This window comes from Mesorhizobium sp. L103C119B0 (assembly GCF_000502235.1).
Classification (GTDB): domain Bacteria; phylum Pseudomonadota; class Alphaproteobacteria; order Rhizobiales; family Rhizobiaceae; genus Mesorhizobium.
Map to the genome: position 1 here is coordinate 1 of NZ_AYXE01000008.1, position 115,343 is coordinate 115,343.

General features: G+C 62.8%; 100 protein-coding genes, 1 tRNA gene and 2 pseudogenes (1 of these 103 running past the window's edge). 42 read left to right on the forward strand and 61 right to left on the reverse strand.

Annotated features, from left to right (window positions below):
• Window positions 1-96 precede the first annotated feature (96 nt).
• The 4 genes from X728_RS1000000168980 to X728_RS1000000167855 all read left to right on the forward strand — a co-directional run bounded on the left by X728_RS1000000168980 (window position 97) and on the right by X728_RS1000000167855 (window position 3,180).
• The gene (locus X728_RS1000000168980; RefSeq protein WP_081732425.1) at window positions 97-357 is read left to right on the forward strand and encodes a hypothetical protein; all 261 of its coding nucleotides are present in this window, start codon (window positions 97-99) and stop codon (window positions 355-357) included.
• Between the two features lie 140 nt (window positions 358-497).
• A complete protein-coding gene (locus tag X728_RS151415; protein ID WP_023831761.1) occupies window positions 498-986 on the forward strand; it encodes a hypothetical protein in 489 nt (162 codons plus the stop codon).
• Between the two features lie 711 nt (window positions 987-1,697).
• Entirely contained in the window at window positions 1,698-2,426 is a 729-nt protein-coding gene (locus X728_RS151410) for a hypothetical protein (RefSeq protein WP_023831762.1), read from the forward strand.
• Between the two features lie 223 nt (window positions 2,427-2,649).
• Window positions 2,650-3,180, forward strand: a complete 531-nt coding sequence (locus X728_RS1000000167855) for a hypothetical protein (protein ID WP_155923987.1) — start codon at window positions 2,650-2,652, stop codon at window positions 3,178-3,180.
• 94 nt (window positions 3,181-3,274) lie between these two features.
• Here X728_RS1000000167855 and X728_RS1000000167860 read toward each other — a convergent pair whose 3' ends face one another.
• Window positions 3,275-4,282 (reverse strand): DUF4238 domain-containing protein, encoded by a 1,008-nt coding sequence (locus X728_RS1000000167860; RefSeq protein ID WP_023831764.1) that lies wholly within the window; start codon window positions 4,280-4,282, stop codon window positions 3,275-3,277.
• Window positions 4,283-4,576: 294 nt separating this feature from the next.
• Here X728_RS1000000167860 and X728_RS1000000167865 point away from each other — a divergent pair, with 294 nt between their 5' ends.
• Window positions 4,577-5,338: a glyoxalase superfamily protein gene (locus X728_RS1000000167865; protein WP_023831765.1), complete on the forward strand. Its 762-nt coding sequence runs from the start codon at window positions 4,577-4,579 to the stop codon at window positions 5,336-5,338.
• Between the two features lie 399 nt (window positions 5,339-5,737).
• The gene (locus tag X728_RS151405) at window positions 5,738-6,757 is read left to right on the forward strand and encodes a DUF3578 domain-containing protein (protein ID WP_280791529.1); all 1,020 of its coding nucleotides are present in this window, start codon (window positions 5,738-5,740) and stop codon (window positions 6,755-6,757) included.
• A gap of 627 nt (window positions 6,758-7,384) precedes the next feature.
• Here the strand turns inward: X728_RS151405 and X728_RS1000000167870 are convergent.
• From X728_RS1000000167870 to X728_RS151385, 5 genes are all read right to left on the reverse strand, one after another.
• On the reverse strand, window positions 7,385-9,232 hold the full coding sequence (locus X728_RS1000000167870; RefSeq protein ID WP_023831767.1) for an AAA family ATPase: 1,848 nt from the start codon (window positions 9,230-9,232) through the stop codon (window positions 7,385-7,387).
• Window positions 9,232-9,447, reverse strand: coding sequence for an AlpA family phage regulatory protein (locus X728_RS151400; RefSeq protein ID WP_023831768.1), 216 nt, complete (start codon window positions 9,445-9,447; stop codon window positions 9,232-9,234). Before X728_RS151400 ends, X728_RS1000000167870 begins: the two co-directional genes overlap by 1 nt.
• A 113-nt stretch (window positions 9,448-9,560) precedes the next feature.
• On the reverse strand, window positions 9,561-9,902 hold the full coding sequence (locus tag X728_RS151395; protein ID WP_023831769.1) for a hypothetical protein: 342 nt from the start codon (window positions 9,900-9,902) through the stop codon (window positions 9,561-9,563).
• Window positions 9,903-9,935: 33 nt separating this feature from the next.
• Window positions 9,936-11,183 carry a site-specific integrase gene (locus X728_RS151390; protein ID WP_023831770.1) on the reverse strand — a complete coding sequence of 416 codons (1,248 nt, stop codon included), beginning with the start codon at window positions 11,181-11,183 and terminating at the stop codon, window positions 9,936-9,938.
• Between the two features lie 328 nt (window positions 11,184-11,511).
• Window positions 11,512-13,491 (reverse strand): EAL domain-containing protein, encoded by a 1,980-nt coding sequence (locus tag X728_RS151385; protein ID WP_023831771.1) that lies wholly within the window; start codon window positions 13,489-13,491, stop codon window positions 11,512-11,514.
• Window positions 13,492-13,758: 267 nt separating this feature from the next.
• Here X728_RS151385 and X728_RS151380 point away from each other — a divergent pair, with 267 nt between their 5' ends.
• Complete coding sequence (locus X728_RS151380) at window positions 13,759-14,805, forward strand: class I SAM-dependent methyltransferase (protein ID WP_023831772.1); 1,047 nt, start codon at window positions 13,759-13,761, stop codon at window positions 14,803-14,805.
• 276 nt (window positions 14,806-15,081) lie between these two features.
• On the opposite strand, the gene X728_RS151375 is transcribed toward X728_RS151380, so the two are convergent.
• Entirely contained in the window at window positions 15,082-15,975 is an 894-nt protein-coding gene (locus X728_RS151375; RefSeq protein ID WP_023831773.1) for an SDR family oxidoreductase, read from the reverse strand.
• Window positions 15,976-16,100: 125 nt separating this feature from the next.
• Between X728_RS151375 and X728_RS151370 the strand changes: the two genes are divergently transcribed.
• A complete protein-coding gene (locus X728_RS151370) occupies window positions 16,101-17,039 on the forward strand; it encodes an AraC family transcriptional regulator (protein ID WP_023693170.1) in 939 nt (312 codons plus the stop codon).
• A gap of 769 nt (window positions 17,040-17,808) precedes the next feature.
• Here the strand turns inward: X728_RS151370 and X728_RS151360 are convergent.
• From X728_RS151360 to uxaC, 10 genes are all read right to left on the reverse strand, one after another.
• Window positions 17,809-17,961, reverse strand: a complete 153-nt coding sequence (locus tag X728_RS151360) for a hypothetical protein (RefSeq protein WP_023831775.1) — start codon at window positions 17,959-17,961, stop codon at window positions 17,809-17,811.
• A 392-nt stretch (window positions 17,962-18,353) separates the two neighbouring features.
• Window positions 18,354-20,192: a DNA helicase RecQ gene (gene recQ, locus X728_RS151355; RefSeq protein WP_023831776.1), complete on the reverse strand. Its 1,839-nt coding sequence runs from the start codon at window positions 20,190-20,192 to the stop codon at window positions 18,354-18,356.
• 262 nt (window positions 20,193-20,454) lie between these two features.
• Window positions 20,455-20,793, reverse strand: coding sequence for a cupin domain-containing protein (locus tag X728_RS151350; RefSeq protein WP_023693173.1), 339 nt, complete (start codon window positions 20,791-20,793; stop codon window positions 20,455-20,457).
• A gap of 10 nt (window positions 20,794-20,803) precedes the next feature.
• Complete coding sequence (gene kduD / locus X728_RS151345; RefSeq protein ID WP_023831777.1) at window positions 20,804-21,571, reverse strand: 2-dehydro-3-deoxy-D-gluconate 5-dehydrogenase KduD; 768 nt, start codon at window positions 21,569-21,571, stop codon at window positions 20,804-20,806.
• Window positions 21,568-22,425: a 5-dehydro-4-deoxy-D-glucuronate isomerase gene (kduI, locus tag X728_RS151340; RefSeq protein WP_023831778.1), complete on the reverse strand. Its 858-nt coding sequence runs from the start codon at window positions 22,423-22,425 to the stop codon at window positions 21,568-21,570. Before kduI ends, kduD begins: the two co-directional genes overlap by 4 nt.
• A gap of 23 nt (window positions 22,426-22,448) precedes the next feature.
• Window positions 22,449-23,225: a FadR/GntR family transcriptional regulator gene (locus tag X728_RS151335; protein ID WP_023831779.1), complete on the reverse strand. Its 777-nt coding sequence runs from the start codon at window positions 23,223-23,225 to the stop codon at window positions 22,449-22,451.
• A gap of 23 nt (window positions 23,226-23,248) precedes the next feature.
• The gene (locus X728_RS151330; protein ID WP_023684106.1) at window positions 23,249-24,529 is read right to left on the reverse strand and encodes a TRAP transporter large permease; all 1,281 of its coding nucleotides are present in this window, start codon (window positions 24,527-24,529) and stop codon (window positions 23,249-23,251) included.
• Window positions 24,530-24,997 (reverse strand): TRAP transporter small permease, encoded by a 468-nt coding sequence (locus tag X728_RS151325; protein WP_245266153.1) that lies wholly within the window; start codon window positions 24,995-24,997, stop codon window positions 24,530-24,532.
• A 166-nt stretch (window positions 24,998-25,163) separates the two neighbouring features.
• Window positions 25,164-26,141 (reverse strand): TRAP transporter substrate-binding protein, encoded by a 978-nt coding sequence (locus X728_RS151320; protein WP_023668677.1) that lies wholly within the window; start codon window positions 26,139-26,141, stop codon window positions 25,164-25,166.
• 38 nt (window positions 26,142-26,179) lie between these two features.
• Window positions 26,180-27,589, reverse strand: a complete 1,410-nt coding sequence (uxaC, locus tag X728_RS151315; RefSeq protein ID WP_023831781.1) for a glucuronate isomerase — start codon at window positions 27,587-27,589, stop codon at window positions 26,180-26,182.
• Window positions 27,590-27,764: 175 nt separating this feature from the next.
• On the opposite strand from uxaC, the gene X728_RS151310 reads away from it, so the two are divergent.
• Entirely contained in the window at window positions 27,765-29,267 is a 1,503-nt protein-coding gene (locus X728_RS151310) for a mannitol dehydrogenase family protein (protein ID WP_023831782.1), read from the forward strand.
• Window positions 29,268-29,367: 100 nt separating this feature from the next.
• On the opposite strand, the gene X728_RS151305 is transcribed toward X728_RS151310, so the two are convergent.
• From X728_RS151305 to X728_RS151280, 6 genes are all read right to left on the reverse strand, one after another.
• Window positions 29,368-29,775: a F0F1 ATP synthase subunit epsilon gene (locus tag X728_RS151305; RefSeq protein ID WP_023668674.1), complete on the reverse strand. Its 408-nt coding sequence runs from the start codon at window positions 29,773-29,775 to the stop codon at window positions 29,368-29,370.
• A 109-nt stretch (window positions 29,776-29,884) separates the two neighbouring features.
• Window positions 29,885-31,456, reverse strand: coding sequence for a F0F1 ATP synthase subunit beta (gene atpD, locus X728_RS151300; RefSeq protein ID WP_023698224.1), 1,572 nt, complete (start codon window positions 31,454-31,456; stop codon window positions 29,885-29,887).
• 70 nt (window positions 31,457-31,526) lie between these two features.
• On the reverse strand, window positions 31,527-32,411 hold the full coding sequence (locus X728_RS151295; RefSeq protein WP_023668672.1) for a F0F1 ATP synthase subunit gamma: 885 nt from the start codon (window positions 32,409-32,411) through the stop codon (window positions 31,527-31,529).
• 34 nt (window positions 32,412-32,445) lie between these two features.
• A complete protein-coding gene (gene atpA / locus X728_RS151290) occupies window positions 32,446-33,975 on the reverse strand; it encodes a F0F1 ATP synthase subunit alpha (protein WP_023684101.1) in 1,530 nt (509 codons plus the stop codon).
• Window positions 33,975-34,535, reverse strand: a complete 561-nt coding sequence (locus X728_RS151285) for a F0F1 ATP synthase subunit delta (RefSeq protein WP_023742211.1) — start codon at window positions 34,533-34,535, stop codon at window positions 33,975-33,977. Before X728_RS151285 ends, atpA begins: the two co-directional genes overlap by 1 nt.
• A gap of 246 nt (window positions 34,536-34,781) precedes the next feature.
• Window positions 34,782-35,177, reverse strand: a complete 396-nt coding sequence (locus tag X728_RS151280) for a DUF4345 family protein (protein WP_023745337.1) — start codon at window positions 35,175-35,177, stop codon at window positions 34,782-34,784.
• A gap of 138 nt (window positions 35,178-35,315) precedes the next feature.
• Here X728_RS151280 and X728_RS151275 point away from each other — a divergent pair, with 138 nt between their 5' ends.
• Window positions 35,316-35,504, forward strand: a complete 189-nt coding sequence (locus tag X728_RS151275) for a hypothetical protein (RefSeq protein ID WP_023693181.1) — start codon at window positions 35,316-35,318, stop codon at window positions 35,502-35,504.
• A gap of 16 nt (window positions 35,505-35,520) precedes the next feature.
• Here the strand turns inward: X728_RS151275 and X728_RS151270 are convergent, their stop codons facing one another.
• The 5 genes from X728_RS151270 to X728_RS151250 form a co-directional block, all read right to left on the reverse strand.
• Window positions 35,521-36,216, reverse strand: a complete 696-nt coding sequence (locus X728_RS151270; RefSeq protein WP_023831783.1) for an aspartate/glutamate racemase family protein — start codon at window positions 36,214-36,216, stop codon at window positions 35,521-35,523.
• A 110-nt stretch (window positions 36,217-36,326) separates the two neighbouring features.
• The gene (locus tag X728_RS151265) at window positions 36,327-37,661 is read right to left on the reverse strand and encodes a SidA/IucD/PvdA family monooxygenase (protein WP_023831784.1); all 1,335 of its coding nucleotides are present in this window, start codon (window positions 37,659-37,661) and stop codon (window positions 36,327-36,329) included.
• Window positions 37,658-39,478: an IucA/IucC family siderophore biosynthesis protein gene (locus X728_RS151260; RefSeq protein WP_050589915.1), complete on the reverse strand. Its 1,821-nt coding sequence runs from the start codon at window positions 39,476-39,478 to the stop codon at window positions 37,658-37,660. Before X728_RS151260 ends, X728_RS151265 begins: the two co-directional genes overlap by 4 nt.
• The gene (locus X728_RS151255) at window positions 39,475-40,539 is read right to left on the reverse strand and encodes a GNAT family N-acetyltransferase (RefSeq protein WP_023831786.1); all 1,065 of its coding nucleotides are present in this window, start codon (window positions 40,537-40,539) and stop codon (window positions 39,475-39,477) included. The genes X728_RS151260 and X728_RS151255 overlap by 4 nt, the downstream gene beginning before the upstream one ends.
• Complete coding sequence (locus tag X728_RS151250; protein ID WP_031195581.1) at window positions 40,536-42,323, reverse strand: IucA/IucC family protein; 1,788 nt, start codon at window positions 42,321-42,323, stop codon at window positions 40,536-40,538. The genes X728_RS151255 and X728_RS151250 overlap by 4 nt, the downstream gene beginning before the upstream one ends.
• Window positions 42,324-42,441: 118 nt before the next feature.
• On the opposite strand from X728_RS151250, the gene X728_RS151245 reads away from it, so the two are divergent.
• Window positions 42,442-43,614 (forward strand): MFS transporter, encoded by a 1,173-nt coding sequence (locus tag X728_RS151245; RefSeq protein ID WP_031195583.1) that lies wholly within the window; start codon window positions 42,442-42,444, stop codon window positions 43,612-43,614.
• A gap of 11 nt (window positions 43,615-43,625) precedes the next feature.
• Here X728_RS151245 and X728_RS151240 read toward each other — a convergent pair whose 3' ends face one another.
• The 4 genes from X728_RS151240 to X728_RS151225 all read right to left on the reverse strand — a co-directional run bounded on the left by X728_RS151240 (window position 43,626) and on the right by X728_RS151225 (window position 49,965).
• Entirely contained in the window at window positions 43,626-44,912 is a 1,287-nt protein-coding gene (locus X728_RS151240) for an MFS transporter (protein WP_023831789.1), read from the reverse strand.
• A complete protein-coding gene (locus X728_RS151235; protein ID WP_155923988.1) occupies window positions 44,909-45,289 on the reverse strand; it encodes a hypothetical protein in 381 nt (126 codons plus the stop codon). Before X728_RS151235 ends, X728_RS151240 begins: the two co-directional genes overlap by 4 nt.
• Window positions 45,290-45,297: 8 nt before the next feature.
• Complete coding sequence (locus X728_RS151230) at window positions 45,298-47,502, reverse strand: TonB-dependent receptor (protein WP_023831791.1); 2,205 nt, start codon at window positions 47,500-47,502, stop codon at window positions 45,298-45,300.
• Between the two features lie 279 nt (window positions 47,503-47,781).
• Window positions 47,782-49,965: a primosomal protein N' gene (locus tag X728_RS151225; protein WP_023831792.1), complete on the reverse strand. Its 2,184-nt coding sequence runs from the start codon at window positions 49,963-49,965 to the stop codon at window positions 47,782-47,784.
• Between the two features lie 90 nt (window positions 49,966-50,055).
• Between X728_RS151225 and fsa the strand changes: the two genes are divergently transcribed.
• Window positions 50,056-50,712, forward strand: a complete 657-nt coding sequence (gene fsa, locus X728_RS151220; RefSeq protein ID WP_023831793.1) for a fructose-6-phosphate aldolase — start codon at window positions 50,056-50,058, stop codon at window positions 50,710-50,712.
• Window positions 50,713-50,801: 89 nt separating this feature from the next.
• Here fsa and lptE read toward each other — a convergent pair whose 3' ends face one another.
• Together lptE and leuS are read right to left on the reverse strand one after the other, a co-directional pair.
• On the reverse strand, window positions 50,802-51,398 hold the full coding sequence (gene lptE / locus X728_RS151215) for an LPS assembly lipoprotein LptE (protein ID WP_023831794.1): 597 nt from the start codon (window positions 51,396-51,398) through the stop codon (window positions 50,802-50,804).
• The gene (gene leuS / locus X728_RS151210) at window positions 51,385-54,012 is read right to left on the reverse strand and encodes a leucine--tRNA ligase (protein ID WP_023831795.1); all 2,628 of its coding nucleotides are present in this window, start codon (window positions 54,010-54,012) and stop codon (window positions 51,385-51,387) included. The genes lptE and leuS overlap by 14 nt, the downstream gene beginning before the upstream one ends.
• Before the next feature lie 148 nt (window positions 54,013-54,160).
• On the opposite strand from leuS, the gene X728_RS151205 reads away from it, so the two are divergent.
• From X728_RS151205 to X728_RS151195, 3 genes are all read left to right on the forward strand, one after another.
• Window positions 54,161-54,823 (forward strand): YggS family pyridoxal phosphate-dependent enzyme, encoded by a 663-nt coding sequence (locus X728_RS151205; protein WP_023831796.1) that lies wholly within the window; start codon window positions 54,161-54,163, stop codon window positions 54,821-54,823.
• A gap of 89 nt (window positions 54,824-54,912) precedes the next feature.
• Window positions 54,913-55,167 (forward strand): type II toxin-antitoxin system Phd/YefM family antitoxin, encoded by a 255-nt coding sequence (locus X728_RS151200; RefSeq protein ID WP_023704952.1) that lies wholly within the window; start codon window positions 54,913-54,915, stop codon window positions 55,165-55,167.
• A gap of 144 nt (window positions 55,168-55,311) precedes the next feature.
• Entirely contained in the window at window positions 55,312-56,361 is a 1,050-nt protein-coding gene (locus X728_RS151195; protein ID WP_023831797.1) for an aldo/keto reductase, read from the forward strand.
• Window positions 56,362-56,412: 51 nt separating this feature from the next.
• Here X728_RS151195 and X728_RS151190 read toward each other — a convergent pair whose 3' ends face one another.
• Window positions 56,413-57,321: a LysR family transcriptional regulator gene (locus tag X728_RS151190; RefSeq protein WP_023831798.1), complete on the reverse strand. Its 909-nt coding sequence runs from the start codon at window positions 57,319-57,321 to the stop codon at window positions 56,413-56,415.
• Window positions 57,322-57,458: 137 nt separating this feature from the next.
• Here X728_RS151190 and X728_RS01000000166800 point away from each other — a divergent pair.
• A pseudogene (locus X728_RS01000000166800) lies at window positions 57,459-58,643 on the forward strand (MFS transporter).
• Between the two features lie 43 nt (window positions 58,644-58,686).
• The gene (locus tag X728_RS151185; protein WP_023831799.1) at window positions 58,687-59,721 is read left to right on the forward strand and encodes an aldo/keto reductase; all 1,035 of its coding nucleotides are present in this window, start codon (window positions 58,687-58,689) and stop codon (window positions 59,719-59,721) included.
• Window positions 59,722-59,905: 184 nt separating this feature from the next.
• Here the strand turns inward: X728_RS151185 and X728_RS151180 are convergent, their stop codons facing one another.
• Entirely contained in the window at window positions 59,906-60,178 is a 273-nt protein-coding gene (locus tag X728_RS151180; RefSeq protein ID WP_023668649.1) for an usg protein, read from the reverse strand.
• A gap of 306 nt (window positions 60,179-60,484) precedes the next feature.
• On the opposite strand from X728_RS151180, the gene acs reads away from it, so the two are divergent.
• A complete protein-coding gene (acs, locus tag X728_RS151175) occupies window positions 60,485-62,440 on the forward strand; it encodes an acetate--CoA ligase (RefSeq protein ID WP_023831800.1) in 1,956 nt (651 codons plus the stop codon).
• A 9-nt stretch (window positions 62,441-62,449) separates the two neighbouring features.
• Window positions 62,450-63,187, forward strand: coding sequence for an MOSC domain-containing protein (locus X728_RS151170; RefSeq protein ID WP_023726118.1), 738 nt, complete (start codon window positions 62,450-62,452; stop codon window positions 63,185-63,187).
• 66 nt (window positions 63,188-63,253) lie between these two features.
• On the opposite strand, the gene X728_RS151165 is transcribed toward X728_RS151170, so the two are convergent.
• Window positions 63,254-64,522: a cyclopropane-fatty-acyl-phospholipid synthase family protein gene (locus X728_RS151165; RefSeq protein ID WP_023745350.1), complete on the reverse strand. Its 1,269-nt coding sequence runs from the start codon at window positions 64,520-64,522 to the stop codon at window positions 63,254-63,256.
• A 387-nt stretch (window positions 64,523-64,909) separates the two neighbouring features.
• Complete coding sequence (locus X728_RS151160; RefSeq protein WP_023831801.1) at window positions 64,910-65,779, reverse strand: transglutaminase family protein; 870 nt, start codon at window positions 65,777-65,779, stop codon at window positions 64,910-64,912.
• Between the two features lie 180 nt (window positions 65,780-65,959).
• Here X728_RS151160 and X728_RS151155 point away from each other — a divergent pair, with 180 nt between their 5' ends.
• Complete coding sequence (locus X728_RS151155; RefSeq protein WP_023684076.1) at window positions 65,960-66,625, forward strand: HAD-IA family hydrolase; 666 nt, start codon at window positions 65,960-65,962, stop codon at window positions 66,623-66,625.
• A 110-nt stretch (window positions 66,626-66,735) separates the two neighbouring features.
• Here the strand turns inward: X728_RS151155 and X728_RS151150 are convergent, their stop codons facing one another.
• Entirely contained in the window at window positions 66,736-66,942 is a 207-nt protein-coding gene (locus tag X728_RS151150; protein ID WP_023688862.1) for a DUF1674 domain-containing protein, read from the reverse strand.
• A 105-nt stretch (window positions 66,943-67,047) separates the two neighbouring features.
• On the opposite strand from X728_RS151150, the gene htpX reads away from it, so the two are divergent.
• Window positions 67,048-68,073, forward strand: a complete 1,026-nt coding sequence (gene htpX, locus X728_RS151145) for a zinc metalloprotease HtpX (RefSeq protein ID WP_023818258.1) — start codon at window positions 67,048-67,050, stop codon at window positions 68,071-68,073.
• Complete coding sequence (locus tag X728_RS151140; RefSeq protein WP_023831802.1) at window positions 68,064-69,449, forward strand: RsmB/NOP family class I SAM-dependent RNA methyltransferase; 1,386 nt, start codon at window positions 68,064-68,066, stop codon at window positions 69,447-69,449. The genes htpX and X728_RS151140 overlap by 10 nt, the downstream gene beginning before the upstream one ends.
• 19 nt (window positions 69,450-69,468) lie before the next feature.
• On the opposite strand, the gene X728_RS151135 is transcribed toward X728_RS151140, so the two are convergent.
• Complete coding sequence (locus tag X728_RS151135; RefSeq protein WP_245266150.1) at window positions 69,469-70,386, reverse strand: phytanoyl-CoA dioxygenase family protein; 918 nt, start codon at window positions 70,384-70,386, stop codon at window positions 69,469-69,471.
• A gap of 114 nt (window positions 70,387-70,500) precedes the next feature.
• Between X728_RS151135 and X728_RS151130 the strand changes: the two genes are divergently transcribed.
• The 3 genes from X728_RS151130 (at window position 70,501) to purH (ending at window position 75,008) form a co-directional block, all read left to right on the forward strand.
• Complete coding sequence (locus X728_RS151130; protein ID WP_023831804.1) at window positions 70,501-71,343, forward strand: AraC family transcriptional regulator; 843 nt, start codon at window positions 70,501-70,503, stop codon at window positions 71,341-71,343.
• A 217-nt stretch (window positions 71,344-71,560) separates the two neighbouring features.
• Entirely contained in the window at window positions 71,561-73,285 is a 1,725-nt protein-coding gene (locus tag X728_RS151125; protein ID WP_023831805.1) for a heparinase II/III family protein, read from the forward strand.
• 106 nt (window positions 73,286-73,391) lie between these two features.
• Window positions 73,392-75,008, forward strand: coding sequence for a bifunctional phosphoribosylaminoimidazolecarboxamide formyltransferase/IMP cyclohydrolase (purH, locus tag X728_RS151120; protein WP_023831806.1), 1,617 nt, complete (start codon window positions 73,392-73,394; stop codon window positions 75,006-75,008).
• A gap of 44 nt (window positions 75,009-75,052) precedes the next feature.
• On the opposite strand, the gene X728_RS151115 is transcribed toward purH, so the two are convergent.
• Both X728_RS151115 and X728_RS151110 read right to left on the reverse strand, forming a co-directional pair.
• The gene (locus tag X728_RS151115; RefSeq protein ID WP_023831807.1) at window positions 75,053-76,432 is read right to left on the reverse strand and encodes an MFS transporter; all 1,380 of its coding nucleotides are present in this window, start codon (window positions 76,430-76,432) and stop codon (window positions 75,053-75,055) included.
• Window positions 76,433-76,727: 295 nt separating this feature from the next.
• A complete protein-coding gene (locus X728_RS151110; protein WP_023831808.1) occupies window positions 76,728-81,518 on the reverse strand; it encodes an NAD-glutamate dehydrogenase in 4,791 nt (1,596 codons plus the stop codon).
• A gap of 131 nt (window positions 81,519-81,649) precedes the next feature.
• Between X728_RS151110 and X728_RS151105 the strand changes: the two genes are divergently transcribed.
• On the forward strand, window positions 81,650-82,213 hold the full coding sequence (locus X728_RS151105; RefSeq protein WP_023681420.1) for a peroxidase-related enzyme: 564 nt from the start codon (window positions 81,650-81,652) through the stop codon (window positions 82,211-82,213).
• Between the two features lie 468 nt (window positions 82,214-82,681).
• Here the strand turns inward: X728_RS151105 and X728_RS151100 are convergent, their stop codons facing one another.
• A complete protein-coding gene (locus X728_RS151100) occupies window positions 82,682-83,296 on the reverse strand; it encodes a LysE family translocator (RefSeq protein ID WP_023831809.1) in 615 nt (204 codons plus the stop codon).
• A gap of 140 nt (window positions 83,297-83,436) precedes the next feature.
• Between X728_RS151100 and X728_RS151095 the strand changes: the two genes are divergently transcribed.
• Together X728_RS151095 and X728_RS151090 are read left to right on the forward strand one after the other, a co-directional pair.
• Window positions 83,437-84,471, forward strand: coding sequence for an L-idonate 5-dehydrogenase (locus X728_RS151095; protein ID WP_023831810.1), 1,035 nt, complete (start codon window positions 83,437-83,439; stop codon window positions 84,469-84,471).
• Window positions 84,472-84,810: 339 nt separating this feature from the next.
• Entirely contained in the window at window positions 84,811-85,434 is a 624-nt protein-coding gene (locus X728_RS151090) for a DUF1062 domain-containing protein (RefSeq protein WP_023831811.1), read from the forward strand.
• Window positions 85,435-85,489: 55 nt separating this feature from the next.
• Here X728_RS151090 and typA read toward each other — a convergent pair whose 3' ends face one another.
• Complete coding sequence (typA, locus tag X728_RS151085) at window positions 85,490-87,319, reverse strand: translational GTPase TypA (protein ID WP_023681424.1); 1,830 nt, start codon at window positions 87,317-87,319, stop codon at window positions 85,490-85,492.
• A 197-nt stretch (window positions 87,320-87,516) separates the two neighbouring features.
• On the opposite strand from typA, the gene X728_RS151080 reads away from it, so the two are divergent.
• Window positions 87,517-87,795: a hypothetical protein gene (locus X728_RS151080; RefSeq protein ID WP_023753187.1), complete on the forward strand. Its 279-nt coding sequence runs from the start codon at window positions 87,517-87,519 to the stop codon at window positions 87,793-87,795.
• A gap of 47 nt (window positions 87,796-87,842) precedes the next feature.
• On the opposite strand, the gene X728_RS151075 is transcribed toward X728_RS151080, so the two are convergent.
• The gene (locus tag X728_RS151075; RefSeq protein ID WP_023831812.1) at window positions 87,843-89,417 is read right to left on the reverse strand and encodes an alkaline phosphatase; all 1,575 of its coding nucleotides are present in this window, start codon (window positions 89,415-89,417) and stop codon (window positions 87,843-87,845) included.
• A 263-nt stretch (window positions 89,418-89,680) separates the two neighbouring features.
• Entirely contained in the window at window positions 89,681-90,964 is a 1,284-nt protein-coding gene (locus X728_RS151070; RefSeq protein WP_031195587.1) for an MFS transporter, read from the reverse strand.
• 73 nt (window positions 90,965-91,037) lie between these two features.
• Here X728_RS151070 and X728_RS151065 point away from each other — a divergent pair, with 73 nt between their 5' ends.
• Complete coding sequence (locus tag X728_RS151065) at window positions 91,038-91,655, forward strand: TetR/AcrR family transcriptional regulator (RefSeq protein ID WP_023668625.1); 618 nt, start codon at window positions 91,038-91,040, stop codon at window positions 91,653-91,655.
• Window positions 91,656-91,910: 255 nt separating this feature from the next.
• On the forward strand, window positions 91,911-92,507 hold the full coding sequence (locus X728_RS151060; RefSeq protein WP_023700187.1) for a hypothetical protein: 597 nt from the start codon (window positions 91,911-91,913) through the stop codon (window positions 92,505-92,507).
• A gap of 218 nt (window positions 92,508-92,725) precedes the next feature.
• Here X728_RS151060 and ppa read toward each other — a convergent pair whose 3' ends face one another.
• The 7 genes and pseudogenes from ppa to X728_RS151025 form a co-directional block, all read right to left on the reverse strand.
• The gene (ppa, locus tag X728_RS151055) at window positions 92,726-93,259 is read right to left on the reverse strand and encodes an inorganic diphosphatase (RefSeq protein WP_023668623.1); all 534 of its coding nucleotides are present in this window, start codon (window positions 93,257-93,259) and stop codon (window positions 92,726-92,728) included.
• A 123-nt stretch (window positions 93,260-93,382) separates the two neighbouring features.
• Window positions 93,383-93,889, reverse strand: a complete 507-nt coding sequence (locus X728_RS151050; RefSeq protein WP_023668622.1) for a GNAT family N-acetyltransferase — start codon at window positions 93,887-93,889, stop codon at window positions 93,383-93,385.
• Between the two features lie 168 nt (window positions 93,890-94,057).
• Window positions 94,058-94,696: a TPM domain-containing protein gene (locus X728_RS151045; RefSeq protein ID WP_023755945.1), complete on the reverse strand. Its 639-nt coding sequence runs from the start codon at window positions 94,694-94,696 to the stop codon at window positions 94,058-94,060.
• A gap of 6 nt (window positions 94,697-94,702) precedes the next feature.
• Complete coding sequence (locus X728_RS151040) at window positions 94,703-95,593, reverse strand: YgcG family protein (RefSeq protein ID WP_023831814.1); 891 nt, start codon at window positions 95,591-95,593, stop codon at window positions 94,703-94,705.
• A gap of 35 nt (window positions 95,594-95,628) precedes the next feature.
• Window positions 95,629-96,084: pseudogene (locus X728_RS151035) on the reverse strand (TPM domain-containing protein); the annotation flags it as partial.
• A 49-nt stretch (window positions 96,085-96,133) separates the two neighbouring features.
• Entirely contained in the window at window positions 96,134-96,904 is a 771-nt protein-coding gene (locus tag X728_RS151030; RefSeq protein ID WP_196815081.1) for a YgcG family protein, read from the reverse strand.
• Window positions 96,905-97,143: 239 nt separating this feature from the next.
• A complete protein-coding gene (locus X728_RS151025) occupies window positions 97,144-97,776 on the reverse strand; it encodes a LemA family protein (protein WP_023681434.1) in 633 nt (210 codons plus the stop codon).
• A gap of 163 nt (window positions 97,777-97,939) precedes the next feature.
• On the opposite strand from X728_RS151025, the gene X728_RS151020 reads away from it, so the two are divergent.
• The 6 genes from X728_RS151020 to X728_RS150995 all read left to right on the forward strand — a co-directional run bounded on the left by X728_RS151020 (window position 97,940) and on the right by X728_RS150995 (window position 103,388).
• Window positions 97,940-98,191, forward strand: coding sequence for a hypothetical protein (locus X728_RS151020; RefSeq protein ID WP_023693217.1), 252 nt, complete (start codon window positions 97,940-97,942; stop codon window positions 98,189-98,191).
• Between the two features lie 133 nt (window positions 98,192-98,324).
• Window positions 98,325-99,209, forward strand: a complete 885-nt coding sequence (gene pdxY / locus X728_RS151015; RefSeq protein WP_023688841.1) for a pyridoxal kinase PdxY — start codon at window positions 98,325-98,327, stop codon at window positions 99,207-99,209.
• The gene (locus X728_RS151010; RefSeq protein WP_023831817.1) at window positions 99,206-99,970 is read left to right on the forward strand and encodes a DUF429 domain-containing protein; all 765 of its coding nucleotides are present in this window, start codon (window positions 99,206-99,208) and stop codon (window positions 99,968-99,970) included. Before pdxY ends, X728_RS151010 begins: the two co-directional genes overlap by 4 nt.
• Before the next feature lie 149 nt (window positions 99,971-100,119).
• Entirely contained in the window at window positions 100,120-100,764 is a 645-nt protein-coding gene (locus X728_RS151005) for a carbonic anhydrase (protein WP_023681438.1), read from the forward strand.
• A 67-nt stretch (window positions 100,765-100,831) separates the two neighbouring features.
• Window positions 100,832-101,245, forward strand: a complete 414-nt coding sequence (locus X728_RS151000; protein WP_023688839.1) for a hypothetical protein — start codon at window positions 100,832-100,834, stop codon at window positions 101,243-101,245.
• A gap of 88 nt (window positions 101,246-101,333) precedes the next feature.
• Entirely contained in the window at window positions 101,334-103,388 is a 2,055-nt protein-coding gene (locus X728_RS150995; protein ID WP_023831818.1) for a M3 family metallopeptidase, read from the forward strand.
• Between the two features lie 160 nt (window positions 103,389-103,548).
• Here X728_RS150995 and X728_RS150990 read toward each other — a convergent pair whose 3' ends face one another.
• From X728_RS150990 to X728_RS150975, 4 genes are all read right to left on the reverse strand, one after another.
• On the reverse strand, window positions 103,549-105,024 hold the full coding sequence (locus X728_RS150990; RefSeq protein ID WP_023831819.1) for a M81 family metallopeptidase: 1,476 nt from the start codon (window positions 105,022-105,024) through the stop codon (window positions 103,549-103,551).
• 25 nt (window positions 105,025-105,049) lie between these two features.
• On the reverse strand, window positions 105,050-105,874 hold the full coding sequence (locus X728_RS150985; RefSeq protein WP_023668609.1) for a carbohydrate ABC transporter permease: 825 nt from the start codon (window positions 105,872-105,874) through the stop codon (window positions 105,050-105,052).
• A complete protein-coding gene (locus X728_RS150980) occupies window positions 105,871-106,740 on the reverse strand; it encodes a sugar ABC transporter permease (protein WP_023745368.1) in 870 nt (289 codons plus the stop codon). Before X728_RS150980 ends, X728_RS150985 begins: the two co-directional genes overlap by 4 nt.
• A 343-nt stretch (window positions 106,741-107,083) precedes the next feature.
• Window positions 107,084-108,316 carry a sugar ABC transporter substrate-binding protein gene (locus X728_RS150975; protein ID WP_023831820.1) on the reverse strand — a complete coding sequence of 411 codons (1,233 nt, stop codon included), beginning with the start codon at window positions 108,314-108,316 and terminating at the stop codon, window positions 107,084-107,086.
• 177 nt (window positions 108,317-108,493) lie between these two features.
• Here X728_RS150975 and X728_RS150970 point away from each other — a divergent pair, with 177 nt between their 5' ends.
• From X728_RS150970 to X728_RS150960, 3 genes are read left to right on the forward strand one after another with little or no spacing between them, the layout of a single operon-like run.
• A complete protein-coding gene (locus X728_RS150970) occupies window positions 108,494-109,264 on the forward strand; it encodes an SDR family oxidoreductase (protein ID WP_023831821.1) in 771 nt (256 codons plus the stop codon).
• A gap of 2 nt (window positions 109,265-109,266) precedes the next feature.
• On the forward strand, window positions 109,267-110,334 hold the full coding sequence (gene ugpC, locus X728_RS150965; RefSeq protein WP_023831822.1) for a sn-glycerol-3-phosphate ABC transporter ATP-binding protein UgpC: 1,068 nt from the start codon (window positions 109,267-109,269) through the stop codon (window positions 110,332-110,334).
• Between the two features lie 48 nt (window positions 110,335-110,382).
• Window positions 110,383-111,264, forward strand: a complete 882-nt coding sequence (locus tag X728_RS150960; protein ID WP_023831823.1) for a MurR/RpiR family transcriptional regulator — start codon at window positions 110,383-110,385, stop codon at window positions 111,262-111,264.
• A 110-nt stretch (window positions 111,265-111,374) separates the two neighbouring features.
• On the opposite strand, the gene X728_RS150955 is transcribed toward X728_RS150960, so the two are convergent.
• Window positions 111,375-111,686: a DUF167 family protein gene (locus X728_RS150955; protein WP_023831824.1), complete on the reverse strand. Its 312-nt coding sequence runs from the start codon at window positions 111,684-111,686 to the stop codon at window positions 111,375-111,377.
• A gap of 13 nt (window positions 111,687-111,699) precedes the next feature.
• Window positions 111,700-111,990 (reverse strand): YggT family protein, encoded by a 291-nt coding sequence (locus X728_RS150950; RefSeq protein ID WP_023668602.1) that lies wholly within the window; start codon window positions 111,988-111,990, stop codon window positions 111,700-111,702.
• A 148-nt stretch (window positions 111,991-112,138) separates the two neighbouring features.
• Between X728_RS150950 and X728_RS150945 the strand changes: the two genes are divergently transcribed.
• Window positions 112,139-112,214, forward strand: a tRNA-Ala gene (locus tag X728_RS150945).
• A 101-nt stretch (window positions 112,215-112,315) separates the two neighbouring features.
• Here X728_RS150945 and X728_RS14180 read toward each other — a convergent pair.
• Entirely contained in the window at window positions 112,316-114,211 is a 1,896-nt protein-coding gene (locus X728_RS14180) for an acyltransferase family protein (RefSeq protein WP_196815080.1), read from the reverse strand.
• 169 nt (window positions 114,212-114,380) lie between these two features.
• Complete coding sequence (locus X728_RS150940; RefSeq protein ID WP_023737945.1) at window positions 114,381-114,989, reverse strand: TetR/AcrR family transcriptional regulator; 609 nt, start codon at window positions 114,987-114,989, stop codon at window positions 114,381-114,383.
• Window positions 114,990-115,096: 107 nt separating this feature from the next.
• Between X728_RS150940 and X728_RS150935 the strand changes: the two genes are divergently transcribed.
• A protein-coding gene (locus X728_RS150935; protein WP_023831826.1) for a PspA/IM30 family protein crosses the window boundary here: on the forward strand, window positions 115,097-115,343 show its beginning. It continues 440 nt past the right edge of the window; only the first 247 of its 687 coding nucleotides appear in the window; the start codon lies at window positions 115,097-115,099; the stop codon falls past the right edge of the window.

The following is a 115,343-nucleotide window of genomic DNA, read 5'->3' on the forward strand; positions in this document are numbered from 1 at the left end:
ATTTGCCTATGAAGGCTTGGGGGAGTGAACGCCTTGAAGACGGGGCATCATCAATCATCGGTAAGGAAAACGAGTCCGCCTAAGTGGAATTGGCGGCTGCCGATCATCGCGTTCTTTGGCGCTGGCGCAGCGACATACGTCGCAAGTGAGGGGTTGCCAGCACTCACCTTTCCAAACAACTTAAACCCAGCCTGCAACATCAAGGGAAATGTCAGCATCAACACTGGCGAGCGCATTTACCACATGCCGGGCGACAAGTTTTATGCGGCAACCATCATTCGTCCTGAGTACGGCGAAACATGGTTCTGTAGCGAGGCCGAAGCGCGGGCGGCGGGATGGCGCCACGCTCGGCGCTAAGATTGCACATTTTCGCTTTCCACGGTTCCCAGCGGCCTAGCGCTAGGGCAAAACGTACGGCGAGGGGCCGGTCTCATTTTGCGGCACGGGAGGGGTACACTAGTGAGGAAGCCAATTCTGGCGGTAAACCAGGTGAAGCTATGACATTGGAAAATCATGTTGCGGCTGTCAGAGACCGTTTTTCTCCCCTAAGCGATGGTGAGAAGGAGGAGATTGCGGAGCAAGTGAGACTGATGGCAAGGAATGTTTATGATCAGATTTTCTCACAAGCGAAGGAGGCGGGAAAAGATCACAGATTTTCACATGAAGCTGCGCTTCTGCGCATAGCGGCGATCGCCTTGACCGGTGACGAATTTCCTGATGATGACCTGGCGAAGCAGATACAAATGGAGAACGCTCCATTCAACATAAACGTGAGCAACGAAGCGCTCATTGCCTTTCAGGAATACCTTATCTGGACGATATTTGATAGATTCTTCCAGATGGAAATTTTGGTGGAGTATTTCTCAAGTTATAGGAGTCACATTTTTACGCGATCAAGTACACAAGATAACCCTGACGGCTTCGTCTATTTCATGCTTTATAGTGGAAAATTTGGCTGGCAGAAATTCATAGAGAAGCACTGCTGAGGATGCGAGAGAAGGGTCTCAGTTTGAATTTTGAAGGCTTTCGGGAGCGGTGGGACTGCCTAACCTGTCCCAGGCTTCTTCATACTGAGGAAGCGCATAGGACTTTGGCGGTAGCCAATACGATACCGTGCCAGTTGCACTCATTCCTCGATGCGCTGCGGCTTTCACTTCGTCCTTCGTGAGGACATAGCAGGTTGGTGCTGCGGTGTTCGCATTTATCGTAACAACCCACCAACAGGTCAGCGCCCCGTGCGTTTCGCACGGTCGGCATGACATGCCAGCCGCGTCGCGATAGTTCCCGCGCTACGTGGTAAAGACCGGCGTTGCCAGTAAGCTGATGTCGCATTTCAACCCCCTTTATTAGACTTGCCGCTTTCGTACGGTCTGTGTTCGCCCGGCCTGCGGCGCGACGCCCCGTAGACATTCATATTTCCAACGGCGGTAACAGTCACGATCAGCCCAAGGGAGGGCCGGTCCTGATTTGCGGCACGGGAGGGGTCCCCTTCTGGAGTGACCTTGCTTCGAAATCGCGCAAGATTTTTTCTGACTTCCTCATAGCGCGCAGTTCGCGGGAGATATGGCCGCTGAGCGGCATTAACCGCTTGCGGGCATTCCCTTGACTGCAGGATCGCTCATTGGCCATTGTCGGGGCTGTCTCGCCAACGACAAGGGTGATTAATCGGCACGCCAACGGCAAACGGGCAAAACCCGATGACAGAGAAAGAGCTAACATATCAGTTCTTGAAGACGTTGCAGGAGCGGCTGAGCCGCGAGGCTCCGCCCCCTAAAGACATCAAGGCGATGGTTGATGCGACCTGGGGAAAGCCGGACGGTTTAAAGACCGAACGCGAGAAGCTGGAGAGCAAGGAGAACATTCCTTTCTACTACTTGGCAGCACCCCAAATATTCACCCTCGGAATGACGACGGCAGGTTTAACGAGGGAGGAGATGCGGAAAGCATTTCGGTGCGTTTACTATGCCAAATATCCGGAGTTGTCAGCCGCGAACGCTTTTCGCAAGAGTGGACATCCCTTTTCAAAAAAATGGGGACTACCGTCGACCCAAATCATGGCGTCATGGCAAAAAACGGCTACCAGCAACACGCCAAAGAACCAAGCATGGCCTGAGGCGGCGTTGGGCTATCCATTTCCGTTCAGAATCGTATTTGAAGCAAAGTACTTTGACGGTAACAGCACTACGGCCGCAGAAAATGAATTGGTAAGTGCGATATACGAAACGGTTTTCTATCGCGGCCTGCCGCAAAGCGGCGAGTGGGGCTATGAGTTCGGTTGTCTTCTTGCCTATGACGTTTCGCCGCAAGGGCATTTTCTAGCGGCTTGGAATTCGGTAGCCAATAAGCGTTTATTCTGGGACGACGCGCACATATTTGTCCTGGTCGTTAGAAGTTCTGAGGTTGCTCCGCCGGCCCCAATTCCTTGACGGCCTCAGAAATATCGGAGAATGGCCATCCGATCGGAAGAACGTGTTAGGACGGCTTCTGGAGAATAGTCCGGGGAGCAGACGAAAGAATTCGGGAACCCAGGTTTTGGCCAGAGATGACTTCAGCAGACCAGTAATCGATAGATTGGCAAAACGGGCGGGTATGAGATGTTCCTGTCCTGATTGCAGGGTGCCAACGTCAGGACCAGATGGCGACGGCGGCGTGACTAACACAGGGGTGGCCGCTCACATTTTAGCAGCGTCGCCGGGAGGGGCCCGCTACGACCAGGCGCTTACCACTGAGATGCGAAGCGACATATCCAACGGTATCTGGCTTTGTCAGAGCCATGCGAAACTCATTGATGACGATGAACTGAATTATACTCCTTCGGTCCTCCGTGATTGGAAGGATACGGCAGAGCATATGGCGGCGCTTGAAGCGCGCGGCTTCGCAGTTCGCAGAGCCGCACCATTTCCGGCTTTAGAGAAAAAGGGGCCTCGGCTCCTAGCTGAAATGCGTGCGGATCTGACCAAACAGCCCTTAGTCAGGCAATTCATCCTTCTATCGAGGAAAGTGACATACAACCCCGGTCCGATTCCATTCTTTACCTACTACTATCAGGACCACGACCATCTGCCCTCACTGATGACGATTATGGAGCACGCCGGGGCAATCTACGACATCGCATTCAACCGCGTGCCACGCTACAATTTCACCGAGGAATTCGTTTCATACTTGATCGGTGACGTCTAAAATTGGTTGCAACCCGCGTCAGCCGCCCCGCCGTTGTTGGCAGCTTGATTTGTCGGCGGTAGGTGACCTCGGAAAGCGCCTAATGTTCGAACAACTAACGACTTCCACCTTGGTCTCTAGGCGGCAAGGGGAGAGATTTCACGGCGTCGGAAAGCAGACCTGCATACACGCTTGATCCAAGCTCCCATTCCCGTAACAGTTGGGGGATGAGATTCCTCTGAAAATCCTTTAGGCGATCCATTAAGCTCGGCTGAATCTGTTTGCCCATCCGGTTTTGAACAAAGCGCAATTGGGATTCAGTTCGCCCGCACACCGTAGTTTTTGCGTTGCCGACGATGTGGGAATTAGTGGTTTGCACTAGCTTATCTTCGCCTATTGACTTTATCTTTGCGATTAGTTTTCTGTCCTTCACTCCCACGAAAAGCCGGCGTGGCCCAATGGGCATCAGCAAATGCGTTTCGGGGTGGTTCAGGCTATTAGTATGGATCACGGGCCGGTCGGAAGTCAGCAGGTCATTCTTCGCCTTGTCGACCGTCAAAATCGACCATTCAAGATTGGCCAACCCCCTGACAATATCTTCATCAGCCATCACACGCCGGGCGCCTTCTATGACTCTCGCTGCGACCATGGGCTTTCCATTTTTCTCCTTAAATTCCGAAAAGTCGGGCCCCCCGGTCTGAGAACTTACCGCTTGGTATATTTTCGCCATTCCGGGCAGGATGAGATCCCATATCTCACCGACATTTTCCCTCAGCTTTTCGATATCATCTGGCATTCGAAAGAGAAGAGTACTCATAAACCCAGCCCACGCGATTCTTTCGGCCGGAAATAATTCCTCCCCCCTCAGCATCGCTCTCAAAGCCTCTGAGGCTTTACTGTCAACAGGGGAAAGAAATTCGCGCTCCAGATCGAGAACCGTCTCTTCTGGAAAGCCTTCGACGGCGTAAAGCTTAGTTAGATATCCCGCAGCGTCAGGATGCACTCTGTTCCGCACCACCTGGTCCCGATACGGCTTTGTGAACCTCACTATCTTTCCGTCATTACCGGCCCATTGGCTTAGATAGAAAACTGGCAGGAAGTGATGTTTCTTGGGGAGGTTCATTGATGGCCAACCATAGTTGCTTGGGCGTTGTAAGACATTTCCGCCACAGTTCTACCCATTTAGTTCCTACGAGGCCGCTGTCGGCTTTGTCCGGCCGACAGCGTAACGGCGATTGGGGGTGCCTTGACGTTGAGTGCGCAGCGGCTCACACTGCGAACGGCCTCTGCGCACAGGCCCGTGTGCCCACCATGCGAAGCTAAGCAGTGCGACGTTCCAGGTTGACGCCGTTCCCGATTGGGCGGATTCGACTAGCAGTGGGCACCTGGTCGGATCCGTTATCATCAGGAATGGATCATGACTGCGACAGAAAACCTCCTCACCATCAAGCATCTTGCCAAAAAGCTGGCGCGTGCTCGGCGGATCAAACACATCAGCGCCCTTGAGCTCACCGCCCATCAACTGGGGTATCCCCACTGGAACGCCCTAACGGCCGACTACAAGAAGGGATGGCGCCCGTCGTCCACACAGATCACAGCCTTGCTTGATCTCGTGGACGCGGAGAACCCCTTGAGAGCTAAGGAACCTGCAAGCGCAGGATGGGACGCGTTTTCCCACGTCCCAGGGATCGCACTAAGAGCGTCCAGATCGCAATCCCGAAGCGCCGCCGATCCTTTTTCTGTAGATCCGATTTTGGGAGAATTGGACGGCCATCCGTTCCGCCTCAACGTCATCCTTGATGATGTAGTCATGGAAGGGCGCGGCTGGCAGATCGTTGTTCCAGAGGCTCCCTCAGCCAGCCCAGAAATCCGCGTAACCGACCGGCGGATTAAACTTAATCCGGTCGCAGATCAGGGCTTTCAGGACAAGGCTGTTAGGGCAGCCCAAATACGGGCTCAGCAGGTTCGCGCCCGAATCTCTTCCGACTGGCCTCGGCGATCAACGGTCGCAGACGCGGACGGGAGAACGCAACACCCATTGTTCGGCGGGATTGCCGATCGGTGGTTCTGCTTGCACTGTGATCAGGTCTCCTCTGGCAGACAAATGGCGCAAAACCTGTGGCACTGTCCAGCTTGCGGTTCGGCTCCCATAGACATCCATATCTCAAAGTGGTGGTGAGCACACGCGCTGAGCCTTGGGAAGGGCTGGTCCGGATTTGCAGCATGGGAGGGCTACCTTTCCTGTGTTGCCGAAAGATTGCGGAGATTTTCTTCTGACTTCCTTGGGGTGGCGGTCTAAGTCATTGGTCGGCATTAAAGGGAAGCTGGTCGCCACGCCGTTGTCTGGCCGACAAAACGGCTGGACAGGGGCGCCTGCCAGGTGGCTGACGTAGTAGTGGCAAGACCTCAGCGACCATGTAGAAAGCCGGTGGTTTCTGCCGAATTGTGGGTTGCCGGCTTCGCCGCACCATGATGAGTAGCGACGGCGATCAAGCAGGCAGGGGGAAACGGTGTGCGAGAAACACTGCAAGAGGTTGTTGGGCTCCAAGCAAAGTACTCCGCGAACCAGACGCCCGAAATGGAGCAGCGTGGTATCCTAATTCGGAGGACACTGCCGGCAGAAATGGAGGCCCGTAGGACCGCGCTACAAGCTGCACTCGGCAAGTTCGGCTTGGACGCCAAAGCTGAGGGAAAGGACAATCAGGGCCAAATGTCTCGCATCCCGTGGGTGCGTTGGTTCTCGACATCTCGTTCGCCCTCCGCGACAAGTGGCTGGTACGTGGTCTATCTCTTCCATCCCGATGGGTCTGGGGTATCGCTTTGCCTTAGTCACGGTTCCACACAGATCGTCGGCACTGGCTTCGTCAATCGCAGTGACGCCGAAGTTGCCGAACTCATGAGATGGGCGGCGAGCGTCCTTGGCTCCGAGTTTGGGGCCGATCCTGGTGTTCGCCTTGGCGTAGAACTCGGGACTTTCGATCTCGCTCGCGGTTACGAGCGCACAACAGTGGCTTCAAAGTTCTATCCGAAAGGGCGCATCCCGCCAGATGATGTGCTGTTCGCGGACCTAGTGCGCTTCATGAGCCCGTTGGCCAAGCTGTACGCGGCACAGGAAGCCGGTATCGCCCCCGGCAGCATCAGCGCGGAGATGCAGGGGCTTTATGATGACCTAGAGAAATTGGCTTCGCCCATTAAGGATCGCCCAAGGGGCCAGGGACGCCTAAGCGCGCCACTCCGAAAGCTGGTCGAACTTCACGCCATGACGATTGCTGAGCGATGGCTAAGAGATGAAGGTTTCGAATACAAGAATGTCTCGACAACCGACAGTTGTGACTTCCGCGCCCGGCGCGGTGGCGAAGATTGGGTTATTGAGGTTAAAGGGACGACGGGGGGATTAACTAGCGTGCTCCTGACACGAAATGAGGTCGCACTCCATCGTGCCGGCCATCCGCTGAACGCCCTATTGGTGGTGCATGGGATAAGGTTGTTGGAGGGAGAGACTAGCCCGAAAGGTGGTGATCTAGCTGTGTTCTCCCCCTGGAGACTCGAGGATGACCGTCTAAGCGCGCTAGCTTTTGAGTACCGTCTCCCGACTTGAAGCGGGCTTCCCCCGAGCCAAAACTACTGAGAAGCGCACGCCGCGCTCGATTCGACCATGGGCTTTTTCAGCTCGTAGAGCCTCCGTCACTAGGCTACCTGACTTAGCACGCCAAGTTTCATTTCATTGTCGAATTTTGCCGAAAAGGAACCTATCTGGGCTTGAGACCAAGGGCAAACAATTGGACAGGCTTGATACGGCCTGCAAAGCGGGATTGGTTCGGTGGAGCGCACCCTGTTTCTGATGAGGGAGTGGCAGGGAAACTGCCGAACTATCAGGGATCCATCCCCGAGAGACCGGCGGTTCCCAGTCGTCTGGTTGGCATGTGGGTGAGTCGGCTTAGCTTTCGTTTCTTCACGCTGTGGCCGGACGAGGCCGGGGGTCATGGCGGGGAGTGACGACGTCGGCTGGGCTCGAACCCTTGATCCGCAGGGGATAGCGGCGGTGTTTGTCACCGCCTAACTTACTTTTCTGCCGGGGGTGAAATTTCCTGGCGTGAAGGAAAATAGTGGTTTAGCCCGGTTAGGGATTAAACCCCCTAAACTTTCATTTCCTACATACTGTAAACGCGAAAGGGCGCCTCCCTTTCAGGGTTTAGCGCCCTAACGCCCTAGGGTGGCTAACGGTCTAAAGTTTTGCCCTTTCACGCACCCGGTGTCTGCGGCCGAGGCGCGAAGTGACATTTCCCTCCCCGCGCTCCCTGATTTCCTTGGCGATTTGCGAGATACGGCCAGCAGTGACGTCCATCTCCCGCGCGATGTCCTTCTGCTTCATTCCCGCTTTCAACATTTCGCGCACCTTTTCCGCCTGCACGTCGCGCATCGGCTCGGCGCGCCACGTCGCGAGGCCGTCCTTGATCGAGAACCATAGACGCAGCGGCTCGGCTTCCTGGCCATAGAAGTCGCGACTCTTCTCAAAGGTCAGATCCACCGCGCTCTCGGTTTCGGTGGACGCCTCGGGCTGCTTCTTGAGCTTGATAATGGTGTCCATTACGTCTTCGCGCTTCGACGTGCCGCGCTGCTGGCCGGACTTCCCCGAGTGGTGCATCACGATGATCGAGCGGCCCTGCCACCGGTGGCTAAGAAGCCACTCCTGTATCGGCGCCCAGGACTCGGCATCGTTCTCAACCCCGGAGCGCACCATGGTCGAGATTGTGTCGATGATGACCACGTCTGCGCGGCACTGCTTGATAATGCGGTCCAGCTCCTGCCGCCCGTCGGAATCCCCCAGATCGGGCATGGTTTTTCCGCGAAGCAAATAAGTGTCTCGGCACAGGATGTGTAACTTGCCGCGTGGGCTGAGAGGGAACTTGTTCAATCGGCCTTGCACCGACTGACCCGGCAGTTCCCCCTCAACATAGAGTACTCGGGCGCTAGCTGGGCAGCGCCAGCCGAGCAGGTCTTGCCCGTCTGCAACAGACTTGGCGACGACGAGCCCGAACCAGGTCTTGCCCTCGCCCCTGGGTGCGTGGATCATGGCGAGCCCCGGTCGACGCAGCCACGGCTCCAAGAGCGGTTCTCTCTCGGGGAATGCGAGTTTCATGAACTTGAATTCCTCAAGCGCCGACATCCGCTCCGTGGGTTTCTCACCTTTGTCGGCATCGAGAGCCGCCTGCCAGCGGGCTCCAGCTTCATCGCTCTGCAGCACGTCGTTCCAGTCGAGACCTTTCGACTTAGGAATGGCAACGCGAACTGTGCGACCTTCCAACCGCAGCCGCCCCGCGAAGGCTGCGGCGCCCTTAAGGCCGGGCGGGTCGTTGTCGGCTGCTATTATGTATTCCGCCGCGTTCGGTAGGCGCAGTTTCTCCATGTTGCCAGCCGACGTTGCTGCTCCGCCCGGAAAGCCACTGATCTGCATTGCGCTGAGAACCGTCTCAATCCCCTCGCCGAGGATGAACGGCTTTTCTGGATCAGGTTCCTTGAGGACAACAAGTTCGCCTGCAACTTTGCCGTACATGCGCCGCACGTTGCCGTTCTTGCCAACCGCATTTTTCTTGGCGTCGGCCGTCAGATAAGTCACGTGCGCTGCGACAATCTGGCCTTCTTTATTGGTAATGGGTGCTATCATGGCAGGAAGCTTCGTGCCGGTGATCGCGGACATTATGCCTCGGCCGACCAACTTCAGCGTCGGGGGTGAGCGCTTTATTCCACGCCCCTGCAAATAGGCGTTCGGACGTTCAGTTGATTTCTCAGCGGCATCCAGCAATTTCCTGGCGGTCCGCTCTGTCCGGTTGGTATCCGTGTCGCCTGGTAGGCGAAGCGGGACTTTATGGCTTGTTTTCGACCAGAGGCCATGCTGCCGCAGTGCAGCGATCACGTTCTCTTGTGAGCAACCGGCATGGCAGCGGACGACAACGCCCTTGCGGCCGTTGCTGACATGCAGTGATGGATTCTGATCGTCGTGAGCCGGACACCGACACATTCCTGTCCGCTCGTTGCCGCCGAGCTTGGTGATGATTTCGTTCGCTGTAGTCATCAGACCGCGCCCTTTGTGTCTCGGGCAGAGATGCGCGTCTGCTGCCAGTTTGCGATCTCATGGGCCAACCACACCTTCCGGCGATCAGAAATCCGCACGGGCGCCGGATAAAGGCCCCGCCGGATCAATTCGGCCCTCTGAGTTTTCTTAAGCCCATCCAGAGCAGGCAGTTCTGCCTCGCGCAGGATTCGCAGGGGTTCGGGGGTATCGTTCATAACAGGTCTCCTTACCAAGCACTGGCGCGACCTAACGGGACGCGGCGACAATCCATATCGATTGCTTGTGCAGAAGACCCCGGCAACAAACCGGGTGTTTAATGTCGGTAAGGCTACTCCATGCGCCGCTTCACAGTCGAGTCGGCCAAGTTCCTGGACTTGAGTTTTGCAGCTGCTTCTTTGGCGGCTTTCTCGTGTGCCGCTTCCTTCTTCATACCTTCAGCGATGAGGTTCTTTTTGAGGGATCGCGCGGCGACCAGCACGACCTTTTCCTGGACTCGGTCACGGCCTTTCACCGGCGGTCGTCCGCGAGGTTTGGGTGCAGCCTTCGCAAGTTCCAGCACGGCACGGGCCATGCCGGTTTTGAAAGTGACGGTCTTATCCCCTTCAGTTTCGGCGTACTCCACCAAGCGCTCAGCGAGATCAAGCAAATCATCTCGATTCCGTTTGACCACGCCTGCCTCCTTTCGGTTAGGCGAGAGACAATTCTATCGCGAGACCCTCATGGGCACCACCTCGCCAACTGGCGCAGGGTTCGCGCAGAACCACGACCAATCCGTCATTAACCGCACCCGCTTTTCAAACAGGTCGCCACGGCGATAGGCGCGCTCGACCGCATTGCCAATTGTATGCGCTAGCGCTTGCTCCACCACATGATTGGGATACCCAGTCAACTCCGCAGCCCAGTCGCGGAACGTCGAGCGGAAACCGTGAACGGTTACGTCCTTGCGCCCCATGCGCTTCAGCACCGCCGCCATAGCCATATTCGACATGCCATACGCCCGAGCGCCTATGAATACAAACGAATTGCCTTTCTCACGGGGGAGCGACTTAAGGATTTGGCATGTGCGATCTGATAGAGGAACACGGTGTTCCTTGCCCGCCTTCATCCGTACGGCCGGGACTGTCCAGACCATTCCATCAAGGTCAATTTCGTCCCACGTTGCGCCCATGACCTCGCCCGTCCGCGCTGCCGTCAGGATCGTGAATTCCAAGGCTTGGGCCGCAACCCCATCCCGTTCCGCCAACGCTGCAATGAAAGGCGGAAGCTCCACATATGCCATCGCGGCATGGTGCTCGACCCGCTGTATCTGGCCACGGGCAGCTAGCACGTTTTCCAGATGCCCACGCCAGCGGGCAGGATTATCGCCTTCGCGATAGCCGCGCGTCGTTGCCCAATCCAGCACGTTCTCAATTCGACCGCGAACGCGGTTGGCAGTTTCTGGAATTGCCAACCAAACGCTCTTGCCGTGACGCTCGGGATGCTCCCGCTCCAAAGCCTTCAGAACAAGGCCTGTATCCACGTCAGCGACTGACACATTCCCGAAGACCGGGAACACGTAGTCCCGCATCGTAGAGAGGAACTGTGCGGCCGCCTTGCGATTCTTCCAGCGCGGTTCGTTCTGTTCGGAATATTGCCGCGCGGCTTTCTCGAAAGTGATGACTTTGGCGGCTTCAACAGCAAGAGCTGCCCGCGCAGCCCGCCGCGCATCGATTGGATCTATACCGTCAGCAAGCTTCTGTCTGGCTGCCCGAGCTCGTTCCCGCGCTTCCTTCAAGCTGAAGTCGTCAAGTGATCCCAGGCCATGGAACCGCTCTCGCCCATTTAGCTCATACCGGAGCAGCCAACTCTTCGCGCCAGTGCGGCCGACCTGCAAATAGAGACCGCGTGTCTCCGGGTCACGGTAGCGACCGGGTGCATTCAGCTTCGCAATCCGCTTAGAAGTCAGTGCCATGGGCCTTTATGCCTTTGTATCGCTCCCCGTTTCAACCCCCGGATTGGCCAGCGGATATAAGCGGGCGCTGTCGACGCTTAGCGACGAAAGACATAGTGGAAAGGTTCGTGGTTACAATGCTTTGCGAAGGGCTAACGGCGATCTCCGGCATCTATCGAGTTAGACGGAGGCGGCCTCCCTCTCCGCCACCCTACGCCCTGCGGGCTTCGGGTGGCAGGCCACCCGGAACCGCATCTGGGCGTAGGAGTGTCGCCCGAAGCTACGAAGTAGCGTAGGGGGACCGGAATGAAGCAGGATGCCCTCCGAAGCTTCAGCGTAGAGGCTCCCGCTAGGCAACGAGGCCTTGCCTGATCTGGTTTACCTCTTCGATCGGCACGGGATGCCCGGTGAGGAAGCCCTGCATCAAATTTACCCCCAGGCGCTGCAGCAATATGTACTGCTCCTCCGTTTCGACGCCCTCGGCGAGCACGACATGGCCGAGATTGCGAAGCAGCACGACCATGTCCCGCAACAGGCTCAAGCCACGAGACGTCTGGCAATCGTGGAGGAAGCTGCGATCAATCTTGACCACGTCGAATTTGAAGCGGCGGAGCCATGTCAAGCCGGCAAATCCCGTTCCGAAGTCGTCCAGCCAGATCTGAACGCCGAGTTTTCGCAACCGCTCCACGTTTCTTACCGCTTGCGCCTCCAGAAAGATGTCACTGCCTTCAGTGATTTCGATGGCCAGTTTCTGGGGCGCAAGGCCGTGCCTGCCAAGAATCTCGGTGATCCGGAGTGAAAAGTTAGGAGCCTTGAGCTGAAGAACGGAGACGTTCACCGTCACGACCGAGCCCAATCCGTATTCCGCCATGTCACCGCAGGCTCGATCGATCAGCCACGTACCCAGTTCCACGATCGCTCCGGTCTGCTCGGCAACGGGTATGAATACGGACGGACTGATCATGGTGCCGTCGAAGTCGCATACCCGCATCAGACTCTCGTGGCCCAGCACGCGTCCCGACGCCAGCTCGCGAATTGGCTGGTAGGCGACAGAAACGAGCTGGTTGGAAACTGCCACCTTCAGCAGTTCTGAAAGATTTTCGCCGGAGCGATCCTGGCTGGTGGCATGCGGGTCGTAAATCGTGAACGTAGCCCGACCGGCAAACTTGGACGCGTAGAGCGCGCGGTCAGCTTCCTGCAGCAGGATTCTAAGCTCTATGCTCTGATCGGCGCGCGTCAACGACGCCCCGGCACTGATCGTTACGATGTTGAGCTTGTCGCCCCGATCAGGGTGGTAGATATCCAAATCCTCTACAGCGCGACAGAATTTCTTCGTTATCTCATGAAGGTGAGCCCGCCCGGTGACCTTGCAGAGAATGACGAATTCTTCTCCGCCATAGCGGGCCGCGATGGCGTTGTTGGCAGCCGCCATCTCGGAGAGGACATGGGCGAGTTTGATCAGGCAATCGTCGCCGGCCTGATGACCAAGTCCGTCATTGAACCTTTTGAAGTAGTCGACGTCGATCAGAATGAGCCCTATCTCGTCGTCGTCCGCGGCCCAGTCTTCGCGCAGCTCCGAGAATTCTCGAATGATCGCCCTGCGGTTCTTCATTCCCGTGAGCGGATCGGTGTCGGCGATTTCGGTTAGCTTTTGCCCCTTCTTGATAGCAGCCTGCTCCTGGAATTGTGCCCGAAGCGCGTGCAGGAAGGTCTGGTAACGCTCCAGGCTCAGCCGCCACGAAAGATAAAGCGACAAGACGAGGCAGTTCACGAAATAGGCCGACAACACGACCCGACCGGCGATGTCGGCCTGAAGGGAGAACATCGCGGCGTACACAAAGCTTGCGGCGACCGTCGCGGAGGCAAGGGCTGAAAGCCAAAAACGGAAGTTGAAGAACAGATTCGCACCCAGGATGAACACGGTGCCAAAAACCATGAAATGGGAGAGGGCATCCTGATGCTCTGTTCCAACAGCGGAGACGAGCCACCCAAGGGCACCGGAGACAATCGCCAGCGCTGCTACAAGGTGCAAGGTGGCAAGGCCAAAGCCCCGTCGGGCGACAAATTCGACAAGCGCCAGGGAAGTGATCCCTAGCGTAACGCGCGTCAAAACAAGCCGGCCGGCGACATCCGGAAAGAGAAACCAATCGAAAAGGCCATAGGCCACATAGCTGAATACAGCAGCCGCAATACCCCATCGCACAAGGCTGCGATTCTCATCGGCATCCTTCTGCAGGAACAGTGTCAGGAGTTCCGGATCGGCGGAATGCCACCGCGGACGTCCAATCGCTGCCGCCACCTTCTGGGCAACGTCCTCGCTCAGTTGCATCGCAACGCTCCTCCGCGATCTGCAGTAGCGAATGCAACAGCCGACGTCGCCTGCGGTCGGGGAATGAAGACGTCCCTGTCCGCAAGAAAACTCAGATGTCGCTAACCGAGGGTAAACGGGCGGTTCGGATTTAGCCAGTTTGCAGGATTGATGGCCGTTCCGTTGATTAAAATTTTACTAAAATTTTATTAAAATTATTAGCATTGGTTGGCGGCGCACCTATGCTGCTGGCCGGGGACCGGGGCGGTAAACCGGAGAGTAAACGGCATGCCTATCAAGCCAAAACTGCAGCTCGACCAATACAGCCTGGTCACCACCAGGCTGATGAAGAAACATGTTGCGACCTCCGAAGAGGCAGCTGACTCCGACGAGTTGAGGGACAGCACGGCCCAGCTCGCCCTGATACTGGACCTTGCTCATCAAGCCTTTGCGCGACACAAACCGGCCGCCCCCGTCGTCCATCGTTTGGCGGGGCGACTCCACAAGCTCCGCCGGCAGGTTGCTACCGCGGTTTGGCAGAAACTCGTTCCTTTGGCTCAGCAGCATCGGGTCGCGGAATATTTGCTCCAGGACCCGTTCACGCGGTGGTCGGTCGAAAAACCGCGCGGGTATTCGGGCGATGCAGGCCTGCTGGATATTTACTACAAGCATCCGATCGCCGACGAGATCGTGGCTTCGTCGACCTTACTTGGTCGGCAAATCTATGCCTACACCAGTGAAGCTGCCAGTTCGGTGGCGGGGCGCGAGCGGCGGGATATTCTGGCCAGGACCGTGGACGAGACGGCCAGCAGTGTGGAAAAGGCTGAGGTGCTGGCGATTGCCTGCGGCCACCTCAGGGAAGCCGAACGCTCCGACGCGTTGGCCAGGCATAAACTGCAACGTTGGATCGGCCTGGATCAGGACCCCGTCAGCGTGGCCACGGTGAACCACGACTTTGCCGGCACGGCAGTCGAGGCAGTCCAGGGTTCCGTACGCGGCATCCTGCGCCGCGCCTACGCCCTTGGCACATTCGATCTCGTCTACGCATCGGGGCTTTACGATTACCTGCCGCGTGCCATCGGCGTCCGCCTGCTTCAAAGAGCCATGGAACTCGTCAAGCCCGGTGGCGAATTCCTGTTTGCCAATTTCAGCGACGAGATAACGACGGATGGTTACATGGAGACTTTCATGGATTGGCCGCTCATCCTACGTTCGGCCGACGATATGTGGGACATCATCAATGCCGCCCTCGGCGGGAGTCCTTTCGACGCGAAAGTCTACTATGGCTCGAACCGGAATATCGTTTACGGCAAGGTGAGGAAGGGCGATCTCTAACTAGGCGCGGGAATCGCGCGCGCATCCCCGTAACAAGGTAGGTCTGCCATGACGAGGCCATGCCTTCGCCCGCTTTCCGGCGACGGGCGAGCAGGTCGTCCGGGCTGCGGGCGGCCTACGCCGTGTTCGTTCTGCTTGCCGCCATACAGATGTGGCGGCGGTTCCAGCAGCACGACGGTGCTGCCCGCTCGGCGGGCTGCGTCTGGCCGTGTTGCTGGCACTGCCGCTGATCGCCAGGCTGTCGGTCGTGCAATGCAACGCGACTGGCCGGCCTGATCAGGCCTCGAAATAGCGGGCACGATCGAGATCGGCGATGAGCCCCGGCCCGGTCGGCTGCCATCCCAGCGCAGTGCGGGTCTGCTCACTTGACGCCGACAAGTCCCTGCCGATGAAATGCCCGAGAAAGCCGAAATGCGCAGCCGCGTCCTCGGGGCCTATGGAAACGACCGGCAGGCCGAGCCGGCGGCCGATGATCTCGGCGATCTCTTTGCTCGCCACGCCCTGTTCGGCAACCGCATGATAGCTGACGCCGCCCGTCCCCTTCTCCACCGCCAGCCTGTACAGGGTGGCGGCGTCGAACCGGTGCACCGCCGCCCAGCAATTTGCGCCGTCGCCGACATAGGCCGAGACGCCCTTTTCACGCGCAATGGCAATCAGCATCGGCACGAAACCGTGATCGCCCTCGCCATAGACGGTCGGCGCCAGCCGCACCGTCGATGCGCGCACCCCGCGCGCTGCGAGCGCCACGGCCGTTGCTTCCGAAGCGCGCGGCATGGCGGCCGATGGAGGCGCGGGTTTGTCGTCTTCGGTTGCCGGCCTTCCCTGCGCAAAACCGGCGAGGCCGGAGGTGACAAGCAGCGGCCGCTCGGAACCCTCGAGCGCCGCGCCGAGCGTTTCGATGGCGCGCTGGTCAACTGCGCAACTGGCGGCGAATCTCGAAAAGTCGTGGTTGAAGGCCGTGTGGATGACGCCATCCGATTGGGCAGCGCCGCTGCGCAGGCTGTCGAAATCCTCGATATCGCCGCGATGCGCCTCGGCACCCGCGGCCACGATCGACTCCGCACCTGCTTCCGACCGCGCGAGGCCAAGCACCTGATGGCCCGCCCCGAGCAATTCCCGCACAACAGCCGAACCGACAAAACCGGTAGCCCCGGTAACGAACACACGCATGATGATTTCTCCTTGGTTTTTGTCGAGGCCGTACAGGCAGCCCGTTGCGAAGGAGATAGAAGTTTGAGATCATACGATCTATACTGTAGAATCCGAGATATCTTCGCAATCGTCCGAGAACGCTCATGGATCCGCTGTCAGACGTGCTGTCGCTACTAAAGCCGCGCAATTACCTGTCGGCTGGGCTGGAAACCGGTGGCGACTGGGCGATCCAGTTTCCTGACCAGCAGGCCGCCATCAAATGCGGCGCCGTGGTGTCCGGCCGATGCTGGCTGTCGGTCGAGGGCGTCCCTGACGCGGTGCGGCTGGACGTGGGCGACTGCTTCCTGTTGCCGCGCGGCCGGCCTTTCCGCCTTGCCAGCGATCTCGGCCTGCCGACGGTCGATGCGCGAACGATCTTTTCACCGGCGCGGACCGGCGGCATCACCGTCCATAATGGCGGCGGCGATTTCCTCCTGGTCAGCAGTCGCTTCACGCTGTCCGGCGACCATGCCGGCATCCTCTTGCGGATGCTGCCGCCCATCGTCCACATCCGCGGCGAGAGCGACCATTCGGCGCTTCGCTGGCCGGTGGAGCGGATGATGCAGGAATTGCGCCAGCGGCGTCCCGGCGGCTTTCTCATCGTCGAGCACCTCGCCCACATGATCCTGATCGAGGCCTTGCGCCTGCATATGACCGCGCAAGGCAATGTCGGCTGGCTGTTCGCACTGACCGACAGGCAGATCGGCGCGGCGATCGGCGCCATGCACGAGGACCCGGCGCATGGCTGGACATTGCAGCAACTGGCGGAGCGCGCCGGCATGTCGCGATCGACTTTTGCGCTCAGATTCAAGCAGACGGTCGGGGCCTCACCCCTGGATTATCTGACGCGCTGGCGCATGATGCTGGCCGGCGACAGGCTGATGCATTCCGGCGATCCGGTTTCCGTCATCGCGCTGGCGCTCGGCTACGAATCCGAAAGCGCCTTCAGCACGGCATTCAAGCGCGTCATGGGCTGTTCGCCGCGGCAGTACAGCCGCCGGGAGCCGGACCTGACTGCGCAGGCCGAACGCGAAGCCGCCTGAGGCGGCGATCCGAGCGCCTTGATTACCTTGCCCTTAGAGGCTGTAGCGCGAACGAAACTCGGTGAACGACATCGCCAGATTGTTCTCGTCCACATGGCCGGTGATTCCGTCCACACTGCGCGAGTCGAGTTGTAGCGGGCGAGCCAGAGCGGACAATTGCCGAAGCCGCTCGGATTTCCCAGCGCGCTTCGACCGCTGCGGCCCTTCTGCTCAAATCGATCCCTTGCTTGCTCCATGGCATGCGCTTGACAATCGACTGATTCGCAACCCTTCGGGGATATAAGTATTCCAGTTAACTTAGGGATAATCGGCAGCAGGAACTAGATTTCAGACGCTCAATTGGCACGAGCAAAATCGCGTTTTTCATGCTTTCAGAATGACTTGCTCGCGTGCTGGCGGTTAACCGGCACCAACTTCTCCGATTTCCTTGCCTCTACGGCTGGGTAGCGCAATAGGGTTAATTGCGCGATTGCTAATATGCCTATATCTTAGGCGGCGCGGGGGGCCTCATATCTTCCCGCAGTGGCCGGTGCGGTGAAGCCCCACAAGCATGCCCAACCTGCACCGGCCATTCCCTATGGCTGGGTATGGTGTTCCCGCTCGGCAATCTTTTCCAAGAACTTCCGTGAAGCCTCTAGGACGCGTCGCGTTTCGGCGATGGTCGATTGCAGGGAGTCCAGTTGGCTCTCCGCTCGGAGCTGGCTACGGCGGGCGCTTTCAATGAACTGGTGGTCAGGTTCCCACCGGTCTTTCATCGGGCTTAGCCTCTCTACAGACGAACGAACTTGTCGAGATGCAGGCGTATCCGCTGGCCCTCAGCATAGGACAGCGCAAACGGTTCAATCACGAATGATCGGGTAATTTCCTGGTCTTCCTTGGCCACAGGAACGGACCATCCGCCGCCGGCTTCGATCACTTCCACGCAAGGCAATGCTTTGCGGATTGGACCCACGTTTCCACCACAGCCTCTATACGAAAAGCAATGGTAACCTCGAGTTTTATACTCCCGTCGAAAGCGGGTTTTCAACAACAAAGATGGTCTGAATCATACCATTCGGGTCAGCGGATAGCGGCTGCCGACGTAGCGTCTCCAAGGCCGAGAAAACCACCATACGCGCGCAACAGCGGGTTTCCATAGTCACGGCTACATCCGAAGAATCGACCGCATAGATTCAGGAATGTGTGTTGTCGTCACGGTTCCATACAATTTGGAAGGCCATTCCCCTACGGCAGGGTAGCGCCAAAATGAATAAGCGGGCGGGCAAGTTGAAGGCGTACTGATGCCGGATCGGGCTTTGGTCCAGCAAAAGCCTCTCAGCCTGACGCCTCGGAAAAGTGCGCGGCAATGGCGCTCAGAAAAGCCTTGCCGAACTCCTTGAGCTTGGCCGCACCTACGCCGTTGACCCCGGCGAAATCGTCGAGGTCTTGCGGACGACGCTCGGCCATGTCGATCAGTGTACGATCCGAAAACACCACATAGGCCGGCACCTGGCGTTCCTTGGCCAGACGCAGCCGCAGCGTCTTCAGCGTCGCGAGCAGCGACGCATCTACATTTTCGCTCTGAGGGCTCTGCCCGGCACGAGCCGCGCGGCGCGCGGCGCGCGTGCGCATCTCGACCCGATACTGGAACGGCACCTCGCCCCGGCCGAGTGCGTGGCCCTTGTCCGCGATGGCCAACCCGCCATGGCCGGCCGGGTCCGGCATCAGGAAACCGTTCGCGACCAGCTGGCGAATCATAGATTGCCAAAAATCCTTCTTGTGCGCGGCGCCATTGCCGAAGGCTGCCAGCCTGTGATGCCCCCTTGCCGCGATCTTTTCAGTCTCGTGGCCGATCAGGATGTCGATGACATGGCCGGCGCCGAAGCGCTCGCCGCTCTGCGCCACCGCCGCCAGGATGAGGCGCGCCTCGGCGGTGCCGTCGGCGCGCGGCGCCTGTTCCAGGCAATTGTCGCAATTGCCGCAGGGGACCGCCTCTTCACCGAAATAACCGAGCAGCACCTGGCGGCGGCACTCGGCCGTCTCGCAATAGCCGATCAGCGTATCGAGCCGGCCATGCGAGCGGCGCTTGTGTTCGACAGCGGCGTCCTCGTCGTCGATGAACATGCGGCGCATGCGGATGTCGCCAAGGCCGTAAAGCATATGCGCCTCCGCCGCCCGGCCGTCGCGACCGGCGCGGCCGATTTCCTGGTAATAGGCTTCGAGGCTGCCCGGCAGGTCGGTGTGGAAGACATAGGCGATATCAGGCTTGTCGATCCCCATGCCGAAGGCGATGGTCGCCACCATGACGATGCCCGACAGCGTCATGAAGGCGTTCTGGTTGGCATCACGCGCCTCCTTGCTCATCCCGGCGTGATAGGCGAGCGCGGTCACGCCGTTCTTTTCGAGGAATGCCGCCATCTCTTCGGTCTTCTTGCGCGACAGGCAATAGACGATGCCGCTGCGTCCCTGATGGCGCCCGATGAAATTGAGCAACTGCCGCTTGCTGTCCTGCTTGGGCTCGATGGCAAGCTTGATGTTGGGCCGGTCGAAGCCAAGCACCTGCGTTTCGACACGCCCGCCAAACAGCCGTCTCTCGATGTCTGCCCGCGTCGTCTCGTCCGCCGTCGCCGTCACCGCAATGATCGGCACGTCGGGAAAGATGCCACGCAGCTGCGACAGGTCTTCATATTCGCGCCGGAACGCCGGCCCCCACTGCGAAATGCAATGCGCCTCGTCGATGGCGATCAGGCTGACATCGAGCCTGGCAAGCGCATCCAGCATCCGCTCGGTCATCAGCCGTTCCGGCGCGAGGTAGAGCAGCCGCGTCTGGCCCGACGCGACGCGGCGCCATGCCGCGACATTGGCATCACGGTCGATCGAGGAATTGATGGTATCGGCGGCGACGCCGGCGAGGCGCAGTGCCGCGACCTGATCCTGCATCAGCGCCACCAGCGGCGAAACGACAATGGTCAGCCCACCCTTGACCAGCGCCGGAACCTGGTAGCACAGCGATTTGCCGGCACCCGTTGGCATGACGGCCAGCACATGGCGGCCGCCAAGCAGCGCCTCCATCACCGCGGCCTGTCCGGGACGGAAATCGTCGAAGCCGAACACGTCCTTGAGGACGCGCCGTTTGGGATCGTGCGTCGGCACGCTTGTCGTCGATATCTGCATCACTGATGTTTTCGATCGGCCGCCCGAAGCAGCGGCGTGGACAGACCGATTAGCGCAGCCCCTGCGTGACCACAACAAGCAGCAGCAACACCCCACCGGCGATCGACCTGGTTGGCATCGTTAAACCTATCTTCACCATGTTGCGGCACCGTCCAACCCTGCGGCGATGTTTCGAGTACCGCTGCGCCACGAGCGCACAGGCAACAGCCCGCGCCTCCCCAGGAGGCGCGGGTTTCCTGTTTCTGGAATTGCCGAAAAAGGTTCAGGCCAGGAAATCGGCGCGGTGCGGGGTAAAGCTGTCGACCAGGCGCCCGGCCTCCAGCGCCTTGACGCCGTGCACCAGATTGGACGGCACGATGAAGCTGCCGCCGGTCTCGATGGTCGCGGTGCGGCCGTCGATAATCACCTCGAAGCGACCTTCGGCGACATAGCTGGCCTGGACATGCGGGTGCGAATGCAGTGCGCCGACGCCGCCCTTGTCGAAGCCGAACTCGACCATCATCAGCTCATCCGTATGCAGGAGAACGCGCCGCCTGTTGCCGTCCGGCGTCGGCGTCCACGCGCTCTCGCCGGGTTGGGCAAAAATCTTATGCTCGATCATGACTGTTTCCTCATCGCGCCAGCCAGCCGCCATCCACCGGGATCACGGCGCCGTGCATATAGTCGGATGCGGGGGCCAGCAGGAAGACAGCGGCGTCGCCTATGTCTTCCGGTCCGCCCCAGCGCCCGGCCGGGATGCGCGCCAATATAGCGGCGCTGCGGTCGGGATCGGCGCGCAACGCCTCGGTGTTGTTGGTTTCAATATAGCCGGGCGCAATGGCATTGACATTGATGCCTTTTGCCGCCCATTCGCAGGCCAGCAGCCGGGTTATGCCGAGCGCGCCATGTTTCGACGCGGTGTAGGACACGACACGAATACCGCCCTGGAAACTCAGCACCGAGGCGATGTTGACGATCTTGCCGCGCTGCCCGGAATCGGCCATCACGCGCCTGGCAAAACCCTGGCTGAGGAAGAACAGCGTCTTCAGATTGACGTCGATGACGTCGTCCCAATCGGCCTCGGAGAAATCGACCGCATCGGCGCGGCGGATGATGCCGGCATTGTTGACCAGGCCGTCGATCGGGCCGGTCTTCTCCCACACCTGGTCGAGCATGGCCTTGGCGGCAACATGATCGGCGAGATCGCACCGCACAGTCTCGAACTGGCCGCCGGCTTCCGCGACTTGCCTTTCCGTGTCGTCCATCACAGAGCGGCCGACACCGATGACGATGCCGCCGGCGCGCGCGATCGAGACGGCGATGCCTTGGCCGATGCCGGTGTTCGCGCCGGTGACCAGGATACGCTTGCCGGCCAGGCTGAAGGAGGAAGGGCCGCTCAACGCAGTTCGCCCAGCGGCACCGGGTCGACATCGGTGTAGTCGACGTTGTCGCCGGCCATCGCCCAGACGAAGGCGTAGTTCGAGGTGCCGACCCCGGAATGGATAGACCAACCCGGCGACAGCACTGCCTCCTCGTTGGCGATGACGATGTGGCGGGTTTCGTCCGGCTCGCCCATGAAATGGAAGACGCGCGCCGTCTCCGGCAGGTCGAAATAGAGATAGGCCTCCATGCGCCGGTCATGCACATGGCAAGGGATGGTGTTCCACACCGAGCCCGGCGCCAGCTGCGTCATGCCGACCACCAGCTGGCAGGTCTTGACGCCATCAGCATGAATGAACTGGAAGATCGAGCGCTCGTTGCAGGTTTCCTTGCTGCCGAGATCGAGGCGCTTGGCGTCGCCAATGCGGATCAGCCGGCTCGGATGGGTATGATGCGCCGGCGCGCTGAGCAGGTAGAATTTGGCCGGTGCGCCCGCGTCGGCCGACGCGAACGACACGTCGGTGCTGCCCATGCCGAGATAGAGCATGTCACGCGCCTGCAACTGGTGGGTCTCGCCATTTGCCGTCACCGAGCCGGCGCCGCCGATATTGACGATGATCAGCTCGCGGCGGTCGAGAAAATTCTTGGTTCCCGTCGGCTTGATCGCCTCCAGCGGCAGCGCTGTCCCTTCCGGCACGGCGCCGCCAACGATCATGCGGTCATAATGGGTGTAGGTCAGGCTGATGCGTCCCGGCTGGAACAGGTCGTCAATATGGAAATTGTGACGCAGTTCGTCGGTGCCCATGGAAGCAGCGGCGACCGGGTCGATGGCGAAACGCGAGGTGAAATCGGTATGCGGGTGACTTTGAGTCATTGCTGCTCCAGCTGAATGAATGGCTATTTGGTTGCCGACGCCTTGACCGAGTCGGCGTAGTAGACCTGGCGGGCGTGCAGCCGCTCGCGGTAGCGCTCTTGGCTGGCGGTGAGATGAGCGCGCATCGCCTCGCGCGCGGCTTCGGCGTCGCCTGAGGTGATCGCATTCAGGATCACCAGATGCTCGCGTTGCAGCCCTCGCTGATAGCTGTCGGATTGCACCAGTTCGGTCGACCAGGGCGAGGTCACGTCGCAAGGAATGGCGCGGCGTCCGAGCACATCGAGCATCTCGACATAGAACGGGTTGTTGGTGGCGCTGGCGATTGCCCGGTGGAAGGCGAGATCGGCCGGACCGGTCGGCTCGCTGTTGAGAAGCAGCCGTTCGAACTCGAAGAAGGCTTCCTGGATCGCCGCTTCCTGCGCGGCGTTGCGGCGAATGGCGGCGAGCCCGGCCGATTCGATTTCGACGGCCAGGCGCACTTCGAGCACATTGAGCGCGATGGAATCCTTGCTGCCCATATCGGCGGCGAGCGCGCCGAACATCGTTGAGATGTGCTCGGTGACGAACACGCCGGCGCCCTGGCGCGCCTCGACCAGCCCGTCGGCGGCGAGCTTGGCCAGCGCTTCGCGGATGACGGTGCGGCTGACGCCGAAGGTCTCGGTCAGCTGGCCCTCGGTCGGCAATTTGTGGCCGGGCAGGATCTCGCTCGCCTGCAATTGCTTGCGGATCGCCGCAACGACGGTCTCCGACAGTTTGGGTTTTCTCTCGACCCTGAGATCGACAGCGCTATCCGATGCCATATCGCACCCCTGTTTGAAGACGCCTATTTGAACACGCTCGGCAACCAGAGCGAAATCGCCGGAATATAGGTCACCAGCCCCAGAACCACGATGCCCGCGCCATAGAACGGCCAGATCGAGCGCATCGCTTCCCAGACCGTAATCTTGCCGACGGCACAGGCGACGAACTGCACCGTGCCGACCGGTGGCGTGTTGAGGCCAATGCCGAGATTGAGGATGGTGATGACGCCGAAATGCACGGGGTCGACGCCGTAATGGGTGACCAGCGGCAGGAAGATCGGCGTGCAGATGATGATCATCGGCCCCATGTCCATGAAGGTGCCGAGCAGCAGCATCAGGACGTTGAGCAGAAGCAGCACCACCAGCGGATCGGTGGAGATGGCGTTCATGCCTGCGATCAGCAGCACCGGCACTTTGAGATAGGCCATCAGCCAGCTGAACGAGGCCGCCGTGCCGATGATCAGCAGCACCATTGAGGTCGTGCGCACCGCGCCCTTTGTGGCATGGACGAAATCGCCCCAGGCCATCGACCGGTAGACGAAGACGGTGACCAGCAAAGCGTAGATGATGGCGATGCAGGAGCTTTCCGTCGCCGTGAAAATGCCCGAGCGAACGCCGCCGAAGATGATCCCGATGAGCAGAAGTCCGGGGATGGCGATGACCGCCAGCTGGCCGACACGCGAGAAGCCGGGAAAAGCCTCGACCGGGTAGCCGCGGCTGCGGGCGACGAAATAGGCGGTGACCATCAGCGAAGCGGCGAACAGCAGACCAGGCAGGATACCGGCGGTGAACAGGTCGGCGATCGAAATCTTGCCGCCGCCGGCGATCGAATAGATGATCATGTTCTGCGACGGCGGCAGAAGCAGCGCGATCAGCGCCGCCATCGAGGTGACGTTGACGGCATAGTCGGCGCCGTAGCCGCGCGCTTTCATCTGCGGGATCATCAGCCCGCCGACGGCAGCGGCTTCCGCCACAGCCGAGCCGGAAATGCCGCCGAACAACGTCGCGGCGATGATGTTGACCTGACCGAGCCCACCGCGGACATGACCGACCAGCGAGCCGGCAAAGGAAACGATGCGCTGCGCGATGCCGCCGCGCACCATCAGGTCGCCGGCAAAGATGAAGAACGGGATCGCCATCAGCGAGAACGCCGACATGCCCGACTTCAATTGCTGGAACACCACCAGGGGCGGCAGGCCGAGATAAAGCACGGTGGCGAAGGACGCCGCACCCAGGCAAAAGGCGATCGGCGTGCCGGCAAACATCAAAAGCGTGAAGACGCCAAACAGGATCCAGAGTTCCATCTAGGCCTCCTGCACGGCCGGCATTTCCGGCACTTCTTCGAGATTGATATCCTTGTCGATGTCGGCGCCGGACCAGCGCAGCGCGATGCGTTCGGCCGCGAACAGGCAGATCAGAAAGCCGCCGGCAACCAGCGGCAGATAGTCGAAACCGCCGGGAAGTTCGAGCGCCGGGATGACAGTGTGCCAGGTCAGCCCGACCAGCTTGCAGCCGTACCAGACCATGCCGAAGCCGAAGCCAAACGCGATCAGGTCGGACAGGGTGCGCAGCGCCCATTTGCTGCCCTTGGGCAGGATATAGAGCAGCACGTCGAAGCCCATATGGTAATTCTCGCGCACGCCGACGGCAGCGCCCAGGAAGATGAACCAGTTCATCAGCATGATGGCGGTGACTTCGGTCCAGCTCGGTGACGCGTTGAGCACGAAGCGGGAAAACACCTGGTAGGCAACAAGCGCGGTCATGGCGACCATCCCGATGCCCGCGAGATAGAGCGCACCGTCGCAAATCTTCGAAAGCACCGCGCTGAAGCGCGGTGGCGCTCCGCTCCTGGCCGTTCCCGCAGTCATCCGATCCTCCCGGTCTTTCCGTCCCCTAAAAGCGATTGGCGGGGCGGCGCCATGCCGCCCCGCCAGAAAATCACTTGGTCGCCTGGATGCGCGTCGCGAGGTCCTTGAGCTCCGGCGTCTTCAGATACTTGTCGTAGACCGGCTTCATCGCATCGATCAGCGGCTGCTTGTCGATCTCGCTGACCTTGACGCCGGCCTTCTCGACGATCTCTCGCGACTTCTTCTCCTGCGCGTCCCACAATTCGCGCATCTTGACGACGCTATCCTTGGCCGCCTGCTTGACGATCGCCTGGTCTTCCGGCGTCAATCTGTCCCAGCTCGATTTCGACATCACCAGCACTTCCGGCACGATCTGGTGCTGGTCGACGGTATAGTGCTTGGCGACTTCGTAGTGCTTGGCGGATTCGAAGCTGGGCCAGTTGTTCTCGGCGCCGTCGATGACGCCGGTTTCGAGCGCCGAATAAACCTCGCCATAGGCCATCGGCGTGGCATTTGCGCCAAGCGCGTTGACCATGTCGACGAACACGTCGGACTGGATGACGCGGAACTTCATGCCTTTCAGATCGGCGATCGAGGTGATGTCCTTCTTGGTGTTGTAGAAAGAACGGGCGCCGGAATCGTAGAAGGCAAGGCCGACCAGATCATGCGTCTCGAAGGCCTTGAGGATCTCGTCGCCGATCGGCCCGTCCATGACATGGCGCATGTGCTCGACCGAACGGAACATGTAGGGCAGCGACGGCACCGCGGTTTCCGGCACGATGCCGTTGAACGGACCCATCGAGACGCGGTTCAGATCGATGACACCGGTCTGCGTCTGCTCGATCGTGTCCTTTTCCTCGCCGAGCTGCGCCGAATGATAGACCTCGACCGAATAGCGGCCGGCGGTGCGCTCCTTGATGAGCTCGCCGAGATATTTGACCGCCTCGACAGTCGGATACCCGTCCGGATGGGTGTCGGCCGAGCGCAGTACGGTCTGGGCGCCGGCAACGCCGATCATCAGCGAGCCGAAGGCGAATGTGGCTGCCACCAGTTTTGAAAAATGCAACATGACTGTCTTCCTCCCTTTTAAAATTCCACGCGCCCGGCTCACAGCCGGTACGCCTTCTTGGCAAGCGTGTAGGCAAGCTCCCGCGCCAGCTCATGCGCCTCGTCCTCACGCAGCCGGTGCTCGGCGACGAGACGGGCGAGAAAGGCGCAGTCAACCCGGCGCGCCACATCGTGGCGGGCGGGTATGGATGGAAAGGCGCGGGTGTCGTCGTTGAAACCGACAGTGTTGTAGAAGCCGGCGGTCTCGGTGGTCATCTCGCGGAACCGGCGCATGCCTTCCGGGCTGTCATGGAACCACCAGGCAGGCCCGAGCTTCAGCGCCGGATAGACGCCGGCAAGCGGCGCCAGTTCACGCGCGTAGCTGGTCTCGTCGAGCGTGAACAGGATGATGGAGAGGTCGCGCTCCAGCCCGACGCAGTCGAGCAAGGGTTTGAGCGCCGCGGCATAGTCGGTGCGGGTCGGAATATCGAAGCCTTTGTCGCGGCCGAATCTCTGAAGAATTCCGGGCGAATGGTTGCGCCATGAGCCGGGATGGATCTGCATGACCAGCCCGTCGTCGCGGCTCATCTTGGCCATCTCGGTCAGCATCTGGGCGCGAAACAGCTTGCGCTCGCGCTCGTCGTCCGAGCCGCGGCGGATGCGGTTGAACAGCTCTTCCGCCGCCGCATCGGAAAGATTGGCGGTCTCGGCCGTCGGATGGCCGTGGTCCGATGAGGTTGCGCCGAAGCTTTTGAAGAAAGCGCGGCGATTGCGATGCGCGTCGAGATAGCCGGCCCATGTGCCGGTGTCGCAGCCGGTGATCTCGCCCAGACGATCGAGATTGGCCGAAAATCCTTCGAAGTCGGGATCGACGACAGCATCCGGCCTGTAGGCAGTGATGACGCGGCCCTGCCAGCCGCTGTCGCGGATCGTCTTGTGCCATTGGAGATCGTCGAGCGCGCCCTCGGTCGTCGCGATGACCTCGATGTTGAAGCGCTCGAACAGCGCGCGTGGGCGATAATCGTCGCGCTGCAAAAGCGCCGCGATGGTGTCGTAATGGCGGCTAGCGGTGCTGGCGTTGAGCGGCTCTTCGATGCCGAACAGATGCTCGAGCACATGGTCGAGCCACAACCGCGTCGGCGTGCCGCGGAAGAGGTAATAGTGCTCGGCGAAGCGCCGCCAGATCGCCCTGGGATCGGTCTCGACCGGCGAGCCGTCGAGAGTCGGGACGCCGAGATCTTCCAGCCGCACGCCCTGGCTGAACAGCATACGGAAAATGTAGTGGTCGGGCACCACCAGCAATTGCGCGGGATCGGGGAATGGCTCGTTGAGCGCATACCAACGCGGATCGGTGTGGCCGTGCGGGCTGATGATCGGCAGGTCCTTGATGCCGGCATGGAGATCGCGCGCGATCGACAGCGCGCGCCCTTCGGCGGCAAAAAGCAGATCCGGATCGGTCAGTCCCGCCACGTCGTTCCTCCCAGGGGCGATATCGGTAGGATTGGAAAGAAATAATGTCAACATACAAAAACTGGATTGTTGTATGATGACTTTTAACCGGCGTCAGGTCATTGTGCGGCGGAAGAGCGGATGTTACGCCGCTAGCAGATCCCGCCCCGCACACCATCCAGCGACAAGCCGCGCCATGACCAGCAGACGCCTTTCCAACGCAACAGTGCAATCCTTGCCGGCCTCGGTCGCCGTCCCCGCCTATGATCGCGCCAGTGTCGCCCCAGGCATCGTCCATCTCGGCGTTGGAGCCTTCCACCGTGCCCATCAGGCCGCCTATGTCGATGACTGCCTAGCGGCCGGCGAGACCGGCTGGGGCATTGTCGGCGTCTCGCTGCGCAGCCCCGACACGCGCGATGCGCTGACGCCACAGGACGGGCTCTACACGCTGGCGGTGCGCGGCAGCGATGGCGAAGCGCTGCACATTATCGGCTCGATCCAGTCGATGCTGGTCGCGCCGGAAGACCCCGGCGCGGTGCTGGCCGCGCTGACCGACCCGCGCACCCGCATCGTCACCCTGACCATCACCGAAAAGGCCTATCTCAGGGCCGCCGACGGCAGCCTCGACGAAAACCATCCCGATATCGTCCACGATCTGGGCAATCCCGGATCTCCCAGGACAGCGCATGGATTCCTGGCGGAAGCGCTGGTGCGACGCCGGGCCGCCGGCACGCCGCCCTTCACCGTGCTGTGCTGCGACAACCTTCCGGCCAATGGCGCCACGCTGCACCGGTTGCTGATCGCGTTTGCAAAATTGCGCGACGCCCGGCGTGCTGCGTCAGGCGAAGCCACCCTCGCCGGTCATATAGCCGGCGACGTTGCATTCCCATCAAGCATGGTCGACCGCATCGTGCCGGCAACCACCGATGCCGACCGGGCGCGCATCGCCGGCGAACTCGGCATGGAGGACGCATGGCCGGTGATGACCGAGCCATTCCGGCAATGGGTGATTGAGGACAGGTTTCCAGCCGGACGACCGGCCTGGGAGAAATTCGGCGTCACCATGGTCGAGGATGTCCGGCCGTTCGAGGACATGAAGCTTCGGCTGCTCAACGGCGCCCATTCGGGCATCGCCTATATCGGCCTGCTCAGCGGCCACGTCACGGTCGACCGCGCCTTCGCGGATCCCGCGATCCGCGCGTTCGTCGACCGGCTCTGGGCCGAGGCCATCCCGACCTTGCCTAGGGATGCCGGGCTCGACACCTCAGCCTATACGGCCGAACTTGCCGAACGTTTCTCCAACACAGCGCTGGCCCACCGCACGGCGCAGATCGCCAATGACGGCAGCCAGAAATTGCCGCAGCGCATTGTCGCTACCGCCATCGCGCGCATCCAGGCCGGCCTGGTCCCGGAGCATCTGACGCTGGTGATCGCCGCCTGGATCGCCGCCTGCGAGGCGCGCGGCAAGGACCTGCCGGAAGCCCACTTCACCGATCCGCTCGACGCGGCGCTGGCCGCGCTCGGAGCGCAGCCGACGCTGGAACGGGTGGTGACGGTGTTTGACCTCGCCGGCTTCGCCAGCGGCAGCCCCGAGCGCCAGACGCTGATCGAACTGGTTGCCGCCCATCGCGAGCATATCCTGCAAGGCGGGGTGGCGCTCGCGCTCGCGGCACTGGGTGTACCGGGAAAGACCAGGTGACCTGACGTCGCCCGGATACAAAAAGCCGGGCTTAAGCCCGGCCTGTTTCATACCTTTGCCCGACCATGACCCCTCGGATCACGTCCAATCATTCTGCGGCTTACGCCGGCAGCAGCGCGCCTTCGAGCGTGGTAAGCTGGCTAAGGAACTGCTCCGCCTTGCTGCGGCTCTGGTCGTCCTTGGCGTCGGCGGCGTCTTCCTTGGCTTCCTGGATGCGGCGGGCGAGATCGGCGCGGTCGATATCGCCGACGGCGACCGCCGATTCGGCCAGCAGCGTGCAGCCGGCAGGGACGATGTCGGCAAAGCCGCCGAACACCACATAGCGTTCTTCCTTGCCGCCGGCGGTCTTCAGCGTGACGACGCCCGGCTTGATCGTGGTCATGACCGGCGCATGGTGCGCCATGACTGTCATTTCACCTTCGGCGCCTGGAATGACGACGGACTCGACCTGCTCGGAAACCAGGAGGCGCTCCGGCGAGACCAGTTCGAACTTGAAAGCTTCAGCCATGTCAATTTAGTGAGTAGGGAATAGTGAGTAGGGAGTAGGGAGAGGACAGCTGTCCTGATCACCCGGCCGCTATTCACTACTGACTACTGACTACTCCCTATTGCCTTGATTACGCTGCTTCAGCCGCCAGGCGCTGAGCCTTCTCGACCGCTTCGTCGATGCCGCCGACCATGTAGAAGGCGGCTTCCGGCAGGTGATCGTAGTCGCCGTTGCAGAGGCCCTTGAAGCCCTTGATTGTGTCGGCGAGGTCGACCAGCTTGCCCGGCGCACCCGTAAACACTTCGGCGACGAAGAACGGCTGCGACAGGAAGCGCTCGATCTTGCGGGCGCGGGCCACCGTCTGCTTGTCCTCTTCCGACAGCTCATCCATGCCAAGGATGGCGATAATGTCCTGCAGCGACTTATAGCGCTGGAGGATCGACTGCACCTGGCGGGCGACGGCATAGTGCTCCTCGCCGACGACCAGCGGATCGAGCATGCGCGAGGTCGAGTCGAGCGGATCGACGGCGGGGTAGATGCCCTTTTCCGAGATCGCGCGGTTGAGCACGGTCGTCGCGTCCAGGTGGGCGAACGAGGTCGCAGGCGCCGGGTCTGTCAAATCGTCGGCCGGCACGTAGATCGCCTGCACCGAAGTGATCGAACCCTTGGTCGTTGTGGTGATGCGTTCCTGCAGCGCACCCATGTCGGTGGCCAGCGTTGGCTGGTAACCCACGGCCGAAGGAATACGGCCGAGCAGCGCCGACACTTCAGAACCGGCCTGCGTGAAGCGGAAGATGTTGTCGACGAAGAACAGCACGTCCTGGCCCTGGTCGCGGAAATATTCGGCGACCGTCAGGCCGGTCAGGCCGACGCGGGCACGCGCGCCCGGCGGCTCGTTCATCTGGCCATAGACCAGTGCCGCCTTGGAGCCTTCGCCGCCGCCCTTCTTGTTGACGCCGGACTCGATGAACTCGTGATAAAGATCGTTGCCCTCGCGGGTGCGCTCGCCGACGCCGGCGAAGACCGAGAAGCCGCCATGCGCCTTGGCGACGTTGTTGATCAGCTCCTGGATCAGAACCGTCTTGCCGACGCCGGCGCCGCCGAACAGGCCGATCTTGCCTCCGCGGGCGTAGGGTGCCAGAAGGTCGAGCACCTTGATGCCGGTGATCAGGATCTGCGCTTCCGTCGACTGTTCGACATAGGTAGGCGCCGGCTGGTGGATGGCGCGCATCTCGATGCCGTCGACCGGGCCTTCTTCGTCGACCGGCTCGCCGATGACGTTGATGATGCGGCCGAGCATGCCCGGGCCGACCGGAACGGTGATCGGCGCGCCGGTGTCATAGACGTCCTGGCCGCGAACCAGGCCTTCGGTGGAATCCATGGCGATACAGCGCACGGTGTTTTCGCCCAGATGCTGGGCAACTTCGAGCACCAGGCGGTTGCCGACATTGGAGGTTTCGATGGCGTTCAAAATGGCCGGCAGATGATCGCCGAACTGCACGTCGACGACGGCGCCGATGACCTGGCGAACCTTGCCGATGGCGCCGGTCTTCTTGACGGCAACGCTCGTCGTCTTCACTGCCGGGGCCGCGGCCTTGGCGGGCGCGGCCGCCTTCTTGGCCGGAGCGGCCTTCGCCGCTGCTGCCGGAGCCTTTGCGGCCGCCTTGGGGGCCGTCTTCGCGGGGGTCGCTGCTTTCGCCATCGTCTTTACCCTTCTCGTCCTTTGTTTCTCACGCTCCATCAGAAGGTCGATGACCTCCTGGCGGTCGCGCCTAGAGCGCTTCGGCGCCCGAAATGATTTCGATCAGTTCCTTGGTGATCTGCGCCTGCCGCTGGCGGTTATAGGTGATCGACAGTTTGTTGATCATGTCGCCGGCATTGCGCGTTGCATTGTCCATGGCGCTCATTTTGGCGCCCATCTCGCCGGCTGCGTTTTCGAGCAACGCGCGGAAGACCTGGACCGAGATGTTGCGCGGAATGAGGTCGGTGAGGATCTCGCCCGGCTCCGGCTCGTATTCGTAGACGGCATTGCCACCGGCGGTCGCTTCGGCGGGAGCGGAAGCCACGCCGGCAGGAATGATCTGCTGCGCGGTCGGAATCTGGCTGATCACCGACTTGAACTGCGAATAAAACAGCGTGCAGATATCGAAGCCGCCTTCGCCGAACAGATGGATGATCTTACGGGCGATCGCATCGGCATTGACGAAGCCGAGCTTCTTGACATCGCGCAGGTCGACGCGGTCGATAATCAGCGAGGCATAGTCTCGGCGCAGAATGTCGAAACCCTTCTTGCCGACGCAGATGATCTTGACCTGCTTGCCGTCGGCCAGAAGCCGGCGGATATGGTCGCGGGCCAGACGTGCGATCTGCGAGTTGAAGCCGCCGCACAGGCCGCGCTCGGCGGTGCAGACGACGAGCAGATGCACATCGTCCTTGCCGGTGCCGGTCATCAGCGCCGGGGCATCGCCGCCGCCGCCGATCGCCTGCGTGATATTGGCCAGCACCGCACCCATCCGCTCGGAATAGGGACGCGCCGCCTCCGCTGCTTCCTGCGCGCGGCGCAGCTTCGCCGCGGCGACCATCTGCATCGCCTTGGTGATCTTCTGCGTCGCCTTGACCGAGGCGATACGGTTACGAAGGTCTTTTAATGAAGGCATGCTTCAAACCTGATCCCGAGCGTCCGGCTTCTTCTCAAGCGAAGGTCTTGGCGAAGGCGTCGATCTCGGCCTTCAGCTTGGCGCGCAGATCGTCCGACAGCGCCTTTTCCTTGCGGATGCCGTCCAGCACGTCCTTGCCGGCCGAGCGCATATGGCTGAGCAGACCATGCTCGAACTTGCCGACCTGGTTCAGCGCCAGCTTGTCGAGATAGCCGTTGACGCCGGCGAAGATCACCGTGACCTGCTCCTCGACCTTGAGCGGCGAGAACTGCGGCTGCTTCAACAGTTCGGTCAGGCGCGAGCCGCGGTTGAGCAGGCGCTGCGTGGCGGCGTCGAGATCGGAGCCGAACTGCGCGAACGCAGCCATTTCGCGGTACTGCGCCAGCTCTCCCTTGATCGAGCCGGCGACCTGCTTCATCGCCTTGATTTGCGCCGACGAACCAACGCGCGACACCGACAGGCCGACGTTGACCGCCGGACGGATGCCCTGGAAGAACAGGTTGGTTTCGAGGAAGATCTGACCGTCGGTGATCGAGATCACGTTGGTCGGAATGTAGGCCGACACGTCGTTGGCCTGGGTCTCGATGATCGGCAGCGCGGTCAGCGAACCGCCGCCCAGATCGTCGTTGAGCTTGGCGGCGCGCTCGAGCAGGCGCGAATGCAGATAGAACACGTCGCCCGGATAGGCTTCGCGGCCCGGCGGGCGGCGCAGCAACAGCGACATCTGGCGATAGGCGACGGCCTGCTTCGACAGATCGTCATAGCTGATCAGCGCATGCATGCCGTTGTCGCGGAAATATTCGCCCATGGTGGCGCCGGTGAACGGCGCCAGGAACTGCATCGGCGCCGGATCGGAAGCGGTGGCGGCGACGATGATCGAATATTCAAGCGCGCCGCGCTCTTCGAGAACCTTCACGAACTGCGCGACCGTCGAGCGCTTCTGCCCGATGGCGACGTAGACGCAGTAGAGCTTTTCCTTTTCCGGTCCGTTGTCGTGCACGGCCTTCTGGTTGAGCATCGTGTCGAGGATGATCGCGGTTTTGCCGGTCTGGCGATCGCCGATGACCAGCTCGCGCTGGCCGCGACCGACCGGGATCAATGCATCGATGGCCTTGAGGCCGGTCGACATCGGCTCGTTGACCGACTTGCGCGGGATGATGCCTGGTGCCTTGACGTCCACGCGCTTGCGTTCGGTCGCCTTGATCGGGCCCTTGCCGTCGATCGGATTGCCGAGCGCGTCGACGACGCGGCCGAGCAGGCCCATGCCGACAGGCGTATCGACGATGGCGCCGGTGCGCTTGACGATGTCGCCTTCCTTGATGTCGCGGTCGGCGCCAAAGATGACGACGCCGACATTGTCGGCTTCGAGGTTGAGCGCCATGCCGCGGATGCCGCCGGGGAACTCGACCATTTCGCCGGCCTGGACATTGTCGAGGCCGTAGACGCGAGCGATACCGTCACCCACGGACAGCACCTGGCCGACTTCGGAGACCTCGGCCTCCTTGCCGAAATTCTTGATCTGGTCTTTGAGAATTGCGGAAATTTCCGCGGCGCGGATGTCCATCAGCCGACCTCTTTCAGTGCAAGCTTGAGCGAATTGAGTTTGGTTTTGAGCGACGTATCGATCTGGCGCGAGCCCATCTTGACCACCAGCCCGCCGAGCAGCGACGGATCGACGGTAACAGTGATGGCCACGTCCTTGCCGGCGACGCCTTTCAGCGCGACCTTGAGTTCGGTCTGCTGGGCAGCCGTCAGTTCATGCGCCGAAGTGACCTCGGCTGATGTCTCACCGCGCTGTTCGGCAGAGATCCGGCGAAAAGCCTTGATCATGCCGGGCACCGCGAAGAGCCGGCGGTTGCGGGCGACGACGCGCAGAAAATTGCCGGTCAGGCCGGTGATGCCGGCCTTGTCGGCGATCGACGCGATTGCCTTGGCCTGGTCCTCGCTGGAGAACACCGGGCTGTTGATGAGGCGCGTCAGGTCGGCGCTGTCATCCAGCATCTTGGCGAAACTGTTGAGGTCGGCCTCGACCTTGGCCACCGAATTCGATTGCAGCGCAAGTTCGAACAGCGAACCCGCGTAGCGTTCTGCGACACCCGAGATTGGCGATGACGATTGAGCCACGGACCGTCTTTTCTCTTGTCTGAGGGGCCGCAGATTGTTGGCGCGAGCAAAAACTCTGGCTAAATCTTTGACCTTACTAAGTTTTTCCAAGCACGGAGGCGCGGCTTCCGCTATCCCCGGCCGAAAGTCGATTGCCGTCTAGCACAGGCATTTTAAGACCGCAATGCGTCGTCCCGCATGCTTTTCGGGCACTATTGTCGCATCCGGCCGCAGAGTTCAACTGAAGCCTTTGGATTGGCTGCCGATTCAGGGCAGAAAGCCGAAGACGAAGGCGAGCGGCAACGCGGCCAGGACGAGTTCGACGACGATCGACGCCCAGTTGAAAGGCGTGTTGGCGCCGTCCGACATAATCGACAGCAAACGGCCAAAAGCGGTGAACAGCCAGGAAAAGCCGAGTGCCATATAGAGCCACGGCTGCGCCAACAGAATGCAGCACAGGCTGACGCCGAGATAGAAGCCCGACATGCGGCCGCGCCCTTCCGCGATTGCCGCTGCCCTTTCGGGCCGGACCTGCAGCCGCAGAATCCGAAATGCCAGCCCTGGCGCGAGGAAAAACAGCAGACCGAGCGCCAAGGTGACGACGGCGCTGGACCAAGCCAGCCATTCGCCCTGGCTGGTCGGCCACGGAAACGCGAATTCCATCTTGCTTTCATCCCCTCACAGCAATGCCGGATGCATTGAATGTCGCTGCAAAAAGAAGTCAAGCGCGCGGCAGTTTCGGCGCGCAATTCGTGAAGGAGCGGAAGGCTGTTTAGGCCGCGCACGCGTCCGGCCAGCATCGTGGCCAACCTGTATTGTCAGGCGACGCCTCCCTCCTATCTGCAAGACCGGTTTTGCACAGCCAAAGGCCCCGACACCGGTCGCCTTTATTTCCTGACCGGGCACCTCAATCTGGCCGGCACGGAAGCAGATCGATGGAAGCTGAAAGTGGCCGGCAGCGGCAATGTCGCCGTGGCTGCCCAGCCCTGATCCTTGTTTTGACCCTTCAGGGCAGCATGAATGCGACCGCCGCCTCAGCATGGATGCGCGTGGTGTCGAACACCGGAATGTCGAAATCGCGCTCGCCAATCAACATGGTGATCTCGGTGCAGCCCATGATGACGCCATCGATCTTCTCATCGCGCCGCAGACGGGCGACCTCGTCGATATAGGCCGCCTTCGATGCCGCGTTGACGATGCCCCGGCAAAGCTCGTCGTAGATTACCTGGTGCACCATGTCGCGCCCGGCCTGGTCCGGCACCACGGGCTGCAGCCCGTATTTCTCCCTCAGCCGGCCCTTGTAGAAATCCTGCTCCATGGTGAAGCGGGTCGCCAGCAGCGCCGGCCGCTTGACGCCGGCGCCCTTGACCGCGACGGCCGTGGCGTCGGCAATGTGGATAAGCGGGATCGACACCGCCGCCTGCACCCGGTCGGCGAGCTTGTGCATGGTGTTGGTGCAGATTAAAAGCCCCTCTGCGCCGCCCGCCTCCAGCTTGCGCGCCGCATCCGCCAGCAGCACGCCCGCACCGTCCCAGTCGCCATGATGCTGCCGGTCGGCGATTTCGGCGAAGTCGAAGGAATAGAGCAACAGCTTTGCCGAATGCAGCCCGCTCAGCCGCTCGCGCACGATCTCGTTGAGCAGGCGATAATAGATCGCCGTCGATTCCCAGCTCATGCCGCCGATGAGGCCAAGGGTTTTCATGCGCTGAGCCTCCAGCAGGACCGAACGATCTCTCTCACAGAAAAGCTTTACGGGTCGATGTCAACCTTAACGCGCGCCGTACCACGCTCTTCGGCCCGCCTCCACAAACATCACCGCGCGCCCGATTCGGTCATCCTCGCATTGGCGCCGAGATGATGCAGGCTTTGTGTCGTGTGCCTTGAACTCCAGGCAACCGGCGGATCGGGCAGATCGAGATCGAACTGTGCCCGCCCGAGCAGCGAATTGACGATCTTGGCGCTGCGCCAAGCCATCAGGCTGAGCTGCGGCTCGGCTATGCCATGGCTGAGCCGGCCGGCATTGAGCGCGTAGATCCGGCGGTCGTCGGGCGCGTCCCATTCGACCTCGAAGCTGGCGTTGAGCCTGTAATGACCGCGCTCGTCCAGCGCGATCCTGTTCATGAGCGGCGCCATGCAATCAGGAATGGCAAAGGCATAGCCGGTGGCCAGAACCACCGCATCGACGGTGCGCGTCTCGATGGCGCCGTCGAAGCCGTTGCGCATGATCAGCCGGTATTCGCTGCCTTCCCGCGTCACGTTCAGCACTTCGCGGTGCGGCGTCATGTTGACCGCCGTCGTTTCCTCCGAGAGGTGCCGCAGCATGTAAAGCTGGCGATAGATCGCCTTCAGCGTGCTCGTCGATGCGCCGTCACCGGCAAGCAGTTGCTGTTCCAGGATCGTCTCGCGCCGCCCTTGCGGCAACCGATGGAAGTTTTCGACATAGCCCGGCGTGAAGAGTTCGTCGGTGAAAGGCGAGTCGTCCAGTGGCAGGAAATTCGGCCGCATCGAGATCCACTCGATTTCGCGGCCGGCGAAGCGGTCGGAGGAGATCAGATGCAGAAGCACTTCGGCGCCGCTCTGGCCACCGCCGATCACGGCGACACGCCGTCCGCTCAGGCGATCGAGGCGGTTGGCGGCCTGGGCGTTGTGGAAGCATTGATCGGAGGCCGCCGCCCGCGCCCAGGCGGGGATGTTGGGCACCAGCCCGACGGCAATGGCGAGATTGCGCGCGTTCACCTGGTCGCAGCCGATACGCAGCCTGAAATTCGTTCCGTCGAAGTCGATCCGGTCGACGGCGCTGGCGAAGCGCAGCGAAGACAAGTTCTCGCCGACCCATCCGAGATAGCGGGCGAATTCCGGCCGCGGGATGGCTGAGAAATCCGCGTTGAGGAATTCATAGAACCGCTTCTGCGCGACCAGATAGGACATGAACGACCATGGGCTGGTCGGATGCGTCGCGGTGACGAGATCCTTGAGGAAGGATGTCTGCAGTTCGACGCCCGGCAGCATCATGCCCGGGTGCCATTCGAGCCGCGTCGCCCGATCGAAGAAGCGCGCTTCGACGCCGTCCACCGCATCGAGATGGGCGGCGAGGCTGAGATTGAACGGCCCGATGCCGATGCCTGCGAGGTCAAGCGTATGGGTCATGGCGAACTCCTTATGGAGCTGGCTGGGCTGATGGGAGATCGCCGGGCTGACTCAGGGTTAAGCGGATTGTCGAGCGGTGTGCCAAGGTCGGGCAGAGGGCGTTCGCCGCTGTCGCCGTAGCCGATGGCGAAGCGCACCTTGTTGATGGCGATGCGTGGGATCTTCGGAGCAAACAGATCGAAGAGCGCGAACCGTTCCGACAGATCCGGGTTCTGCGCCTGGTAGCGCCGGATGGCGGCGGCCAGGATGGCGTAGAAAGTCCTCTCGTCGAAGCGGTCATAGGCGGCCAGCGCCTCGGATAGGAAGCGCAGAACGCTGACGATGTGTCCCGTTTGCAGATGCTGGAGAAGATGTGCCGGCGGCCGGCGCTTCAGCGTCGACAGGATTTTGGGGTCGAGGCCGGCCAGTTCGGGAAACGGCTGGTCGACGAGATCGAGGTCGCCCTGGAAATCCTTGACCGCCACGCCGAGAGGCGTCGCTCCGTCGAGGATGATGGTGACGTTCTGGCCATGGGCGATGAAGCCGACGCCGTAACGGCACATGAAGTGGTAGAGCGGCACGAAGGCCGTGGAGAACAGGCGATCGAGCCATGCCTCCGGACCAAGGCCGGACTGCTCCATCAGGGCGCTGGCGATCGGCCTGCCATGCGCGTCGCGCTGCGGCAGGGCGCCCATCATCATCGGCCGCTGGCCCGCTGTCAGATCCTTTTCGGGGCTTTCGCGCCATATGGCGCCCAGCATCTCGCAAAACTGATAGGGCGCGCCTTCAACGCCGGTATAGTGCGGATGCGGATAGAAGGCGCCGGCGACTTCCTGCAAGACCTTGACGTCCTTGAGCATCGGGTCCGCGGCCGCCACCGTGGCCAGCCAGCGCGACAGATCGGCGCCGATCGCCATGTATTTGCCCGGCACGCCGCGCCACGCTGAGGTGTTGAGGACGGTCAGCGGCAGCTTGACGTGCAGCGCCTCGGGCCGTGCCACATTGGCAAGCGTGCGCAGCGACTGCAAGGGCAGGAACGGATCGCCGAACTGGCCAAGCGGCACCAGCCGGCCGGCGGCGATCTCGCTACCATATTGCGAGGCGATCATCGCCTGCCACTGCCAGGGGTGGACCGGCAGCAGCCTATGCGTCGATCGCGAGATCCCGGCGGCGCTGAAAGCCGCTTCGAGCCTTGCGCGCTCGTAGTCGCCGAGTGCGGCCTGCAGCAGCGCCTCTTCGTCGAGCCCGCAGTCAAGCGCCAGCAGGCAGCGATCGCTGGCGGCGGCAAGCCAGAAGAGCTGGAATGCGGTGGCCGATTCTGGCGCGTAGCGCTCGAAGTCGTCCCGTCCCCAGCCAAGCCGTCCCTTGTTGGCAGGGGCCTTCGGATGGCCGTCGAGCAATGCCTGCAACTCGGTATCCGGCAGCGCGGCTAGATCGGCGGCCGGTCGATTGCCGCGTGCCTTGGCGATCCGCATGTCGGCCATCAGCGTGTTGTAAAGCTCCTTCGCATAGGTGCAGAATGTTGCCGGCGACATGCCGAGCGTCTCGCGCGCGTCGGCGAAGAAGGCGACCGCATCGTCGACCGGCAGCTCGATGCCGGCGTCGCGAGTCAGCGTCTCCGGACGGACGGCGATCTGGCCCCACAGGCGCCGCGTCGCGGCAAAGCGATAGGTCACGCCGGGGCCGGGCGTCAGCTCCCATCGGCCGGGCGAAAGCTCGCGCGGCGACAGGCACTCCTCGAAGGTCAGTTCGGAAATGGCCTTGGCGACGGCGTCGCGGTTGATCGCGGCCCAGCGTGTCGCCTCCCCCGCTTTGGCAATCGGTTGCTGCACCGTCACAGCGGCACCTCGCGGAAGAAGCGCTCGCGTTCGCAGCAGACCAGCGCCGCGCGCTTGTGCGGGAAGTCGAACTCCTTGACCTTGTCGTAGGCGGCGCCGGCGCAATAGCTCAGCATCTTCTGGTGCGCGGCGCGTGGCTCGCCGACGACGCGCTGCGTGCGCGGCTCGTCGAGGAACAGATAGTGGGTGACGGAGCGGAACAGTGACAGCGTCTTCGGCCGGCCGAGATGGCGCATATTGCCGATCAGCCCATGCCAGCCGCGGTCCCAGTCGTGCGGCTCATAATAGGGCCCGAGCCGGTCCTCCTTGGCCCAGTAGAACTCGAAATAGCCGGTCGGCTCGCCGTCGAAGCTGGCGATGACGCCGAAAATATGCGGATCGCTTTCCTGCTCGGCGAGATATTTGTCGAGATCCTCATGGCTCTGGGCAAGTTCCCAGAAGAAGGCGACGCGGCCATCGTTCATCCAGCGATGGAAGAGGTCGAGATCGGTCCGGCGGTCGATCGGCCGCAGCGACACGGTGAGGCCGATTTCCGGAATCCAGCGTTCGTACATCGGGCCGCAGGGGCGCGGTTGGCGCAATGGCGGCAGCCGGTCTTCCGGGCCGATAGCGGTCGTCAATGCCGGATAGGTGACATGCGAGGCCTGGCTGCGCCACAGCAGCGGCAGCTGGCGCAGGACCGAGCGATGAATGACGGCGCGCTCCGGTTCGCCTGCGGCCGTCTCGGTGGCCAGCGCCGAAACCGGCCACAGCGTCTTGGCCGCCGGCAGGAAGGCGCGGTCGAAGGTAGGATGCAGGCACAGTGCCGCGTCGACGAGGCCCGCCAGGACCTGCGGCTGATCGAGACGGCCTCCCGTGAACGCGACGTCATCGATGAGCAGGCGGCCATCCGCGATGGAGATGCGGGCCTGTCCCACCGCTGTTCCCTCAGCGTTGACCAGGCTGACATGGCCATCGCCGGCACGGATGGCGAGCGGCTCCGCGGCCGAGGCCAGATGCTGCCATCCTTCGTTGCCGGCGACGGTGGCGGGTGACCAGTTTTTCGCAGCCTCGATGTTCATGCGTATTCTCTCACATGCAGGGGGTTGGGAAGCTCGACGTAACCGGCCAGCGGGTCGGTCACCTCGGTGTTCTCATTGATGTCGCGCAGCGCGATCAGGAAATTGCCCTTGGCAGCAAGCGTCGGCGCGTTGAGCAAATAGTCGACGCAGGACCGGTCAGCCATCGGCGTGGCGGCCAGCCGCTCGAGCGAGCGGCGGAATATCGCCAGCAGATCGTCTTCGTTGGTGAGGCCAGCGGCGGCAAGGGCTGCGACGGCGGCGAAAGCGCCATTGACGACCAGATAGTAGCCGAACAGCTTCGCGGCCGCTTCCGCTGGGAAGACATGATCGCCCGCCTGACCGGCCTCGGGCACGAATTCGCGCAGCCTGGGCAGAAATTCCTCGACATAACCGGTGCCCTGGCAGTCGCGAAAATAGAGCGCATTCGGCCAGCCTCCGGAAAGACCGACGACGAGGTTCTGCTGATGGGCGCCGAACAGGAGGCCGAATTCCGAGAAGGCAACGATAAACGGCTCGATGGCGGCATGAAGGAAACGCTCGAACCACAAACGCGCCGTTTCCTCGACAGGTCGCTTCTCGTCGCGGGCGATACGGTGGACCAGGTCGGACAGATGGCTTTCGGTACGGCCGGGATGGCGCTCGCAAAGCGCGCCGAGAACGGCAGCCGGCGGATTGCCCGTGCCGCGAAACGGATTTTCGCGAAACGAGACGATGGTATCCGTCATCAGCCGGCCGTCTTCGCCACGCAGGCCGAACCAGGCGGGCTCACCCAGCACCGTCATGGTCGGGCAGCGCCGCTGCAAGGCATAGCCGAGCTTGCCCTTGACCAGCCGGTGCACCGAAAGGCCGCGCCGGCACTCATGCTCCTCGACGATGCGCCTGGAATTGGTCAGGCGCAGGCTGAGCGAGAATTTCAGCATCCACTCGGCTTCAGACGAATGAACCGTGCGCAGCGAGGTCGTGGCCCGCCACGCTGGTCCGCCGAGCCCAACATCGACGATACGACCGGCGCGAAACAGGCGCTCGACGCGGTCTTCCAGCATGAGCCGTACGGCCTGCCACGGATGCATCGGAACGAGAACCTTGCCCTGTTGCTTGCCAGCCCGAGCAAGCAGCTGCGGATCGCTGGCGGCAAGCCCGCGGACCATCTCGATGACATCTAGCGGCTCGACGCTGCCTCCAGTGAGGATGGTCGGGTCGACGGCCCACCAGCGCAGTTTGAACGCATTGCAGTATTCATGCCCGAAGCGCGCGGAATCCGTGTGCGTGAACTCTTCGCGACTCATCGGCGCCGGATGCACGGCATGGCCGAAGCGCAGGGCGCTTTCGGCATCGATGAAATCAGGATCGCCTTCGGAGAAGGGCCGCGACGATCCACGCGCCGCAGTCGCGTCAGCGATTGCGGCGATGCTGGCCAGGCTGCGGCGCAGGAAGGTCAGTCGGCTTTTCGCTGTCGCCCGGCCGGCAATGTCGGGATCCGCCAGGATCAGCGCCAAAAGGCTGAAAAGGTCGATCTCGGTCGCTTCGCCATCGGCCCCCTCGTTACTAATATCGAGGCGCCAGAGCGGCATCGCTAAATCGTGGTAACCAACCTTCGAGCGATGCCGCGCCTCGACGAGCACCGCCGCGCGCGAGGCAGGGAAATTCAGACGCAGCACGGCTGCCTGCGGCCGAAACAGCCCGGTTTGCCTGGCGTCGACGAATTCCCAGCCATCCCATTCCCGCAGCAACGCGTTGAGGAACGGGCTTAATGCAGAGGAAGAATCTGGTTTTGCTTGTTCCATGTGCATCCTCATAAATCATAATATACTGCATGCATTACATTTATACGTGTCGACTTTAAACATTTCTGTTGATTATCTATTCTAGACAAGAAATAAGCTTCGCCTTATGACGACCCGGGTGAAAAATCGATCTTCGCTTCTGCGCCGCCTGGCAATCGCGGTCTCGGCAATCGGCTTCGGCCAGTCGGCCTTCGTATCGCTCGTTCCCCTGGTGATGGAGCGGCTGAGGGTCGACACGTTTGCCATCGGCGCGGCAACTGCTGTCGGCGCGGCGGCCTTTCTGGTCGGCTCGCCGCTGTGGGGCCGCATGGGCGAGCGGCTTGGCCATGCCAGGCTGCTGCGCTTGATCGGCCTCGCCATGCTGGCCGGCCAGGCGGTGTTCGCCATTCTGCTGATAGCCGGCATGGGAGCCGCGCTCGGCATCGCTTTGCTGATGCTCTCGCGCTTCGTGTACGGTTTTGCCGCGTCCGGCGTCATGCCGACGGCGCAGATCTGGGCCAGCCGCTCGGTTGCCGATGACAGGCGACAGGCGGCGCTGGGACTGCTTGGCGCCGGCGTCAGCATGGGACGGCTGGCCGGCGCGCTGCCGGCGACGGCTGCCGTCCTGTCGCCGCTGCTGCCGCCCATCCTGTTCCTGTTCAGCCCGCTGTTGCTGTGGCTCGCGCCGGGCAAGGAGGCAGGCGGCGGACAGATCGACGGCAAGGCGGCTGATGCCGGCCGTGGAATATCGCCCTTCGATCGCCGCGCTCTGCCTTGCCTGGCGATGGGCTTGTGCCTGACGCTCGGCTTCGGACAGGTGCAGATGATGCTCGGCCCGATGGCCCAGCAGCGTTTTGGCCTTGGTGCGACGCAGGCCACGACGGTGACCGGCCTGGCCCTGATGCTGGTCGCCATCGTCATGGTTTTGGTCCAGGGACTGCTCATGGCGCGCCTGCGGCTGGCGGAGCGCAACAGCGTCGTCGTCGGCTGTCTCATGGTTTGCGTCGGCATGACGGCGCTGGCCGTCATGGCCAGCCATGTTGCCTCGGCAGTGTCTCTGGTGGTGGCGGCGGCCGGCATTGCCCTGGCGACACCCGGCTACACCGCCTGGCTGATGAAGCGCCTGGAGCCCGGCGAGCAGGGCGCCGCGGCCGGCTGGCTCACCAGCACCCATGTGCTCGGCCAGAGCATCGGCGCATTGGCCGGCGGCTTCGCCTTCACGCTCTGGCCTTTTGCGCCACTGGCTGGCTGCGCGGCGTTGGCGCTGGCCGCCGCCTGTCTCGCTGCCATGGTTCGTGAGACCGGGCGTTAGGAAGACCGCGCTCATTCGGCGACCTCCGGCAATGGCGGCATCGGAGTACCCGGTTGGGCTTTTGCGGTATCGGCGAAATGGGCATTCAACATGCGATAGGTCGCCACCACGGCTATGCCCGACAGCACGGTCGCCAGGGTGAACAGCGCGGAGTAGCCGAGCATGTCGGCAAGGCGGCCGGCAAGCATGGAGCCGACGAGGTAGACGATGAGCTGGGCGCAGGACAGGATGGTGAAATCGGTGCCGGGTTGGTCCGACGACGTGACGGACATGAACAGGCTGTAGAGCGCCACGATCTCCATGTAGCGCACCAGCGTCTGCAGGAACGAGGCGCCGAAGATCGGCCAGAAGCCGGCGATAGCGCCGAAAGCGTGCAGCGCGAAGATCAGGAAGCAGATGGTTCGCAGCGCGCCGAGCAGGCCGAGCACCGAGGCGGCGCCCCTGTTGTGCAGCAGCCACGCCGCCAGCGCCGAGCCGCCGAGCCCGACGGTGAGCGCGGCACCGCCCGAGAGATAACCGATGATATCGAGCGGCACGCCGGCATCGACGAGATAGGAGCCTTCCATCGACTTCACCAGCCCCTCGCTGGCGCGGTAGATGAGCGCGATCCACAGGATCTGGCGTGCCTCCGGCCGGCGCAGAAAGCGCAGGATCGAGGGGCGGTCGATGGCCGCCTGCGGCGCGCTGGCGACGGGATCGGTCTCGCGCATGGCGAAGGCGGCGACCAGCGGGATGATGGACAGCGCGGCCACCATGGCCACCATGGTTTGCCAGCCGGCATGATGATAAGCCAACAGGCCGAGCGTGCCGCCGAGAACGACGCCGAGCGCGACGGCGCCGCCCTGGATCGCATTGCCGATTGGCCTGTCCTTCGGGTCGAGATATTTGGCCGCGTAGCCGTCGGTGGCGATGTCCTGGGTCGACATCAACAGGCTCACGACAAGGCCGACGGCAAAGATACCGGCGACATCGGTCGGCTCGATCCAAAGCATGGCGGCGATGCCGGCGATGACGCCGATCTGGGTGATGATGACCCAGCCGGCGCGATGGGCGCGGGCCATTGGCCGAAAGCGGTCGACCAGCGGCGCCCATAGGAATTTCAGCACCAGCGGCAGCATCAGCAGCGCGATCAAGCCAATGGCGGTGCGCGACACGCCCTGCTCGCGCAGGATCGGCGGGATCGCCGCGGCAAACAGATAGCTCGGGATGGCCTGCGCCAGATAAAGGCAGGCGAGAACGACGAAAAGCCGCAGGCGCGGAAGCCCGGCGGGCGCCGGCCGGTCTGCGTCGGCGCTCATTTGACATAGTCCTTCGGTGCGTAACCGTTCAGGAAGGCGCCGGCCTCCGCCCGGCTGCGGGTGACGAGCACTGGAAAGCCGAACAGGCTTTGCCAGACGCGCTGCATGTTCTCGTCGGCGGCGGGGCGCACCAGCGCACAGGCGCGGCAGGCTTTTTCGAGCTGCTCGCGTTCCGCCTTGTACCAGAGGTTTTGCGCCTTGCGCTGGGCGTCGCTCAGCGCGATCTCGATGCGGATATCGACCAACAGCACGAACGGCTCCCTCTCCTGTGAAAGGCAGCCGAGCGCCTCGATATAGGCCCCGCCATCCGCCGGATCGGCGGGCGCTTCTGCCAGCAGCGAAACCAATGCACCGTTTCGTTGGAGAGACACCGCCATTGCCGCCCTCAGAAGGTGATCTGGTACGACAGAGCGACGGAACGCCCCAGACCGGGAACGTCGGCGCCGCGCGTCGCCGATGCGGAGGGGTTGATGTAATAGGTGTCGAACACATTGCGCACGGCAAGGTTCAGCACACTCTCATTGGCGAACGTCTTCGAGACTGCAAGATTGACCAGTGCTGCACCGTCCAGTTCCTGGGTGGCGATGCGGTCGCGCCCGGAAAACAGCTCCAACTCGCTGCGCAGGGTCAGCTCGTTCTCGAAACGGGTGGTGAGATAGACCAGGCCCTTGTAGGTCGAGGGGATACGGTTGTTGGGCAGATATTCGTTAGCTTCGATGTGGCCGTCGTGATCCGCATCGTATTTGCCTTCGACATAGCCGACCGATCCGCCCAGCGTGAACATGCCGCTGAGGTCTGCCTCGAGATTGGCTTCGACGCCCCAGATACGTTCCTTCTGCTGCGATACCCGGTTGTTGACGATGTCGTAGCTGACGCCGTTGTCCGAGGTCGACAGATAGGTGCTGACGCCGCCGCGATAGTCGCCCCAATCGCCGCGCAGACCGGCTTCCCATGTGTTCACCAGCTGGGGTTCAGGCGCGATATCGGCATAGCTGATCGCGTAATCCGGCGCGTTGGTGCATGGCAGCAGCGGCCGGATGGCGGTGCCATAGGCGTCGCAGGTTTCGGCGTTGGAGTTCAACCCGGCCCGGCGGGTGAAGCCGCCAATGTCGGTCAGGCTGTAGCCTTGCGAGAAATTGCCGAAAAGCTGCATCCTTTCGGTCAGATCGTAGACGGCGCCGGCGTTGAAGGTGACGGCGTCGTAGTCGAACGAGCCGCCGGTCACCTGGATCGCCGGCAGGCCGATAATGTTCCGGCCTAGCAGAACGGCAGCGGCAGGCCGGGTGAAGTCTTCAACGTTGAGATAAAACTGGTCGTAGCGCGCGCCGCCGCTGATGCGAAAGCGATCCGTCACCGAAATTTCGCCCTGCGCAAACAAGGCAACCGAGTTCTGGGTCGTGGGCGAGATGGCGTCCTGGCCGTTGGTCAGCTGCTGATCGGTGGCATCGAAAACGTAGTCGGCGCCCCAGGTCAGTGTGCTGCCCTGAGTGATAAAGTCCATCGGCGTGTTGACGGTCAGGTTGACGCCGCTGCGCCGCGATTGCAGCGCCGTCTGGTTGAAGTCGGCGGTCGGGTCCGTACCCGGCGGCAGGATCACCGGCCGCGTCGGGTTCGTCGGTAAATACACCTGGCTGTTGACGGCCGAGAATTTGGTAAAGGGCGACTGCTTGAAGATGTCGTTGTAGAACGCCTTGACCTCGAGGTTTCCGAGCGCGAAGTCGCTGTCGGTGTATTTGGCGGTCAGATATTTCGAATCTTCCTTCAGCGGCTTGCCTTCATAGGGATCGCCGAAATCCGGGGAGACGGGATTGGTCGTGTAATCGGTGAACCAGTCCGGCTTCTGGTTGGCATAGGTCCAGTCGACGCTGGCCTCGAAGCGCCTGGAATCGAACTGGTAGCCGGCCACGCTGAAGAGATTGCCCGTGCCGGTGCGGTCGCCGCCGCCTTGCCCAAGCATGGCGTCGGAAGCCACCTCGTTGCCGTGGCCGTCATAGGTGCGGCGCGACAGATCACCGGACGCCGAGAAGAAATAGTCGAAATCGCCTTTCTTGCCCTCGACCGAGACACTGGTGCTTGGCCCGGCCGACTTGCCGGGGTTTTCGGTGAAGGCGGTGACGCCGGTGCGCACCGTCACCTTCGGCTTGTCGCTGTCGCCGCGCTTGGTGATGAAGTTGATCGTGCCGCCGGTGGCGCCGGCGCCATAAAGGCTGGACGCGCCATTGATGACTTCGATGCGCTCGACCGAATTCAGGTCGATCATCGACAGGATGCGTGAGACGTCCCGCAGCGGTGTGTTGCGCGGCACACCGTCGACCATGATGAGAACGCTGCGCCCGCGGAAGGTTTCCGAAGCGCCGGAAATGGTCTGGTTGCGTGGCGCGTAGCCGGGGACGATGCGGCTGATCAGGGTCGCGGCGTCGATATTTTCCTGCGCGGCTTCCTCGACCTGTTCCTGTTCCACGACCTGGACAGACTGAGCGACGCTGGAAATCGACCTTTCATTGCGGCCGGTGACCAGTATCTGATCGAGCACGGTGGCTCCCTGCTGGTCCGTCGGAGCGGCTTCCTGGGCAAATGCCGCGCCTGCCATAATCGACGAACCCAAAGCCGATGACCAAAGAAGCGTACTGAAAAATCTGCGCATGCTGTCCCCATCCATGCCCTGGTCCCCAGCGCCAGAGCGGAAAGGCCCAGTTATAATTCATGATAAAACGAGTCAACATTTATTTGTGGCTTTTCAAATCAGGATTAGTCAGCGAACGGATGGGAGCCGGGTACATGAACGGCGCGCATTTTAGCCGGCACTAAGATGCTGAGTTTTCTTGACAAACGGCTTACGGGCGGGCGGCGGCGGCGTCAGCCTTTGTGCTTACAAGAAGCTCTGCGGATCGATGTCGACCTGCACGCGGACCGAGCCGCGCTGCTTCGGCCCTTCGGCCAGCATGGTGCGGATGAAGCCTTGGATGTCGGCGCGCTTTTCACCCTGGATCAGCAAACGGAAACGATGGCGCCCACCAAGCAGCGACAGCGGCGCCTCGGCCGGGCCGAGCACGAACAGGTCGCTGGCCTGGGGTGCTGCACGGCGCAGGCCGCGCGCGTGGCCTTCGGCCTCGGCCCGCGTCACCGCACTGACGATGACGCCGGCAAGCCTGCCGAAGGGCGGCAGGGCTGCCCGTTCGCGCTCAGTGATCTCGCGTTCGTAAAAGGCCTCGGCATCGCCCGAGACGATCGCCCGCATCACCGGATGGTCCGGCTGGAAAGTCTGCAGCAGGCCGAGGCTCTTCTTGCCGGTGCGGCCGGCGCGTCCAGTCACCTGGCTGAGCAATTGGAAGGTCCGTTCGGCGGCGCGCGGATCGCCATTGGCGAGGCCGAGATCGGCATCGACGACACCGACCAGCGTCATGTTGGGAAAGTTATGGCCCTTGGCGACCAGCTGCGTGCCGATGACGATGTCGGCCTCGCCATTGGCAATGGCCTCAAGCTCCAGACGCAGCCGGCGCACTCCACCCATCAAATCGGACGACAGGACGATCGTGCGCGCGTCGGGGAAATGCGCCACGACTTCTTCAGCTATCCGCTCGACGCCAGGCCCGCAGGCTACCAGATGGTCGAGCGTGCCGCATTCCGGACAAGCCTCCGGCCGCTTCTCATTGTGCCCGCAATGATGGCAGACGAGTTGGCCGCGAAAGCGGTGCTCGACCAGCCAGGCCGAACAAACCGGGCAGCCGAAGCGGTGGCCGCAGACACGGCACAGCGTCAGCGGCGCATAGCCGCGCCGGTTGAGGAACAGCAGCGACTGCTCCTTCTTCTCCAGCGTACGTTGCATCTGGTCGATCAGCAGCGGCGACAGAAAGCCGCCGCGGGCCGGCGGCGCGCGCCGCATGTCGATCGTCTTGAGATCGGGAAGCGCGGCTTCGGCAAAGCGCGCCGACAGCACCGCCCTGCTGTAGCGGCCCTGCTGCGCATTGACCCGGCTTTCGACCGATGGCGTCGCCGACGCCAGCACCACCGGGAAGCCGCTGATATGGCCGCGCACCACCGCCATGTCGCGCGCATTGTAGAAGACGCGATCCTCCTGCTTGTAGGCGGGGTCGTGCTCCTCGTCGACCACGATCAGCCCGAGCTCGCGGAACGGCAGGAACAGCGCCGAACGCGCCCCGGCAACGACGCGCACGCCGCCTTCCGCCACCTGCCGCCAGACCTTTTCGCGCATTCGGGGCGGCAGATCGGAATGCCATTCCGCCGGCTTGGCGCCGAAACGCTGCTGGAAGCGTTCGAGGAAGGCATGCGTCAGCGCGATCTCCGGCAGCAGGATCAACACCTGCCTGCCCTGGTCGAGGGCTGCCGCCACCGCCTCGAAATAAACTTCCGTCTTACCCGAGCCGGTGACGCCGTCGAGCAGCGTGACGTTGAAAGCAGCGGCCGCGACATTGGCGCGCAGCATGGCGGCCGCGTCTGCCTGGTCCGGCATCAGCTCCGGCATGGCGTAGGAGGGATCGGGCGCGGCGACCACCGGTCGAGGCGGGATCATCACCGTCTCGAACACGCCTTGCGCCTTGAGTCCCTCGACCACCGTCGACGACACGCCCGCCGCGTGCGCCAGGCCGGATCGCGTCCAGGCAAGCCCCCCTTCCGCCGTCTCCAGCACGCGCGTCCTGGCATCCGTCATCCGGTCGGGCATGACGAGGGTCCGCTGCAGGCCCTCGATCCATGGTTCGGGATCGAACGCCTCCGGCGCGCGCAACAGCATGCGCGCCACCATGCCGGGCGGCGACAGCGTGTACTGCGCCAGCCAGTCGACAAAGCGGCGCATGCCGCGGTCGATCGGCGGGCAGTCGAAGACCTGTTCGATCGGGCGCAGCTTTTTGGCGTCGATATTCTCGACCGCACCATCCCAGACGATGCCGGCAACCTGGCGCGGACCGAGCGGCACGCGCACGATCGAGCCCGGCACCACGCGCATGCCGGCGGGCACAGCGTAGGTGTAGGGCCGTTCGGCGGGCATCGGCACCAGCACCGGCGCGGCTGCGACAAAGGGCGAATCTTCGATCATCGGGCGTGACCTTGCCCCGACTTTGGTCTAGATCAAAGGGCAACCCCGAATGTGCATGGCATGCACATGGAAATCTTTCAGGAGACCCCCATGAAATTTTTTGTCGACACCGCTGACATCAAGGACATCAAGGAACTGAACGACCTGGGGCTGCTCGACGGCGTGACCACCAATCCCTCGCTGATCCTGAAATCCGGCGGCAAGATCGCCGAGGTCACCCAGCAGATCTGCGACATCGTCAAGGGCCCGGTTTCGGCCGAGGTTGTTGCGGTCGAATACAAGGACATGATGGCCGAGGCCAACATCCTGGCCAAGATCGCCGACAATGTCTGCATCAAGGTGCCGCTGACGCTCGACGGCCTGCGCGCCTGCAAGACGATCCGCACCGAGATGAACCGCATGGTCAATGTAACGCTGTGCTTCTCGGCCAACCAGGCGCTGCTGGCGGCCAAGGCCGGCGCCTCGTTCATCTCGCCCTTCGTCGGCCGCGTCGACGATACCGGCGCGGACGGCATGGAACTGATCCAGGAGATCCGGCAGATCTACGACAATTACGATTTCGACACCGAGATCCTCGTCGCTTCGGTTCGCACCGTGAACCACGTCAAGCAGGCAGCCCTGATCGGCGCCGATGTCGTTACCGCGCCGGCCGCGACGCTGAAGGCGCTGGTCAAGCACCCGTTGACCGACAAGGGCCTGGATCAGTTCGCTGCCGACTGGGCCAAGACCGGCCAGAAGATCGGCTGAGATCGGTTCGATACAAACGAAAAAAGGCCGGGAAACCGGCCTTTTTGTTGCGGACTGCTAAAAGTCTAGTTGGCAGCGCCAGGGAATGCTCAGGCCTTCTTGCCGTGCCTGACCAAGTCCTGGGCGACCGACAGGCTCACCATTTCAGCCAGTTCACGCGCGGCGCGGTTCTCGGCGTCGAGCTGTGCCCGGTAGGAGGCGAACTCCTGCGTCGGCTTGTCGAAGGATGATGGGATCGACCGTTTGCCGGTTGCGATCACCACGCCGGTCCTGGCATCGGTCAGCACATAGTTTGCGGTCAGCGTCACCGTGCCTGCCGTCGGCTCGTCTTCGTCGGTCTGGATCTGCACCACCGCGGCCGATTCGACCAGTTCGGTGACGCCGAGATCGAGCATGTAGACCGGCGCCGGCGGCTCGCCGGCGCCTTGGCCAAAGGCAAAGATCAGATTGTTGCGGACCTGCTGGGCGTAGCGTGTCTTGACCGGCTTGACCGCGATCGACGCCAGTTCCGCCGAAGCGCTGACCGTGGAACCGGCGCTCAGCGGCGCGCTGGAATAGAGCGGCCTCACCGTGCAGGCCGAAACCAGCGCCACCGAGGCGACCATGCCGTACAGCGCTGCGCGGCGCAGCAATAGCGTCGTCTTTTCCAGATCAGGCCCCATCCTTCTGAAGTCAAGCAACGACATTGACGATCCTCTGCGGCACGATGATCACCTTACGGGGCGCCTTACCTTCCAGCGCTTTCTGCACGAAGTCGAGAGCCAGAACCGCTTTTTCGACCGCACCTTGGTCCGCGTCGCGGGCAATTGTCAAATCGCCGCGCTTCTTGCCGTTGACCTGGACCGGCAGCACGATCTCGTTGTCGACGACCAGCGCCGGATCATAGACCGGCCATGGCCGTTCGGCGACCAAATCGGTGCCGCCCAGCGTGTGCCAGCACTCTTCGGCCAAATGCGGCATGACCGGCGCGACCACATGCACAAGAATCTCCACCGCCTCGCGGCAGGCGCCTTTCAGCGCCGCGTCGGCCTTGCCCTCGGCGACGTCGTTGAGCGGCGCGGTCAAGGCATTGGCCAGTTCGTAGATGCGGGCGATGGCCCGGTTGAAGCCGAGCTTCTCGATATCCTCGCCGATAGCCTTTAGGATCTTGTGCGCGGCCTTGGAAACGGCGCCCGCCTCGCCCTCCGGCGCCGCCTGCGGCTTGGCGCCGTCAAGCGTCTCGGCGGCAATGGACACCAGGCGCCAGACACGCTGGATGAAGCGATGTGCGCCGGCGGCGCCATCGTCCGTCCACTCGACGTCGCGCTCGGGCGGCGAATCCGACAGCATGAACCAGCGTGCGGTGTCGGCGCCGTAGCCGTCGGTGATGTCTTCCGGGCTTACCGTATTCTTCTTCGACTTCGACATCTTTTCGAGTGAGCCGATCGCCGCCTCTTCGCCGGTGGCGATCTCGATGGCGCGGCGCTTGCCGCCGACATCCTCGATCCTGACCTCAGCCGGCGACAGCCAGCGGCCATTGTTCGACGCACCGCCGACGCGGTAGGTCTCATGCACCACCATGCCTTGCGTGAACAGGCCCTTGAATGGCTCGGCCAGGTCGAGATGCCCGGTCGCGCGCATGGCGCGGGTGAAGAAGCGCGAATAGAGCAGATGGAGGATCGCGTGCTCGATGCCGCCAATATACTGGTCGACGGCCAGCCAGTCATCGGCAGCCTTGGGCTCCGTCGGCTCATTGGCCCAGGGCGCGGTGAAGCGCGCGAAATACCAGGACGAATCGACGAACGTGTCCATCGTGTCGGTCTCGCGGCGCGCATCCTTGCCGCATTGCGGGCACTTCACATGCCGCCAGGTCGGGTGGCGGTCGAGCGGATTGCCGGGACGGTCGAACTCGATGTCGTCGGGCAGCTTGACGGGCAGGTCGGCCTTCGGCACCGGCACGACGCCGCAATCCTCGCAATGGATCATCGGGATCGGGCAGCCCCAGTAGCGCTGACGCGAAATGCCCCAGTCGCGCAAGCGGAAGTTCACCTTGCGCTCCGCCATTGGCCGCCCGCCTATGGTCTTCTGCTCCAGGAGCTTTGCCACCTCGTCGAACGCCTGCTCCGGCTTCAGGCCGTCGAGGAAACGCGAATTGATCATCACGCCGTCATCGACATAGGCCTCTTCCGTGACATGGAAGGTCTTGGCGTCGGCATCTTCCGGCATCACCACCGGGATCACCGGCAGGCCGTACCTGTTGGCGAAATCGAGGTCGCGCTGGTCGCCCGACGGGCAGCCGAATATGGCGCCGGTGCCGTATTCCATCAAAACGAAATTCGCGACGTAGACCGGCAGGGTCCACGAGTCGTCGAACGGATGCACGACGCGGATGCCGGTGTCGAAACCTTTCTTCTCGGCCGTCTCCAGTGCGGCCACCGACGTGCCCATATGCCTGATTTCGTCGATGAACTTGGCCAGATCGAGATTGGTCTCGGCGGCCTTCCTGGCCAGCGGATGGTCGGCGGCGACCGCCATGAAGGAGGCGCCGAAGATGGTGTCGGGCCTGGTCGTGTAGACTTCCAGTTCGTGCGCATCGCCGATCGGAGCGGCCAGCGGCCAACGGATCAGCAGCCCTTCCGAGCGGCCGATCCAGTTCTGCTGCATCAGCTTGACCTTTTCCGGCCATTCGCCGAGGCCGTCCAGCGAATCCAGCAGGTCCTGCGCGTAATCGGTGATCTTGAAGAACCACTGCGTCAGCTCACGCTGTTCGACCAGCGCGCCCGAACGCCAGCCACGGCCGTCGATGACCTGCTCGTTGGCGAGCACGGTCATGTCCTCCGGGTCCCAGTTGACCTTGGAGGATTTGCGGGTCACCAGCCCCTTCTCGACGAAATCGAGGAACAGCATCTGCTGGCGGTGGTAATAGTCGACATCGCAGGTGGCGAACTCGCGCGACCAGTCCAGCGACAGGCCCATCATCTTGAGCTGCTCGCGCATGGCGGCGATGTTGGCGTAGGTCCATTCCTTAGGATGGACCTTGTTCTGCATCGCCGCATTTTCGGCCGGCATGCCGAAAGCGTCCCAGCCCATCGGGTGCAGCACGTTGAAACCCTTGGCTCGCTTGTAGCGCGCCACCACGTCGCCCATCGTGTAGTTGCGGGTGTGGCCGATATGGATCTTCCCCGAGGGATAGGGGAACATCTCCAGCACGTAGTATTTCGGCTTCGGGTCGTCGTTCTGCGCTTCGAACAGCTTCTTTTCGGCCCAGGCTTTCTGCCATTTGGGCTCGGACGCGCGCGGATTATATCGTTCGGTTGCCATCGGATGATTTTCACTTAAAAGCAGGCGCAGACCGCCGGACAAGGCCCGGTGGCCAAGGTAAATGTCGTCGCGGTGTTCACCATGGATTGCCGGACCCGTCAACTGCGGCGAGCCGGCGAGCGCGATTAAAGACAGGCAGGATATAGGCATGGCCAGCGCCGTCGAACAGTTTTTCGCCGTCAAGACGAGGATCGCTGCCGCCGAGCGCGAGGCCCGCCGTGACGCCGGTTCGGTGACGCTGGTTGCGGTGTCGAAGACTTTTGAGACCGACGCCATCCGCCCGGTCATCGAAGCAGGCCAGCGCGTCTTCGGCGAAAACCGCGTGCAGGAAGCGCAAGGCAAATGGCCGGCCTTGAAAGCGGAATTCCCTGATATCGAACTGCATTTGATCGGCCCGCTGCAGTCGAACAAGGCGAAGGAAGCCGTCTCGCTCGCCGACGTCATCGAGACCGTCGACCGCGAGAAGATCGCCGCCGAACTCGCCAAGGAAATCGTGCGCCAGGACCGCACGCCGAAACTCTACGTCCAGGTCAATACCGGCTCGGAGCCGCAAAAGGCCGGCATCGAGCCGCGCGACGCCGTTGCCTTCGTTGCCCGCTGCCGCGATGTCCACGGCCTCGCCATCGAAGGCCTGATGTGCATCCCGCCGGCGGACGAAAACCCCGGCCCGCATTTCGCCCTGCTGGAAAAGCTCGGCAAGGAGGCCGGCGTCGCCAAACTGTCGATGGGCATGTCCGGCGACTACGAGACCGCGATCGCCTTCGGCGCCACCAGCGTCCGGGTCGGCTCGGCGATTTTTGGGAGCCGGTAGTCGTCGGCTTCGCGAGACACCTGTCGATCCCCGATTTTTCGAGCTAATGTATCGAGCACATCCGGCCGAGTTAGCGAGGACTATTCTTCTTGGACTGGCACCTCAGGGACGCGAGAAACAATCTTTCGAAGCTTGTACGACAGGCGCACGAAGAAGGGGCGCAAACCATCACCTTGCGCGGAAAGCCGGCTGCCGTCGTATTATCTCCTGATGACTATGACCAACTGATCGGCGCAAAGCCTTCGCTTGCCGAATATCTCCTCTCCGGTCCCGCGTGGGACGACGATTTCGACGAGGAGGTCAACCGCCGCTCAAAGACGATCATCCGGCCCGTGGAATTCTGATAGATTTTTCGGCATGAAGATCATCTCGCGACGGTTGACGGGCTCTATGGGCCAACTGCTTTAGGTCCATTGTGCCACCACTGGAAACGAAACGCACCGTTCCTATTTGCTTGGCGTCATCACACATCTGCTGGAGCCGCCACCATGCGCTACAATCAACTCGGAAATACGGGGATGTTCGTCTCCGAACTGTGCCTCGGCACCATGACCTTCGGCGCCGCCGGCGAGAATGCCCAATGGGGCCTGATCGCCAGCCTCGACCAGAAGGGCGTCAACGACATCGTTGCCCGTTCCATCGCCGCCGGCGTCAATTTCTTCGACACGGCCGACGTCTATTCATTCGGCCAGTCCGAACGCCTGCTTGGCCAGTCGCTCAAGGATCTTGGCGTCAAGCGCTCGGACGTCGTCATTGCCACCAAGGTGCATGGCGCCATGGGCCAGGGCCCGAACGAGCGCGGCTCTTCGCGCGGCCACATCATGGATTCGGTCGAGGGCAGCCTGGAGCGGCTGCAGCTAGACCATATCGATCTCTACCAGCTGCACGGCACCGACACCGTGACGCCAGTCGACGAGACGCTGCGGGCGCTCGACGATCTCGTTGCCAGCGGCAAGGTCCGCTATGTCGGCGTCTCCAACTGGGCGGCTTGGCGCATCTCTAAGGCCCTCGGCATAGCCGAGCGCAAGGGGTTTTCCCGCTTCGAGACCATCCAGTCCTATTATTCGATCGCCGGCCGCGACCTCGAGCGCGAGATCGTGCCGCTCATCAACGAGGAAAAGCTCGGCCTGATGGTGTGGTCGCCAATGGCCGGCGGCCTGCTGTCGGGTAAATACGGACCGGGCGCGCCCGGCAATGGCGAGGGCCGCCGCGCTGCCTTCAACTTCCCGCCGGTCGATGAGGATCGTGCCTGGGCAGCCGTCGCAGTCATGCGCGACATCGCGAAAAAGCACGATGTCAGCGTCGCTACGGTCGCGCTCGGTTATGTCCTGGCCAAACCTTTCGTCATGAGCGTCATCATCGGCGCCAGCCGCATGGAGCAGCTCGAGCAGAACCTTGCCGCCACTGAGCTGAAGCTCGACGCCGACGATCTTGCCAAACTGGACGAAGTCAGTGCGCTGCCGGCCGAATATCCCGGCTGGATGCTGGAGCGCCAGGGCGCCGGCCGTCGCCCGGCTCCGTTCGCCCCGAAGAAGTAGTTCGATCGCTGTCAGTTGGATTTGGGGAGCCGAGTCGGCTCCCCAAATCGTTTAAGCCATCCGCACGCTCTCAACCAGAAAGTCCAGAAAGGCCCTTACCCGCGCGGGCAGGTGCCGGCCCTGGCCGACATAAACGGCGTGGGTGGGCTCCTCGTCGCCGGGATTGAAATCCTCCAGCAGCGCCGTCAGCCGCCCCGCCGCAATGTCATCAGCCACATGCCAATGCGCCAGCCTGGCGACGCCGGCGCCGCCGACCGCCATCAGCCGCATCGACTCGCCATCGCCGACCAGCGCGTTTCCGACGATCGGCACCATGACGGCGTTGCCGGCCGCGTCGACAAACGACCAGCCGTCGACATACCGCACGAAGTCGAAAGCCATGCGATTGTGCCGGTCGAGATCGGCTGGAATCAGCGGCGTGCCACGCGTCCTGAGGTAGGACGGCGCTGCAACGACCGTCATCCGGGTTTGCCCGAGCTTGCGCGCCACCAGCCGCGATTCGCCGAGCGGCCCGGCGCGGATGGCGACGTCGGCACGCTCAGCCATCAAATCGATGACGCTGTCGGTCAGCACCAGATCGACCGAAATCCCGGGGTAGCGTTCGAGGAAATCAGGCAGCAGCGGGATCAGCCGATGCACCCCGAAGGGCACATAGGAGTTGACGCGCAGCCGTCCGCGCGGCGCGGCACCCACGGCCGCCTCGCGCTCGGCCGCCGCCATATCGGCCAAGATGCGCACCCCGCTGTCATAGAACGCCGTCCCTTCCGGCGTCAGCTGCAGCTTGCGCGTCGAGCGGGTGACCAGCCGCGCGCCGAGCCTTGCCTCCAGTCGCGCGATCAGCTTGCTCACCGCCGACGGTGTCATACGCAGCGAACGAGCCGCAGCCGAGAAGCTGCTCGCCTCGACGACGCGGACGAACACTTCGATCTCGCCGGAACGGTTGATGTCGGGTCTGGCCATCTGTGAATCTATTTCACAGGAAATATGCCCAAGGCAAGTCTGGTTCACAAGGCGTGCCAACACGATCTTTCGGATCGGGGCGCGGGTTTGAACAAGGCGCTCGTCGTCGAATGCTTGTCTTCGAAGTGGAAACCGCCATGCCTCTTGCTCTCTACGCCCTCGCCGCCGGCGCCTTCGGTATCGGTGTCACCGAATTCGTCATCATGGGCCTGCTGATCGATGTCAGCAAAGATCTCGGCGTCTCGATCTCGGCCGCCGGCCAGCTCATTTCGGGCTACGCGTTGGGCGTCGTCATCGGGCCGCCGCTGTTGACCATCGCCACCGGCAACTGGCCGCGCAAGACAGTGCTCTTGGCGCTGATGGCCATCTTCACGCTCGGCAATCTCGCCTGTGCGCTGGCGCCCGACTACTGGACGCTGATGGGCGCCCGCATCATCACCGCCTTTGCCCATGGTACCTTCTTCGGCGTCGGCTCGGTGGTCGCCACCGGCCTGGTCGCGCCCAACAAGAAGGCCTCGGCGATCGCGCTGATGTTCACCGGTTTGACCATTGCCAACATACTCGGTGTACCCTTCGGCACCTGGCTCGGCCAGGCCTTCGGCTGGCGCGCCACCTTCTGGGCCGTAACGCTTGTCGGACTGGCAGCCTTCGCCGTCATCCTGCTTCTGGTTCCACGCAGCCAGGAAGCCCCTGAAAAGTCCAATTTGCGGGTCGATCTCGCCGTGCTGCGCCGCACGCCGGTGCTGCTCGGCCTTGCCACCACCGTGCTCGGCTATGCCGGTGTCTTCGCCGTCTTCACCTANTACATCGCCCCGCTGCTGACCGAAATCAGCGGTTTCAGGGAAGCCGCGGTGTCGCCGATCCTGCTGGTCTTCGGCGGCGGTCTTATCGCCGGCAATCTGCTTGGCGGCAAGGTCGCCGACCGCTAGTTGGTGCCGGCGGTGCTCGGCAGCCTCGTGGTGCTGGCGTTGGTGCTGGCCACAATGACCTTCGCCGTCCACAGCCAAATCCTGGCCGTCATCTATGTCGGCCTGCTTGGTGCCGCCGCCTTCGCCACCGTGGCGCCGCTGCAGATGTGGGTGCTGGAAAAGGCGCAAGGCGCGGGCCAGAGCCTCGCCTCGTCCTTCAACATCGCCGCCTTCAACCTCGGCAATGCCGCCGGCGCTTGGCTTGGCGGCGCGGTGATTGCCCATGGCCTCGGCCTCGGCTCACTAACCTGGATCGCCGCTTTGCTGCCGGTCGCGGCTCTTGGCGTCGCTGCCCTGGCGCTGCGCCTCGATCGCGCCCCCACAATCGGGGCGCCGGTCTGCGCCCAGTCATGAGCATCACGCGCAATCCTTCTTCGACATCATCAAGGAGCATAAAATGGATTATCGACGTCTCGGCGCATCGGGCCTGAAAGTGCCCGCACTCTCTTTCGGCGCCGGCACTTTCGGCGGCTCCGGGCCGCTGTTCGGGGCCTGGGGCAACAGCGATGCCAAGGAAGCGCGGCGGCTGATCGACATCTGCCTCGAGGCCGGCGTCAATCTGTTCGACACCGCCGACGTCTATTCGAACGGCGCCTCCGAGGAAGTGCTTGGCGATGCCATCAAAGGCCGCCGCGACGCGGTGCTGATCTCGACCAAGACTTCGCTGCCGATGGGCGACAGACCGGCCGACTACGGCTCGTCGCGCTCGCGGCTGATCAAGGCCGTCGACGCCGCCCTGAAGCGCATGGGCACCGATTACATCGACCTGTTGCAGCTGCACGCCTTCGATGCCGGCACGCCGATCGAGGAGGTGTTGTCGACGCTGGACGACCTCGTGCGCGCCGGCAAGCTGCGCTATGTCGGCGTCTCCAACTTCTCCGGCTGGCAGGTGATGAAATCGCTGGCCGAGGCCGACAAGCATGGCTACCCGCGCTATGCCGCACACCAGGTCTACTATTCGCTGGTCGGCCGCGACTATGAATGGGAGCTGATGCCGCTCGGTATCGACCAGGGCATCGGCGCGCTGGTGTGGAGCCCGCTCGGCTGGGGCCGCCTGACCGGCAAGATCCGCCGCGGCCAGCCCCTGCCGGAAAAGAGCCGGCTGCACGACACCGCCGATTTCGGCCCGCCGGTCGCGGACGAACATCTCTACCGGGTCATGGATGCGCTTGATGCGATGGCTGAAGAGACCGGCAAGACCGTGCCGCAGATCGCCATCAACTGGCTGTTGCGGCGCCCGACCGTGTCCTCGGTCATCATCGGCGCCCGCAACGAGGAACAGCTGCGCCAGAACCTCGGCGCCGTCGGCTGGGCGTTGACGCCGGAGCAGGCCAAAAAGCTCGACAAGGCAAGCGAAGTGACCGCGCCCTACCCGTACTTCCCCTATCACCGCCAGGAAGGTTTCGCCCGGCTGAACCCGCCTGCGGTGTGATCGCCGACGCTGCCAAATCTCCCCCTCGAGGGGGAGATGTCGCCGAAGGCGACAGAGGGGGTCGCCGCGCGTGGAGCGCTAGCCCCCATCTGCCGCAGGAGGGTCGCGTCCGGTCGAACCGACCCCCTCTGGCCGCTTTGCGGCCAATCTCCCCCCTCGCGGGGGAGATCAGCTATACTGCCGCTCAGTGCAGCACGAACTCCCCATCCACCTTCCGCCATTCGTTCGGCGCGATCAGCTTCTGGTGCGTGTAGCTGATCGAATGCAGCGGCCCGTCGAGCCTGGCCTTCCAAAACTCGATGAACTTGATCAGCACCGGAAACTTCGGCGCCAGATCGTAATCCTGCCAGATGAAGCTCTGCAGCAGATGCGGGTGGTCGGGAAAATGGTATAGAATCTTGGCCGTGGTCAGGCCATACCCCTTGAGCATCAGGTCCATTTCGGAATGATCGCGCATGACAGCCCCTTGGCCTAGTTGATTCTCCATTCCTCCCAACACCGAATTGTGCGCGACGTTCCTTAACTGTCTATGATTTTCCTGATCCCAGTCGGGTTTTATGCACGAAAACATGCAGTTAGCAGCGACCGCTGCCGAGTGCTGATACAACCGAAAACGGAAGCTGCGGCATCCCGCCACGCGAATCCAACGTCTAATGTTGCCGTCAGCGCGGAACTGTTAATAATGCCGCCGAATTCGCGGCTGCGTCGCCGTGATCCTGGCGGTGGTCAAGCCGGCGGGCTCGTTTGGGAGGTAAGTGAAGACATGTCCGAGGTGAAGATCCACCGCGTCCAGCCGGCGTGGAAGAAGAACGCGCTGATCGACAATGACACCTACCTCAAATGGTATGCCGGCAGCGTGAAAAATCCGGACAGGTTCTGGGGCAAGCACGGCAAGCGCATCGACTGGTTCAAGCCTTTCAGCAAGGTCAAGAACACCTCCTTCGACGGCAAGGTCTCGATCAAATGGTTCGAGGACGGCGAAACCAACGTCTCCTACAACTGCATCGACCGCCATCTGAAGAAGCGCGGCAACCAGACAGCCATCATCTGGGAAGGCGACAATCCCTACGACGACAAGAAGGTCACCTATGACGAGCTTTACGAGCATGTCTGCCGGCTCGCCAATGTGATGAAGAAGCACGGCGTCAGGAAAGGCGACCGCGTCACCATCTACATGCCGATGATCCCGGAAGCGGCCTACGCGATGCTGGCTTGCACCCGCATCGGCGCCATCCACTCGATCGTCTTCGGCGGCTTTTCGCCCGACGCGCTGGCCGGCCGCATCGATGACTGCAAGTCGACCTTCGTCATCACCGCCGACGAAGGCCTGCGCGGCGGCAAGCCGATCCCGCTGAAGGAAAACACCGACAGAGCGATCGAAATCGCCGCCAAGGCCGGCACCAAGGTCGATAAGGTGGTCGTCGTTCGCCGCACCGGCGGCAAGACCGGCTGGGTCCAGGGACGCGACATCTGGTACCATGACGAGATCGCCACGGTGAAAGGCGACTGCAAGCCGGAGAAGATGAAGGCTGAGGATCCGCTGTTCATCCTCTACACCTCAGGCTCGACCGGCAAGCCGAAGGGCGTGCTGCACACCACCGCCGGCTATCTCGTCTATGTCTCGATGACCCACCAATATGTCTTCGACTACCATGATGGCGATATCTACTGGTGCACCGCCGATGTCGGTTGGGTCACCGGCCACAGCTACATCATCTATGGCCCGCTCGCCAACGGCGCCACCACGCTGATGTTCGAGGGCGTGCCGAACTACCCCTCGCAGTCGCGCTTCTGGGAAGTCATCGACAAGCACAAGGTCAACATCTTCTACACCGCGCCGACGGCACTGCGCGCGCTGATGGGCGCCGGCGACGAACCGGTGAAGAAGACCTCGCGCAAGTCGCTGCGCGTGCTGGGCTCGGTCGGCGAACCGATCAATCCGGAAGCTTGGGAGTGGTATTTCAACATCGTCGGCAACGGCAAGGTGCCGATCGTCGACACATGGTGGCAGACCGAGACCGGCGGCATCCTGATCACGCCGCTGCCCGGCGCCACCGACCTCAAGGCCGGTTCGGCGACGCGGCCCTTCTTCGGCATCAAGCCGCAGCTGGTCAACGGCGAAGGCAAGGTGCTGGAAGGGGCGGCCGACGGCAATCTCTGCATCGCCGATTCCTGGCCCGGCCAGATGCGCACGGTCTATGGCGATCACGACCGCTTCGTGCAGACCTATTTCTCCACCTACAAGGGCAAATACTTCACCGGAGACGGCTGTCGCCGCGACGCCGATGGCTATTACTGGATCACTGGCCGCGTTGACGACGTCATCAACGTTTCCGGCCACCGCATGGGAACGGCCGAGGTCGAATCGGCGCTCGTCAGCCATGAGAAGGTGTCGGAAGCAGCTGTCGTCGGCTATCCCCACGACATCAAGGGCCAGGGCATCTACAGCTACGTTACCTTGATGAAAGGCGTGGAGCCGAGCGAGGAACTGCGCAAGGAGCTCGTGGCCCATGTCCGCAGGGAGATCGGCGCAATCGCCTCGCCCGACAAGCTGCAGTTCGCGCCCGGACTGCCGAAAACCCGCTCCGGCAAGATCATGCGCCGTATCCTGCGCAAGATCGCAGAGGACGATTTTTCCGCGCTCGGCGATACCTCGACACTGGCCGATCCGGCCGTGGTCGATGATCTGATCGCCAACCGCCAGAACAAGAAGGGCTGAGGGGATTTGATGGCTGCACTGGGCGCAGTCACGGAGCTCTGGCGTTACCCTGCAAGTTCGCTTGCCGGCGAACGCCAGGACGCCATTTCGGTCGGCCTTGAAACCATCGACGGCGACCGGCTGTTCGGCCTTGTCGATGTCTCGGACAATGAGATCGCGCGGCCCGACCGCGACGCTAAGTGGCACAAGGTGCCGCGCATCCGCACCCGGCTGAGCAAGGACCGCAAGCTGGAGATCGCCGTTCCCGACGGCGACTGGCTGGTAGCGCCGGGCGCTGAATGCGACAGCGCCGTCTCGACCTATCTCGGCTTCGCCGCCTCGATCCGGCCGTTCAGCCAGGACAACGCTCCCGGCTACACCGGCCCGCTGACCGCGGCGCGCTACCGCAAAGCGCCGATCCATCTCTTGACCACCGCATCGCTGGCCCGGCTCAAGGCGCTGCACCCCGAAGGCATTCCCGATCCGCGCCGCTTCCGCCCCAACATCGTCGTCGACATGGCGGCGGTCGAAGGCTCGTTTCCCGAGACCGAATGGATTGGCCGCAAGCTTGCCATCGGCGACCTGCTGGTGACCGTCTCGGAGCCGTGCCGCCGCTGCGGCTTCACCATCATCAGCCAGGACGGCTTCGACCACGATCCCGGCATCCTGCGCAATCTGGTCCGCCACAACGCCCATAATCTCGGCGTCTATTGCACTGTGGACAGGCCTGCCCGTGTCGAGATCGGCGCGCCGATGCGGTTCGTGTAGGCCTCTGCCGCGAGGCAGCGAATCGCAGACCTTGGAAAGCGTGGGGTTCGGCCCCGAATCCTATCCCTACCGATACAGATCCGCCCGTGTCGGCGGCAGCCCGCTCGGGCCGCGTGCGCGTTTGGTGACGACGGTCTGAAAAATCTGCGCCGAGGCGCGCTCGAAGGTGATCGAGCAGCCGGTGAGATAAAGCAGCCACAGCCGTGCCTTGGCCTCGCCGACTTCGGCGACCGCCTCGTCGAAGCGAGCCTGTAGCCGCTGGGCCCACAGCCGGCAGGTGCGCGCATAGTGCTCGCGCAGATTCTCGACGTCGTAGACCAGGAAGCCATGCGCCTCCAGATTGCCCAGCGTCATGCCGATCGTGTCGAGTTCCCCGCCGGGGAAAATGTATTTGAGCAGCGCCTTGAACTCCGGCCCCTTGCGCAAGGTTTTCTTCAAGTCGCCCTTGCTTCGCCTGGTGATGGCGTGGTGCAGATAGATGCCGCCGGGCTTCAGCAAGCGATGGATGGTCTTGAAATAGCTGGCGTGGTTGGCGAGGCCGAGATGCTCGAACATGCCGATCGACGATATCTTGTCGAAGGAGCCTTTGAGTTCCGCATAGGATTTGATCTCGATGGTGATGCGGTCCTGCAGCCCTTCGGCGCGGATGCGCTCGCGGGCGAGATCGGTCTGCGCCTGCGACAGCGACACGCCATGGCCGACGACGCCGTAATTTTTGGCCGCATGGATCAGCATGGCGCCCCAGCCGCAGCCGATGTCGAGCAGCTTTTCGCCCGATTTCAGCCTGAGCTTGCGGCAGATATGGTCGAGCTTGTCGGCCTGCGCCTGGTCGATGCCATTGGCGAAATCCGTAAAGTAGCCGCAGCTGTAGACCATGCGCTCGTCGAGGAAGAGCCGGTAAAAGGCATTCGAAATGTCGTAGTGATGCTGGATCGCCTCCTGGCTCGACCCGCTGACATAGGGGTTGCGACCCGACAGATCGGTGCGTGCACTCATCTGCTTGCGTGACAGGAGCACCGCCGGCAGGTCGCGCAGGATCGCCAGCTTCGGCAGCGACTTGAGCTTGGTCCTGAGCTTGCCTTGCGACGGCAGTGCATAAAAATCGAAAATCGTCCCGTCTTCGATGTCTATCGTCTTGGAAATCCACATCTCGATCAGCGTCGACAGTGATGGCCGCTTCACCACCTGCCAGACGATGTCCTGGTCGTTGATAGTGAGCACGGGCCCGGTGGCGGGACCGATCCGCTCGCCGGTCCACAGCTTGACCGCAAAACCCGGCTTCAGCGTTTCGATCACCGTTCGCACGATGCGCGCGGCCTTCTCGGCTGCCTCCATGGCAATCCTCCCGAGTCCGGACAATCCACCTTGCATGGATTTTGCCCGCCCTCGCGGCTCTTCGCAACCCGGCGCAAAAGGCGGCTCGCCAGCTATTTCAAATCGGCATCTTGTTTTTTGCTGCAACGCACCCCATCATCTGGACGTGTTCAACAAATCGAAAGGAGGTGATCCGATGTCGAGTGATTTCGTTTTCCAGAACGTGGCCTCAGCGGATTGCACTTTCGGGAAGCAGTCTTCCCGTTAAGGCGCGATAAGCGCGGCGGGTGACCTCGGTCGCCGCCATTGGCCGCGCCACGGACGGAAACACGGAAGGCCGCCGGCTTCGTCAAGAAGCGGCGGCCTTTTCCATTTCAGGATTGTGTGTCGAAGCGGATCAGAATCCGGTCACGCCAGCATCCGCGCGCTCACCGTCTTGTCGACGCCGTGATAGGGCGGGTTGAACAGATTGCCTTCCTGCTCATAGGTCCAGACCTTGAACAGCGAAAGTTGGTGCGGGCCGAAGCTGTGCAGCAGCGGCACATCCGTGGCATCACGACCGCGCGCGATGACGACGCGGCCTATCCTCGGACGATTATGACGCGGGTCGAACGTATACCATTTGCCCTCGAGGAACACTTCCATCCAGGCTGAAAAATCCATCGGCGCCGGATCTGCCGGCACGCCGATGTCGCCGAGATAGCCGTTCACGTAGCGGGCCGGGATGTTCATGCAGCGGCAGAGCGTGATCGCCAGATGGGCGAAGTCGCGGCATACGCCAACCTGCTCCTCATGCGCCTGGGCCGCGGTGCGCGTCGACCGCGCATAGCCATAGCCGAAGGACAGCCGGTTGTGGACATAGTCGACGATCGCCTGCACCCGCGCCCAGCCGGAGGGAACATGGCCGAAAAGCTGCCAGGCCAGACTGCTCAGATGATCGGTCTCGCAATAGCGGCTGCCGAGGAGGTAGCCGAGCACATCGTCCGGCAGTTCCGCCACCGGCACTTCCCTGGCCAGCGTGTTGACCGCGTCAGGCTCCCCGCTGTCCTCGACGGCTGCGTCATAGAGAATGCGGAAACTGCCGGCGGGTGCGGTGAAGCGGCGGCAGGTATTGCCGAACAGATCGTGATAGACCTTGCTCGGCACTGAAGGCGACGTCAGCACGCGCGTCTGCCGTTTGATGTCGGCCTGACGATCCCTGTGGATATCAAGCAGCGAGATGACCGGCGTGGCGCCGACGCATTCAATGGCGATTTCGTAGCCGAGCCGGATCAGCACAATGATTGCCCCTTCGATCCCGTGGAAAACAGTATGCTCAAAACGCCAGAGGCGGGACCATGGTTCCCTGGAACTATCGAAAAGGCTCTCCCGCGGCTTCCCAGGCAGGCGTGGCGACGTTACGGTCGCACGACATGTTTCGACCCTCCCGAAACGATCCCTAACCCCGTGGAAAATCTGATGTTTGCAGGCAGAAAATTCGCCGCGTTCCTGTTCGATATGGATGGCACGGTGCTCAATTCGATCGCCTCGGCCGAGCGCGTCTGGGCGGCGTGGGCGCTTAAGCACGGTCTCGACGTCGAAGCCTTCCTGCCGACGATCCATGGCGTGCGGGCGGTCGAGACCATCACCAGGCTGGCGCTTCCCGGCGTCGACCCTGTTCATGAGGCGTTTGTGCTGTTGCAGGCCGAGTCGGACGATGTCGAAGGCGTGCTGCCGATCGCCGGCGCCGTGCCGTTCCTCAACGCTTTGCCGCCAGAGCGCTGGGCGATCGTCACCTCGGCGCCGCGCCCGTTGGCGCTGCTGCGCATGCGGGCCGCCGGCATCCCGGTTCCCGCCTTGGTGGTCGCGGCCGAGGATGTGTCGCACGGCAAGCCGGCGCCCGACTGTTTCCTGCTGGCGGCAAAACGGCTCGGCGTCGATATCGGCGACTGTCTGGTCTTCGAGGACGCACCGGCCGGTATCGCGGCGGCAGAAGCAGCGGGCGCGTCGGTGATGGTGATCAGCGCCACTCACCAGCATCCAATGACGACTCAGCACAACTCGATTGGCGGCTACGAAACCGTCTCCATCGCCATCGATGACAGCGGCTGGATGACGCTGGGGGCACAGCGCAGCGCGGCCTGAGGAACTGGAGGACTGGAGGACTGGAGGACTGGAGGACTGGAGGACTGCTATGCGCCTTTTTCTTCAACTCTTCAGTTCACCAGTTCCCCAGTTCTTCCCTTCCTGAACCCCTAGAAATCGCTAGCCAGCCCCTTCACTTCCCAGTCGCCGTAGCGGCCGGGTTCCTTGCCGCCGCGGCCGCCGATTTCCTTCGGCAACGCAGCTTCCTTCTGGCGATACGCTTCACGGCGCGCCTCGGCTTCAGCCAGCGCTCGGCTGGCCGCCGGCGTCAGGTCCTTCTCCCGGTCGGCATCGGCTTTGCTGGGTTGGTCGGTCATGCGATAGTCCGGGCGGATTGAAACGAAGGGCGGCGTTTCCCATCATATAGCCATGAGTTCACCCCGATCGACCTTTTTTTGCCACGGCCGCACAGGGAGCAGATGATGAGCACGCTACGCACCACCATGCTTCTGGCCGCGATGACGGCGCTGTTCATGGGCGTCGGCTTTCTGATCGGCGGCACCGGCGGCATGATGATCGCCTTCCTGGTCGCCGCGGGCACCAATCTGTTCAGCTACTGGAATGCCGACAAGATGGTGCTGTCGATGAACCGCGCCGTCGAGGTCAACGCGAAGAACGCGCCCGAATTCCACGCCATCGTCGAGGCGTTGGCCAAGCAGGCCGGCCTGCCGATGCCCAAGACTTATCTGATCGACAATCCGCAGCCGAACGCCTTCGCCACCGGCCGCAATCCCGAGAACGCCGCGGTCGCGGCCTCGACCGGGCTGCTGGAGCGCCTGTCGCATGAGGAGGTGGCGGCAGTCATGGCGCATGAGCTGGCCCACATCCAGCATCGAGACACGCTGACCATGACCATTGTCGCGACACTCGCCGGCGCCATCTCGATGCTCGGCAATTTCGCCTTCTTCTTCGGCGGCAGCCGCGACAACAACAACCCGTTCGGCTTTGTCGGCGTGCTGGTGGCGATGCTGGTCGCGCCCTTCGCCGCCATGATCGTGCAGATGGCGGTCAGCCGCACGCGCGAATACGAGGCCGACCGGCGCGGCGCCGAAATCGTTGGAAATCCGCTTTGGCTGGCATCAGCGCTTGACAAGATCGCCCGCGGCGCCGAACGCATCCGCAACCCGGATGCCGAACGCAATCCCGCGACCGCGCATCTCTTCATCATCAATCCCCTTCACGGCGAGCGCATGGACAGCCTGTTTTCGACCCACCCGAACACCGACAACCGCATCGCCGCGCTGCAGGCGATGGCGCGCGACATGGCAGGCCGCCAGCCGGCGCCGCGCCAGGCGCCGACGCCAGAGCAAACAGAAGAATTCCCGGCCGATGTCGAGCAAGGCCCGTGGGGCAAGGCAGCACAACCCACGCCGCCGACCAAACCGGCCAAGCCGAAAGCCAATCCGTGGGGCCGCAATCCGACCGGACCCAAAGGTCCGTGGTCGTGAGCGGCGCCAGATCCCGGCCCGCACATTCAGGCGATCGCGAAAACAGCTCGGACGAATTCGTCGCCGGCCTCGCCGCGCGCAAGGCAGCGGCGCGGCTGCTGGCCGCCGTTATCGACGCCAAGACGCCGCTCGACGGGCTGACCGACCACGAGAACGGCCATCCGCAATACAAGGTGCTCGACCTGCGCGACCGCGGCCTGGTGCGCGCCATACTGGTGACCGCGCTGCGCTACCGCATGACCATTGCCGGGCTCCTCGCCCGCCGCCTTGAAAAGCCGCTGCCGCCCAACGCCACAGCGCTGTCGCACATCCTGCATGTTGCGGCGGCGCAGATCCTGTTCCTCGACATCCCCGACAGCGCCGCCGTCGATTTGGCTGTGACCCACGCCAAGTCGGACCCACGCACGCAGCGCTTTTCCGGCCTCGTTAACGGCGTGCTGCGCACTTTGGTGCGCGCCAAGGAGACCGAACTGCCGGCAGCTCTTGCCGCCACCGACGAGGCTCCAAAATGGTTCTCCGACCGGCTGAAGGCCGCCTATGGCGCCGAGATGACCAGACAGATCCTGGCGGCGCATCGCGTTGAGGCGCCGGTCGATTTCACGGTCAAGGCCGATCCCGAACTGTGGGCCGAAAAGCTCGGCGGCATCGTGCTGCCGACCGGCACGGTGCGAGTGGAAAAGCTCAACGCCTCCGTCACCGAACTGCCGGGCTTCAGCGAAGGCGCATGGTGGGTCCAGGACGCCGCCGCCAGTTTTCCGGCGCGGCTGTTCGGCGATGTCAAAGGATTACGCGTCGCCGACCTCTGCGCCGCCCCCGGCGGCAAGACCGCTCAGCTGATCCTTGCCGGCGCCAAAGTCACCGCCGTGGACACCTCGAAGAACCGGCTGGCGCGGCTGACGCAGAACCTCGAACGGCTCGGGCTGTCCGCCGAGATCGTGCAGGCCGATCTGCTGAAATACCAGCCGGCGGAGCTTTTCGACGCCGTCCTGCTCGACGCGCCCTGCTCTTCCACAGGCACGGTTCGGCGCCACCCCGACGTGCCATGGACCAAGACGGCAGCCGACGTCGAAAAGCTAGCCGATCTGCAAGCAAAGCTGCTCCCCCGCGCCGTCACTTTGGTCAAACCGGGCGGTCGGATTGTTTTTTCCAACTGTTCGCTGGACCCGATCGAAGGCGAGGATCTGTATCGCGTCTTTCTGGCCGGCAACAAAACCGTCGCCGACGATCCACTGCAGCCCGGCGAAATCGCCGGCATCGACGCCTTCCTGACCCCGCAAGGCACGCTGCGCACCACACCCGCCGATCTTGACCGTGGTTCGCCAGGGGTTTCCGGCCTGGACGGCTTCTTTGCCGCCCGCATGCGACGTCTAACCTGACTCCGACGCGACGACATGCCTAAAGCATGTCGTCCAAGGACCAGTGCTTCCCCCACCTTGCATCGATCTCATCATCGACATTCTGGTAGCGGATATCGGTGGAGAGCCGGATACGCCCCTCCGCACTCTGGTTGGTTGTCGAGGCGTGGATCATGTAGGGCGAGTGGAGGACGACATCGCCGGCCTCGAAATCCGCGATCAGCCAGCGTGTATCGAACCGCTCCGCCACGTCGGGCAGGTCCTTCGACACCCAGCCGCCCTCGCTCATGTTCCGGTTGTAGGCGCTGATGCGCTCCTGCGGGCTCAGCCCGGCATTGTCCCTGGCGAACCGGGCCTCCATGTCGAGGCCGATGGCGTGCGATCCCTCGAGATAGACCAGGCCGCCCATGTCGACGGGAACGTCGCCGATCGGGATCCAGGCAGTGACGATGCGGCTGGTGCCGCCGCGCAGATAGACGAGGTCGTAATGCGCCGGCGTCGCCACAGTGGTGCCCGGTTGGGTGAAACGCATGATCTTGCGCTTGTGCAAATAGGACAGCCCGCCGACGAACGCATCCATCAGCCGGGCCATCAGGGGCTGTGCGCAGAACCCTTCATAGGCGGTGGAGCGAACCAGCGCCATCAACCGGCGATCGGCGAACTGACGGTCGAACGTGCCGGCGGCCGCCGCCAGGCCAAGCGCGGGATCGGACCCGGGCTGCAGCAAGCCGGTGTCGGCCAGATACGAAAACACCCAGCCGCGAAAATCGATGACGCCGCGGCGCGGCAGCATACCTTTCAGCCAGACATAGCCTTGCTCGGCGAGGAGGCCTCGAATGGCATCGATGCCGATCCCGGCGTCGGTTGGCACGAGATGACCCAACCGGTTCGGCGCCGTCGATAATGTCTTGCCGTTGGCGTTCAGATCGATTGACGCAACAGGACTCCGTCGTTGCATGCCACCTGTTGAGCTTGACATTTCAGCCACCTGCGATTTTCCATCCTTAGCTGGAAATGCCATACTGTTTGCACATTCGCCCATGGACAGAACGAAGCCATGGACTTTTCGCTCATGAACGATCTCTCTTACGCACTCTACAGATCCGCACCGGCCGCGGCCGGCGGCCTGTCGGTTACAGGGATTGGTCGGCATCGCGTCACGCAGGCGATCCAAGCGCGCAAATTGCCGGAATTCGCCGTGGTGCTCATTGAGAACGGTCAAGGCTGGCTTGAAACCAGGATTGCCGGCATGCAGACGATCCAAGCGCCGGCCCTGTTCTGGCTGCTTCCCGGGAGGATGCATTCCTACGGGCCGGACGCATCGGGCTGGCTCGAACGCTGGGCGCTCTTCGACGGCGCCTTGATACGCGATTTCACCCGGCTGCGGCTGATTGCCGAGGACGCCCCTGTCGTCCCCTTGCGCCACCTCGGCAAAATGCAGCGGCTGTTCGACAGGCTGCATGGTGAACTGTCGCTCGATACGATGCTGAGCCAGGCAGAAGCCGCCGCCACGATGCATCGCATCGTCGTGCGTGCTGCCCGCCAGGCAATGGATTGGAACAGCCGTCAACGAAACCCCAGCCTCCAGGATGCCGCCGACATGCAGCCCATGCTCGACGAATTGCGCCGCTGCGCGTGCGACCCGGTCGATCTCGATGCCTTCGCCGCGAAATTCTCGATGTCGCCGGCAACCTTGCGGCGCAGATTTGCGCGGGCAGCCGGCATGTCGCCCAAGGCCTTCCAACTGCGCACGAGGCTCGACCGCGCCAAACAGATGCTGGCCGCCTCCGATTCGCCCATCGAGTCCATTGCGGCCGCCGTCGGCATCCACGACGCCTTCTATTTCTCCCGTCTGTTTCGCGACCGCGAAAACTGTTCGCCCAGCGAATTTCGGTCTCGCCACAACCGCAAGTGAGTGCAGGATTGCCGGGCTTAAACCCGCGAAGCGCTTGACTTTTTTCGGGGTGGGTCGGTGGCCGGCAGCGTGAGGCGCTTCACGTCGGCGGAATTCGACTTCGCATAAGTTCTTGAATCATATAAGCTTGTGCTGGGGTACCGGAACATGATGCCGAAAAGTGTGACGCGGTTTTCGGGCGACAGCATGCTCTATCTCCAGGCGACGAGGAGGGGTTTTGGCACTGGCTGCCGGCAGCACGACACGTCTGTGGACGCTTGTCGCTAAGGAGTTTTGGCGCAAGACGCGCCGGCGCCTTCGCGCGGGGCCAGTTTATCGCTGGCGCTATTCCGGGCGCACGCCCGAACGCGTCCTGATTGCACCGCCCGACCTCAGGCTCGCCGATCCGCAGATCGCGCTCGAGATCTACTATGGCCGCTATCCGCTGTCGGGACACCTCGTCGAGACCGGCGGCAAGTCGCCATTCCAGATCGATGTCGCCAATCGCGGCTGGGTGAAGACGCTGCACGGCTTTCGTTGGCTGCGCCATATGCGCGCCGCCGGCACCGAGCTGGCCGCCGCCAATGCACGCGCGCTTGTCTCCGACTGGATCGCCATGCATGGCAACCAGATTTCCGGCATAGCCTGGGAGCCCGGCACCACCGCCAAGCGCGTCATTGCCTGGTTGCAACACTCGTCGGTTGTCCTACAAGGGGCCGAATTTCCGTTCTATCGCGCCTTCCTGAAATCGCTCGCCGTGCAGATCCGCTATCTCCGCTCGATGGCGCGCGAAATGCCGGACGGCAAGGACAGGCTGCGCGCTCGCATCGCGCTTGCCTTCGCCGCGCTGTCGCTGCCGGCGCCGGCCTCGGCACTGCGCGGCGCCACCCGCAACCTGGCGGAAGAACTCGAGCGGCAGATCCTTCCCGATGGCGGCCATATTTCGCGCAACCCGATGGCGGTGCTCGAACTGCTCGCCGATCTCCTGCCGCTGCGCCAGACCTATGCCAACCAGGCCGAAACGCCACCGGCCGCCCTGATGGGCGCCATCGACCGCATGCTGCCGGCGCTCCGTTTCTTCCGCCATCAGGATGGCAGCCTCGCCCGCTTCAACGGCATGGGCGCCACCATCCACGACCGTATAGCCACCATCTTGCGCCACGACGACACCGCCGGCGCGCCGCTGCTGCACGCGCCGCATTCCGGCTATGAGCGCCTGTCGATGGGCGGCGTGACGGTGATTGCCGATACCGGCCCGTCGCCGGCCGTCGATGTGTCCAACGCCGCGCATGCCGGGTGCCTGGCCTTCGAACTCTCGTCCGGTCGCCAGCATTATATCGTCAATGCCGGCATCGACACCTATGGCGCCGCCGAGTTCCGTCCGCTGGCCCGTGCCACCGCGGCGCATTCGACCGCCACCATCAACGACACCTCGTCAGCGCGGTTTTCCCATTCGCTGCGCGTCAACGACCTGCTCGGCTCACCCTTGCTCGGCGGCCCGCAGCATGTGCCTTGCAAGCGCATCGACCAGAAGGGCACGCAAGGCTTCATCGCCCGCCATGACGGCTATGTGCAGCGCTTCGGCTTCCTGCATGAGCGCGAGCTGAAACTGTCGAGCGAGGGCAATGTGCTCGCCGGCAGGGATCGCTTCCTCCGCCCGGGCGGTGCGGCGATCCGCAACAATGGCCGCGACTTCGTCGTGGTGCGCTTCCACATCCACCCTGACATCAACCTTTTGCAGGACGAGCATGACCGCCTGGTGCTGACCGCCGACCAGGCCGACACTTGGGTGTTCACCTGCACCGAAGTGGTGCCGGAGGTCGAGGAATCGATCTATTTCGCCGGCCTTGGCGGCCCGCGCCGCAGCCGCCAGATCGTGCTCGCCTTCAAGGCCTCGGAGATCGCCGAGGTGCATTGGCAGCTGACACGCACCGGCATCGCCGGCTATCCCGAGAACAGCTGAGCGTCGTTGCCGGCGCCGGCTTGATCGAGCTTCCGGCTTGATTTCCTGACCTCATGTGCTACGGCCCGACAACGCTCTCCAATCAGCCCTGAAAGGCCGCCAGCCCATGGCCGTCGCCGCCAAGAACATTCCGGCACCCGACCTCGTTCCGGTCCGCCGCGCCCTGCTTTCCGTCTTCGACAAGACCGGCCTGATCGACTTCGCCAGGGGTCTGGTGGCAGCCGGCGTCGAGCTGGTTTCGACCGGCGGCACGGCAAAGGCGATCGCCGAAGCTGGCCTTGCCGTGCGCGACGTTTCCGAACTGACCGGCTTTCCCGAGATCATGGACGGCCGCGTCAAGACGCTGCACCCGTCGGTGCATGGCGCGCTGCTCGGCGTGCGCGACGATCCCGAACACGCCAACGCGATGCACGATCACGGTATCGAGCCGATCGATCTGCTCGTCTCCAATCTCTACCCGTTCGAGGAGGTCCGCCGCTCCGGCGCCGACTATGCCGCTGTTGTCGAGAACATCGACATTGGCGGCCCGGCGATGATCCGCGCCTCGGCCAAGAACCATGCCTATGTCGCCATCGTCACCGATCCCGGCGATTATGCCTCGGTGCTGAACGCGCTGGAGATGAACATCGGCTCGCTGTCGCTGGATTTCCGCCAGAAGCTGGCGGCAAAGGCCTTTGCCCGCACCGCCAGCTACGACGCGGCGATCTCCGGCTGGTTCGCAGAAACGCTTGAGATCGAGCACCCGACCTGGCGCGCCTTCGGCGGCAGGCTGGAAAGTGTCATGCGCTACGGCGAGAATCCGCATCAGAGCGCCGGCTTCTACGTCAATGGCGACAAGCGGCCCGGGGTCGCCACGGCTCGCCAGTTGCAGGGCAAGCAGCTGTCCTACAACAACATCAACGACACCGATGCCGCCTTCGAGCTGGTCGGCGAGTTCGATCCGAACCGCTGTGCAGCGGTCGCCATCATCAAGCACGCCAATCCATGCGGCGTCGCCGAGGGCGCTTCACTGGCTGCTGCCTATGCGAGAGCGCTGGCCTGCGACCCGGTTTCGGCCTTTGGCGGTATCGTTGCCATGAACCGCATCCTCGATGCCGAAGCCGCGCAGGAGATCGTAAAAACCTTCACCGAGGTGATCATCGCGCCGGACGCGTCGGAGGACGCTGTCCGCATCATCGCCGCCAAAAAGAATTTGCGCCTGCTGGTCACCGGCGGTCTGTCCGATCCGCACGCCGGCGGCATCACAGTGAAATCCGTCGCCGGCGGCATGCTCGTCCAGGGCCGCGACAATGCGGTAGTCGACGATCTCGAGCTCAAGGTGGTGACCAGGCGCGCACCGACGGCGGCCGAGATGGCCGACCTCAAATTCGCTTTCCGCATCGCCAAGCACGTCAAGTCGAACGCCATCGTTTACGCCAAGGACGGCGCCACGGTCGGCATCGGCGCCGGCCAGATGAGCCGCGTCGATTCCTCGCGCATCGCCGCACGCAAGGCGCTCGACGCGGCGGAAGCAGCTGGCCTCGCGGAGCCGTTGACCAAGGGCTCGGTGGTCGCCTCCGACGCTTTCTTCCCTTTCGCCGACGGGCTCATATCCGCGATCGAAGCCGGCGCCACGGCGGTGATCCAGCCCGGCGGCTCGATGCGCGACGACGACGTTATCGCCGCTGCCGACGCGCATTGCATCGCCATGGTGTTTACCGGCGTGAGGCATTTCAGGCATTGAGCGCCTCTGCCTTTTCCCACAAGGGGAGAAGGAAAAGTGCGGCGCTATTCCACCGGCTGATCCGCCGGGTACGGCGTCCAGATCAATATCGCGATCCCAACGCCCAGGAACAGCACGATGGCCGCCATGCCGAGCCGCGCCGAGCCGCTGGCGAGCGTGATCGACGCCACCATGAACGGCGCCAGGAAACTCGTCGCCCTTCCGGCCAGCGCATAGATGCCGAAATAGCGGCCGGATTCGGCCGCGGTCACGCTGCGCGCCATGTAGGAGCGTGACGACGCCTGCACCGGTCCGAACGCCAGCCCTATCAGCAGGCCATAGAAAATGTAGGCCTTTTCCGCCGCCGTGCCGAACAGGCCGCCACTATCGGCTCCCGGCATCATCCAGGCGCCGAACAACGTGTAGCCTGGCCCGGTCGAAACGATGCCGATGGTGGCGATGCTGAGCAGGACGAGCGAAATCATCACGATGGTCTTGGAGCCAAGCGCGGTGTCCAGCCATGCGGCAACCAGGCAGCCGACGATGGCGACGACGTTGAGGATAATGCCGAACATGCCGATCTCGGTGATCGACCAGTGGAACATCGCTGCCGCAAAGGTGCCGCCCAAAGCGAGCAGCGCATTGACGCCGTCCTGATAAATCATGCGGGCGACAAGGAAGCGGAAGATGCCTTTGCGCCGGCGCACTTCAGTCAGCGTCGACTTCAGTTCCGACAGCCCCTCGCGCACCGCGGGCCCGATCGGAATCCCCTTGATGGCGTCCGGCGTAAAGAAGAACATCGGCAGGATGAACAGGAAATACCAGCCGGCCGACAGCGGCCCGGTGGCGCGCGCGTCCTCGCCGAGTTTCGGGTCGAGCCCAAAGAGCGGGTCGATGCCGATGATCGTCTTGCCGGTCTCCGGCGAACCCGCAAGACAGGCGACAACAAAGATCAGCGCGATCATGCCGCCGAGATAACCAAGTCCCCAGGCAATGTTGGAGACGTGGCCGATCTCGCTCTTCGGCACCAGGCGCGGCATCATCGAATCGTTGAACACGGTCGAGAATTCCGCCGCGACCGAAGCGAGAGAAAAGAACAGCACCACCAGGAAAAGGTTCGAGCCGGGAGCGGCGAACCATAGCAGGCAAAGGCTGATGATCTTGATCGAGGCGAAGAACGCAATCCACGGCTTGCGCGGCCCGGTCTGGTCGGCAACCGAGCCGAGCATGGGCGACAGCACGGCAATGACCAGGCCCGCAACAGCGATGCCGTAGCCCCAGGCCGCCTGGCCTGAGACCGGATCGCTCGCCATGCGCGAGACGAAATAAGGCCCGAAGATGAAGGTGGTGACGACGGTGAAAAACGGCTGCGCCGCCCAGTCGAAGAACATCCATCCCCAGATGCCGCGCCCGGATGCCCGCTGCACTGTTTCTACCGCCGCCATGATGATTCCCCCGGGACACCGCGCTTGTCGGATGCCATGTCTGCATGTTTCGAATGCTCATGCAAACCGCCAAAGATTCGCGCTGCCCCTCACCTGGATGTCGCCGCTGTCTACCTGCATAGAGACGCGAAGAAAGGCGCCGCGCCCCTACCTCCCCCTTGTGGGGAGGTCGGACCGAAGGTCCGGGTGGGGGTCGGTGCCGCANCGGAAGGGCCGGGGGGGGGTCGGTGCCGCACCCCCACCCCGCTGCTTCGCAGCGACCCTCCCCACAAGGGGGAGGGTAAAGTCCCGAGCCTCACATCCCCGTCAGATCGCTCATCAGCCCCGAAGCCACCGACAGCCTGGACACGGTGATATCCCCGCCTTCGGTCAGCGCCTGCAGCCGCTCGCGGATGCGCGCCACGCGCTCGCCTCCGGCTTCCAGCCAGGCCGCCACAGGATCCGCCGTCCCGGCATGGCCGGCGAGAGCCGCCACCGCAATGCCGCGCCGCGCCGCGCCGATCGTGTCGGTGGCGCGCGACAGCGCCAGCTGGTCGTAATAGTCCGACGGCGTGATTGAACGCGCCGCCTCTTCGACGCGCGGAATGCGGAAGGCATCGCTGACGGCGAAGAACGCCTTGGCCGAGGCGACGACGTCGGCATTGGCCGTGCGCGCCGTCAGTGCGATGTCGGGGATCAGTCCCGCCACATCGGCCATTGCCAGCTGCCCGGCGAGCTTTTCCGGGGCGCCGGCCTTGAACAGGCCATCCCGCCTCTCCTCGACCCGCTCGCGGGAGAAGGCCGGCAGCAGCGAGAGCAGCTTCGGCTCCAGCGCCATGCGCGCCTCTTGCAGTTCGGCAATGCGCTGGCCGAGCGCTGCGGTGCCGGCATCGTTCTTCAGGTACCAGCCGCTGGTCACGAAGATAAGCCGGCTGACGGACTGGTAGAGATCGAGCTGCGCCTGGCCGTCGATGTGGCTGTCCAGCGCATCGATCTCCCGATAGAGCGCCGGCAACGCGAAGCCGTCGCGCACCACGGCGAAGGTGCGCACCACGTCGGCCGCGCTGCGCCCCGTGGCTTCCTGCAGCCGGTTGACGAATGACGGTCCGCCGCGATTGACGAGATCGTTGGCGACGACGCGGGCGATGATTTCGCGGCGCAGCCGGTGGCCATGGATCTCGGCCGCATATTTCTTCGTCATCCGGTCAGGGAAATAGCCCATCAGGTCGCGGTCGAAATGCGCGTCGTCAGGCACGTCGCTGGCGACGATGTCGGAAAACAGCACGATCTTGGCATAGGCGAGCAGCACGCCAAGCTCCGCCCGGGTCAGCGGCTCGCCACGCGCCTCGCGCTCGGCAAGGGCGGCCGGCGACGGCAGCGTCTCGACAGCGCGGTCGAGCAGGCCCCGAGCCTCCAGCGCCGCCATGAACCGGCTCTGGTGCGCGATGTCGGCAAGGCCGCGCTTGCGGGCGATGGAAAGCGCCAGCGTCTGTTCGTAATTGTTGGACAGCACGAGGCCGGCGACCTCGTCGGTCATCTCGGCCAGCAGCTTGTTGCGCGCCGGCCGGGTCAGCGATCCCTTGCGCATGGCGGACGCCAGCGCGATCTTGATGTTGACCTCGACGTCGGAGCAGTTGACGCCGCCGGAATTGTCGATGGCATCGGAGTTGCAGCGACCGCCATTCATGCCGAATTCGATGCGGGCACGCTGCGTGACGCCGAGATTGGCGCCCTCACCGATCACTTTGGCCCGCACATCGAGCGCGGTGATGCGGATGGCGTCATTGGCGCGGTCGCCGACTTCGGCATTGGTTTCGCCCGAGGCCCGTAAATACGTGCCGATGCCGCCGAACCACAGAAGGTCGACGTTCGCCTTGAGGATGGCGGTCATGATCTCGGCCGGTGTCGCCGTGGTCTTGGCGAGACCAATCGCCGCCGCCGCTGCCGCAGGCAGCGTGATCGACTTCTGGCTGCGCGAGACGATGACGCCGCCTTCCGACAGCTTGGTCTTGTCATAGTCCTGCCAGGACGAACGCGGCAGCGCGAACATGCGCTCGCGCTCCGCCATCGACGCCACTCTGTCTGGATCGGGATCGATGAAGATGTCGCGATGGTCGAAGGCGGCGATCAGCCTGGTCTGCGGCGACAAGAGCATGCCGTTGCCGAACACGTCGCCCGACATGTCGCCGACGCCGACGACGGTGAAGGGGGTGGTCTGGATGTCGCGGTTGATCTCGCGGAAATGCCGCTTGACCGCTTCCCAGGCGCCCTTGGCGGTGATGCCCATCTTCTTGTGGTCGTAACCGGCCGAGCCGCCGCTGGCGAAGGCGTCGTCGAGCCAGAAGCCGTGGCTTTCGCTGATGGCGTTGGCGGTGTCGGAAAAGGTCGCCGTGCCCTTGTCGGCGGCGACGACGAAATAGGGATCGTCGGGGTCGCGCCTGACGACGCCGGCTGGGGGTATGACGCCATCGAGGCCGATATTGTCGGTGATCGACAGCAGGCTGGAAACGAAATTCTTGTAGGCCGAGGTGCCGGCCTCGAAGATGGCGTCGCGGCCGGCGCTCATCGGCAGCTTCTTCGGATAGAAGCCGCCCTTGGCGCCGACCGGCACGATGACGGCGTTCTTGACCTGCTGCGCCTTGACCAGGCCGAGCACCTCGGTGCGGTAATCCTGGGCGCGGTCCGACCAGCGCAGGCCGCCGCGCGCAACCGGGCCGAAGCGCAGATGCACGCCTTCGACCTCGGAACCGTAGACGAAGATCTCGCGCCACGGCCGCGGCGCCGGCAATCCTTCGACCGCTTGCGAGTCCAGCTTGATCGCCAGTGACTGGCCCCGCGCCTTCGTTCCCGCAACGAAATGATTGGTGCGCAACGAGGCTTCGATCAGGTTGAGATAGCGGCGGATGATGGTGTCGTCATCAATGTTAGGGACTTCCTCCAGCGCGTCCTTGATCTTGGCCTTGAGGTGCTTGGCGGCGATGACGCCTTCCGTCTCGGCGGTCGGGCCGAGACGAGCGACGAATAGTGCATGCAGGCCGCGCGCAATGTCGGGATAGCGGTTGAGCGCGGCCGCGATGAAATCCTGGCTCTGCGGGATACCGGCTTGCTGCAGGTAGCGGCCATAGGCGCGCAGAATGCTGACTTCGCCCGACCACAGGCCGGCGGTCTGGGCAAGCCCGTTATAGCTGTCATTGTCGATGTCGCCGCGCCAGACCGACAGGAACGCGTCCTCGAACAGCGCGCCGCCATCGCTGAGGTCGATCGGCTTGCCGTAGCTGTTCTCCAGCTCCATGTCGTGGACGAAGACGGTGTCGCCGCCGTCCTCGCCAACCTCGAAGGTGCGCTCGCTGATGACGCGGAAGCCGATGTTTTCCAGCACCGGCACGCGACGCGACAGCGCTACCGGGCTGCCGTGGTGGTAGATCTTCAGCGCTGCCTGATGCGGTTTCTGCTCGGCATGGCGGTAATAGTCGATGGCGATCGGGTTGGCGGTGCTGATGCCGGCGATGCGGCCCGCATCCTTCAGCGCGACGGCCGCGCTGAAGGAATCGCGATAGCTCTCAGGCAGACGCGTGGCGATCGCCTTCAGCGATGGATCGCCACCGACGGCTTCCGCGGCTTCGGCCAGCGCGTCGTCCCAGGTTCGCACGATATCGCGGATCGCCGCTTCGATCACCGCCTGCTCGACCTTCGGCGTCTTGCCGCCCGAGCGGCCGATGATGAAATGCACACGCGCCAGCCCGCCCTCCGGAAACGCCGGATAATAAGCCGACAAACGGCCCTCGAAGACGGTCTTGAGATAGGTGCCGATCTTCTCGCGCACGACGCTGTCATAGCGGTCGCGCGGCACGAAGACGAGGATCGAGACGAAGCGGTCGAACTGGTCGGCGCGCACCAGCGCCCGCACCCGCGGCCGCTCGACCAGGCCGAGAATGGCCGCGGCGTGCTTCTTCAGGATCGGCACCGGCACCTGGAACAGTTCGTCGCGCGGATAGCTCTCCAGAACGTTGATCAGTGCCTTGCCGGAATGGTCGTGCCGGTCGAAGCCGGACTTGGCGATGATGGTCTCGGCCTTTGACCTCAGATACGGGATTTTCATCACCGAGCGCGTGTAGGCAGTCGAGGTGAACAGGCCGACCATGCGCAACTCGCCGGCAAGCGTGCCCTTGGCGGTGTAGGTTTTGACGCCGATATAATCGAGATAAATGCGGCGGTGCACCAGCGACTTGGCGTTGGCCTTGGTAACGATCAGCGGCTCCGGCCCATGGAGGAAGGCGCGGATTTCGGGCGTCGTCGTCACCGCCTCGGTGCCGCGCCGGAGCACCAGCACATCCGGGTCGGCGAGGATGCCGAGACCGGGCTTGTCGGCGCGCTCCAGATTGCCGCTCTCCGCGCCGCCGGAATATTTGAACTCGCGCATGCCGAGGAAAGTGAAATTGTCGTCGCGCAGCCATTCAAGGAAGGCGATGGCCTCGGCAACGCTCTTCTTGTCGAGCGGCACGGCGGAATAGCGGAATTCGGAAATCGCCTGGTCGAGACGGGCGAGCATCGGCTTCCAGTCGCTGACGGCGGCGCGCACCTGGTTGAGCATCTTGCGCAGGCGGTCGGCCAGCGCGTCGGCCTGCTCCGCCGTCAGGCGCGGAATATGGACATGGACGACGCTCAGGCGGTCGTGATTGCCATCGTCCTTGAGGGCGCTGCCGTCGCCGAGGATCTCGTCGACGCCGGCCTTGCCGTGACGCACGACGATGACCGGATGGGTGACCAAAGTCGGTTCGCCGGCAGTTTCTGTGATCTCGCCGAGGATCGAATCGAACAGGAACGGCATGTTGTCGTTGACGACGGTGATGATCGTCATCGGGCGGCCCTCGCGGGAGACGCCCGACCCGGCATCGACGGCGACGACACTTTGGCCCTTTTTGTGGGCGGCGACCGCACGTCCTGCCAGGTCGGAGGCGCGCTCCAGGTCGGCGGCGTCATAGGCGGCGATGTCTTCGGCCGGCGCGCGGGCCAGCAAATAGTCGGCGAGCCTGGCCGGCTTCCCGTCGGGTTTCACCCCGGCAGTGGCTGTTTTCCTCGGCTTAGCTGCGGATTTCACGCTCGCCATGTTGTCCTCCCGTCACATGCTTTTACGACTATGGTAGCAGATGACCGCTGTTTGGCGACAAAGGTTTGACGGCTCGATAAGAATTGCAGGAATTCGACGGTCAGGCGCCGGTGAACCAGGAGGAAGACCCCATGTCCGGCAAAATCAGCGCACTTGACCTCGGTATCGCGGAGCTGAGCGAGGCGACAAAAGCCTATTTCGCCAAATGCGAGGAAAAGCTCGGCCTGGTTCCCAACGTGCTTCTTGCCTATGCCTTCGACGAGAAGAAGCTGCGCGCCTTTACCGACACCTACAATGATCTGATGCTGGGTGAATCCGGCCTGTCGAAGCTGGAGCGGGAGATGATCGCGGTCGTCGTCTCCTCGATCAACCATTGCTATTATTGCCTGACCGCGCATGGCGCGGCGGTGCGCCAGCTCTCCGGCGATCCGGCTCTCGGCGAGATGATGGTGATGAACTTCCGCGCTGCCAATCTTTCACCGAAACAGACGGCGATGCTCGAATTCGCCGTCAAGCTGACGGAAGAGCCGGCAAAGATCGTCGAGGCGGACAGGGAAGCACTGCGCAACGCCGGCTTCACCAACCGCGACATCTGGGACATCGCCTCGACCGCCGCCTTCTTCAACATGTCGAACCGCGTGGCGGCGGCCATCGACATGCGCCCGAACGACGAATACCACGCCATGGCGAGGTGACCAATGACGATAGATACGTCAGCCAAGTGGTGGGTTGGCAGCGAGCCCACTGACATCGGAGAATACTTGGAAGCCTATGGCGCCGACAACGCCGAGGTTCATGACTTCAGGCTCGCCGCTGCAAGTGCGGTTCCATCTCGTTTCTCCTCGATGCCGACGATGACGAGGGTGTGGCGCGACGAACGTGCACGGTCTGCGGATCCGAGCATCTTATCTGCGACAGTGCGGAATTTTGGGACGAACCCCAGCCGGAACGATGGGCGTGCACCGAGTGCGGCTCCGAAGCTGCAAACATCGGCGTCGGGTTTTCCATCTACCCGGAACGTGACGGCGTTCGCTGGCTGTATGTTGGCGTACGATGCGCGGCCTGTGGCGTTTTGGGATGCTTCGCCGGCTGGAAAGTTGGCACGTCTGATAGCATGGATCTATTGGACAAAGTCTAGCTTTGAGGTTCCCATAGAAAGGCGGTCAGGATCGCGCCGCGATGGCCCCGGCAGCGCCGGCCATCGTCGTGGCGCTGATGCGGTTGGCGATCTTCATCGCACGCTTGCTCTTCAACAGTTTGCGCGCCTGTGAGGCCGCGACGACCCAGGCGAGATCGAGGGCGATCAGAACCACCGCCATCGTCGCCGTCAGTTCGACCCAGCCGATGACACTCACCGAAGCGAGGTCGATGATCGTCGGCAGCAGCGCCAGATAGAACATCATGATCTTGGGATTGCCGAGCGTCACCGCCATGCCGGCAAAGAACAGCTTTGTCGCCGAATCCTCGCGCGGCATCTCGCCTTCTTTTGCGTCGACAGGTGCGGTCCACATCTTGAAGGCGAGATAGGCGAGGTAAGCGACGCCGATCCATTTCACGACGACGAAGGCGAAATGGAAGGTCTGCGCCACGACCGCCAGCCCAAACACCGCCAGCGACAGCCAGATGCCCTCGCCGATCCACATGGCGAGCAGGAAAGGGAACACGTCGCGAAAGCCTTTCGAGATGACGCGGGCAACAAGTGCGGCGATCGACGGGCCGGGGGAACCGGCAGCGACGAACAAGGCGGCGGCGAAGATCAGGAGCGAGGTGAGGTGCATGACGGAGCCTTCGAGCGTTGGATGGCGAAGAATATCCGATCGGCGTCAATTTGGCACCCTCTGCCTGATGGGCCAACGAACGCGACACATTTCGGAGATCGGACTTGCCCGTGCCAGCGGTTTGAGAAAGGATCGCGGCCGTGAAATCAATCGTCATCCACGCCGCAAAAGACCTGCGCATCGAAGAGACCGATTCGGGCGCGCCTGGCGCCGGACAGGTCGAAATATCGGTCGAGGCCGGCGGCATCTGCGGCTCGGACCTGCACTACTACAATCATGGCGGCTTCGGCGTGGTGCGCCTGCGCGAGCCGATGATCCTCGGACATGAGGTCGCTGGCACGGTGAAGGCACTTGGCGCCGGCGTTTCCAGCCTTGCCGTCGGCGACCGCGTTGCGATTTCGCCCAGCCGGCCCTGCAATGCGTGCCGGTACTGCCTGCAGGGCGTGCAGAACCAGTGCCTCAACATGCGCTTCTACGGCAGCGCCATGCCGATGCCGCATATACAGGGCGCCTTCCGCCAGCGCCTCGTCGCGGAGGCCTGGCAGTGCCACAAAATCGCCGACCATGTCTCCATCAACGAAGCCGCCTTTGCCGAGCCGTTCGCGGTAACGCTGCATGCCGTGAACCGCGCCGGTTCGCTGCTCGGCAAGCGGGTTCTGGTCACCGGCAGCGGGCCGATCGGCGCGCTGTGCATCCTGGCCGCGCGCGTCCACGGCGCGCGCGAGATCGTCGTCACCGATGTCATGGACGCGGTTCTGGCCAAGGCCAACGAGATCGGCGCCGACTGCACCATCAATGTCGCCACAGATGCCGACAAGCTCGCTGGCTACAATGTCGAGAAGGGCAGTTTCAACGTCATGTTCGAATGCTCCGGCAATGAGCGCGCGGTGCGAGCCGGGCTCGATGTGCTGAAGCCGCGCGGGGTGCTCGTGCAGCTCGGCCTAGGCGGCGACATGTCGCTGCCTCAGAATCTCATCGTCGCCAAGGAGATCGAAATGCGCGGCTCCTTCCGTTTCCACGACGAGTTCGCGCTGGCCGTCGATCTGATCAACAACCGTCGCGTCGACGTCAAGCCGCTGCTGACCGGCATCTATCCGATGGACGAGGCGGTTGCGGCTTTCGAGATCGCCGGCGACCGCAACAAATCGATGAAGGTACAGATCGCCTTCGCCTGAGCAGGGCGAGACACCCTATGAACCTTGCCCGCTCGGCATCTTGCCGCTAGAAGAACCGTCCCGACATTCATTTCGAGCTTCATTTTGCCTCAGTAACCGCCGGTCTCGCCAACTCCCTGATCACACTTGGCAGGGCGCCGCATTAAGCGGTGCCTGCTCCATTTCACGTGTTCCTCAGGCGGCGGTTCGAGACCGGTTTGGCACCGCTGAACCGTTGTCGCGCGCTTTGCCGCCCGTGACAGCTGATTTCCGACATAGCTAGCTCTCGCCACGCCGTGCCCGCATGGGCATCTCGCCATTGCCGACCTGAAGAACTTCCACACTGGAAGGTCTTCCGGCTTGTCCCAACATCTCGCTATCCGCTGGGCAATCGCGCCCGAAATCGCACCTCGACCCCTGATCCACTGCAACCGCTGCGGCGCCGTGAAAGCCTATCGCTGCAGCGACAAATTCCGCGTCAACGCCAATGGCAAACGCATTGATGTCTGGCTGATCTATCGCTGCATCGACTGCGACAATTCGTGGAATTTCGGCATTTTCGAACGCTGCAACCGCCGCGACATCGAACCGACGCTGCTGACCGCTCTCGAAAGCAACGACCCGACACTCGCCCGCCACCATGCCTTCGATGTCGTGGCGTTGCGAAACCGGGTCGGACGCGTCGAGGAATTTTCGGATGTCGCGGTTCAAAAGCGAAGCCTCGGCGAGAGGGGCGCAACGACGCTTGAAATCAGGCTTGGGCTGGAAATGCCGACATCGCTGCGGCTCGACCGTCTGCTCGCCGGCGAACTCGGCATCTCCCGATCAAGGCTTCAGGCGCTGGAGGAGAAACGATTGCTGGTTTTTGTTCCCGAAGGCGCCAGAGCTTTGCGCAAGCCGGCCCGCGACGGCACGGCGATTCGCATTGACCTGGCCGACGAGCCGGATCGTGAAGCCATCATTTCGGCTGCCGTGGGTGAATGACAAGAGGGGCGAAGCACCGGTGCTTCGCCCCTCTCGAATTTAGACAATCAGACGATTACGCCGCGCCCACAACCTTGGCCGACTTCTCGAAGCGCTTGCGCTCGTTCGGGTCGAGATAGAGCTTGCGCAGGCGGATGGTCTTCGGCGTCACCTCGACCAGCTCGTCGTCCTGGATCCAGGCCAGCGCGCGCTCCAGCGTCATGCGGATCGGCGGCGTCAGCTTGACCGCCTCATCCTTGCCGGCGGCGCGGATGTTGGTCAGCTTCTTGCCCTTCAGCACGTTCACTTCGAGGTCGTTGTCACGGCTATGGATGCCGATGATCATGCCCTGATAGACCTTGACGCCCGGGTCGATGACCATCGGGCCGCGGTCTTCGAGGTTCCACATGGCATAGGCCACTGCCTCGCCCTGTTCGTTGGAGATCAGCACGCCGTTGGTGCGGCCCGGCAGCTCGCCCTTGTAGGGCTGGTAGGCGTGGAACAGGCGATTCATCACGGCGGTGCCGCGCGTGTCGGTCAACAGTTCCGACTGGTAACCGATCAGGCCGCGTGTCGGCGCGTGGAAGACGATGCGCTGGCGGTTGCCGCCGGAGGGGCGCAGCTCGACCATCTCGGCCTTGCGCTCCGACATCTTCTGCACGACGATGCCGGCATGCTCCTCGTCGACGTCGATGACGACTTCCTCGACCGGCTCCAACAATTCACCGTTCTCGCCCTTCTGCATGACGACGCGCGGACGCGACACGGCGATTTCAAAGCCTTCGCGGCGCATCGTCTCGATCAGCACGGCCAGCTGCAATTCGCCGCGGCCGGAAACGAAGAACGAATCCTTGTCGGGCGATTCCTCGATCTTGAGCGCGACATTGCCTTCGGCTTCGCGCAGCAGGCGGTCGCGGATGACGCGGCTGGTCACCTTGTCGCCTTCAGTGCCGGCGAGCGGCGAATCGTTGACCAGGAAAGACATGGTCACGGTTGGCGGATCGATCGGTTGCGCATGCAACGCCTCGGTCACCGCCAGGTCGCAGAACGTGTCGGCGACGGTGCCTTTGGACAGGCCGGCAATGGCGACGATGTCACCCGCCTGCGCCTCTTCGATCGGCTGGCGCTCAAGGCCACGGAACGCGAGGATCTTGGAGATGCGCCCGGTTTCTATCTGCGTGCCGTCATGGTGGAGCACCTTGACCGCCTGGTTGGACTTCAGCGTGCCGCTCTCGATACGGCCGGTAATGATGCGGCCGAGGAAGGGATTGGCTTCCAGGATGGTGCCGATCATGCGGAACGGGCCGGGATGAACGGTCGGCTCCGGCACATGCTTGATGACGAGGTCGAACAGCGGCGCCAGGCCCTGGTCCTTCGGGCCTTCCGGATTTTCCGAGACCCAGCCATCGCGGCCAGAACCGTAGAGGATCGGGAAGTCGAGCTGCTCGTCAGTGGCGTCAAGCGCTGCAAACAGGTCGAACACCTCGTTGACCACTTCGACGTGGCGGGCGTCCGGACGGTCGATCTTGTTGATGACGACGATCGGCTTCAGGCCGACCTTGAGCGCCTTGCCGACGACGAACTTGGTCTGCGGCATCGGGCCTTCGGCCGCGTCGACCAGCACGATCGCCGAATCCACCATCGACAGGATGCGCTCGACCTCACCTCCGAAATCGGCGTGGCCGGGGGTGTCTACGATGTTGATGCGGGTGTCCTTCCAGTCGACCGAGGTCGCCTTGGCCAGGATGGTGATGCCGCGTTCCTTTTCGAGGTCGTTGGAATCCATGGCGCGCTCGGCGACGCGCTGATTGTCGCGGAAGGAACCGGATTGCCGCAGCAATTGGTCGACGAGGGTGGTTTTTCCATGGTCGACGTGCGCGATGATCGCGATATTACGAATTTTCATTTTGTGGTCTCGGGAGCGTTGCAGGCAGCAGGCCAAAGGGCGCCGCCTCTTTCGGTTGCGCGGCTCATACAGGGTTTTTCGCAATTGCGAAAGAGGAGGCGCACCACCAAATACTCATCAAATCTTAAGCATCTCGGTGTGAGATGGTTTTGTTAACCAAGGCGGGAACCTTTCTGGGCCCGGGTAGTTCGAAATTCATGACCGACAAACTCAATCGATTTTGGCCCCTCATCGCTTCGGTCGCATTCGCTGCCGTGCTGGCGGCCAATGCCGCTCAATCGGCCGCCACGGTGAAGGAAGCCAATCCGGCTTCGTCGTCCGACCGGACGGCCGAGCAGATGTTTGCCGACGCCCCTGATGGCGTCGACCCCGTGGTCACCGGCCCGGTCAGCGCCTCTTTCAAGCAGAGGCAGCAGGTTGCAGGCTGCGACAGCGCGGTGTGGCCGAAGATTCCGACGGTTTGCTACCCGGACTGACGGCTGCCCATTCCAGGCATAGCGATCCTTCGCACCGACCCAAAGGCTTACGCCGACCGCACCGGATCGAGCGTCACCTTGTAAAGCTTGATGTCGTCGCGATCCATCAGCCGCACGGTCAGCTGCTCTGTCGCCCCTGAAATGTCCACCAGGCCAAAGAACTGCAGGCCGGCCGAGGGTGGCAGGTTCTGGCCCTGTTCGGTGGTCGGCGCCTTGATGAATTTCAGCTCCGGGCCGAAGGTCATGTCGAAATCATTGGGACCGAAGGTACCGGCGTGGATCGGGCCCGAGACGAATTCCCAGAAAGGATTGAAATCCTGGAACCGCGCCTTGTCGGGGTTGTAATAGTGCGCCGCCGTGTAGTGGACATCGGCGGTCAACCAGACCGTGTTGGTGATGCCGGCAGTCTTGATGTAGCGCAACAGGTCGGCGATCTCGAGCTCGCGGCCTTTGGGCAGGCCATTGTCGCCATTGCTGATGGCTTCCGCGCCGACCTTCTTGGCGCCGTCGTCCCAGACGACGAGGCCGAGCGGCATGTCGGCGGCAATGATCTTCCAGGTCGCCCTGGAATTCGTCAGCTCGCGCTTCAGCCATTTCGTCTGCTGTTCGCCCAGCATGCGTGACTGCGGCGTCATGTCCTCCTGCATGTCGGGGCCGTTCGGGCCGCGATAGGAGCGCATGTCGAGGAAGAACACGTCGAGCAGCGGCCCATGCGCGATCTTGCGGTAGACGCGGCCGGGCTCGGACGGCTCGTAGCGGATCGTCGTCATCTCATGGAAGGCGCGCGCCGCACGCGCCGCGAGCACATGGACGGATTTTTCGGTGTAGCGGCTGTCGGCGCCGAGATTCTTCGAATCCGACCAGTTGTTCAGCACCTCGTGATCGTCCCACTGGTAGAAGGTCGGGCAGATGGCGCTCAAGGCCAGAACGTTTTTGTCCATCATGTTGTATTTCCACTGGTCGCGGTACTCATCCAGCGTCTCGGCCACCTTGCGCTTGCCGTCGATCAGGACGACGTTTTTCCACTTGCCGCCGCCAGGCAGGTCTACCTCGTCCTTCATGGCGCCATCGGCATAGATGGTGTCGCCGGAATGCAGGAAGAAATCCGGCGTGTGCCTGGCGATGGTGGCGTAGGTTTTCATGCCGGTCTCATCGATTCCCCAGCCCTGGCCGGCCGTGTCGCCCGACCATGCGAATCTTATGTCGCGCTTCGAGGCGGGTGCTGTGCGGAAACGGCCGACGATCGGTTCGGAAACGGCGTTGATATCCGACAGGTCGGCGGCAGTCATCCGGTAGAAGATATCCTGGTCGGAGGCGAGGTCGGTGAGCAGGCGCTTGACCGTGAAGTCGCTGGCCGGCGAGGTATCGAGCGGCGCCAGCCGCGTCGCATTGGCGAAGTTTTCCGTCGACGACACTTCGAACATGACGCGCGAAGGCCGGTCGGTGCGCGTCCACACCATGCCGCTCGAGGCATCGACATCGCCGGACTGGACGCCATGGGTGAAGGCCGGGCGCTGGCTGGCGCGCGAATAATAGGGCAAAGCGAGCCCCGATGCGCCGAGCAGACCGGCGGCGCTGGCAGAGGTGACGAGAGCGCGGCGGGTCAACGAGATCTTGTTCATGGCTGTCTCCTGATGGCTTCGAACGGTGCCAGCAAGCTCCAGCTTCAATGTTTCAGCCACATCTCGGGAAGATGAAACTTTGATAACAATCGACAGGTGATCTCCGCCCTTGAGGGGGGAGATGTCGCCGAAGGCGACAGAAGGGGGTCGCCTCGCTTGGAGCGCCGACCTCCTATGCGCAAGAGGCTGAGTCCGGTCGCACGGACCCCCTCTGGCCGCTTCGCGGCCATCTCCCCCCTGAGGGGGGAGATTAGTACCGCGCCTTACGCCGCTTGCGGCTCCGGATCGAAAGCCGGCCTGCTCGTATTGATCAGCAGCGACAGACACGCAGCCACGATCGCCGTCATGCCGCCGATCAGGAAAGCCAGTTCGTAATTGCCCTGCAGTTCGCGCATGGTGCCGCCGAAGGCGGCGGCGGTGGCGGCGCCGACTTGGTGGCCGGCTACGATCCAGCCGAACACGATCGGGCCGCTGCGGTCACCGAAGGCCTCGTTGGCGAGCCTGAGCGTCGGCGGCACGGTGGCGATCCAGTCGAGACCGTAGAGCACGGCGAAGATGATCAGGCTGGTCGCCGAGAAGCCGGAATAGGGCAGATAGATCAGCGCCAGGCCGCGAATGCCGTAGTAGACGCCGAGCAGCTTGCGCGGGTCGAAACGGTCGGTGAGCCAGCCCGAGAGCGTCGTACCGATCAGGTCGAAAATACCCATCAGTGACAGCAGGCCTGCGGCCTGTACCTCGGGGATGCCCATGTCGCCGCAGAAGGAGATCAGATGCGTGCCGACCAGCCCGTTGGTGGTGAAGCCGCAGATGAAGAACGTGGCGAACAGATACCAGAAGACGCGGGTGCCGGCGGCGCGGCGCAGCGTGTTGAGCGTATGCGCCAGGAAATTGCCTTGCGATGCCGGCGATACCGGCGGCACGTCATCCGCCCCGGCGCCATAGCGCACCATGCCGATCGAAGCGGGACGCTCCGGAACCAACAGCCAGACCAGCGGCAGAAGACAGGCGGTGGCGATCGAGACGGCGGTAGCGACGGGCTGCCAGCCGCCCGACTGGGCGAGCGATGCCAGCAGCGGCAGGAACACCAAGAGGCCCGTGGCGCTGGAGGCCGACATCAGCCCCATCACCAAGCCGCGATTGGTCTTGAACCAGCGGTTGACGATGGTGGCGCCGAGCACGGTGGCGACCGCGCCGGAGCCGATACCTGAAAACACGCCCCAGGTGAGGAACAGATGCCATGGCTCGGTCATCAGCAGGCTGAGCGCGGTCGAGCCCGACATGATCACAAGCGAGGCAAGCAGCGTGCGGCGCAAGCCGATACGCTCCATCAATGCGGCGGCAAACGGCCCGGTCAGGCCGTAAAGGAAGATGCCGATCGCGGCGGCAATCGAAACCGTATCGCGCCCCCAGCCGAAGCTTTTATCCAACGGCAGCATCATCACCGAGGGTGCGGAACGAAGCCCGGCCGCGATCAACAAGCAGAGGAAGATGACGCCAACCACGACGAAAGCGTAGCGCTGGCCAAAGGGACGGGATTGAGCTATCATGTTACTGACCGGTACGTTGCAGGGTGAGGACATGTATACGTACCGATCGGTAACACGTCAATCGAGTCATACCATGCCAACGGACAAAAATATTGAACTGACCATCAAGGACGGTCATGCAGCCGCACCGCCCAAGGCTGCCAAGAAAATCCTCGACGTGGCGTACGACCTGTTCTACCGCCGCGGCATCCGGGCGATCGGCGTCGACGAGATCGTCAAGCGCGCCGGCGTCACCAAGCCCAGCCTCTACCGCAGCTTTCCCTCCAAGGACGAGCTCGCCGCTTCCTATCTCAGGCAATATGACCGTGAGTATTGGGAGCGTTTCGACGAAGCCGTGGCTGCCCATCCCGGCGACCCGCGGGCACAGCTCAGGGCTTTCCTGACTCGCGTCGGCAAGCGCACGCAAAGGCCGGACTATCGCGGCTGCGGCATGACCAACGCGGCGGTGGAATATCCCGAACATGGCCATCCGGCGCGCGTCGTCAGCGAGGCCAACAAGCAGGAGTTGCGCCACCGCCTGCGCGCGATGGCCGCAGCGATGGGCGCTAAAGACCCTGACACGCTCGGCGACGGCCTGCTGCTGTTGATCGAAGGCGCCTATATCAGTGGCCAGCTCTTCGGCCTCGGAGGCCCGGCGGCAGCGGTCGCCCACAACGCCGACCTGCTGATCGAGGCGAGCTTGAAGAAATAACATTTCGAACGTTGGCGCCGCCCCTCACCTGCCGGCATCCTTTCCCGGAAATGGGGCGAGGAACGCTCTCATCACGATTTCGCCAATTGCCAGCGTTGCAAGGTTGTCGCCAGCGGCGCAGCCGGCCACTTTCTCCCGTTCAGGGGGAGAATTGCCCGGCAGGGCGATTTGGGCGGCGCCAACGTTGAGATTGGCACGCTAGGCCGGCCGCAGATTTGGCGATAGGCTGGGGCGAACTTCACGGGAGACGTCCGCATGCGAACCCTGCTGCTTGTTCCATTCGCCCTCGCCGCCCTATCCCAAACCGCCCATGCCGACGGAATATCCAGCGTCTACACCGACCTCGACTCGCAAAAGGACTGCGTCACCTATGCGCAGGCGCAGGAAGGCGACGGCGAATGGGCCGAACTCGCCTGCTCCGGCTATCGTGGCTATCCCGTGCTGATCGCCTATGACGACGCCCGTGAATCGCTGTTCTACGGATTTCCGCCCGGCGGCGACATGACCTCGGTCTGGGAGAGCTTTTCCGGCTTCAACTCGTCCGGCGCCAAGGTCGAGTGGCGCATCGAGACCAAGGGCGACGTTGCCGTTCCCTTTGCCGTCATCCACCGCCGCTCGATCAGCAATCCCGAGGACGAGAACAAGCCGACCGAAGTGCTGCTCGTCGCCAAGGTCGCCCAGATGGAAGCCCGCGACGGCTGCACCATCGGCCTCGTGCTGGCCACCGGCAACCCGCAGGCCAATGACCAGGCGCGCAAGTTGGCCGACGAAAAGGCGAAGAGTTTCGCCTGTGGCAAGGACAAGCACACCGTCATCGGCAACGTGCCGGCGTTTGGTCGGGTGGATAACTAGTCACGTGGGTGCAAGGCACCCCCCTCTGCCCTGCCGGGCATCTCCCCCTCAAGGGGGGAGATTGGCAGCTTCGCTGGCGGCGCTTTTCTTTCGGCGCTGAAAATTGACGAAAGCCGTTGCGACTCCCCCCTTGAGGGGGAGATGGCCGGCAGGCCAGAGGGGGTGCCTCGCGCTGGCGTTTGCCGCTTACTTGAACGAGACGCAGGCCTCTCTCGGCGCTACTTTGCCGCCTTCGCCCGTGCGATCGCGTCGACGATCATCTTCTTGGCGTATTTGGAATCGTGCCAGCCTTCGATCTTGACCCATTTGCCGGGCTCGAGATCCTTGTAGTGCTCGAAGAAGTGCTGGACCTGGTCGCGGGTGATCTCGGGCAGCTGCGTGTATTCGGTGACGTTTTCGTAGCGCAGCGTCAGCTTCGGCGACGGCACGGCAATGACCTTCTCGTCCTGGCCGGCATTGTCTTCCATCACCAGCACGCCGATCGGCCGCACATTGATGACGCAGCCCGGCACCAGCGCGCGGGTGTTGCAGACCAGAACGTCAATCGGGTCGCCGTCGCCCGAGAGCGTGTGCGGCACGAAACCGTAATTGCCGGGGTAGCGCATCGAGGTGTGCAGGAAACGGTCGACGAACAGCGTGCCGGCCTCCTTGTCCATCTCGTACTTGATCGGCTCGCCGCCGATCGGCACCTCGATGATGACGTTGATGTCCTCGGGCGGGTTCTTTCCGATGGCAATGGCTTCGATTCGCATGGCTTAAATCCCTCTCTCGATGTCCAAGATCGATAGCGGGCGGCGCGGCATGGTGCAATGCGGCGATTGGTGCGAAGCGCTAACGGAAGCGCACGGTTTATGATGATTTGTAACCGAGGCCGGTCATTCCCAGACGAAGGCGACCTTCTTGAGCGCCCTCTGCTCGAAAATCTCGACGCCTTCGGCGACGTCACGGCCACCCGCGCCGGCATAGAAGGAAAGTGCGTTCTGGTTGTCTTCCAGCGCCCACACCACCATTCCCTTCAGCCCGTGGTCGGCAAGCCGCGCCCGCGCCGCCTTGAACAGCCGGCTGCCGAGCCCGATGCCTTGATATTCCGGACGCAGGTAAAGTTCGTAGATTTCGCCCTGTTGCTTCAGCTCGCGGGCGCGGTTCTTGCCGATCGTGGCATAGCCGGCGATGGTGCCGCCGATCTCGACCACCAGAACGGTGGCGGCGCGGCGGATGGCGTTGGCCCACCAGTCGGCGCCGCGGCGGTTGATCATCGAGGTCAGCGAGCGATGCGGGATGATGCCGGAATAGGCGCCCTCCCAAGCCTGCTGGTGCACGTCCGCAATGGCGCCAGCGTCGCGCGGTTCGGCTTTCCTGATGTCGATGCTCAGCGTATTCATGATTTGTTAACCATAAACCCGCATCGGCCATTTGCAAGAGTCGAGGTCAGCCCGCCGACCGCTTTCTCACAGCCGATCGCGACACTGCTGACAATGGGCAAAGCCTGCCTGGAAAACGCACCCAGCCGGCGCGGTCAGGCGTCCGTCCGGGTAGCGCGTGCTGGCTTTTCAGATCTCGACGAGATGATCGTCCAGTTCATTGGCATCGCCCAACGTCACCGGGAAATGCTCGGCCAGCACCGCGCCGACCTGCCCGATCGCCTTGACGAAGCCGTCGGCGAGCCGGTCGTGACCGGCATGCTGCAGGAGATCGCGCACCACGCCGTCCCAGACATGCTGGCCGACCTTGCTGTCGATGCCCGAATCGGCGACCACTTCGGCATAACGCTCGGCGATCGACACGAAGACCAACACGCCGGTGCGCGCCGTGGTGCGGTGGACATTGCGGGCGAGGAACTGCCTGAGCGCATTGTCATGTGCCGCCTGATAACGCTGCCGGCGCGGCACCAGATGGATGCGCAAGCCCGGCAGCGCCCACAAAAGCACCAACACCGAGGCCAGTGCCAGCAGTTGGACAATGACGAAATGCGGCAGCCGGATCGACAGCCACCAGGCTTCCAGCCCATAAGCGACGGCGAGGCTGGCAATCAGCATGCCTGATGTCGCCATGAAGGCGGCGGGAAAGAAATAGCCGTCGCTGGCATGCGCAACGACGCAGTAGATCTCGCCGTCGGTTTTGGCCTCGGCCGCGCGGATCGCGGTGGCGATGCGCTCATGGTCCTGTGGGCTGATCGGTCGTGTTGCCATCTTCTCTCACCAGCTCCCTGAAGACCCGCCACCGCCAGACGAACCGCCGCCGCCTGAAAACCCGCCGCCGCTGCTTGAGCCCGAAGACCAGCTGCTGCCCGAACTTCCCGATGACCATCCGCTGCCCGACGACGAACTTGTTGTCCAGCTGCTGGAGCCCGAGGACGATCCGCTCGGCCCCTGGCCGTAGCGAAAGGTCATGCCCAGCCATTTATACACGCCCGGCGACAGCTTGGTGCCGAAGATCGGCGGCAGGAAGGCCATCGCCAGGCCGCCGAAGAACATCGCCGCCCACAGGATCAGGAAGACCGCGACGACGGGATCGATGGGCGTGCTGCGGTCGGCCGGGTTGCGCTTGCCGCGCGCCTCCAGCTCTTCCGGGTTGCCTTCCAGCAAAATGACCATGTCGTCGACGGCCTTGGAAATGCCGCCGGAGAAATCACCGGCGCGGAACGCCGGCACCATGTCGTTTTCGATGATCAGTTTGGTGTGCAGGTCGGTCAGCGTGCCTTCCAGCCCGTAGCCGACCTCGATGCGCATCTTGTGGTCGTTCTTGGCCACCAGCAGAAGCACGCCGTTGTTTTCGCCGGCCTGCCCGAGTTTCCAAAAGCGGAACAGCCGGTTGGCGTAGGGTTCGATCTCCTCGCCGTCGAGGCTGTTGATCGTGGCGACGACGATCTGGTCGGAGCCTTTGGTCTCGAAATCCGCGAGCTTCTGCGTCAGTGCCGCCTTGGTCGCGGCGTCGATAATACCGGCATTGTCGACCACCCGCCCGGTGAGTGCCGGCAGGTCTGCCGCCAAAGCTACAAACAGCATGGTGAGCATCGTCAACAGCGCGATGCCGATCGTCGCGGCTGCGCGGCCAGGTCTTGGCGGATTGAAGACGCGTACTGTCATGCCGTCACCAGTTCCCCTCAACCACCATGACTGTCCTCAATCACCATGATCATGTCGTCGACCGCTTTGGAAATACCGCCGGAGAAATCCCCGGCGCGGAAGGCCGGCACCATGCCTTCAATGATCCGTGTGGCGTGCTGGTTGGTGAGCGTGGCTTCCAGCCCGTAGCCGACCTCGATGCGCATCTTGCGGTCGTTCACGGCCACCAGCAGAAGCACGCCATTGTTCTTGGCCTTCTGGCCGAGCTTCCAAGCGTTGAACAGCCGGGTGGCGTAAGGCTCGATCTCCTCGCCGTCGAGGCTGGGAACCGTCGCGACGACGATCTGGTCGGAGCCTTTGGTCTCGAAATCGGCCAGTCTTTGGGTGAGCGCCGCCTCGGTCGCGGCATCGATGATGCCTGCATTGTCGACGACACGACCGGTGAGGGCGGGCAGTTCCGCCGCCAGCGCCGCGAAGCTGACGAGCAAGACCAGCAAGGCAGCGCCGATCATCGTGGCGAAGCGGCCATGCCAGGGATTGGCGATGCGTGTTGTCATCTCGTCACCAGCTTCCCGAGGAGCCGCCGCCGCCGGACGAACCGCCGTCGCCGGAAAAGCCGCCACCACCGCTTGAACCCGACGACCAGCCGCCCCCGCCCGAAGACCAGCCGCCGCTGGACGACCGCCGGCCCGGCTCGAATGTCATGCCGAGCCAGCGATAGCGGCCGGGACCGAGTTTTTGGCCGAAGATCGGCGGCAGGATGGAGGCGGCCATGCTGCCGAAGAAGATGATTGCCCAGATGCTGATGAAGACGCCGAAGAACAGATTGTCGGTATTGATGGGCGGCTTCTGGTTGCGCTCGCCGCGCGCCTCCAATTCCTCCGGATTGCCTTCCAGCACCATCACCATGTCGTCGACGGCCTTGGAAATGCCCCCGGAGAAATCGCCGGCGCGGAACGCCGGCACCATGTCGTTTTCGATGATCAGCTTGGTGTGCAAATCGGTCAGCGTGCCTTCCAGCCCATAGCCGACCTCGATGCGCATCTTGCGGTCGTTCGGCGCCACCAGCAGCAGCACGCCGTTATTTTCCTTGGCCTGGCCGAGCTTCCAGAAGCGAAACAGCCGGTTGGCGTAAGGCTCGATCTCCTCGCCGTCGAGGCTGGGGATGGTGGCGACGACGATCTGGTCGGAGCCTTTTGTCTCGAAGTCGGCGAGTTTCTGGGTGAGCGCGGCTTTGGTTCCCGCGTCGATAATGCCGGCGTTATCGACGACGCGGCCGGTCAGCGCGGGGAGGTCGGCGGCGAAGGCGGTGAGGGGCAGGAAGACGGCCAGAAAGGCGAGAAGAACACCAAGGTTGGCGTTCCTTCGCGTCCCCCTCTGTCCTGCCGGACATCTCCCCCTCGAGGGGGGAGATTGGCAATCTCGCTGCCGACGCTCAGCCGGCAACGCTGATATTTGGCGCAAGGACAGAAGACAGCTGATCTCCCCCCTTGAGGGGGAGATGTCCGGCAGGACAGAGGGGGGTGTGAAGGAACGCAAGGCTGGCAAAGGCCAAGCTCACCCAGACGTCATCACCCGCCCTGCTTCGTGCCGAAATCGACCTTCGGCGGCTGCATCTTGTCTTCTTCGACGGTGAAGTTGGCGAAGGGCTCGTTGCTGCGGAACCAGAAGGTTGCCCATAGCACCGACGGAAAGGTCCTCAGCGTCAGATTGTAATCCTTGACCGCCAGGATGTAGTCGCGCCGCGCCACGGCGATACGGTTCTCGGTGCCTTCGAGTTGCGCCTGCAGCGCCAGGAAATTCTGGTTGGCCTTGAGGTCGGGATAGGCCTCCGACACCGCGATCAGCCGCGACAGCGCGCTGGTCAGCCCTGATTGCGCATCCTGGAACTTCTTGAGCGCTTCGGGGTCCTTCAGCGTTTCCGGCGTCACCGTGATCTGCGTCGCCTTGGCGCGCGCTTCGACCACCGCATCGAGCGTGTCCTTTTCATGCGAGGCATAGCCCTTCACCGTCTCGACCAAATTGGGAATGAGGTCGGACCGACGCTGATACTGGTTCAGCACCTCGCTCCATGCCGCCTTGGCGTTTTCCTCCGCCGTCGGGATGGTGTTGAAGCCGCAGCCGGCGAGCAGAGGCAGCACGACGGCCATCATCAGCACGGCCGGCAGACTGCGGAAAGGGAAGGCAAGGCGCTGGGCAAACATGGTGAGGTCCCTCGACAGAAGTTGCATGCGAAGCATTAGCACAATCCGCGCTCAAGAAAATGTCTGCCGCTGGCGCGCATTCCTGGCGCGCATTCATGCGCCGGCGAGGCCCTGTGATTGATCGCGCGAACACGGTATGGTTGCCGGCAAACAGGACAGGATCATGGCGGAACGCCACGACGATGACAGCGAATCGCGCCGCATTATCGAGCGCGTGGCGAACGAGGGCGGCCTTGGCGGCGCATCGCTGGTGTCACGGGCAGCGAAAGGCGCGCGCGATCATGTTACCGCAGCGGAGGCCGACCGATCCGATCCGATCGAGGTCTGGGGCACCCGCATCGGTCGCGCACTTGGGCTCATCGTAGCCCTCGGCCTTTTGATCTGGCTCGTGTACTACGTCTCCCGGGGCAGCTAGAGCATGATCCTGAAAAGTGGGAACCGGTTTTCTCGGACAAACGGGAACCGTTTTGTCCGGAGATCATCCTCCAACCAAAGAGATAGATCAGGATGACGATTCAACGAAAAATTATCCGTATCTAGGATTTTCCATGAACCGCGAAAAAGCCGACGCGCCGCGCGCGGTCATCGTCATTTCCAGCCATGTCGCCCGCGGCTCGGTCGGCAACCGCGCCGCCGTGTTTGCGCTGGAGACGCTGGGCTTTCCCGTGTGGGCGGTACCGACGGTCATCTTGCCCTGGCATCCGGGCCATGGCCGCGCCACGCGCATCGTGCCGCCGCTCGACCAGTTCAAGGCGCTGATGGCCGATCTCGAGCGCGCGCCCTGGCTGGGTGAGGTCGGCGCGGTGCTGTCGGGCTATCTTGGCGAGGCCGGCCAGGCCGAGGCCGTCGCCTCGCTGGTTGCGGCGGTCAAGGCCAAGACGCCGGACGCGATTTATATATGCGATCCGGTGATGGGCGATTCCGGCGGGCTCTATGTGCCCGAGCCGACGGCCGCCGCGATGCGCGACCGGCTGATGCCGATCGCCGACATCGCCACCCCCAACCGCTATGAGCTGGAGTGGATGGCCGGCGCGCCTTTGCCCGATCTGAAATCGGTGATCTCGGCCGCCCTCCATGCCGGACCGTCAACAATGCTGGTGACGTCGGCACAGTCGATGATGACCGGCGGCACCGGCAATCTGCTGCTTGACGGCACCCAGGCGCTGCTGGCCGAACACCGCCTCATCGACAAGCCGCCGAATGGCCTCGGTGACCTGACTGCGGCCGTCTACCTCGCCCGCATCCTGTCGGGGCAGCCGCCGATCAAGGCGCTGCAATCGACCACCGCCGCCGTCTACGAAATCCTGGCGCGAACCGCCAAGCGTGGCGGCGACGAGTTGCAGCTTGAAACCGATGCCCAGAGCCTGTCGCATCCGATGGCGATGGTGCAGCTGCGCCACCTCACGCATCCGGGGCGGGACCGCCGGGCGTGACCTCGACCGTGGTCGTCGGCGTAGACGGCTGCAAGGCCGGCTGGATCGCCGTCCGCCGCGATCTGGATGCCGCGCCGTCAGTCCGCGTCTTTCCCAGCTTTGCGGCCCTGCTCGACGCCTTGCCCGCCGATGCGACAGTGGTCGTCGACATGCCGATCGGCCTGCCGGACGTCTCGCAAAGAGGCGGGCGCGGGCCGGAGACCTTGGTACGGCCAATGCTCGGAGCACGGCAATCCAGCGTCTTCTCTATCCCGTCCCGCCCGGCCCTCTACGCCGACACCAGCGGCTTCACCACGGTCGAGGCCTGGTATGAGGCACATCGGCGCGCCAGCGAGGTGGCCAGGGCGACCTCCGATCCGCCACGCGGCGTCTCGATCCAGGCCTTCGGCATCTTTGCCAAGATACGCGAGATCGACGCGCTGCTGATCGCACGTCCGCAACTGCGCCGCCGCGTCTTCGAATCGCACCCCGAAGTGGCCTTCTGCCGGCTGAACGGCGAAAAACCGATGACGCTGCCGAACAAGATCAAGGGCGCAGTCAATCCTGCCGGGATGGAAGAGCGCAAGGCACTGCTCTGCCGGCACGGCTATACCAGAGGTTTCCTTGACCAGCCGCCGCAACGCGGTGCTGCCGCCGACGATTTCCTCGACGCCGCAGCGATGATGCTGATTGCCGGACGCATTGCCGGCGGCGAGGCAAAGCCGTTTCCCGACCCGCCGCTTGCCGACCGTTTGGGCATTCCCCTGGCGATCTGGGCGTGAGGCAAACGGCGAGCCATGCGTGCGGCATGGCGATTTGCGACGAAGCCATCCGCAATTCGGCATTGCCCGCGACGGGCATTTGCCGTTAGAGCCTTTCTAACTTGAAATGAGCTGCCGTCGCTAACCCCGAAAGGCTTCATCCCTAGCCCATGCCCCATCTCCCCGAACATCTTTGGACCGGCTACCGCAATTTCATGAATGGCCGCTATCTCACCGAGAGCGGACGCTACCGCGAGCTCGCCCGCGAGGGGCAGGCGCCCGAAACCATGATCGTTGCCTGCTGCGATTCCCGCTCTGCCCCCGAGGCGATCTTCGACGCCGGTCCGGGCGAACTGTTCGTTCTGCGCAATGTCGGCAATCTGGTGCCGCCCTATGCACCGGACGGCGAGTTCCACTCGACCTCGGCCGCGCTCGAATTCGCCGTGCAGAGCCTGAAGGTGAAAAACATCGTGGTGATGGGCCATGGCCGCTGCGGCGGCATCCGCGCCGCGCTCGACACCAATTCGGCGCCGCTGTCGCCCGGCGACTTCATCGGCAAATGGATGAGCCTGATCGCGCCGGCGGCCGAAACCGTGTCGTCCAGCACCTTCATGACGGCAACGGAACGGCAGACGGCGCTGGAGCGCATCTCCATCCGCTATTCGATCGCCAATCTCAGGACCTTCCCTTGCGTCTCCATCCTCGAAGGCAAGGGGCGGCTGTCGCTGCATGGCGCCTGGTTCGACATCTCGACCGGCGAGCTCTGGGTGATGAACAAGGACACCGGCGACTTCGAGCGGCCGGATTTGACGTAGACCCATGATCCCGAAAAGTGGGAACCGGTTTTCGGATAAGGGCATGGTCAAATAAGAGGAGGCAAGAATGCGGGTTTGGCCTGCGATCGCTTTCGCCGTAGCGGCGCTGCTGATTTCGCTCGTCCCTGCCCGCTCCGATGACGGCGCCATTATCGACCGCTGGTATTCGGCGCTGCTGGTCGCCGATCGCACCGAATTGTCGGACCTGCTCGCCGACGATGTCCGCATCAAGCTCGACGATCTCGGCGTCGTACAGTCGAAGCAGGAGTTCATCGCGTCGATCGACGAATGGAAGGGCGCGGTCGCCGGAGCCGCAATCCGGCATCGCGTCGAAAAGAGCGAGGCCGGCGTCACAACTGTCATCGCCTGCTATGATTTCCCCAACAATGACATGCTGATGCAGGAGACGTTCGCCGTCACCGGCAACCGCATCACCGCCAGTTCGCAAGCGGCGATCGCGGAAAATTGCGACGGCTTCTGACGCGGGCTTGAACGGCCGCGCTGTTGCGCCGCGCCAGTCATCGCCCTACATCGGTCAGCAAGCTCCGCCAATCATCGAAAGATCCCCCATGCCGTCCACGAAAACCGTCGATCTCGCCGCCCATCCGCTGACCAAATGGCAAGGGCCGCTCGGCCTGCCGGATTTTGCCAGCATCGGCGACGACGATTTCTCCTCGGTGTTCGACGCGGCGCTGAAGGCACATGAGGCCGAAATCGATGCGATCGCCGGCAACAAGGATGCGCCGACCATCGAGAATACGCTGGCAGCCCTCGAGCTCGCCGGTGAGCCGCTCGACCATGTCTCGTCGATCTTCTGGTGCCGGGCCGGCGCCCACACCAACGATGCGATCCAGGCGCTGGAACGCGATATCTCGCCGAAGATGTCGCGGCATTTCTCGGCGATCTCGATGAACGAGAAACTATTTGCCCGCATCGACGACCTCTACCAGCGCCGGGAGACGCTAAAACTCGACGCCGAGACGCTGCGGGTGCTGGAGAAGACCTGGAAAGGCTTTGTGCGATCGGGCGCAAAACTCGACGCCGACGGCAAGAAGCGGCTGGCCAACATCAGCGAGGAGCTGTCCTCGCTCGGCACGACCTTCGGCCAGAACGTGCTGGCCGACGAGCGCGACTGGGCGCTTTTCCTCGACGAGGCTGATCTTGCGGGCCTGCCGGACTTCGTGAAGAGTTCGATGGCCGAAGCCGCCGAGACGCGCGGCCAGAAGGGCCGCTACGCCGTCACTTTGTCGCGCTCAATCTATGAGCCGTTCACGACCTTTTCTGAACGCCGCGATCTGCGCGAGACCGCTTTCCGCGCCTTCACCATGCGCGGCCAGAATGGCGGCGCCAGCGACAACACCGCAGTGGTGCGCGACATGCTGAAACTGCGCGCCGAAAAGGCCAGGCTGCTCGGCTATGCCTCGTTCGCCGCGCTGAAGCTCGACGACACCATGGCCAAGACGCCGAAGGCGGTGCACGACCTCCTCGACCCGGTCTGGGAGAAAGCGCTGGAGAAGGCCGCCGCCGACCAGAAGGAGCTGGAGCGGCTGGCGACCAAGGCCGGCAGCAACGAAAAATTCGCCGCCTGGGACTGGCGCTTCTACCAGGAGAAATTGCGCGCCGAAAAATTCGCCTTCGACGAGGCGGAGCTGAAACCCTATCTGCAGCTCGACCGCATCATCGACGCCTGTTTCGACGTCGCCACCAAACTGTTCGGCATCACTTTCGAGGAGAAGAAGGGCATCGCCGCCTGGCATCCCGACGCGCGCGTCTTCGTCGTGAAGAACGCCGATGGCAGCGAGCGCGGCCTGTTCCTCGCCGACTATTTCGCCCGATCCTCGAAGCGTTCTGGCGCCTGGATGAGCGCGCTGAAGTCTGGCTACAAGCTTGGGGATGGCTCAAAGCCGGTGATCTACAACATCATGAACTTCGCCAAGCCGCCGGCCGGGGAAGCAGCGCTGCTGTCGGTCGATGAGGCCAAGACCCTGTTCCACGAGTTCGGCCATGCTTTGCACGGCATGCTGACCGACGTCACCTGGCCGTCGGTGGCGGGCACGTCGGTTTCCCGCGATTTCGTCGAACTGCCTTCGCAGCTCTACGAGCACTGGCTGACGGTGCCCGCAGTGCTGGAAAAGCATGCGCTGCATGTCAAGACCGGCAAGCCGATGCCGAAGTCGCTGCTCGACAAGATGCTGGCCGCCCGCACGTTCGGCGCCGGTTTCGCCACGGTCGAGTTCACAGCGTCGGCGCTGATCGACATGGCGTATCACGCGCGGCCGGATGCGCCGGCGGAACCGCTGCGTTTCGAAGCCGAAACGCTGGAAAAGCTTGATATGCCCGACACCATCGCCATGCGTCATCGCACCCCGCATTTCGGCCATATCTTCTCCGGCGACGGTTATTCAGCCGGCTACTATTCCTACATGTGGTCGGAAGTGCTCGACGCCGACGCCTTCGCCGCCTTCGAGGAGACCGGCGATCCCTTCAACCCGGCGCTGGCGGAACGGCTTCGGAAGAATATCTATGCCGCCGGCGGTTCGAAGGATCCGGAGGAGCTGTACACGGCGTTCCGCGGCAAGATGCCTTCGCCTGAGGCGATGATGGTGAAGCGGGGATTGGTGTAGCGCGGCTTTCCCTTCTCCCCCTGTGGGAGAAGGTGGATCGGCGCGAAGCGCCGAGACGGATGAGGGGTGTTCCAGGGAACGCCCGACGCCTCACTCCGCTGGAACACCCCTCATCCGTCGCCTGCGGCGACACCTTCTCCCACAAGGGGAGAAGGTGAGCCTATACTGCCCAAGGATCCGCCACCCTGGGCCACACCGGCCGCGTCAATTTCTTGTAATCCGTCACCGCCGGATTGCTCGGATACGAACTCGGCGCCGAGACATAAATAATCTCCGCCGCGATCGGTGCGAAGCCGGCGTAGAAATGATTGGTCGACTTGATCAGCAATATATCCTTGGCTAACGGATCGACGCCGATGTTGGAGAAAATATCCGGCTCGAAGGTCTGCGTGCGGTTGGTGTTGAGGATGATGTCGACCTCCGTGCCTTCGATGCGCACCAGCGCCGTCGGCCCGAGCGTCACCCGGCTTGGCCCGAAGCTCTGCCAGCCCTCGGGGACGGCTTTCAACACCTTGACGCGCGCATCGATCGGTTCGCCGGCCAGCGGCCCGGCCTTGCCGCCGAAGCGCAGGTCGATGACGGCGCCTTCGCCTGCCGCCTGGCAAAATGTGACGGCGATCGGGTCCCAGATCGTCGCCACGCCAAAATTGTCAACGCCCTGTTCCAACATGGCGCGCAGCACAACGGTACCGTCGCCGGCGACGCCACCGCCGGGATTGTCCCAGATGTCGGCAATCACAACCGGCTTGCCGGGGTTTCCCTTGCGCACGGCCAGTGCCCGCGCGATGCCATCCTCGGTGTTCAGCATCGTCATCGCCGTCCTTTCGCGTATGGCGTAAAGCTCGCGCCCGAGCCTCTCCGCCAGCGCATCGCCCTTGGCCTTGTCATTGTCGGTCACGACCAGGATGCGCGTGCCCATTTCCGGCACGTCCGCCGCCATGAAGCCGTGGATGACCGAGACCGACAGCACGCCGTCCTTGCCGTGCAGCGCCTTGATGCGGTCGACGAAGGAGCGCATCGGCTCGCGGCTGGTCGGCAGCACCTGGATCATGCGGCAGTCGAAGGTCGAGATCACCGGCTTGATCTCGTCGCGCGCCGCCGCCAATCCAAGCTCGACGACATGTTCGCCGCGCTCATAGAAGTCGGTGTGCGGGAATTCGAGGAAATAGGCCATGACATTGCATGCCGCGACGCGCTTTGGGGTCAGATGACTGTGCGGGTCGAGCTCGACCGCGATCACCACGTCGGGCCCGACGATTGCGCGAACCCGTTCCAGCAGATCGCCTTCGCAATCGTCATAGCCTTGCGCCACCATGGCGCCGTGCAGGCCGAGGATGACGGCGTCGACCGGCAAGGCTGCCTTCAACTGGCCGAGAATCTCGTCGCGCAACGACTCATAGGTCTGCCGCTGCACCAGCCCGCCCGGCTCCGCCCAGGTGGCGGTGCCTTCGATGACGGTCAGCCCTTCGGCAGCCGCACGCCGGCGCAGCGCGACCATCGGCGAGGAGCACAAGGTCGGCGTGTCTGGATGCTTGCCCGGCCCGGCATAGAACGCCATCTCGAACGACGCCCGGTCGGTCGGCACCGGCGAGAAGGTGTTGGTTTCGGTCGCCAGCGAGGCGGTGAAGATGCGCATGAAAGCTCCGTTGTGAATGGCGCCGTTATTTGACCGCCCCGAGCGCCAGCCCGCGGACGAGATAGCGCTGCAGCCAGATGAACAGGATTGCCACCGGCAGCGTCGCCAGCAGCGTCGCCGCCATTACATGGTGCCATTCGATCGTGTAGCGGCCGGCGACCAGCGAGAACACCTGGATAGGCAGCGTGTAACTTTCCTGGCTGCGCAGCATTGTGAGCGCAACGACGAACTCATTCCATGCGTTGATGAAGGTGAAGATGGCGGTCACCGCTATTGCCGGCAGGCAAAGCGGCAGAAACACTTTTCGCAAGGTCAGCCATCGGCCGGCGCCTTCCATCCACGCTGCTTCCTCGAGATCGCGCGGGATGGTGTCGAAATAGCTTTGCAGCATCCACACGGTGAAGGCGACGTTGAAAGCCATGTAGATGACGCCGAGCGCGGTCGTGGATTCGATCAGACCCCAGGCCGCCATCAGCCGGAACAGGCCGAGCACCAGCACGATCGGCGAGATCATCTGCGAGATCAGCAGGAACTGGCGGAAGGCGCCATAGCCGGCAAAGCGAAACCGCGACATGGCATAGGCGGCCGGCACCGAGATCAGGATGGCGCCGACGGTGGCGATAACAGAGACATAGAGCGAATTGGCCAGCGCCTGGCCAAAGCCGGTCGCCACCCACATGTCGGCAAAATTCGACCAGTGGAATTCGCTTGGCCACCAGGTCGGCGACAGCACCTCCTGCCGCGGTTTGACCGCGGTCAAAAACATTACCGCGAAGGGGAAGATGGTCACCACGAGCAGCGGCGAAAGCAGCAGCCATGCGATGATCGTACGCTTCAGCTTGGGCGTCATGTGCGCTGCTCCCGCATGGCGAGGCGCACATAGATCATGGTGAAGATCAAAAGGATGGCGAACATCAGCAGCGACACCGCCGATGCTTCGCCCAGCTTGCCGATGCGGAAGGCCAGCTTGTAGAGATGGGTGACCAATATGTCGGTCGAGTTGGCCGGCCCGCCCTGCGTCATCACCCAGATGATCGGGAAGGAATTGAAGACGTAGATGGTGTTGAGGACGATGGCGATGTTGATGAACGGCTTCAGCAGCGGAAAGGTGATCTCGCGGAACTGCTGCAGCGGCGTCGCCCCCTCCAGGGCCGCCGCCTCGTAGAGGTCGTCGGGGATCGACGACAGGCCGCCGAGGAAGATGGTCGTGGTGAACGGCACCGTCACCAATATGCCGATCAGCACCTGCATCGGAAAGGCGGTCTCGGCGCGCGCCAGCCACTGGATGTTTTCATGTATCAGGCCAAGCCCGATCAGCGCCGAGTTCAGCATCCCGCTTTCGCCGTTGAGCGCCCAGCGCCAGACCACCGCCGTCATCGTCAGCGACACCGCCCAGGGCAGCATGATGATGACGCGGGCAATGCCGCGGCCGTAGAAATCGGTATTGAGGATCATCGCCACGGGGACGGACAACAGCAGCGCGCCGCCGACCACCAGCACGGTCCACAGGCCGGTGCGCCAGAGTGCCGCCAGGAAATCGGGATCGGCGAGGAAGGCGGAATAATTGGCGAAATCGTTGAAGTCGCGCAGCTGCCCAAAACGGCTGACATCATGCGTCGATATCTGGATCAGGTCCCAGACCGGCCAGAAGATGACGACTGCGGCCAGAAACAGGCTGGGCAAGGTCAATAAATAGGGCAGGTAACGATTTTGCATCGGCCGGTTTCGTACCGTGTTGGACTTCAGTGGCTGGCGCGCCAGCTCGGATCAATCTCGCATATCGGTCTAAGGCAGCGCTTCAGGGTTTGAATCTCCTGCGGACGTTTGCGCTGCCCCTCACCTGCCTGCCCATCCTCCGCAACGGTTGCGGAAGGGAGCCCTTCCTCTCCCCCGTCGATCGGGGGAGAGGTGTCGAGCGAAGCTCGACGGAGTGGGGGTCGACNAGGTGGTTCCCCCACTCCGTCTCGGCTTCGCCGAGCCACCTCTCCCCCCTCTGGAGGGAGAGGAAAGTGTGGCGCGCCCCGATCTCAGGGGCGCGCCGGGCGCAGGGAGATACGCTCTATTTCTTGATCACGGCGTTGGCCTTGGCAGCCGCTTCCTTCAAGCCTGCCTCGGGGTCGCCGCCAAGATAGATCTTCTGCATGGCATCCGAGGTGATCTGGGCGACTTCTTCCCAGCCCGGGATGACCGGTGCAAAGCGAGCGTCGGGCAGCAGTGCTGTGAACGCGGCGAGGTCGGCATTGTTGACGTAATAGTCCATCTTGGCCTCTTCCTTGTTCACCGGCAGGAAGCCTTCCCCTTGCGTGAACTTGGCGCGCTGTTCGGTGGTGAACAGGAAGTCGAGCAGCTTCCAGGCCTCATCCTTGTTCTTGGAATTCTTGAACATGATGATGGAATCGGTGACGCCGTACGTGCCGCGCGCGCCGGTCGGTCCGGCGGGGATAGCGGCCACGCTATATTTCAGGTTCGGCGCCTCGTCCTTGATCTGGTTGGACAGGAAGGGCGCGGTGATCATCATGCCGACCTTGCCCTGCTTGAACAGGTTCTGGACGTCCTCGCGGTTGTTGGAGGTGACGCCGGGTTCCGTCAGGCCTTCGTCGATCATCGACTTGTAGAGCTTGGCGGCTTCGAGCGCGCCCGGCGTGCCGAGGCCCGACGTGCCATCCTTGTTGAGGATCTCGGTGCCTTGCGACCACATCGCATAATAGTAATAGACGTCGGTCTCGATCTCCTTGCCCTGCAGGCCGAAGCCGAAGGATCCGGTGCCCAGTGCCTTGATCTTGCGCGCATCCTCCTGCAGCTCGGTCCAGGTTGCCGGCGGGTTGGCGATTCCGGCCTTCTCGAACAATTCCTTGTTGTAGTACATGGCGCGCGCCGAGGCCGCGATCGGCAGGCCATAGGTCTTGCCCTCCATGATCGACGGCGACAGGAAGGTGTCGATGAAGCGGTCCTTGAAGTCTGGCTTGATGTAGGCGTCGAGCGGCTCGGCGACATCCTGCTGGACGAAATCGATCAGCCAGCGGGTGCCGATGATCGACAGGTCGGCATTGGTGCCGGCCGTGATGTCGGTGGTCAGCTTCTGCAGCAGCACGTCCCACGGCACAACTTCGAACTTGACGGTGATACCCGGGTTGGCTGCCTCGAATTCCTTTTTCACCGCTTCGAAATACGGGCCGGTCTTGGCGCTGTATTCGGCAACGGTTACGCGCACTTCGCCGGCATCTGCCTGCGCGGCCAGGGCGAGCAGGCTCATTCCGGCCATCAGGCCGACAGTCCATTTTGCAAGCTTCATTCGATCTCTCCCTTTTGATTGCGTCTGCACTCTTGCGGCTTTGAGGCGGCCAAGGCTTTATGTGACTTTCCTACATTATCCATGATTTCGCGCTGTGCAAGCGGATTTTCCTGTTGCTTAATTACATTTTCTAAAATAGCGTTTCCGACTATCGTAGACCCCAGGGAGGCGCGCAGGGTGGTTTCAACGGCCGAATTCGAAGGCAAGACCGTGCTGGTGACCGGCGCCGGCGGCGGGCTCGGCTCGGCTATTGTGGCGCTGCTGGCCGAACGTGGCGCGCGCGTCGTCGGCTGCGACCAGTCGCAAGACCAGCTCGGCAGTCCGCATCTGGCGTCGCGCCACGTCTTCGACCTTCTCGACCGGATCTCCACCGATGCCGCGATCACGGCGATCCTCGAGAAAGACGGCGTGCCCGACATCCTGATCAACAATGCCGGCTGGACGCGCGCCGAGACTCTTGCAGCGCTGACCCCCGACAAGATCACGCATGAACTCGACCTCAATCTGACCGGGGTGATGCTGTTCGCCGATCCGCTGATCAAGGCAATGGCCGCGCGCGGTTCGGGCAGCGTCGTCTTCATCTCTTCCGTCAACGCCATCGCCCACTTCGGCAACCCGGCCTATGCCGCGGCCAAGGCCGGCATCAATGCCTATGCCAAAGCGGTCGCTGTGGAACTCGGCCGCAACGGGCTGCGCGCCAATGTCGTCTGCCCCGGGTCGATCCGCACCGCCGCATGGGACCATCGGCTAGCCAAGAACCCGGATGTTCTCAGCAAGCTCAAGCGGCTCTATCCGCTCGGCCGCATCGTCGACGCCACGGAAGTGGCCGAAGCGGTGGCCTTCCTTGTTTCGGATCGCGCATCGGGGATAACCGGCGCGGTGGTGCCGGTCGACGCGGGACTGACCGCCGGCTTCCTGCCCTTCATCGACGACATATTGGGAGCCTGACCATGACCGATGTCGAGTTCCGCGACCTGTCGAAATCCTTCGGACGCCACGAGATCCTCGAAAACATCAGCCTCGACATCAAGAGCGGCGAATTCGTCGTGCTGGTCGGCCCTTCCGGCTGCGGCAAGTCGACCTTGCTGCGCATGCTGGCCGGGCTGGAGCCGATCACCGCAGGCGACCTCTTGATCGGCGGCGTGCGCGCCAACGATTTGCCGCCACAGCAGCGTAATATCGCGATGGTCTTCCAGTCCTATGCGCTGTTTCCGCACCTGAAAGCGGCCGACAATATCGGCTTTGGTCCCAAGATTCGCGGCGAAAGCCGCACGGCAATCGACGACAAGGTGAAAAAGGCGTCCGGCGTCCTCAACCTGTTCTCCTATCTCGACCGCTATCCCCGGGAACTGTCGGGCGGCCAGCGCCAGCGCGTCGCCATGGGCCGCGCCATCGTGCGCGAACCCTCGGTGTTCCTGTTCGACGAGCCGCTCAGCAATCTCGACGCGCAATTGCGCGTGCAGATGCGCACCGAGATCAAGGCGCTGCACCAGCGGCTGAAATCGACCATCGTCTACGTCACCCACGACCAGATCGAGGCCATGACCATGGCCGACCGCATCGTGGTGATGGACCGCGGCAAGATCCAGCAGGTCGGCGCACCGCTGGAACTCTACGACCGTCCCGCCAACAAATTCGTCGCCTCCTTCATCGGCTCGCCGTCGATGAGTTTTGTCTCCGGCGCCCTGAAGACGACGCCCGAGAAAAGCTGGTTCGAATCGGCCGGCGGAGGGCGACTGGCGCTCGGCAGCAAGACGGTGCCGGCTGGCAGCACGGTCGAGGCCGGCATACGGCCCGAACACTTCGTCATCGGCGAGGCTGTCGACGCGATGGCGATCAAGGTCGATGTCGTCGAGCCGACCGGCTCGGAAACCCATGTCTATGGTGCGATCGGTGCCGACACGGTGCGCGCCGTGTTCCGCGACCGCATCCAGGTCAAGCCGGGTGAACTGCTGCCGGTCTCGGTAGCGCCGGGCAACATCCATCTGTTCGACACGGCGACAGGCCTGCCGCTATGAGCGCCGGCATGAAAACGAAAATACCACGATGAAGACGACAACCCAGAAATGAAAACGCCGGCCGACATCATCACGCGGCTGCAACTGATGTCGCAGGACGGCACCAAATCGGACCGCCGCCTGGCCGGCCTCGTGCTGACCAATCTCGACTTCGCCTCCAAGGCGGCAATCTCGGAAATTGCCGCGCGCGTCGGCGTCAGCGAGCCGACGGTCACCCGCTTCTGCCGCAATCTAGGCTGCGAGGGTCTGCGCGATTTCAAATTCTACCTGGCGCAGGCCATTGCCATTGGCGGCCAGTATCTGTCGCCCGAGCCGCTGAACCGCGACGCGCGCGAGCAGCGCATTGCGTCGGCCATCACCGAAGCGGCAATCGCCGCCATCCAGCGCGCCAGCGAAAACCTCGACATGAAGACGCTGGTGGGCGTGGCCGCTCGCATCGTCAGTTCGGGCAATGTGCTGTGCATCGGCTCCGGCGGCATTTCCTCGATGATGGCGACCGAAATGCAGAACCGGCTGTTTCGGCTTGGCGTGCCGGTGCTGGCGCAGGTCGACGGGCAATTGCAGCGCATGTATGCCGCCGTCGCCACATCGGAGACGACGCTGGTCGCGTTCTCGGTGTCCGGCTATGCTCGCTCGGTGATCGACGCCGTGCAGGTTGCCCAGCAATATGGCGCCACCACAATCGCCATCACCCCGCCGGAGTCAGCGCTCGCCAAGGCCGCCGACACTGTCGTCCAGTTCCAGTCGCTGGAGGACGGCAACATCTACAAGCCGACCTCGTCGCGCTATGCGCTGCTGTCGATCGTCGACATGATCGTCACCTCCGTGGCCGAGACGCGCGGACCCAGGGTTCTCGAAAACCTGCGCCGCATCAAGCAGAGCGTGAACACGCTGAAGGTCGACGATCCGAAATTGCCGCTGGGGGATTGAGAGCGGGGCGGAAGCTGCCAATCTCGTGGGGGAGATGTCCGGCAGGACAGAGGGGGGCGCTGTTCCGCCGACAGATCAAGGGGCTGCATGCCGCAACGCTGGATCTTCGATCAGCGGCTGAGCGCCCCGATACGCTGCGCCAGCACCGCCGGATCACCCGCGACACGCACCGTCTTCAGCCGCGCCGTGCCGCCTGCAATGACCGACACGGCCGATGCCGGAACGCCCAGCGCCTTGGCCGCCAGCCGTTCCAGCGTCGCATTGGCCGCGCCATTCTCCGGCACGGCGCGCACGCGCGCCTTCAAACGGCTGCGCCCGTCGGCCGATACCTCGACGCCTTCGAGCCTGTCCACCGAACACTTCGGTGTCAGCCGGATAAACAGGTCGATGCCGTCGACGCGCAAGCGGAATGGCGCGCTCATGCCATCGTCAGGCTCACAGGACCAGCGGCGCTATCGTGGTGAGAATGAGCTGCCTGAGAAAGAACAGGAGCAGAAGCAGGATGATCGGCGAAATGTCGACGCCGCCGAGGTCGGGCATGAACCGACGGATCGGCCGCAGCGCCGGCTCGGTCAGCCGGTAGAGCATGTTGCCGATGCTGCCGACAAATTGATTGCGCGAGTTGACGACGTTGAACGCATAGAGCCAGGAAAAGATCGCCGAGGCGATGATGACCCACCAGTATAGGTCCAGCGCCATGACGATTGTTTGAATGAGGGCGAGCATGCCGGTCTCCGATTGTTGCCGACATGTAGCCATTGCGCGCGAAACCGGCAAGGGCCGGTCGCCTACAAGCACCGGGCACAAGGGAATTCGGCAAAACCCCGCCTTGACAGGAAACCGCAGCCTTCGATAAATGCGCCATCCGCTGGACGGGGCTGTAGCTCAGCTGGGAGAGCGCGTCGTTCGCAATGACGAGGTCAGGAGTTCGATCCTCCTCAGCTCCACCAGCGGAATTTCCATTTCCTTGCTCGTCCCGAAAAATATCTGGACTCTGTGCCTGCTGGAGCAACTTGGGAAAGCGCGTGGCCCTTTCGCTTTGGGAATCGCATCACAGGCCGAGCCTGGGGGCGAGATAAGGCGCGAGCGCAAGCGAATAGGTGGCCGTCAAATGACCGGTGTCGCGCCAGACGATCATATTGCCGACGACCGCCGGGCATAGTTCCGGTCCGCACAAAGCGTCAGTCATATCGACGACGCGCACGTTTTTCTGACCCTCCGCGGCAAGCGCCAACAGGTTGTTGAGCTCGGCGTCGCTTCTTTTGGTGAAGCATTTTGCGGGCGTGGCGCTCAGGCAATCGCCGGGTTCGAATCGCATCAAGGGCGTGTTGCGGATGACGATGATCTGCGAACCTGCCTCGGTCAGTTCGCTCCAGACATTGCGCAGCCCCTCGATCATCAGGTCATCCGGAACCGATCCGGCGTTGGACTGGCTGGTGATGACGGCGAGCGGCCTGAGCTTTAAAATCTCAGCCAGCACTTTCTCCCTCCACTCGTAGCAAGATGGATACGGCTTGCCGTCCGACTTGGTGGGCGCACGCGCGAATGCGCAGGCGGATTTCGAGAAAGAAACCAGCTTGTATTTGCGGTCCCTGGCGATCTTGTTCAAGGCTGGACCCCATTGGGCAGCGTGGGAATCGCCAACGAGGACGATGGTTTTCGGGCCGGCGGGGTCGCCCAGCACGCATCCCACCGGTTTTGCGCCTTTGAGGTTCTGCTGACATCCCGCCGAGAACAACCTCGACACATCCCGCCTTAGCCTGGCCAGCGGCGGCAGGAGGTCCACATCGTCCGGAACCGCGGCGCCGGTCAGCAAGGCGGCAGGCCCGGGATAGGCCGGCGTGCCGATCAGCGTAATGTCGGTGCGTTGCGTCGTCACGAAATGCAGCAGCCCCTCCGATGCCGCCACGCATGCCAGGACAGCGATGGTGCCATATCCCAGCGGCTTCCACCACGCTCCGCCCTGGGCCTGTCGGTATGGTTGTTCGACATAGCGATAAGACAGGTCCGACAGGACCAGGGTCACCGCAATCAGGCCGGCACCACTGGCAAAGGTCAGCGAAAAGCCCTGTCCTAGGAAGAATGTGATCAACGGCCAATGCCAGAGATAGATCGAATAGGACCTATCGCCGATGAACCGAAGCGGCCACAAATCGAGCCCACGAAACCGACCGGCTTGGACTTCGCCAGCCAGGATGATGAGCACGGTGGCCAGGGTTGGCAGCAACGCACTGAGGCCAGGGAACGGTGTCGCCGCTGAAAACAGAAGAGCGGAGGCAAGGATGCCGGCGGTGCCGGCAAGCGCCATCACCCGGCTTGCACCCGCGCCCAGGCGGAACCGGTGCTCGCCAAGCACCAGCAGACCACCCAGCGCCAATTCCCACAGGCGGGTATGGCTGACGAAATAGGCCTGGGCCGGATCCGTCGCCGTCAAAACGACAGAGGCAACAAGTGATGCCGCGAAAATGAGCGACAACGCCCCGATCAAGCAGGCCCTCAGCGGAAGGTCACGGCGGCGCGCCAGCCAGATCACGCCGATCATCACCAACGGCCAGGCGATGTAGAACTGCTCTTCGATGGAAAGCGACCAGTAGTGTTGCACCGGGCTCGGCAAGGTGTCGGCCTCGAGATAGCTGACCGCAATCGAGGCCAGCCGCCAGTTCTCGACATAAAGAGCGCTCGCCACGATCTGGTTGCCCATTTCCTCCCAGCGCGCCTTTGAGATGAAAAGCAGCGTGCCCAGCAATGCCACCAGCAGCACCAGGGTTGCTGCCGGCAACAACCGTCGCACCCGTCGCGAGTAGAATTCGATCAGTGAAATCCGGCCGCCGCGCAGCGCCATCTGCGCCAGCAGGCCCGTGATCAGATAGCCAGAGATGACGAAAAAGACGTCGACGCCGACATATCCGCCAGGCAGCACCCGGCCATATGTGATAGACCACGACAAGCGCGACCGCCAAGCCGCGCAGCCCCTGTATTTCGGGTCGAAACCGACGGTTCTGATCGATTGTCACCGGATATCCCCAACAGTCTCAGCCGGCCTGGATCAACCGGCAGTCCGCGCCACGATCTTCATAAGGGCAGAGTGCCGTGAGGCAAGAGCCGATCGCAGCAGTTCATTCCCTTTCCGTCTCCAGTCCGCTCACCAGCGTGTCGACGAAACCCAGCAGCTCACTTTCGAGGTCGGTGGACGCCAGGCCAATGAAACGGTCTTCGAGCGAGATGGCGACGATCCCATGCACGGCGGAGAACAGCGTGCGCGCGCGGGCCAAAAGCTCCGGCGTTGCCGCCGCCGGGAGCAGCTGGGCCAGCGGCTCAACCAGATGCTGGACCAGCACCGCATGTTCGGCCAGATGCCATTCGGGCACCGCCACGCCTGGCGCCATACGGTGCTCGAACAGCGCCTTCCACGCCATGCGGTTGTCGCGGGCGAAGCCGAGATAGGCCTTGGCCAGCGCCTTCAGCCTTGCCCTAGGCTCGGCGACGCCGGTCGCCTCTTGCTGCAGGGCCGCCCCCAGCCTGGCCAGTGTGATCGAATTGACGTGCAGGATGAGCTCGTCCAGGTCGGCGAAGGCGGTGTAGAGCGCGCCCAGCGCGCAGCCGGCATCGGCCGTGATGTCGCGCGCACGCAGACCGGCGAGCCCCGAGGACTGGATGCGCGCTTGCGCGGCCTCGATCAGCCTGCCTTTGAGGTCCTCGCGTTTGGCGTCCCGTTTTGCGGTCATTAACCTTCTCTTATGCGCAATCATGAACACCGTTCATTTTCTCCTTGAACGCCGTTCACAATGTGCTACTTTGCCTCATGAACAACGTTCATAGAGGAGAAACGGAAATGTTGAAACAGTTTTTTGCTCTCGTTCGCGGCCGAAGCTACGAAGCCGCCGAGGCGGTCGTCGACCGCAACGCGCTGATAATCCTGCGCCAGCAGATCCGCGATTGCGCCGACGCTATCGCGGCCGCCCGCCGGGCGGTTGCAATTGCCATCGCCCAGAACGAACAGGAAGTCGCGCAGTACAAGAAGCTTGTCCTCCGCATCGACGATTTGGAGAAGCGCACGATCGCCGCGATCGAGCAGGGAC

Bases quoted from the DNA above. Each gene is read 5' to 3' on its own strand.
- X728_RS151415 (WP_023831761.1), top strand. From the start codon at position 498: ATGACATTGGAAAATCATGTTGCGGCTGTCAGAGACCGTTTTTCTCCC.
- X728_RS151410 (WP_023831762.1), top strand. From the start codon at position 1,698: ATGACAGAGAAAGAGCTAACATATCAGTTCTTGAAGACGTTGCAGGAG.
- X728_RS1000000167860 (WP_023831764.1), bottom strand. From the start codon at position 4,282: ATGAACCTCCCCAAGAAACATCACTTCCTGCCAGTTTTCTATCTAAGC.
- X728_RS1000000167865 (WP_023831765.1), top strand. From the start codon at position 4,577: ATGACTGCGACAGAAAACCTCCTCACCATCAAGCATCTTGCCAAAAAG.
- X728_RS151405 (WP_280791529.1), top strand. From the start codon at position 5,738: ATGGAGCAGCGTGGTATCCTAATTCGGAGGACACTGCCGGCAGAAATG.
- X728_RS1000000167870 (WP_023831767.1), bottom strand. From the start codon at position 9,232: ATGACTACAGCGAACGAAATCATCACCAAGCTCGGCGGCAACGAGCGG.
- X728_RS151400 (WP_023831768.1), bottom strand. From the start codon at position 9,447: ATGAACGATACCCCCGAACCCCTGCGAATCCTGCGCGAGGCAGAACTG.
- X728_RS151390 (WP_023831770.1), bottom strand. From the start codon at position 11,183: ATGGCACTGACTTCTAAGCGGATTGCGAAGCTGAATGCACCCGGTCGC.
- X728_RS151385 (WP_023831771.1), bottom strand. From the start codon at position 13,491: ATGCAACTGAGCGAGGACGTTGCCCAGAAGGTGGCGGCAGCGATTGGA.
- X728_RS151380 (WP_023831772.1), top strand. From the start codon at position 13,759: ATGCCTATCAAGCCAAAACTGCAGCTCGACCAATACAGCCTGGTCACC.
- X728_RS151375 (WP_023831773.1), bottom strand. From the start codon at position 15,975: ATGCGTGTGTTCGTTACCGGGGCTACCGGTTTTGTCGGTTCGGCTGTT.
- X728_RS151370 (WP_023693170.1), top strand. From the start codon at position 16,101: ATGGATCCGCTGTCAGACGTGCTGTCGCTACTAAAGCCGCGCAATTAC.
- recQ (WP_023831776.1), bottom strand. From the start codon at position 20,192: ATGCAGATATCGACGACAAGCGTGCCGACGCACGATCCCAAACGGCGC.
- X728_RS151350 (WP_023693173.1), bottom strand. From the start codon at position 20,793: ATGATCGAGCATAAGATTTTTGCCCAACCCGGCGAGAGCGCGTGGACG.
- kduI (WP_023831778.1), bottom strand. From the start codon at position 22,425: ATGACTCAAAGTCACCCGCATACCGATTTCACCTCGCGTTTCGCCATC.
- X728_RS151335 (WP_023831779.1), bottom strand. From the start codon at position 23,225: ATGGCATCGGATAGCGCTGTCGATCTCAGGGTCGAGAGAAAACCCAAA.
- X728_RS151330 (WP_023684106.1), bottom strand. From the start codon at position 24,529: ATGGAACTCTGGATCCTGTTTGGCGTCTTCACGCTTTTGATGTTTGCC.
- X728_RS151325 (WP_245266153.1), bottom strand. From the start codon at position 24,997: ATGGTCGCCATGACCGCGCTTGTTGCCTACCAGGTGTTTTCCCGCTTC.
- X728_RS151320 (WP_023668677.1), bottom strand. From the start codon at position 26,141: ATGTTGCATTTTTCAAAACTGGTGGCAGCCACATTCGCCTTCGGCTCG.
- X728_RS151310 (WP_023831782.1), top strand. From the start codon at position 27,765: ATGACCAGCAGACGCCTTTCCAACGCAACAGTGCAATCCTTGCCGGCC.
- X728_RS151305 (WP_023668674.1), bottom strand. From the start codon at position 29,775: ATGGCTGAAGCTTTCAAGTTCGAACTGGTCTCGCCGGAGCGCCTCCTG.
- atpD (WP_023698224.1), bottom strand. From the start codon at position 31,456: ATGGCGAAAGCAGCGACCCCCGCGAAGACGGCCCCCAAGGCGGCCGCA.
- X728_RS151295 (WP_023668672.1), bottom strand. From the start codon at position 32,411: ATGCCTTCATTAAAAGACCTTCGTAACCGTATCGCCTCGGTCAAGGCG.
- atpA (WP_023684101.1), bottom strand. From the start codon at position 33,975: ATGGACATCCGCGCCGCGGAAATTTCCGCAATTCTCAAAGACCAGATC.
- X728_RS151280 (WP_023745337.1), bottom strand. From the start codon at position 35,177: ATGGAATTCGCGTTTCCGTGGCCGACCAGCCAGGGCGAATGGCTGGCT.
- X728_RS151270 (WP_023831783.1), bottom strand. From the start codon at position 36,216: ATGAAAACCCTTGGCCTCATCGGCGGCATGAGCTGGGAATCGACGGCG.
- X728_RS151265 (WP_023831784.1), bottom strand. From the start codon at position 37,661: ATGACCCATACGCTTGACCTCGCAGGCATCGGCATCGGGCCGTTCAAT.
- X728_RS151255 (WP_023831786.1), bottom strand. From the start codon at position 40,539: ATGAACATCGAGGCTGCGAAAAACTGGTCACCCGCCACCGTCGCCGGC.
- X728_RS151250 (WP_031195581.1), bottom strand. From the start codon at position 42,323: ATGGAACAAGCAAAACCAGATTCTTCCTCTGCATTAAGCCCGTTCCTC.
- X728_RS151240 (WP_023831789.1), bottom strand. From the start codon at position 44,912: ATGAGCGCCGACGCAGACCGGCCGGCGCCCGCCGGGCTTCCGCGCCTG.
- X728_RS151235 (WP_155923988.1), bottom strand. From the start codon at position 45,289: ATGGCGGTGTCTCTCCAACGAAACGGTGCATTGGTTTCGCTGCTGGCA.
- X728_RS151230 (WP_023831791.1), bottom strand. From the start codon at position 47,502: ATGGCAGGCGCGGCATTTGCCCAGGAAGCCGCTCCGACGGACCAGCAG.
- X728_RS151225 (WP_023831792.1), bottom strand. From the start codon at position 49,965: ATGATCGAAGATTCGCCCTTTGTCGCAGCCGCGCCGGTGCTGGTGCCG.
- fsa (WP_023831793.1), top strand. From the start codon at position 50,056: ATGAAATTTTTTGTCGACACCGCTGACATCAAGGACATCAAGGAACTG.
- lptE (WP_023831794.1), bottom strand. From the start codon at position 51,398: ATGTCGTTGCTTGACTTCAGAAGGATGGGGCCTGATCTGGAAAAGACG.
- leuS (WP_023831795.1), bottom strand. From the start codon at position 54,012: ATGGCAACCGAACGATATAATCCGCGCGCGTCCGAGCCCAAATGGCAG.
- X728_RS151205 (WP_023831796.1), top strand. From the start codon at position 54,161: ATGGCCAGCGCCGTCGAACAGTTTTTCGCCGTCAAGACGAGGATCGCT.
- X728_RS151195 (WP_023831797.1), top strand. From the start codon at position 55,312: ATGCGCTACAATCAACTCGGAAATACGGGGATGTTCGTCTCCGAACTG.
- X728_RS151190 (WP_023831798.1), bottom strand. From the start codon at position 57,321: ATGGCCAGACCCGACATCAACCGTTCCGGCGAGATCGAAGTGTTCGTC.
- X728_RS151185 (WP_023831799.1), top strand. From the start codon at position 58,687: ATGGATTATCGACGTCTCGGCGCATCGGGCCTGAAAGTGCCCGCACTC.
- X728_RS151180 (WP_023668649.1), bottom strand. From the start codon at position 60,178: ATGCGCGATCATTCCGAAATGGACCTGATGCTCAAGGGGTATGGCCTG.
- acs (WP_023831800.1), top strand. From the start codon at position 60,485: ATGTCCGAGGTGAAGATCCACCGCGTCCAGCCGGCGTGGAAGAAGAAC.
- X728_RS151170 (WP_023726118.1), top strand. From the start codon at position 62,450: ATGGCTGCACTGGGCGCAGTCACGGAGCTCTGGCGTTACCCTGCAAGT.
- X728_RS151165 (WP_023745350.1), bottom strand. From the start codon at position 64,522: ATGGAGGCAGCCGAGAAGGCCGCGCGCATCGTGCGAACGGTGATCGAA.
- X728_RS151155 (WP_023684076.1), top strand. From the start codon at position 65,960: ATGTTTGCAGGCAGAAAATTCGCCGCGTTCCTGTTCGATATGGATGGC.
- X728_RS151150 (WP_023688862.1), bottom strand. From the start codon at position 66,942: ATGACCGACCAACCCAGCAAAGCCGATGCCGACCGGGAGAAGGACCTG.
- htpX (WP_023818258.1), top strand. From the start codon at position 67,048: ATGAGCACGCTACGCACCACCATGCTTCTGGCCGCGATGACGGCGCTG.
- X728_RS151135 (WP_245266150.1), bottom strand. From the start codon at position 70,386: ATGCAACGACGGAGTCCTGTTGCGTCAATCGATCTGAACGCCAACGGC.
- X728_RS151130 (WP_023831804.1), top strand. From the start codon at position 70,501: ATGAACGATCTCTCTTACGCACTCTACAGATCCGCACCGGCCGCGGCC.
- purH (WP_023831806.1), top strand. From the start codon at position 73,392: ATGGCCGTCGCCGCCAAGAACATTCCGGCACCCGACCTCGTTCCGGTC.
- X728_RS151115 (WP_023831807.1), bottom strand. From the start codon at position 76,432: ATGGCGGCGGTAGAAACAGTGCAGCGGGCATCCGGGCGCGGCATCTGG.
- X728_RS151110 (WP_023831808.1), bottom strand. From the start codon at position 81,518: ATGGCGAGCGTGAAATCCGCAGCTAAGCCGAGGAAAACAGCCACTGCC.
- X728_RS151105 (WP_023681420.1), top strand. From the start codon at position 81,650: ATGTCCGGCAAAATCAGCGCACTTGACCTCGGTATCGCGGAGCTGAGC.
- X728_RS151100 (WP_023831809.1), bottom strand. From the start codon at position 83,296: ATGCACCTCACCTCGCTCCTGATCTTCGCCGCCGCCTTGTTCGTCGCT.
- typA (WP_023681424.1), bottom strand. From the start codon at position 87,319: ATGAAAATTCGTAATATCGCGATCATCGCGCACGTCGACCATGGAAAA.
- X728_RS151080 (WP_023753187.1), top strand. From the start codon at position 87,517: ATGACCGACAAACTCAATCGATTTTGGCCCCTCATCGCTTCGGTCGCA.
- X728_RS151075 (WP_023831812.1), bottom strand. From the start codon at position 89,417: ATGAACAAGATCTCGTTGACCCGCCGCGCTCTCGTCACCTCTGCCAGC.
- X728_RS151070 (WP_031195587.1), bottom strand. From the start codon at position 90,964: ATGATAGCTCAATCCCGTCCCTTTGGCCAGCGCTACGCTTTCGTCGTG.
- X728_RS151065 (WP_023668625.1), top strand. From the start codon at position 91,038: ATGCCAACGGACAAAAATATTGAACTGACCATCAAGGACGGTCATGCA.
- X728_RS151060 (WP_023700187.1), top strand. From the start codon at position 91,911: ATGCGAACCCTGCTGCTTGTTCCATTCGCCCTCGCCGCCCTATCCCAA.
- ppa (WP_023668623.1), bottom strand. From the start codon at position 93,259: ATGCGAATCGAAGCCATTGCCATCGGAAAGAACCCGCCCGAGGACATC.
- X728_RS151050 (WP_023668622.1), bottom strand. From the start codon at position 93,889: ATGAATACGCTGAGCATCGACATCAGGAAAGCCGAACCGCGCGACGCT.
- X728_RS151045 (WP_023755945.1), bottom strand. From the start codon at position 94,696: ATGGCAACACGACCGATCAGCCCACAGGACCATGAGCGCATCGCCACC.
- X728_RS151040 (WP_023831814.1), bottom strand. From the start codon at position 95,593: ATGACAGTACGCGTCTTCAATCCGCCAAGACCTGGCCGCGCAGCCGCG.
- X728_RS151025 (WP_023681434.1), bottom strand. From the start codon at position 97,776: ATGTTTGCCCAGCGCCTTGCCTTCCCTTTCCGCAGTCTGCCGGCCGTG.
- X728_RS151020 (WP_023693217.1), top strand. From the start codon at position 97,940: ATGGCGGAACGCCACGACGATGACAGCGAATCGCGCCGCATTATCGAG.
- pdxY (WP_023688841.1), top strand. From the start codon at position 98,325: ATGAACCGCGAAAAAGCCGACGCGCCGCGCGCGGTCATCGTCATTTCC.
- X728_RS151005 (WP_023681438.1), top strand. From the start codon at position 100,120: ATGCCCCATCTCCCCGAACATCTTTGGACCGGCTACCGCAATTTCATG.
- X728_RS151000 (WP_023688839.1), top strand. From the start codon at position 100,832: ATGCGGGTTTGGCCTGCGATCGCTTTCGCCGTAGCGGCGCTGCTGATT.
- X728_RS150995 (WP_023831818.1), top strand. From the start codon at position 101,334: ATGCCGTCCACGAAAACCGTCGATCTCGCCGCCCATCCGCTGACCAAA.
- X728_RS150990 (WP_023831819.1), bottom strand. From the start codon at position 105,024: ATGCGCATCTTCACCGCCTCGCTGGCGACCGAAACCAACACCTTCTCG.
- X728_RS150985 (WP_023668609.1), bottom strand. From the start codon at position 105,874: ATGACGCCCAAGCTGAAGCGTACGATCATCGCATGGCTGCTGCTTTCG.
- X728_RS150980 (WP_023745368.1), bottom strand. From the start codon at position 106,740: ATGCAAAATCGTTACCTGCCCTATTTATTGACCTTGCCCAGCCTGTTT.
- X728_RS150975 (WP_023831820.1), bottom strand. From the start codon at position 108,316: ATGAAGCTTGCAAAATGGACTGTCGGCCTGATGGCCGGAATGAGCCTG.
- ugpC (WP_023831822.1), top strand. From the start codon at position 109,267: ATGACCGATGTCGAGTTCCGCGACCTGTCGAAATCCTTCGGACGCCAC.
- X728_RS150960 (WP_023831823.1), top strand. From the start codon at position 110,383: ATGAAAACGCCGGCCGACATCATCACGCGGCTGCAACTGATGTCGCAG.
- X728_RS150955 (WP_023831824.1), bottom strand. From the start codon at position 111,686: ATGAGCGCGCCATTCCGCTTGCGCGTCGACGGCATCGACCTGTTTATC.
- X728_RS150950 (WP_023668602.1), bottom strand. From the start codon at position 111,990: ATGCTCGCCCTCATTCAAACAATCGTCATGGCGCTGGACCTATACTGG.
- X728_RS150940 (WP_023737945.1), bottom strand. From the start codon at position 114,989: ATGACCGCAAAACGGGACGCCAAACGCGAGGACCTCAAAGGCAGGCTG.